The 115343-nt window shown below is 57.9% G+C and carries 104 protein-coding genes and 5 pseudogenes (2 of these 109 only partly in view); 55 read left to right on the forward strand and 54 right to left on the reverse strand.

Features of this window, described 5'->3' with window-relative positions; all coding sequences use genetic code 11:
• The 5 genes from lapG to ACYZTR_RS20705 form a co-directional block, all read left to right on the forward strand.
• Positions 1–297, forward strand: partial view of a cysteine protease LapG gene (lapG, locus tag ACYZTR_RS20685; RefSeq protein ID WP_461973554.1) — the 3' end only. Its footprint begins 411 nt before the window's first position; the window shows 297 of its 708 coding nt (coding positions 412–708); its start codon lies beyond the left edge, outside the window; it ends in the stop codon at positions 295–297.
• Between the two features lie 21 nt (positions 298–318).
• Positions 319–2259 carry a cyclic di-GMP receptor LapD gene (gene lapD, locus ACYZTR_RS20690; protein ID WP_461973555.1) on the forward strand — a complete coding sequence of 647 codons (1941 nt, stop codon included), beginning with the start codon at positions 319–321 and terminating at the stop codon, positions 2257–2259.
• Between the two features lie 125 nt (positions 2260–2384).
• Positions 2385–3785, forward strand: coding sequence for an AAA family ATPase (locus ACYZTR_RS20695; protein ID WP_461973556.1), 1401 nt, complete (start codon positions 2385–2387; stop codon positions 3783–3785).
• Positions 3786–3878: 93 nt separating this feature from the next.
• A complete protein-coding gene (gene ptuB / locus ACYZTR_RS20700) occupies positions 3879–4457 on the forward strand; it encodes a retron Ec78 anti-phage system effector HNH endonuclease PtuB (protein WP_461979820.1) in 579 nt (192 codons plus the stop codon).
• A 428-nt stretch (positions 4458–4885) separates the two neighbouring features.
• A complete protein-coding gene (locus ACYZTR_RS20705) occupies positions 4886–5248 on the forward strand; it encodes a DUF6124 family protein (RefSeq protein ID WP_461973557.1) in 363 nt (120 codons plus the stop codon).
• A 245-nt stretch (positions 5249–5493) separates the two neighbouring features.
• Here the strand turns inward: ACYZTR_RS20705 and ACYZTR_RS20710 are convergent, their stop codons facing one another.
• Positions 5494–10635, reverse strand: coding sequence for a retention module-containing protein (locus ACYZTR_RS20710; protein ID WP_461973558.1), 5142 nt, complete (start codon positions 10633–10635; stop codon positions 5494–5496).
• 591 nt (positions 10636–11226) lie between these two features.
• Here ACYZTR_RS20710 and ACYZTR_RS20715 point away from each other — a divergent pair.
• From ACYZTR_RS20715 to ACYZTR_RS20725, 3 genes are read left to right on the forward strand one after another with little or no spacing between them, the layout of a single operon-like run.
• Entirely contained in the window at positions 11227–12585 is a 1359-nt protein-coding gene (locus tag ACYZTR_RS20715; protein ID WP_461973559.1) for a TolC family outer membrane protein, read from the forward strand.
• A 19-nt stretch (positions 12586–12604) separates the two neighbouring features.
• On the forward strand, positions 12605–14764 hold the full coding sequence (locus tag ACYZTR_RS20720; protein WP_461973560.1) for a type I secretion system permease/ATPase: 2160 nt from the start codon (positions 12605–12607) through the stop codon (positions 14762–14764).
• 9 nt (positions 14765–14773) lie between these two features.
• The gene (locus ACYZTR_RS20725; RefSeq protein WP_461973561.1) at positions 14774–16141 is read left to right on the forward strand and encodes an HlyD family type I secretion periplasmic adaptor subunit; all 1368 of its coding nucleotides are present in this window, start codon (positions 14774–14776) and stop codon (positions 16139–16141) included.
• A gap of 114 nt (positions 16142–16255) precedes the next feature.
• Here ACYZTR_RS20725 and ACYZTR_RS20730 read toward each other — a convergent pair whose 3' ends face one another.
• A complete protein-coding gene (locus ACYZTR_RS20730) occupies positions 16256–16852 on the reverse strand; it encodes a tRNA-uridine aminocarboxypropyltransferase (protein ID WP_461973562.1) in 597 nt (198 codons plus the stop codon).
• Positions 16853–16866: 14 nt separating this feature from the next.
• Positions 16867–17763: a LysR family transcriptional regulator gene (locus ACYZTR_RS20735; RefSeq protein WP_461973563.1), complete on the reverse strand. Its 897-nt coding sequence runs from the start codon at positions 17761–17763 to the stop codon at positions 16867–16869.
• A 264-nt stretch (positions 17764–18027) separates the two neighbouring features.
• Between ACYZTR_RS20735 and speB the strand changes: the two genes are divergently transcribed.
• From speB to ACYZTR_RS20765, 6 genes are all read left to right on the forward strand, one after another.
• Positions 18028–18978, forward strand: coding sequence for an agmatinase (gene speB, locus ACYZTR_RS20740; protein WP_131062549.1), 951 nt, complete (start codon positions 18028–18030; stop codon positions 18976–18978).
• A 9-nt stretch (positions 18979–18987) separates the two neighbouring features.
• On the forward strand, positions 18988–19410 hold the full coding sequence (locus ACYZTR_RS20745) for a YybH family protein (protein WP_461973564.1): 423 nt from the start codon (positions 18988–18990) through the stop codon (positions 19408–19410).
• 54 nt (positions 19411–19464) lie between these two features.
• Complete coding sequence (locus tag ACYZTR_RS20750; RefSeq protein ID WP_461973565.1) at positions 19465–20970, forward strand: purine-cytosine permease family protein; 1506 nt, start codon at positions 19465–19467, stop codon at positions 20968–20970.
• A gap of 136 nt (positions 20971–21106) precedes the next feature.
• Positions 21107–22486 (forward strand): sodium:solute symporter family protein, encoded by a 1380-nt coding sequence (locus ACYZTR_RS20755; protein ID WP_461973566.1) that lies wholly within the window; start codon positions 21107–21109, stop codon positions 22484–22486.
• An 85-nt stretch (positions 22487–22571) separates the two neighbouring features.
• Entirely contained in the window at positions 22572–23297 is a 726-nt protein-coding gene (locus ACYZTR_RS20760) for an MBL fold metallo-hydrolase (RefSeq protein WP_461973567.1), read from the forward strand.
• 55 nt (positions 23298–23352) lie between these two features.
• Positions 23353–23604 (forward strand): acyl carrier protein, encoded by a 252-nt coding sequence (locus ACYZTR_RS20765; protein WP_461973568.1) that lies wholly within the window; start codon positions 23353–23355, stop codon positions 23602–23604.
• A 195-nt stretch (positions 23605–23799) separates the two neighbouring features.
• Here the strand turns inward: ACYZTR_RS20765 and ACYZTR_RS20770 are convergent, their stop codons facing one another.
• From ACYZTR_RS20770 to ACYZTR_RS20785, 4 genes and pseudogenes are all read right to left on the reverse strand, one after another.
• Positions 23800–23928, reverse strand: a complete 129-nt coding sequence (locus ACYZTR_RS20770; RefSeq protein ID WP_263860087.1) for a PA1414 family protein — start codon at positions 23926–23928, stop codon at positions 23800–23802.
• Positions 23929–24067: 139 nt separating this feature from the next.
• Positions 24068–24449: pseudogene (locus ACYZTR_RS20775) on the reverse strand (LysR substrate-binding domain-containing protein); the annotation flags it as partial.
• A 9-nt stretch (positions 24450–24458) separates the two neighbouring features.
• On the reverse strand, positions 24459–25391 hold the full coding sequence (locus tag ACYZTR_RS20780) for a DMT family transporter (RefSeq protein ID WP_461973569.1): 933 nt from the start codon (positions 25389–25391) through the stop codon (positions 24459–24461).
• 104 nt (positions 25392–25495) lie between these two features.
• Entirely contained in the window at positions 25496–26332 is an 837-nt protein-coding gene (locus ACYZTR_RS20785) for a CvfB family protein (protein WP_461973570.1), read from the reverse strand.
• A gap of 352 nt (positions 26333–26684) precedes the next feature.
• On the opposite strand from ACYZTR_RS20785, the gene ACYZTR_RS20790 reads away from it, so the two are divergent.
• The 4 genes from ACYZTR_RS20790 (at position 26685) to ACYZTR_RS20805 (ending at position 29879) form a co-directional block, all read left to right on the forward strand.
• On the forward strand, positions 26685–26873 hold the full coding sequence (locus tag ACYZTR_RS20790; RefSeq protein ID WP_017337097.1) for a hypothetical protein: 189 nt from the start codon (positions 26685–26687) through the stop codon (positions 26871–26873).
• A 218-nt stretch (positions 26874–27091) separates the two neighbouring features.
• Positions 27092–27808, forward strand: a complete 717-nt coding sequence (locus tag ACYZTR_RS20795; RefSeq protein WP_461973571.1) for a TorF family putative porin — start codon at positions 27092–27094, stop codon at positions 27806–27808.
• 80 nt (positions 27809–27888) lie between these two features.
• The gene (locus ACYZTR_RS20800; protein WP_461973572.1) at positions 27889–28758 is read left to right on the forward strand and encodes a DUF6279 family lipoprotein; all 870 of its coding nucleotides are present in this window, start codon (positions 27889–27891) and stop codon (positions 28756–28758) included.
• A 95-nt stretch (positions 28759–28853) separates the two neighbouring features.
• Positions 28854–29879 carry an IS110 family RNA-guided transposase gene (locus ACYZTR_RS20805; protein WP_461973573.1) on the forward strand — a complete coding sequence of 342 codons (1026 nt, stop codon included), beginning with the start codon at positions 28854–28856 and terminating at the stop codon, positions 29877–29879.
• A gap of 351 nt (positions 29880–30230) precedes the next feature.
• Here ACYZTR_RS20805 and ACYZTR_RS20810 read toward each other — a convergent pair whose 3' ends face one another.
• Positions 30231–30620, reverse strand: a complete 390-nt coding sequence (locus tag ACYZTR_RS20810; RefSeq protein ID WP_461973574.1) for a transcriptional regulator — start codon at positions 30618–30620, stop codon at positions 30231–30233.
• Between the two features lie 177 nt (positions 30621–30797).
• On the opposite strand from ACYZTR_RS20810, the gene ACYZTR_RS20815 reads away from it, so the two are divergent.
• Together ACYZTR_RS20815 and ACYZTR_RS20820 are read left to right on the forward strand one after the other, a co-directional pair.
• On the forward strand, positions 30798–31532 hold the full coding sequence (locus ACYZTR_RS20815; RefSeq protein WP_461973575.1) for a DUF899 domain-containing protein: 735 nt from the start codon (positions 30798–30800) through the stop codon (positions 31530–31532).
• A 345-nt stretch (positions 31533–31877) separates the two neighbouring features.
• A complete protein-coding gene (locus ACYZTR_RS20820) occupies positions 31878–32150 on the forward strand; it encodes a hypothetical protein (protein ID WP_461973576.1) in 273 nt (90 codons plus the stop codon).
• Between the two features lie 71 nt (positions 32151–32221).
• Here the strand turns inward: ACYZTR_RS20820 and ACYZTR_RS20825 are convergent, their stop codons facing one another.
• The 4 genes from ACYZTR_RS20825 to ACYZTR_RS20840 all read right to left on the reverse strand — a co-directional run bounded on the left by ACYZTR_RS20825 (position 32222) and on the right by ACYZTR_RS20840 (position 43461).
• A complete protein-coding gene (locus tag ACYZTR_RS20825) occupies positions 32222–32776 on the reverse strand; it encodes a hypothetical protein (protein ID WP_461973577.1) in 555 nt (184 codons plus the stop codon).
• A 184-nt stretch (positions 32777–32960) separates the two neighbouring features.
• Positions 32961–33431, reverse strand: a complete 471-nt coding sequence (locus ACYZTR_RS20830; protein WP_461973578.1) for a hypothetical protein — start codon at positions 33429–33431, stop codon at positions 32961–32963.
• Positions 33428–41656, reverse strand: a complete 8229-nt coding sequence (locus ACYZTR_RS20835) for a two-partner secretion domain-containing protein (protein WP_461973579.1) — start codon at positions 41654–41656, stop codon at positions 33428–33430. The genes ACYZTR_RS20830 and ACYZTR_RS20835 overlap by 4 nt, the downstream gene beginning before the upstream one ends.
• Before the next feature lie 98 nt (positions 41657–41754).
• Positions 41755–43461, reverse strand: coding sequence for a ShlB/FhaC/HecB family hemolysin secretion/activation protein (locus tag ACYZTR_RS20840; protein WP_461973580.1), 1707 nt, complete (start codon positions 43459–43461; stop codon positions 41755–41757).
• A 342-nt stretch (positions 43462–43803) separates the two neighbouring features.
• Here ACYZTR_RS20840 and ACYZTR_RS20845 point away from each other — a divergent pair, with 342 nt between their 5' ends.
• Positions 43804–45189 (forward strand): IS4 family transposase, encoded by a 1386-nt coding sequence (locus ACYZTR_RS20845; RefSeq protein WP_461973581.1) that lies wholly within the window; start codon positions 43804–43806, stop codon positions 45187–45189.
• A 62-nt stretch (positions 45190–45251) separates the two neighbouring features.
• On the opposite strand, the gene ACYZTR_RS20850 is transcribed toward ACYZTR_RS20845, so the two are convergent.
• A complete protein-coding gene (locus ACYZTR_RS20850; RefSeq protein WP_461973582.1) occupies positions 45252–45671 on the reverse strand; it encodes an SMI1/KNR4 family protein in 420 nt (139 codons plus the stop codon).
• A 15-nt stretch (positions 45672–45686) separates the two neighbouring features.
• The gene (locus ACYZTR_RS20855) at positions 45687–46268 is read right to left on the reverse strand and encodes an HNH/ENDO VII family nuclease (RefSeq protein ID WP_461973583.1); all 582 of its coding nucleotides are present in this window, start codon (positions 46266–46268) and stop codon (positions 45687–45689) included.
• Positions 46269–46733: 465 nt separating this feature from the next.
• On the opposite strand from ACYZTR_RS20855, the gene ACYZTR_RS20860 reads away from it, so the two are divergent.
• The gene (locus ACYZTR_RS20860) at positions 46734–47009 is read left to right on the forward strand and encodes a hypothetical protein (RefSeq protein ID WP_461973584.1); all 276 of its coding nucleotides are present in this window, start codon (positions 46734–46736) and stop codon (positions 47007–47009) included.
• A 71-nt stretch (positions 47010–47080) separates the two neighbouring features.
• On the opposite strand, the gene ACYZTR_RS20865 is transcribed toward ACYZTR_RS20860, so the two are convergent.
• Complete coding sequence (locus ACYZTR_RS20865; protein ID WP_064679181.1) at positions 47081–48427, reverse strand: DEAD/DEAH box helicase; 1347 nt, start codon at positions 48425–48427, stop codon at positions 47081–47083.
• Between the two features lie 193 nt (positions 48428–48620).
• On the opposite strand from ACYZTR_RS20865, the gene ACYZTR_RS20870 reads away from it, so the two are divergent.
• Positions 48621–49919, forward strand: coding sequence for a mechanosensitive ion channel family protein (locus ACYZTR_RS20870; protein WP_461973585.1), 1299 nt, complete (start codon positions 48621–48623; stop codon positions 49917–49919).
• Positions 49920–50029: 110 nt separating this feature from the next.
• Here ACYZTR_RS20870 and ACYZTR_RS20875 read toward each other — a convergent pair whose 3' ends face one another.
• The 3 genes from ACYZTR_RS20875 to ACYZTR_RS20885 all read right to left on the reverse strand — a co-directional run bounded on the left by ACYZTR_RS20875 (position 50030) and on the right by ACYZTR_RS20885 (position 52341).
• On the reverse strand, positions 50030–50896 hold the full coding sequence (locus ACYZTR_RS20875; protein ID WP_461973586.1) for a carboxylate/amino acid/amine transporter: 867 nt from the start codon (positions 50894–50896) through the stop codon (positions 50030–50032).
• A 365-nt stretch (positions 50897–51261) separates the two neighbouring features.
• A complete protein-coding gene (locus ACYZTR_RS20880; protein ID WP_461973587.1) occupies positions 51262–51861 on the reverse strand; it encodes an FMN-dependent NADH-azoreductase in 600 nt (199 codons plus the stop codon).
• A gap of 150 nt (positions 51862–52011) precedes the next feature.
• Positions 52012–52341, reverse strand: a complete 330-nt coding sequence (locus tag ACYZTR_RS20885; RefSeq protein WP_282377086.1) for a 3-phosphoglycerate kinase — start codon at positions 52339–52341, stop codon at positions 52012–52014.
• A 48-nt stretch (positions 52342–52389) separates the two neighbouring features.
• On the opposite strand from ACYZTR_RS20885, the gene ACYZTR_RS20890 reads away from it, so the two are divergent.
• From ACYZTR_RS20890 to ACYZTR_RS20905, 4 genes are all read left to right on the forward strand, one after another.
• Positions 52390–53313 (forward strand): LysR family transcriptional regulator, encoded by a 924-nt coding sequence (locus ACYZTR_RS20890; RefSeq protein WP_033056127.1) that lies wholly within the window; start codon positions 52390–52392, stop codon positions 53311–53313.
• Between the two features lie 14 nt (positions 53314–53327).
• Positions 53328–54143 carry an alpha/beta fold hydrolase gene (locus ACYZTR_RS20895; RefSeq protein ID WP_461973588.1) on the forward strand — a complete coding sequence of 272 codons (816 nt, stop codon included), beginning with the start codon at positions 53328–53330 and terminating at the stop codon, positions 54141–54143.
• The gene (locus ACYZTR_RS20900) at positions 54137–54694 is read left to right on the forward strand and encodes a peptidylprolyl isomerase (RefSeq protein WP_461973589.1); all 558 of its coding nucleotides are present in this window, start codon (positions 54137–54139) and stop codon (positions 54692–54694) included. Before ACYZTR_RS20895 ends, ACYZTR_RS20900 begins: the two co-directional genes overlap by 7 nt.
• An 82-nt stretch (positions 54695–54776) precedes the next feature.
• Positions 54777–56609, forward strand: a complete 1833-nt coding sequence (locus ACYZTR_RS20905) for an ABC transporter ATP-binding protein (RefSeq protein ID WP_461973590.1) — start codon at positions 54777–54779, stop codon at positions 56607–56609.
• Between the two features lie 42 nt (positions 56610–56651).
• Here ACYZTR_RS20905 and ACYZTR_RS20910 read toward each other — a convergent pair whose 3' ends face one another.
• Positions 56652–57776, reverse strand: coding sequence for a GNAT family N-acetyltransferase (locus ACYZTR_RS20910; protein ID WP_461973591.1), 1125 nt, complete (start codon positions 57774–57776; stop codon positions 56652–56654).
• 282 nt (positions 57777–58058) lie between these two features.
• On the opposite strand from ACYZTR_RS20910, the gene ACYZTR_RS20915 reads away from it, so the two are divergent.
• Complete coding sequence (locus tag ACYZTR_RS20915; RefSeq protein ID WP_461973592.1) at positions 58059–59372, forward strand: putative porin; 1314 nt, start codon at positions 58059–58061, stop codon at positions 59370–59372.
• Between the two features lie 134 nt (positions 59373–59506).
• Here the strand turns inward: ACYZTR_RS20915 and ACYZTR_RS20920 are convergent, their stop codons facing one another.
• The 5 genes from ACYZTR_RS20920 to aceK all read right to left on the reverse strand — a co-directional run bounded on the left by ACYZTR_RS20920 (position 59507) and on the right by aceK (position 67565).
• Positions 59507–59743: an anti-sigma factor family protein gene (locus ACYZTR_RS20920; RefSeq protein ID WP_461973593.1), complete on the reverse strand. Its 237-nt coding sequence runs from the start codon at positions 59741–59743 to the stop codon at positions 59507–59509.
• Positions 59737–60348 (reverse strand): RNA polymerase sigma factor, encoded by a 612-nt coding sequence (locus tag ACYZTR_RS20925; RefSeq protein WP_461973594.1) that lies wholly within the window; start codon positions 60346–60348, stop codon positions 59737–59739. The genes ACYZTR_RS20920 and ACYZTR_RS20925 overlap by 7 nt, the downstream gene beginning before the upstream one ends.
• A gap of 153 nt (positions 60349–60501) precedes the next feature.
• Positions 60502–61623: a beta-ketoacyl-ACP synthase III gene (locus tag ACYZTR_RS20930; RefSeq protein WP_461973595.1), complete on the reverse strand. Its 1122-nt coding sequence runs from the start codon at positions 61621–61623 to the stop codon at positions 60502–60504.
• A 208-nt stretch (positions 61624–61831) separates the two neighbouring features.
• Positions 61832–65743 (reverse strand): ATP-dependent RNA helicase HrpA, encoded by a 3912-nt coding sequence (gene hrpA / locus ACYZTR_RS20935; protein WP_461973596.1) that lies wholly within the window; start codon positions 65741–65743, stop codon positions 61832–61834.
• A gap of 103 nt (positions 65744–65846) precedes the next feature.
• A complete protein-coding gene (gene aceK / locus ACYZTR_RS20940; RefSeq protein ID WP_461973597.1) occupies positions 65847–67565 on the reverse strand; it encodes a bifunctional isocitrate dehydrogenase kinase/phosphatase in 1719 nt (572 codons plus the stop codon).
• A gap of 130 nt (positions 67566–67695) precedes the next feature.
• On the opposite strand from aceK, the gene ACYZTR_RS20945 reads away from it, so the two are divergent.
• Positions 67696–68604: a DMT family transporter gene (locus ACYZTR_RS20945; RefSeq protein WP_461973598.1), complete on the forward strand. Its 909-nt coding sequence runs from the start codon at positions 67696–67698 to the stop codon at positions 68602–68604.
• Positions 68605–68948: 344 nt separating this feature from the next.
• Positions 68949–70217, forward strand: coding sequence for an IS110 family RNA-guided transposase (locus tag ACYZTR_RS20950; protein ID WP_461972154.1), 1269 nt, complete (start codon positions 68949–68951; stop codon positions 70215–70217).
• Between the two features lie 35 nt (positions 70218–70252).
• Here the strand turns inward: ACYZTR_RS20950 and ACYZTR_RS20955 are convergent, their stop codons facing one another.
• The 4 genes from ACYZTR_RS20955 to cysK all read right to left on the reverse strand — a co-directional run bounded on the left by ACYZTR_RS20955 (position 70253) and on the right by cysK (position 73676).
• Positions 70253–71116, reverse strand: coding sequence for a DMT family transporter (locus ACYZTR_RS20955; protein WP_461973599.1), 864 nt, complete (start codon positions 71114–71116; stop codon positions 70253–70255).
• 107 nt (positions 71117–71223) lie between these two features.
• Entirely contained in the window at positions 71224–71388 is a 165-nt protein-coding gene (locus tag ACYZTR_RS20960) for a hypothetical protein (RefSeq protein WP_165353262.1), read from the reverse strand.
• Positions 71389–71585: 197 nt separating this feature from the next.
• The gene (locus tag ACYZTR_RS20965; protein ID WP_461973600.1) at positions 71586–72524 is read right to left on the reverse strand and encodes an aspartyl/asparaginyl beta-hydroxylase domain-containing protein; all 939 of its coding nucleotides are present in this window, start codon (positions 72522–72524) and stop codon (positions 71586–71588) included.
• Positions 72525–72701: 177 nt separating this feature from the next.
• On the reverse strand, positions 72702–73676 hold the full coding sequence (cysK, locus tag ACYZTR_RS20970; protein ID WP_461973601.1) for a cysteine synthase A: 975 nt from the start codon (positions 73674–73676) through the stop codon (positions 72702–72704).
• A gap of 126 nt (positions 73677–73802) precedes the next feature.
• Here cysK and ACYZTR_RS20975 point away from each other — a divergent pair, with 126 nt between their 5' ends.
• The 3 genes from ACYZTR_RS20975 (at position 73803) to ACYZTR_RS20985 (ending at position 77100) form a co-directional block, all read left to right on the forward strand.
• A complete protein-coding gene (locus ACYZTR_RS20975) occupies positions 73803–74879 on the forward strand; it encodes a DUF748 domain-containing protein (protein ID WP_461973602.1) in 1077 nt (358 codons plus the stop codon).
• Between the two features lie 163 nt (positions 74880–75042).
• Entirely contained in the window at positions 75043–75888 is an 846-nt protein-coding gene (locus tag ACYZTR_RS20980; protein WP_140677330.1) for an AAA family ATPase, read from the forward strand.
• A gap of 33 nt (positions 75889–75921) precedes the next feature.
• On the forward strand, positions 75922–77100 hold the full coding sequence (locus tag ACYZTR_RS20985; protein ID WP_461973603.1) for a vWA domain-containing protein: 1179 nt from the start codon (positions 75922–75924) through the stop codon (positions 77098–77100).
• Between the two features lie 119 nt (positions 77101–77219).
• Here ACYZTR_RS20985 and ACYZTR_RS20990 read toward each other — a convergent pair whose 3' ends face one another.
• The 4 genes from ACYZTR_RS20990 to ACYZTR_RS21005 all read right to left on the reverse strand — a co-directional run bounded on the left by ACYZTR_RS20990 (position 77220) and on the right by ACYZTR_RS21005 (position 80959).
• A complete protein-coding gene (locus ACYZTR_RS20990; RefSeq protein WP_461973604.1) occupies positions 77220–78146 on the reverse strand; it encodes a 5-oxoprolinase subunit C family protein in 927 nt (308 codons plus the stop codon).
• Positions 78143–78847, reverse strand: a complete 705-nt coding sequence (locus tag ACYZTR_RS20995) for a 5-oxoprolinase subunit B family protein (RefSeq protein ID WP_461973605.1) — start codon at positions 78845–78847, stop codon at positions 78143–78145. The genes ACYZTR_RS20990 and ACYZTR_RS20995 overlap by 4 nt, the downstream gene beginning before the upstream one ends.
• Complete coding sequence (locus tag ACYZTR_RS21000) at positions 78844–79596, reverse strand: 5-oxoprolinase subunit PxpA (RefSeq protein WP_461973606.1); 753 nt, start codon at positions 79594–79596, stop codon at positions 78844–78846. The genes ACYZTR_RS20995 and ACYZTR_RS21000 overlap by 4 nt, the downstream gene beginning before the upstream one ends.
• Before the next feature lie 76 nt (positions 79597–79672).
• Positions 79673–80959, reverse strand: coding sequence for an MFS transporter (locus ACYZTR_RS21005; protein WP_461973607.1), 1287 nt, complete (start codon positions 80957–80959; stop codon positions 79673–79675).
• Between the two features lie 171 nt (positions 80960–81130).
• Between ACYZTR_RS21005 and ACYZTR_RS21010 the strand changes: the two genes are divergently transcribed.
• Positions 81131–82045 carry a LysR family transcriptional regulator gene (locus ACYZTR_RS21010; RefSeq protein ID WP_461973608.1) on the forward strand — a complete coding sequence of 305 codons (915 nt, stop codon included), beginning with the start codon at positions 81131–81133 and terminating at the stop codon, positions 82043–82045.
• Between the two features lie 142 nt (positions 82046–82187).
• Here ACYZTR_RS21010 and ACYZTR_RS21015 read toward each other — a convergent pair whose 3' ends face one another.
• The 3 genes from ACYZTR_RS21015 to ACYZTR_RS21025 are packed head-to-tail and all read right to left on the reverse strand — an operon-like array spanning position 82188 to position 84049.
• A complete protein-coding gene (locus ACYZTR_RS21015) occupies positions 82188–82730 on the reverse strand; it encodes a DUF2937 family protein (RefSeq protein WP_347802962.1) in 543 nt (180 codons plus the stop codon).
• 12 nt (positions 82731–82742) lie between these two features.
• A complete protein-coding gene (locus tag ACYZTR_RS21020) occupies positions 82743–83519 on the reverse strand; it encodes a class II glutamine amidotransferase (protein ID WP_111450801.1) in 777 nt (258 codons plus the stop codon).
• A gap of 32 nt (positions 83520–83551) precedes the next feature.
• Entirely contained in the window at positions 83552–84049 is a 498-nt protein-coding gene (locus ACYZTR_RS21025) for an MFS transporter (RefSeq protein WP_461973609.1), read from the reverse strand.
• Positions 84050–84265: 216 nt separating this feature from the next.
• Here ACYZTR_RS21025 and ACYZTR_RS21030 point away from each other — a divergent pair, with 216 nt between their 5' ends.
• Both ACYZTR_RS21030 and ACYZTR_RS21035 read left to right on the forward strand, forming a co-directional pair.
• Positions 84266–86320, forward strand: coding sequence for a S9 family peptidase (locus tag ACYZTR_RS21030; protein ID WP_461973610.1), 2055 nt, complete (start codon positions 84266–84268; stop codon positions 86318–86320).
• A gap of 94 nt (positions 86321–86414) precedes the next feature.
• Entirely contained in the window at positions 86415–86888 is a 474-nt protein-coding gene (locus ACYZTR_RS21035; RefSeq protein WP_461973611.1) for a cyclic nucleotide-binding domain-containing protein, read from the forward strand.
• Here ACYZTR_RS21035 and ACYZTR_RS21040 read toward each other — a convergent pair.
• On the reverse strand, positions 86885–87175 hold the full coding sequence (locus ACYZTR_RS21040) for a hypothetical protein (protein ID WP_461973612.1): 291 nt from the start codon (positions 87173–87175) through the stop codon (positions 86885–86887). The two genes, ACYZTR_RS21035 and ACYZTR_RS21040, sit on opposite strands and share 4 nt — an antisense overlap.
• 98 nt (positions 87176–87273) lie before the next feature.
• Here ACYZTR_RS21040 and ACYZTR_RS21045 point away from each other — a divergent pair, with 98 nt between their 5' ends.
• From ACYZTR_RS21045 to ACYZTR_RS21060, 4 genes are all read left to right on the forward strand, one after another.
• Positions 87274–87960 (forward strand): spermidine synthase, encoded by a 687-nt coding sequence (locus tag ACYZTR_RS21045; protein WP_007898703.1) that lies wholly within the window; start codon positions 87274–87276, stop codon positions 87958–87960.
• A gap of 48 nt (positions 87961–88008) precedes the next feature.
• Positions 88009–88383, forward strand: coding sequence for a YajD family HNH nuclease (locus ACYZTR_RS21050; RefSeq protein ID WP_461973613.1), 375 nt, complete (start codon positions 88009–88011; stop codon positions 88381–88383).
• Positions 88384–88591: 208 nt separating this feature from the next.
• Positions 88592–89062: an RNA methyltransferase gene (locus tag ACYZTR_RS21055; RefSeq protein ID WP_461965417.1), complete on the forward strand. Its 471-nt coding sequence runs from the start codon at positions 88592–88594 to the stop codon at positions 89060–89062.
• A 92-nt stretch (positions 89063–89154) separates the two neighbouring features.
• Positions 89155–89532 carry a YgaP family membrane protein gene (locus tag ACYZTR_RS21060; RefSeq protein WP_461973614.1) on the forward strand — a complete coding sequence of 126 codons (378 nt, stop codon included), beginning with the start codon at positions 89155–89157 and terminating at the stop codon, positions 89530–89532.
• A 120-nt stretch (positions 89533–89652) separates the two neighbouring features.
• Here the strand turns inward: ACYZTR_RS21060 and ACYZTR_RS21065 are convergent, their stop codons facing one another.
• Together ACYZTR_RS21065 and ACYZTR_RS21070 are read right to left on the reverse strand one after the other, a co-directional pair.
• Entirely contained in the window at positions 89653–90882 is a 1230-nt protein-coding gene (locus tag ACYZTR_RS21065) for a hypothetical protein (protein WP_461973615.1), read from the reverse strand.
• Positions 90883–90910: 28 nt separating this feature from the next.
• Complete coding sequence (locus tag ACYZTR_RS21070) at positions 90911–91360, reverse strand: YcgN family cysteine cluster protein (protein WP_461973616.1); 450 nt, start codon at positions 91358–91360, stop codon at positions 90911–90913.
• A gap of 166 nt (positions 91361–91526) precedes the next feature.
• On the opposite strand from ACYZTR_RS21070, the gene ACYZTR_RS21075 reads away from it, so the two are divergent.
• A complete protein-coding gene (locus tag ACYZTR_RS21075; protein ID WP_461973617.1) occupies positions 91527–92120 on the forward strand; it encodes a nitroreductase family protein in 594 nt (197 codons plus the stop codon).
• 139 nt (positions 92121–92259) lie between these two features.
• On the opposite strand, the gene ACYZTR_RS21080 is transcribed toward ACYZTR_RS21075, so the two are convergent.
• The 6 genes from ACYZTR_RS21080 to ACYZTR_RS21105 form a co-directional block, all read right to left on the reverse strand.
• Positions 92260–93192, reverse strand: coding sequence for a D-2-hydroxyacid dehydrogenase (locus tag ACYZTR_RS21080; protein WP_461973618.1), 933 nt, complete (start codon positions 93190–93192; stop codon positions 92260–92262).
• Between the two features lie 120 nt (positions 93193–93312).
• Complete coding sequence (locus ACYZTR_RS21085; RefSeq protein WP_008036150.1) at positions 93313–93606, reverse strand: YcgL domain-containing protein; 294 nt, start codon at positions 93604–93606, stop codon at positions 93313–93315.
• The gene (gene rnd / locus ACYZTR_RS21090; protein ID WP_461973619.1) at positions 93603–94736 is read right to left on the reverse strand and encodes a ribonuclease D; all 1134 of its coding nucleotides are present in this window, start codon (positions 94734–94736) and stop codon (positions 93603–93605) included. The genes ACYZTR_RS21085 and rnd overlap by 4 nt, the downstream gene beginning before the upstream one ends.
• A gap of 123 nt (positions 94737–94859) precedes the next feature.
• Positions 94860–95522 (reverse strand): class I SAM-dependent methyltransferase, encoded by a 663-nt coding sequence (locus tag ACYZTR_RS21095; RefSeq protein ID WP_461973620.1) that lies wholly within the window; start codon positions 95520–95522, stop codon positions 94860–94862.
• A gap of 71 nt (positions 95523–95593) precedes the next feature.
• A complete protein-coding gene (locus ACYZTR_RS21100) occupies positions 95594–97243 on the reverse strand; it encodes a phosphoethanolamine transferase (RefSeq protein WP_461973621.1) in 1650 nt (549 codons plus the stop codon).
• A 180-nt stretch (positions 97244–97423) separates the two neighbouring features.
• A complete protein-coding gene (locus ACYZTR_RS21105; RefSeq protein ID WP_461973622.1) occupies positions 97424–98806 on the reverse strand; it encodes a glutamine synthetase family protein in 1383 nt (460 codons plus the stop codon).
• 392 nt (positions 98807–99198) lie between these two features.
• On the opposite strand from ACYZTR_RS21105, the pseudogene ACYZTR_RS21110 reads away from it, so the two are divergent.
• A pseudogene (locus ACYZTR_RS21110) lies at positions 99199–99294 on the forward strand (LysR family transcriptional regulator); the annotation flags it as partial.
• Positions 99295–99300: 6 nt separating this feature from the next.
• On the opposite strand, the gene ACYZTR_RS21115 reads toward ACYZTR_RS21110, so the two are convergent.
• Together ACYZTR_RS21115 and ACYZTR_RS21120 are read right to left on the reverse strand one after the other, a co-directional pair.
• Entirely contained in the window at positions 99301–99666 is a 366-nt protein-coding gene (locus ACYZTR_RS21115) for a 5-carboxymethyl-2-hydroxymuconate Delta-isomerase (RefSeq protein WP_461973623.1), read from the reverse strand.
• A 57-nt stretch (positions 99667–99723) separates the two neighbouring features.
• Positions 99724–100319, reverse strand: a pseudogene (locus ACYZTR_RS21120) (LysR family transcriptional regulator).
• A 232-nt stretch (positions 100320–100551) separates the two neighbouring features.
• Here ACYZTR_RS21120 and ACYZTR_RS21125 point away from each other — a divergent pair.
• On the forward strand, positions 100552–100758 hold the full coding sequence (locus ACYZTR_RS21125) for a hypothetical protein (RefSeq protein WP_461973624.1): 207 nt from the start codon (positions 100552–100554) through the stop codon (positions 100756–100758).
• Positions 100759–100812: 54 nt separating this feature from the next.
• On the opposite strand, the gene ACYZTR_RS21130 is transcribed toward ACYZTR_RS21125, so the two are convergent.
• Complete coding sequence (locus tag ACYZTR_RS21130) at positions 100813–101004, reverse strand: YegP family protein (RefSeq protein WP_449642522.1); 192 nt, start codon at positions 101002–101004, stop codon at positions 100813–100815.
• A gap of 314 nt (positions 101005–101318) precedes the next feature.
• Here ACYZTR_RS21130 and ACYZTR_RS21135 point away from each other — a divergent pair.
• Positions 101319–101974, forward strand: a pseudogene (locus tag ACYZTR_RS21135) (oxidoreductase); the annotation flags it as partial.
• Between the two features lie 161 nt (positions 101975–102135).
• Here ACYZTR_RS21135 and ACYZTR_RS21140 read toward each other — a convergent pair.
• The 4 genes from ACYZTR_RS21140 to ltrA form a co-directional block, all read right to left on the reverse strand.
• Positions 102136–102447, reverse strand: coding sequence for a hypothetical protein (locus ACYZTR_RS21140; protein WP_461973625.1), 312 nt, complete (start codon positions 102445–102447; stop codon positions 102136–102138).
• Positions 102440–102739: a hypothetical protein gene (locus tag ACYZTR_RS21145; RefSeq protein ID WP_461973626.1), complete on the reverse strand. Its 300-nt coding sequence runs from the start codon at positions 102737–102739 to the stop codon at positions 102440–102442. The genes ACYZTR_RS21140 and ACYZTR_RS21145 overlap by 8 nt, the downstream gene beginning before the upstream one ends.
• Before the next feature lie 313 nt (positions 102740–103052).
• On the reverse strand, positions 103053–103385 hold the full coding sequence (locus ACYZTR_RS21150) for a hypothetical protein (protein ID WP_461973627.1): 333 nt from the start codon (positions 103383–103385) through the stop codon (positions 103053–103055).
• A gap of 230 nt (positions 103386–103615) precedes the next feature.
• Entirely contained in the window at positions 103616–104908 is a 1293-nt protein-coding gene (gene ltrA, locus ACYZTR_RS21155) for a group II intron reverse transcriptase/maturase (protein ID WP_461972436.1), read from the reverse strand.
• Between the two features lie 731 nt (positions 104909–105639).
• Between ltrA and ACYZTR_RS21160 the strand changes: the two genes are divergently transcribed.
• The 7 genes from ACYZTR_RS21160 (at position 105640) to ACYZTR_RS21190 (ending at position 111085) form a co-directional block, all read left to right on the forward strand.
• Positions 105640–106932 carry a tyrosine-type recombinase/integrase gene (locus ACYZTR_RS21160; protein WP_461979822.1) on the forward strand — a complete coding sequence of 431 codons (1293 nt, stop codon included), beginning with the start codon at positions 105640–105642 and terminating at the stop codon, positions 106930–106932.
• On the forward strand, positions 106929–107573 hold the full coding sequence (locus tag ACYZTR_RS21165) for a hypothetical protein (protein WP_461973628.1): 645 nt from the start codon (positions 106929–106931) through the stop codon (positions 107571–107573). The genes ACYZTR_RS21160 and ACYZTR_RS21165 overlap by 4 nt, the downstream gene beginning before the upstream one ends.
• A gap of 112 nt (positions 107574–107685) precedes the next feature.
• Positions 107686–107928, forward strand: a complete 243-nt coding sequence (locus ACYZTR_RS21170) for an AlpA family phage regulatory protein (protein WP_461973629.1) — start codon at positions 107686–107688, stop codon at positions 107926–107928.
• Positions 107928–108368 (forward strand): recombinase family protein, encoded by a 441-nt coding sequence (locus ACYZTR_RS21175; protein ID WP_461973630.1) that lies wholly within the window; start codon positions 107928–107930, stop codon positions 108366–108368. Before ACYZTR_RS21170 ends, ACYZTR_RS21175 begins: the two co-directional genes overlap by 1 nt.
• A gap of 159 nt (positions 108369–108527) precedes the next feature.
• Complete coding sequence (locus ACYZTR_RS21180; RefSeq protein WP_461973631.1) at positions 108528–109109, forward strand: recombinase family protein; 582 nt, start codon at positions 108528–108530, stop codon at positions 109107–109109.
• Between the two features lie 2 nt (positions 109110–109111).
• Positions 109112–109771, forward strand: coding sequence for a helix-turn-helix domain-containing protein (locus tag ACYZTR_RS21185; protein WP_461973632.1), 660 nt, complete (start codon positions 109112–109114; stop codon positions 109769–109771).
• A gap of 117 nt (positions 109772–109888) precedes the next feature.
• The gene (locus tag ACYZTR_RS21190) at positions 109889–111085 is read left to right on the forward strand and encodes a hypothetical protein (protein WP_461973633.1); all 1197 of its coding nucleotides are present in this window, start codon (positions 109889–109891) and stop codon (positions 111083–111085) included.
• 457 nt (positions 111086–111542) lie between these two features.
• On the opposite strand, the gene ACYZTR_RS21195 is transcribed toward ACYZTR_RS21190, so the two are convergent.
• Both ACYZTR_RS21195 and ACYZTR_RS21200 read right to left on the reverse strand, forming a co-directional pair.
• A complete protein-coding gene (locus tag ACYZTR_RS21195) occupies positions 111543–111947 on the reverse strand; it encodes a hypothetical protein (RefSeq protein ID WP_461973634.1) in 405 nt (134 codons plus the stop codon).
• 47 nt (positions 111948–111994) lie between these two features.
• Positions 111995–112327, reverse strand: a complete 333-nt coding sequence (locus tag ACYZTR_RS21200) for a hypothetical protein (protein WP_461973635.1) — start codon at positions 112325–112327, stop codon at positions 111995–111997.
• 71 nt (positions 112328–112398) lie between these two features.
• Here ACYZTR_RS21200 and ACYZTR_RS21205 point away from each other — a divergent pair, with 71 nt between their 5' ends.
• Positions 112399–112656 (forward strand): helix-turn-helix domain-containing protein, encoded by a 258-nt coding sequence (locus tag ACYZTR_RS21205; RefSeq protein ID WP_461973636.1) that lies wholly within the window; start codon positions 112399–112401, stop codon positions 112654–112656.
• A gap of 257 nt (positions 112657–112913) precedes the next feature.
• Here ACYZTR_RS21205 and ACYZTR_RS21210 read toward each other — a convergent pair whose 3' ends face one another.
• Complete coding sequence (locus ACYZTR_RS21210) at positions 112914–113381, reverse strand: hypothetical protein (protein WP_461973637.1); 468 nt, start codon at positions 113379–113381, stop codon at positions 112914–112916.
• Between the two features lie 322 nt (positions 113382–113703).
• Between ACYZTR_RS21210 and ACYZTR_RS21215 the strand changes: the two genes are divergently transcribed.
• The 3 genes and pseudogenes from ACYZTR_RS21215 to ACYZTR_RS21225 form a co-directional block, all read left to right on the forward strand.
• Positions 113704–114045: a hypothetical protein gene (locus tag ACYZTR_RS21215; protein ID WP_461973638.1), complete on the forward strand. Its 342-nt coding sequence runs from the start codon at positions 113704–113706 to the stop codon at positions 114043–114045.
• A gap of 310 nt (positions 114046–114355) precedes the next feature.
• Positions 114356–114951 (forward strand): annotated as a pseudogene (locus ACYZTR_RS21220) (site-specific integrase).
• Positions 114952–115160: 209 nt separating this feature from the next.
• Positions 115161–115343: the beginning of a DUF3313 domain-containing protein gene (locus ACYZTR_RS21225; RefSeq protein ID WP_461973639.1), read on the forward strand. It continues 492 nt past the right edge of the window; the window shows 183 of its 675 coding nt (coding positions 1–183); the start codon lies at positions 115161–115163; its stop codon lies beyond the right edge, outside the window.

Raw genomic sequence — 115343 nt, forward strand, 5'->3', positions numbered from 1 at the left:
AGCGAAAAACTGCGCATCACCTACGTCAAAGCCCTGACCCAGAACCAGGCACACATGGTGCTGACGTTCTACAACAGCCCCACGGCCGATCCGCTGGTGCTGGATAACTTGATCGGCGAAATCCGCCCCGCCTCCCAACGCAAAGACCTGCTGCCGGTGTACGCCTTCAACGCCGAAGGCCTGTACTTGCCGGGAGCCAATGGCAGTAAACGCAGCAGCGACTCGAAAAACCTGTCGCGCTGGCAGGACGTATTGAAAAAGATGCAGGCCGAAGGGTTCGCCGTCGGCGACGGCTAGCCATCCTAGCAAGGAGCGTTTATGTCACTGCGCAAACAGTTGTTTCTCGCCATTTGCCTGTTCTTGCTAGTGGCCTTCAGTGGCAGTTTTTTTGTCAGCCTGGAAAGCTCTCGCGACCAGATGCTCGGCCAGTTGCGCTCCCATGCCCAGGACGCCGCCACGGCGCTGGGCCTGTCGCTCACCGCACAGATCGACGACCCGGCGATGACCGAACTGATGGTCAGTTCGATTTTCGACAGCGGCTATTTCAGCAGCATCCGAGTCATCAACATCGAGAATGAGCAGGTGCTGGTGGAGCGCAGCGTATCGGCGAAAATCGAGGGCGTTCCCACCTGGTTTGTCAGTTTGGTCAACCTGCACCCACCCGGTGGCGAAGCGCTGGTCATGCGTGGCTGGGTGCAGGCGGCACGGGTCGAAGTGCTGAGCAACCCGAAATTCGCCCTGGCCAAACTCTGGGACAGCACCCTCGGCAGCCTGATCTGGCTGCTGATTTGCGGACTGCTCAGCGCCGTGTGTGGTGGCTGGTTATTGCGGCGGCAATTTCGTCCACTCGACACCATGGTCAAACAGGCCGAAGCCATCAGCAAACGCGAGTTCCTCAGTCTGCCAAAACTGCCGCACACACCGGAGTTGAAACGCGTGGTACTGGCCATGAACCAGATGGTCGAGAAGCTCAAAGCGCTGTTCGCCGAAGAGGTCGCGCGCAGTGAAAAGCTGCGGGCCGAATCCTATCAGGACAGCCTGACAGGCCTGGCCAATCGACGCTTGCTGGATGAGCAACTGGACGACCAACTGCTGGTCTCCGAGCAGAGCAGCAACGGCCATTTGCTGATACTGCGGATCAACGACCTGGTCGGACTGAACCAGCGTCTGGGCGGCCAGCGCACTGACGCGTTGATCAGCACCGTCGGTGAACTGCTCAAGCGTCTGACCCAACTTGCGGAGCGTCGCACCTGGCTGGCAGCACGTAATCGCGGTGGCGAGTTCAGCCTGTTGACACCGGGCCTCGACGCCAAGGACGCGGCACGCCTGGCTTCCGAAATCAGCGCCACCCTGGAAAACCTGCGCTTGACCGGCGCCAGCGATTGCACGCCGGTGGCGCACTTGGGGATCGTTGCGTTCCAACCCGGTGAGCCCGCCAGTGACGTGCTGATGCGACTGGATCAGGTGTTGACCCAAGCCCAGCGACATCCCGAGCGCCCGTGGGTCCACTTGGCCTATTCCAACACCGCGCCGGACCCGTATCAAAACGACTGGCAAACCTGGATCGACGACGCCTTGAACCAAGGCAAGATGCAGTTGTATTTCCAACCCGTCGTGCAATGCGCCGACACCAGCCAAGTGTTACATCACAAAGTCCTCGCGCGCCTGCTCGATCCACAGGGCGAGGCGATAGCTGCCGGGCATTTCCTGCCGTGGATCGAACGCCTCGGCTGGTCGGCACGGTTCGACCTGGCGATACTCGAAGCCACCCTCGACTACCTCGTCATCAATCGTTGGCCCCTGGCGTTAAGCCTGTCCGGCAGCACCCTGCGCGACCCGGCGCAGCTGCAACACATCCTCCACATGCTCGAATCACTGCCCGAACTCGCGTCCCTGCTGATTCTGGAAATCGACGAACGCGAATTGCCCCCTCAGGAAGAACTGCAACGCCTGAGCCATAGCTTGCTCAACACCGGTTACCGCATTGGTTTGCAACATTTTGGTGGCAGCTTTAGTCAGATCGGCAATCTGACTCAACTGGGGCTGGCTTACTTGAAAATCGACGGCGCGTACATCCGTCACATTGATGAGCAGAGTGATAAAAAGCTGTTCATCGAGGCGATTTTTCGGGCGACCAACAGCATTGATTTGCCGTTGATTGCGGAGATGGTCGAGACCAAAGGGGAACTGGAGGTGATCCGGGAGTTGGGGTTGTTTGGGGTGATGGGAGGATTGATCGGGCCGCCGGAGCCGATGTAGTTTTGCAACGCCCCATGTCCATGGTGTTCACCTGTTTTCATTCACAGTAGAATCCACGCCCTATATGTTCCCCGGAAACATCACCTCTGCCGCAGCCTGGCATCGGTCCGCATGGAGGAAGGTCTGTGAAACTGATCAGGCTGGAGCTGGAAAACTATCGCTGCTTCCCCACACTCACTCTCGAGATCGATGCACAACTGACCTTGTTGGTTGCACGAAATGGCCAGGGCAAAACCAGCCTACTGGATGCTATTAAGGTTGCATTGTGGCCCTATGTCCGCGGCTTTGACCTTGGCAGCGCTACCAATGACCTTACGGGGATACATCCTGATGACGTTTTTCTGCGTCCAGTCAAAGCGCATCAGATGGAACCTTCACTGCCCGCTAGCCTTACCGCCCATGCTCTTTTTCAAGGCGAAGAATGGCATTGGACACGTCGCAGGGAAAGTATCCGCAAAGCAACGAAAACGCGTGAGGATATCTATGCCAGCAAACTGGAAGGCAGAGCTCAAGTACTTGAAGCTGAGATCTTTCATGGTGTTTCCCGAGATCATTTGGAATCGTTCGATTTACCCGTTCTGGCTTACTACGGCACCGGCCGACTCTGGAGCCATAAAAAACTGACAGCCGCGTTTGAAAAAGCCGAAAACGCTGAGTTTTCGAGAACCTATGGCTATCGCGACTGCCTTGACCCGGCCTCCAGCTATAAACACTTTGCCAAATGGTACACACGAATTTTCCGCAGCTATCGTGAAGAACAAATTCGTAATCTTGAGCGTGGAAAGCTCAGCATTGACGTGAAGGACGAGTTCGCACATCCGGTTCTAGCGGTGCAGAACGCGGTGAATGCTGTCCTGGCAACTCAAACAGGATGGCGAGATCTGGCCTATAGCAGTGAGTTCGCCGATCTGGTGCTTGAGCATCCAGTTCACGGAGCATTGAAGGTCAGCCAGCTTAGCCACGGGATTCGCAACATTGTCGCCCTGGCTGCCGATATCGCGTACCGCTGCGTCAAACTCAACCCTCATTTGGGCATCCTCGCCCCTCGAAAAAGTACTGGGGTTGTGTTGATTGACGAGGTCGACATGCACCTTCACCCCGCGTGGCAGCAAACCGTCATACCGGATCTGCTCGGGGCTTTCCCGTGTATCCAGTTCATTGTGACAACACACAGTCCTCAAGTAATCACGTCGGTGCCAGCGCACTGTATTCGCGTTCTGCAAACCGTAACCGACGAGACTGGGCGACGGGTCACAGTGAGCAATGTGGATCAACAAACTCAGGGCGTCGCCAGCTCGCAAGTGCTCGCTTACGTCATGGATGTCGACCCGACGCCCGACAATGAGCCTGCTCAAAAACTGAGCGAGTACATGGCGCTTATCCAGCAGGACCTGCATGAGTCAACAGAGGGCCTGGCACTCCGAGAGTACCTTGATGAACATTTCGACACTCAACATCCCAGCATGCTCAACTGCCACAGGCTGATCAGACTGGAAACGTTCAAACGTAAACAGCTGACAAAATAGTAAGAAAAGGGAATCGGGCACATGCGAAAGCTTGTTCGGGGTGAAGGAGCGCACTGCCTTACCCGCTACTGACATGGATTACACAGGTGGTCGCTGGAGTCGCCGACGCCACCGGAGCGTGAGCAGATCTGGGAGCATTTGCGAGCCATGCAAGATACTCGTTGCGCCTACTGCGAAGCCGATATCAGCAAACACACCAATGCGCAAATCGAACACTTTCGACAGCGAGAAAGATACCGCCAAGGTACTTTCGATTGGAGCAATCTGTTCGGCTCATGTAAACGGGAAGAATCGTGTGGGAATTTCAAGGACCGATGCCGCCCCTATGATCACACCGTCCTGATAAAGCCCGATGAAGACAACCCTGACGACTATTTCATTTTCGTCAGCGACGGCACCATTGCACCACGTGCAAATCTGGATGTCCGGTTACGCCACAGAGCAGTCGAAACCTTGCGCATCTTCAATCTGGATGCTGAAAATGGTGCCCTTCGTGAAATGAGGCGTGAAGCTGTCCGCGGCAGCCTGGATACAGCCGAAGCACTTCAACAGCTGTTTCTGGAGAACCCGGATAGCGAAGACTTTCAGCAGTTTCTTAAAGAAGAAATCCTGGAAACCGCCCAACTGCCCTTTGCGACGGCGATTCGCCATACGTTATCGGTGTGCCTTTGACGGGATGCGAAATGGGTGCGAAATAAAGACGAATTTATTTATCCGTCCCTGTCTTACCCAAGTTTTGAGTGAACAATAAAACTGCGATGTTTAATCGACACCTTCAGATACTCACTCAGGCTACACAGCCTTGCGCCATTGCCTACGGTTACGCCAGAATCCGTCGGTTTGTGCACCTTGGGGCTGCTCGGTAACTTGATTCCCGTCACTGCCCATCAGTGATCGGGTTTAGCAGCCTGGGGTTATAAGTAAGGTGCACAAGCTCTTGTCAGTCGGGCATTCCCATGCCTGCACTTGATGGTGGCTGTGCGCAGGGCGCCTTCGGGCGCGCCGGCGTTGCTAGCTTCCCCGGTCTGCTAACCTGCGTACAGCTGCCTCCCTCTCGTTTAGCAGCAGGAGGGTTGGCACCCAATCAGAGAAGCCGGCTTATGTTCAAAGTTCCGCCCAATCCACCGGAAACCGACGACGTTTCCCCCTACGATTCCCTCGACTCCAAAAAACTCCACGAAGCCGCCCACCGCGCCCTCGATCACTACCTCGACCTGGCCGCCCACATCAAAGCCACCCCGCGCACACCCGGCACTATGTTCACCGTCAATCCGGAGCTCGATACCGAAACCCTGCTGGCCCACGCTTGCGAGTCGCTGGCCTCGGCCAATGTCATGACCATGGACCTGGCGGATCAAATGGAGGGGCCGAGTCGCAATTCCCTGTTGGGTATTGCGCAAATCATCATGCTGGGGGAGCTGGCGGTGAATCGGGCGCTGGACAACATCGATCCGCAGGACTAGCGAGGGACTTGTGACGAGGGTGCTTGCTCCCTCGCCACAAAGGTTTGGTCAGCGGCACCGCGTGCGCAGAGTCTGGGGCCGCTTCGCTACCCAGCGGGAGCAAGCTCCCTCGCCACAGGGATCGCGGTTCATCAGATGAACCGCGTTATCGTTCATCGCGAGCACGCTCGCAATGAACGATGCTAAGGACAACAAAAAAACCCGCCATCCCTTACCACAGGGATGGCGGGTTTTATCGTTTCAGGTCACACCGTATCCACCTTCAACGAATGGTCATTGAGCATGCCGTTGATGATCGTCGCCGTATCGTGCCCACCCGCAATCACCCCACCCGCCCCCGGCGTTACGCCGTAATGGCTGGCCAGATTCACACCCGCGAGATCGATGGTCTGGTTTGGCGCGGCACCGGCCATGACGCTGACGTCGATACTGGTGACCAGTGAGGCGCCGCTGCCGGTGACTTTGAAGTGCAGGTAGTCATCCAGCGACGCCGTGGTGCCGTTTTCCCCTTGCAGCAGTTGCGACAGGTCGAGTTTGTCGATGCCCGGTGTGAAGTCGGTGACCACGTCGTGGCCGCTGTTGCTTTTGAGCCACTGGAAGGTGTCGGCGCCGCTGCCCCCGGTGAGGGTGTTGCTGCCCAGGCCGCCAATCAGGAAGTCATCGCCGCCCCCGCCGTTGAGCATGTCGTTACCCAGGCCGCCGTTGATGATGTTGTTGTGGTTGTCGCCGGTGAGGGTGTCGTTGAAGTTCGAGCCGGTCAGGTTTTCGATCGCAGTCAAGCTGTCGGTCCCGGCGCCCACGGTGTTCTGCGGGGTGAGCAGGCTCAGATCAACGGTGACGCCGGCCGTGGCGTGGGCATAGCTCGCCGTGTCGACGCCGGTGCCGCCGTCGAGCAGGTCGTTGCCCGCGCCGCTGAACAGCAAGTCATTGCCAGCGCCGCCGTGCAATTCGTTATTGCCCGAGCCTGCGGTGAGCACGTCGTTGCCGTCGCCGGCATTGATAACGTTGTTGCCGGTGCCCGCCACCAATACATCATCGCCCGCCGTCCCGGTGAGGGTGTGGCCGTTCTGATAGGTGATGGTCACGGCGGCGCTATCGCTGCCGCCATGGCTGTCGTTGGCGGTGTAGGTGCCGTGGTAGTCCGGGGCGACATCGTGGGCCCCGGCATAATTGACGGTCATGGTCAGTTGGTAGTTTTCCGCCCCCTTCCCGCTGCTGCCCGGCCCCTCGTTGTCGATGTTGGTGATGTGGATCTGGTACGTGCCGTCAGACGTTGCGGTGATGGTCTGGCCGTCGGCGATGGCCGTGTAAGCACCGCCGTTGAGCGAGTACTCCAGGGTGATGTGGCCGGCCGCCAGATTGTGGTCGAGGTTGAGGGTTTCACCCTGTTTGAGGTTGACGGTGATGCGGTCCTCATCATTGCTATTGTTGGCGTTGACCGACCCCAGCGCCCCGCTGACTACCAACACCGCCGTCATGGCCGCCGTGTTGGCGACGAATGCACTGCGGGCGATGGTCACCGCCTGCGCGTTATTGCCGGTGAAGCTGAAGTTTTGATGGGTGCCGGTGAAGTCCGTACCTTTGGCAATCCAACCGGTGTTGAAGGTGGTCGGCGATGCGCTGAGCGGATCGCCGTTGGGGTCGGTGTCGTTGGCCAGCAACAACTCGCCCGGCACCACGACACTGCCCGACAGCACGTTGGTGATGACGTGGTCATCGACCGCCACCGGTGGCGCATTCGAAATGACCGTCAACGTCGAGCTGGCCAGGTCGCCGCCGTTGTCGCTGATCGCTGTGATGCAGCTGTTGTTCACGTCGATGGTGATGGTGGTGGTGCTTTCGTCACCGTCAGCATCGCGCAAGGTGTAGGTGAACGTGTCGCTCGCACCGGGGCCGTTCACGGCGTTGGGGTTGCTGTGGTATTCAGCGTTGCCGTTGGCGTCCAGCGTCAGGTAACCGTAGGTGCCATTGATCTGGCTGTTCAGGCCGCCGATGACCGGGGTCGAGGTGTCTGAACCGGCGCGCACGCCGATCACTCCGCCACTGACGGCGGGGCCATCGGCGCCGCCGACGTCGTTCCACAGCACGTTGCCGCTGATGATGCCGCCTTCGGCGACCGAGGCCGTGTCGGCATGGGCGATCGGCACGTCATCGACGATGTTGACCACGATCGTGCTGGTGACGACATTGCCCAGGGAATCGGTGGCGTGGTAGGTGAACGTTTCACTCTGGGTGTTGGCGCCGTCGTTCGCCTGCGGCGTGGTGCTGGCCGGCGAGGTCAAGGTGTAGGTGTAGGTGCCGTTGGGGTTGAGCAGGATTTGCCCGTAGGTGCCCGTGGCGCTGCCGACCAGCGTGTAGGTGATCGCACCGGTGGCACCGGTGACGGCGCCGACCAAGGTGCCACTGGCGGTTTCGCCGATGTGGCCCGGCTCGCTGCCGGTGACGGTCCCGGCCGCCAGATCCTGGCCGTCCTTGTTCAGGTCGAGGGCTTTTTCGTACACGGTCACGTCGTTGTCGCTGACCGCTGTGATGCAGCTGTTGTTCACATCGATGGTGATCGTCGTGGTGCTTTCATCACCGTCAGCATCGCGCAAGGTGTAGGTGAACGTGTCGCTCGCACCGGGGCCGTTCACGGCGTTGGGGTTGCTGTGGTATTCAGCGTTGCCGTTGGCGTCCAGCGTCAGGTAACCGTAGGTGCCATTGATCTGGCTGTTCAGGCCGCCGATGACCGGGGTCGAGGTGTCTGAGCCGGCGCGCACGCCGATCACTCCGCCACTGGCGGCGGGGCCATCGGCGCCGCCGACGTCGTTCCACAGCACGTTGCCGCTGATGATGCCGCCCTCCGCTACCGAGGCCGTGTCGGCATGGGCGATCGGCACGTCATCGACGATGTTGACCACGATCGTGCTGGTGACGACATTGCCCAGGGAATCGGTGGCGTGGTAGGTGAACGTTTCACTCTGGGTGTTGGCGCCGTCGTTCGCCTGCGGCGTGGTGCTGGCCGGCGAGGTCAAGGTGTAGGTGTAGGTGCCGTTGGGGTTGAGCAGGATTTGCCCGTAGGTGCCCGTGGCGCTGCCGACCAGCGTGTAGGTGATCGCACCGGTGGCACCGGTGACGGCGCCGACCAAGGTGCCACTGGCGGTTTCGCCGATGTGGCCCGGCTCGCTGCCGGTGACGGTCCCGGCCGCCAGATCCTGGCCGTCCTTGTTCAGGTCGAGGGCTTTTTCGTACACGGTCACGTCGTTGTCGCTGACCGCTGTGATGCAGCTGTTGTTCACATCGATGGTGATCGTCGTGGTGCTTTCATCACCGTCAGCATCGCGCAAGGTGTAGGTGAACGTGTCGCTCGCACCGGGGCCGTTCACGGCGTTGGGGTTGCTGTGGTATTCAGCGTTGCCGTTGGCGTCCAGCGTCAGGTAACCGTAGGTGCCATTGATCTGGCTGTTCAGGCCGCCGATGACCGGGGTCGAGGTGTCTGAGCCGGCGCGCACGCCGATCACTCCGCCACTGGCGGCGGGGCCATCGGCGCCGCCGACGTCGTTCCACAGCACGTTGCCGCTGATGATGCCGCCCTCCGCTACCGAGGCCGTGTCGGCATGGGCGATCGGCACGTCATCGACGATGTTGACCACGATCGTGCTGGTGACGACATTGCCCAGGGAATCGGTGGCGTGGTAGGTGAACGTTTCACTCTGGGTGTTGGCGCCGTCGTTCGCCTGCGGCGTGGTGCTGGCCGGCGAGGTCAAGGTGTAGGTGTAGGTGCCGTTGGGGTTGAGCAGGATTTGCCCGTAGGTGCCCGTGGCGCTGCCGACCAGCGTGTAGGTGATCGCACCGGTGGCACCGGTGACGGCGCCGACCAAGGTGCCACTGGCGGTTTCGCCGATGTGGCCCGGCTCGCTGCCGGTGACGGTCCCGGCCGCCAGATCCTGGCCGTCCTTGTTCAGGTCGAGGGCTTTTTCGTACACGGTCACGTCGTTGTCGCTGACCGCTCTGATGCAGCTGTTGTTCACGTCGATGGTGATCGTCGTGGTGCTTTCATCACCGTCAGCATCGCGCAAGGTGTAGGTGAACGTGTCGCTCGCACCGGGGCCGTTCACGGCGTTGGGGTTGCTGTGGTATTCAGCGTTGCCGTTGGCGTCCAGCGTCAGGTAACCGTAGGTGCCATTGATCTGGCTGTTCAGGCCGCCGATGACCGGGGTCGAGGTGTCTGAACCGGCGCGCACGCCGATCACTCCGCCACTGACGGCGGGGCCATCGGCGCCGCCGACGTCGTTCCACAGCACGTTGCCGCTGACGATGCCGCCTTCGGCGACCGAGGTTGCGTCGGCATGGGCGGTCGGCAGGTCATCGACGATGTTGACGTTGATTTGCCCGGTCGCCGTACTGCCGTCTGTATCGGTGGCGACGACGTCGAAATTCTCGGTGATGCTGTTGGCGCCGTCACCGGCTGGATGGGTTTCATTGTCGTTGAGGGTGTAGCTGTAACTCACAACCCCCGTGGCCGGGTTGTAGCCGGTGACGATCAGGGTGTTGCCCAACGGGGTGGTGATCGACTGCGGGAAGCCTGCTGCAACGCCACCGCTGATCACGTTAATCCCACCGATGCTCAGGCTGGTCAGCCCGTCTGGAGCAGACACGCTGAACGTGCCGGTCTTGGTCAGTGCCCCAGGGTTGGGGGCCGAACCGTCGGCCAGGTTGGCCTCATTGAGGGTCAGTTCGCCCCCTGCCACCGACAGGCCGGTGAGGGTGACCGGATTGTTCGGCACATCAGGAACAACCGGTGTCACAGGAACAACGCCTGTCCCTCCTGAACCACCTGCACCACCTGCACCACCCGCACCACCCGCACCACCCGCACCGTTGTCGCCGTTATCAGGGTCACCAGCCAGACGTTCGAGGAGAAATTCGGGAATACCGTTGAAGCCTGCGGTAGGAAAACCAATAGTCGGATCTACCCGCCCCCCCACCTCTTCGAGCATGACGAAACTGTGGCCGCCTCCCAGTGCATCACCGGGTGCGCCGGTCGAGCCAGGTCCGGCCGCCGTGGCTTCAGCGGTCTGGGTCGGGTCGTCGCCGGCAGCGATCGCTTTTTGCAGTTGTTCGACATCGGTCAGTTGCGCCTGAGTTGGCGTCACCGCTTCAGCGGTGTCTACATGGGGCGCCTGATGCGCGAGTAACTGAGGCGTCATCTCCAGACTGCTATCACGCCCGAGGGTCAGTTCCTGTCCATTTTGCAGATGCACCGCCACCGCGCCTTCGGCCCCGGTGACTAGCTGATCGCCGGCGAACAATCGATCCCCCTCGACCAGCGCGCGTCGGGTGCCATCGCTCGCGACCGCGAACACCTGACCAATAACCTTACTGACGATACCGATGAGCGTAGCCATGTGCACTTCCTCCGCTGCCAACCACTGTCGGCATCCTGTTTTTGCGAAGAACGTGCTCATGGTTCCAACGGGTTACCTGGCGGAATCGCCTGATGGCAGTGGTTACCTGAAGTAAGCCGCTGCCCTGGCGCCGTTCTCGCCAAGCCTGCCGCTCGCGGGCGACGTGTCTGCTGCGCGATAAAAACCTATGCAATCAATGGCATCGGGATCCACTTGCGCAACAACTTGCCCTTCGAGCGATGCGTAACGATCTTGATCCACTAGAGTGACAAAAAACCGTCACCCCCTAGGTCGTCCGCTTCCCTCCCCTCCAGCACTTCCCCGCCCTATGTCGATATGTAATTGGAACTTTCCTCAAGCCCCGCGAAGCTCCCTAACGCTCCTAAATCAAGGGCTTTCGCAGTGAACAATGTGCTGGATTTAGCAGGGCGCATAAGTTTTTTTTGGCATAAGCCTTATGAGAAATACTTCTTAGGTTCTCTCTAAAATGTTCTTAGCTCTGTTGTTACAAGAGTGAAACGGTTTTCACTACAAATGTCGTCAAATATTTGGCGAATGATAAGCACCATTAGGATTCAGGGAGAGGCACCCATGCGCGTACTAACCCCCCTATGCAGCGCAATTCTGCTGGCGATGGCCTGCACTTCTCAGGCCCAAGCCATGTCATTGACGGAGGCGATCCAGAGCACCATCGCGACCCACCCGGAGCTGGCGTCACGTGTGGACAGCCGCCTCTCGGCCGATGAGCAAGTTAAAGTCGCCAAAGGAGGCTTTTATCCATCGGTTGATCTGAATGCCGCCTACGGGCGCGGGTACAGCGATAACACCAGCACCCGGGCATTTGGCAATCACCACACCGAAATCCTGACTTACACCCAATCGGAATTGCGCCTGCGGCAGATGCTTTTCGATGGTTTCAACACCGCCAATGAAGTCCAGCGCACCAAAGGTGTGGTCAATTCCCGGGCCTATTACGCTCAGGGCACCGCACAGGATCTGGCCCTGCGCACCATCGAGGTCTACCTCGAAGTGCTCAAGCGCCGCGAACTGGTAACCCTGGCCACGAACAACCTGCAGGCTCACTTGCGGGTCAACGATCAGATTGGTCTGCGCACCCAGCGCGGTATTGGCAGCAACGCCGACTCCGACCAGTCCGTCGCTCGCCGGGCACTGGCGCAAAACAACCTCGATACCGCTGAAGTCGACCTCGCGGACGCCGAGTCGAACTTCCACGCCGTCGTGGGGCGCATGCCCGATGAACTCGAAACACTGCCCTCGACCCGCGGCGAATTGCCCGCCACCCTGCAGGAAGCCCAGCAAAGCATGGTGGAAAACAACCCGTACCTGAAATCTGCCCAGGCCGATGTGCAATCGGCCGAGAGCCAGTACGAAGTGGCCAAGTCGCCGTTCTACCCTCGTTTCGACGCCGAAGCCGCCGTGGGTGCAAACAACAACGTGCAGGGCGATGAAGGCCACGACAACGAATGGCGGGTCGGCGTAGTGATGAACTACAACCTGTTCCGCGGTGGCAGCGACAAGGCTCGCCTGGCCTCCAATGCGCACCAGATCAACCAGGCGATGGACATCCGCAACAATGCCCTGCGCCAACTCAACGAGAACATTCACCTGGCCTGGAACGCCATGGTCAACGCCAAGAAACAAATCCCGACCGCCCGCGAATACGCGGACACCAGCGGGCGCGTACGCGTGGCGTATCAGGACCAGTTCGGCCTCGGTCAACGCACCCTGCTCGACCTGCTGGACAGTGAAAACGAGCTCTACAACGCCAACCGCCGTTACACCGAAGTGCGCTACACCGAGGAGTACTCGATGTACCGCGTGCTGGCGAACATGGGTCAGTTGCTGAGCAAACAACGGGTGGTGTTACCCGCCGATGCGATCGCCCAGACCGAAGTGAAAAACGAAGCCCGTTTGCCTGAACTGAAATAGCTCACTGGGAGCGATCAATGTGACCAGCATGGAACCCGGCAACATCGGTGTCGATCCGCGCCTGAGCTTCGATGACCCGCTTCTGGACGGTCTGTTGATCCTCTGCAAACTCCACGGCGCGACGGTCAGTCGCGCCAGCCTGAGTGCCGGGCTCCCCCTGAACAAGCAACGCATGAGCCTGGACTTGCTGCCTCGCGCAGCAGCCCGGGCCAGTTTGCAGGCGCGATTGCTGCGTCGTGAACTGGCGGATATTTGCGCCCTCAATCTGCCTGTGATGCTGATCCTCAACAACGGCCGTACCGCCATTCTGCGACGCTTTGGCGATGACGGTCAGTTGCTGATTCTGCCCAGCGAAGCCGACGGTGGTGAACAATGGGTCAGCCGCGTTGAGCTGGCCGAGAATTACAGCGGCCAGGCCTTGTACGCGCGACCACGGCATGAACTCGAAGACTTGCGCTCACCGCTGGTACCACGCGTGGAGGCGTGGTTTCGCGACACCTTGAAGCTGTCGAAGTGGTTGTACAGCGACGCGATCCTGGCGAGTTTTTTGATCAACCTGCTGGGGTTGATGGTGCCACTGTTCGTGATGCAGACCTACGACCGGGTGGTGCCGAACCAGGCCACGTCGACCTTGTGGGTGCTGTCCATCGGCTTGCTGATCGGCACCGGCTTCGAACTGGTGCTGCGGGTGGTGCGCGCGCACCTGCTGGACACCGCGGGGAAGAAAACCGACGTGATCCTTTCGGCCACGTTGTTCGAACGCATTACCGGCATGGCGATGAAAGCCCGGCCGGCGACCATCGGTGGTTTTGCCCAAAGCATTCACGACTTCCAGGGCCTGCGGGAATTCCTTACCGCGGTAACGCTGACCAGCCTGATCGACCTGCCCTTTGCCGTGCTGATGCTGGTGGTGATCGGCCTGCTCGGCGGCTGGCTGGTGGTGATTCCGCTGCTGGCGTTTCCGATCACGATCCTCTTCGCGATGGTGATTCAGGTGCGTCTGCGCGATACCGTGCAGAAAAGCCTGACCCTGGGTGCCGAACGCCAAGCACTGCTGATTGAAACCCTCGGCGGCCTGGAAACCCTCAAGGCCTGCAGCGCCGAAAGCGAACGCCAGCACACATGGGAAAGCACCCACGGCGCGCTCACCCGTCTCGACAGCCATGCACGCAACCTCTCGGCGCTGGCCACCAACGGCACGCTGTTCATTCAGCAATTCTCCGGCATGGCGACCATCGTCGCCGGGGTCTACAGCATCATCGCCGGCAACCTCAGCGTCGGCGCGCTGGTGGCGACCTACATGCTCGGCAGCCGGGTGCTCGCGCCGCTGGGGCAGATTGCCGGTTTGATCACTCGCTATCAGCAAGCGCAACTGACCATGAAAAGCACCGATGCGCTGATGTCCTTGCCGCAGGAACGCGACGCCAAACAACGGCCACTGGAGCGCACACAACTGCAAGGTGCGCTGGACGTCAGCAGCGTGACGTTCCACTACAACGGCCAGAACGCTCCCGCCCTGGCCAACATCAGCTTCAGCGTGAAACCCGGCGAGCGGATCGGCATCATCGGCCGCAGCGGCTCGGGCAAAAGTACGTTGGCGCGACTGGTGATGGGGTTCTACGCACCGGAAGAGGGCCAGTTGCTGCTTGATGGCCTGGACTTACGGCAACTGGACGTCGCCGACCTGCGCCAGCAAATCGGTTACGTCGCCCATGACCTGCCGCTGTTGGCCGGCAGCCTGCGCGACAACCTGACCCTCGGTGCCCGCTACATCAGTGATTCACGGATGCTCGAAGTCGCCGAGCTGACCGGCGTCACCGAGCTGGCTCGTCAGCATCCGCAAGGCTTCGACCGGCCAGTGGGCGAACGCGGACAACTACTGTCCGGCGGGCAACGTCAGGCGGTCTTGCTGGCCCGCGCGTTATTGCTGGATCCGCCGATCATGTTGCTCGACGAACCCACCAGCGCCATGGACAACAGCAGCGAAGACGTTCTGCGACAAAAACTCCACGGCTGGGTGCAGGGCAAAACCCTGCTGCTGGTAACCCACCGCACCTCGATGCTCAGCCTGGTGGATCGGCTGGTGGTGCTGGACAACGGGCGGATCGTCGCCGACGGTCCGAAAGAAGCGGTCATCGATGCACTGCGCAAGGGCCGTGTCGGCTCTGCGGCTGTCTAGGAGACACCCATGGCCCGTTCATCATCCGACACGCCACAAGACCGGGGCTACTTCGGCAGTTTCAGCAAAAGCGCCGAAAGTGAATTCATGCCGGAAACCGCCGGTGCCTCATTGCAGGATTCACCACGCAGGTCGCGAATCACCGTGTGGCTGGCGGCAGCGCTGATTATTACGGCGGTGGTCTGGGCAAAGTTTGCGGTGCTGCAGGAAGTGACCATGGGTGAAGGCAAGGCGATTCCGTCGAGCAAAGTCCAAGTGATCCAGAACCTGGAGGGCGGCATCGTCACTGAGATCTTCGTTCGCGAAGGGCAAATGGTGAACAAGGGCGACACCTTGCTGCGCCTCGATGACACTCGATTCCTGTCGAATAAGGGCGAAAGTGAGGCGGATCGTTATGCGCTGACGGCGCAGGTCGAACGGCTGTCGGCCGAGGCTGAAGGCCGGCCGTTCAAGCTGTCCCCCGAAGTGATCGCCAAGGCGCCGCAAGTGGCCGAAGACGAACGCTCGTTGCACGAACAACGGCAGCGTCGATTGGCGAGCGAACAGCGCACGCTGAGTGAACAACTACGGCAAAAAACCCAGGAACTGGCGGAGTTCCGCTCCAAACAGGGCCAATACAGTTCAAGCTTGGCGTTGCTGCAACAAGAGATGAACATGTCCGCGCCGCTGGTGGGCAGCGGGGCGGTTTCGCCAGTGGAAATTTTGCGACTCAAACGCAGCGCGGTGGAGATTCGCGGCTCATTGAACGCCACGACGCTGGCGATTCCCCGTGCGGAATCGGCGATCAATGAGATCAAAAGCAAGATCGACGAATCGGAGCAATCCTTCCGATCCGACGCGGCGAAAGAGTTGAATGAGAAACGCACCGACCTGTCGAAAATCACGGCATCGAGCATTGCTATCGATGACCGAGTGACCCGCACCACCGTGGTGTCGCCGGTTCACGGGATTATCAAAGTGCTGAAGATCAACACCATCGGCGGTGTAGTTCAGCCGGGCAGCGACATGGTGGAAATCGTACCTATTGAAGACAACCTGCTGATCGAAGCCAAGGTCCGGCCGCAGGACGTGGCGTTCCTGCACCCGGGGCAGAAAGCCATGGTCAAGTTCAGTGCTTACGATTACACGATTTATGGCGGGCTGAGTGCGAAGCTGGAGTTGATTGGGGCGGACACGATTACGGATGACAAGGGCAACAGCTTTTATCTGATTCAGGTACGGACGGATAAAAACCATTTGGGCGGGGATGCAAAACCGTTGCTGATTATTCCGGGGATGGTGGCGACGGTGGACATTATTACTGGGGAGAAGAGCGTGTTGGATTACTTGCTCAAACCGGTGCTCAAAGCCCGGACCGAGGCGATGCGCGAACGTTAGCCACCGATCGTTCCCACGCTCCGCGTGGGAATGTCGCCCGGCACGCTCCGCGTCCCTTCCCGAATGTGACGCAGAGCGTCACTGGATGCATTCCCACGCAGAGCGTGGGAACGATCATGTGTCGCCATGATTACGCAAAAAGGTCTCTTCCCCCATCGCCGCAATCTGCCCCTCGATCAAGGCTTCAAATGGCCGTAGCAACGGTTCGAAAATGGTCGGTGCCTCCAGTGTTTGCAACGCCTGAACAATCGCTTCCACCGTCGACAGCGCGCCCGGCCCCGGTGCTTTGCGCAATCGGTATCTCGACACCCCACCCTCCGCCAACGTCACCCTCGGCAACGCCGCCAACAACGGATTGAGGTGCAACAGCTTGCGCGCCTTGCGCCAGGTGCCGTCCGGAACGACCAGCAATAACGGTTGATCATTGGCGGCGTAAGTCTGCAACGGCTGCGCATCATTGGCAGGAAACAGCAGTCGCGCCTGATAGCCCGGCCGGTTCAACAAAGCCGGCAAATCCTCGAACACTTCGCCCACAATCAATTCGGCATTCCTCAACCCCAACACCGCCAACCGCGCGGTGTTCAGCGCATGGTTCACTTCACTGGGATGCTGCAACAGCAACACCCGAGTGCGGCTGCCGAGGCTCGGGATCAGTGGGCACAGGCAATGGGTTTGTGGACGCAGGCAGCGTGGACATTGGATTCTGGACATCACTTGTTTTTCCTTTAAGCGGCCTGATTCAGTTGCGCTTTAAGCAGGTCGCGGAAGGTCTGGATCAGCGGCTCGCGGCTGCGGCCACGGCGCACGATCATCGAGAACGGCGCCTGATAACCGAAGGTCGCCGGCAGCAAAACCCGCAAGTCGCCCTTGTCGGCCCACGCCTGGGCGTAGTGCTCAGGCAGGTAACCGATGTAGGCACCGGACAGCACCAGAATCAGCTGCGCCTCCATACTTTCCACGGTCGCGGCGCTGTGCTTGAAGCCGTGACGGGCCAGTTCGGCCTGGCTCCAGTAACCGCGGCCGACCATGCGCTGCTGGGTAATGACCTGCTCGGGAATGCGCCGCTCGGTGAACAGCGGATGACGACTGCTGCAATACAACCAGTGTTGTTCGCGGTAGAGCGGCATGTACACCAGACCGCTCATGCGCGTGGAGAACGCACCGATGGCCAGGTCGAGGCGGTTGTCCTGCACGCCGAGTTGCAGTTCGTAAGGGCTCATGACCGACAGGTGCAAATGCACGGCCGGGTGTTCCTGACTGTAGGCGCCGATGGCTTCGGCGAAGGGCAACGCCTTGTCACTGACGGTGGAGTCGATCACCCCCAGATTCAGGGTGCCGCGCAGTTCGCCTTTGAGGGCGGCGGCGTATTGTTCGAAGCCTTCGAGTTCACCGAACAGGCGCAGGGTTTCCTGATGGAACAGTTCGCCCTTGCTGGTCAGGCTGAAACCACCACGGCCGCGATGGCAGAGAACCAGGCCGAGGGCGGCTTCGAGCTGGCTCATGTAAGTGCTGATGGCCGAGGTCGAGAGGTTGAGCTCTTGTTGAGCGCTGGCAAACCCCTGATGGCGAACCACGCTGACGAAGATGCGCAACAGTTTCAGGTCGGGTAACGCGTTGGCCATGGGGCACTCCGTAGATCGTTCCCACGCTCTGCGTGGGAATGCGGCCCGTGACGCTCTGCGTCACATCCCGCGAAAAACTGGACGCGGAGCGTCCGGGGATGCGTTCCCACGCGGAGCATGGGAACGATCACGCTGGGAAGTCTATCTCTCCACTCGCCATTAGTTTAGAAAAATCTGAACTAAGTATTTGCCCGTAGCGATTCTTCCCGCCCACTACATTTCGCAGAATCGGCCCCTAATATAAAAAATATGAGGCCTGAACCCGTGGACAAGATTCTTCACCAACCACTGGGCGGCAATGAAATGCCGCGCTTCGGCGGCATCGCCACCATGATGCGACTTCCCCATTTGCCAACCGCTGCCGGTCTGGATGCTGCCTTCGTTGGCGTCCCGCTGGACATCGGCACGTCTCTGCGCCCTGGCACCCGCTTCGGACCTCGCGAAATCCGCGCGGAATCGGTCATGATCCGCCCGTACAACATGGCCACCGGCGCTGCGCCGTTCGACTCGCTGTCGGTCGCTGACATCGGTGACGTCGCGATCAACACGTTCAACCTGCTGGACGCCGTACGGATCATCGAAGAGTCCTACGACGCCATCCTCGAACACAACGTGATCCCGCTGACCCTGGGCGGCGACCACACCATCACCCTGCCCATCCTGCGTGCGATTCATAAGAAGCACGGCAAGGTCGGTCTGGTGCACATCGATGCTCACGCCGATGTGAACGATCACATGTTCGGCGAGAAAATCGCCCACGGCACTACCTTCCGTCGCGCTGCCGAAGAAGGCCTGATCGACTGCGATCGCGTGGTGCAAATCGGTTTGCGCGCTCAGGGTTACACCTCTGAAGACTTCAACTGGAGCCGTAAACAGGGCTTCCGCGTGGTTCAGGCTGAAGAGTGCTGGCACAAATCCTTGGCACCGCTGATGGCCGAAGTTCGCGAAAAAGTCGGCGGCGGTCCGGTGTACCTGAGTTTCGACATCGACGGCATTGACCCCGCTTGGGCGCCAGGCACCGGCACCCCGGAAATCGGTGGTCTGACGACCATTCAGGCGATTGAGATCATTCGCGGCTGCCAAGGCCTCGACCTGATCGGTTGCGATCTGGTAGAAGTCTCGCCCGCTTACGACACCACCGGCAACACCTCGCTGCTGGCCGCCAACTTGCTGTACGAAATGCTCTGCGTACTGCCTGGCGTGGCCCACCGCTGAGGATCGGGCATGAACGAACGTGATCAGGTATTAAAAGCTGCCGCCGATCTGGTGACAGCCTTTGCCGGTAATGATCGCGAAGCCTACTTCGGTGCGTTCAGCGCTGACGCCAGCTTCGTGTTCTACACCCTCGAGCAGCCTCTGCTGTCGCGCGATGCCTACCAGGCCTTGTGGGACACCTGGCGTTCGAAGGATGGCTTCGAGGTGCTTTCGTGCACTTCGAGCAACGCTTTCGTCAGCCTGCAGGGTGACGTGGCGATTTTCATCCATGACGTCGCCACCGAGCTGCGCATGCAAGGGGAGCAACACTTCAGCCAGGAGCGCGAGACGATTGTTTTCAAGAAACAAGCGTCTGGCCAAGAACAACAAGGCCTATGGCTGGCCTGCCACGAACATTTGTCCGCGATGCCGGAAGGGCTGCCACCCCCTTAGCCAAACAGGTGACGCTCACACACGATGAGCGCGCCTTTATGATCGGAGCTGATCATGAATAACAACAACAACAAAGACCCAAGCCTTACGCACATTGAAACCTACGGGGTTGAACAGATCCCGGACAGCGAACGCACCGCAGGCCCGACGGATTTGTTCCGGATGATCTTCGGTGGGTCCAACACTTTTGCCACCGCCGTGCTCGGCAGTTTCCCGGTTCTGTTCGGCCTGTCTTTTCAGGCGGGCGTCTGGGCGATTGTGCTCGGCGTGCTGCTGGGCTCGCTGATCCTCGCGCCAATGGGCCTGTTCGGCCCGATCAATGGCACCAACAACGCCGTGTCTTCCGGTGCGCACTTTGGCGTTCACGGGCGGATTGTCGGTTCGTTTCTGTCGCTGTTGACCGCCATCGCCTTCTTCTCGCTCTCGGTGTGGAGTTCGGGTGATGCGTTGATCGGTGGCGCCAAACGCCTGATCGGTCTTCCGGAAACCGACCTGACGCTGGGCCTGGCCTACGGTCTGTTCGCGATCCTGGTGCTGACCGTTTGCATCTACGGTTTTCGCTTCTTGTTGTGGGTCAACAAGATCGCGGTGTGGAGTGCCAGCCTGTTGTTCCTGCTGGGCATCTTCGCCTTCGCCGGCCCTTTCGATGTGAACTTCGCCGGCACCGTCAGCATGGGTCAACCGGGTTTCTGGGCGGCCTTCATTGGCGCTGCGCTGGTGGCCATGAGCAACCCGATTTCCTTCGGGGCGTTCCTCGGTGACTGGTCGCGCTACATCCCGCGTGACACCTCCAAGCGCCGGATCATGGCCGCCGTGGTGATCTCGCAGATCGCCACCTTCATCCCGTTCCTGTTCGGTCTGAGCACCGCGACCATCGTGGCGATCAAGGCACCGGACTACATCGCAGCCAACAACTACGTGGGTGGCCTGCTGGCCGTCTCGCCGAGCTGGTTCTTCCTGCCGGTATGCCTGATCGCAGTGATCGGCGGCATGTCCACCGGCACCACCTCGCTCTATGGCACCGGGCTGGACATGTCCAGCGTGTTCCCTCGTGTGCTGTCGCGGGTCAAGGCAACGCTGTTGATCGGCGTGATGTCGATTGCCTTCATCTTCATCGGGCGCTTTGCCGCGAACCTGGTGCAGAGCGTGTCGACCTTCGCCGTGCTGATCATCACCTGCACCACCCCGTGGATGGTGATCATGATCATCGGTCTGCTGGTGCGTCGAGGCTTCTACTGCCCGGATGACCTGCAAGTGTTCACCCGTGGCGAGAAAGGGGGTCGTTACTGGTTCACGCATGGCTGGAACTGGCGTGGCCTGGGTGCCTGGATCCCGAGTGCAGCGGTCGGTTTGTGCTTCGTGAACCTGCCGGGGCAGTTTGTCGGTCCGTTGGGCAATCTGGCTGGCGGCATCGACATCAGCCTGCCGGTCACCCTCGGCCTGGCGTCGCTGGTGTACCTGACGCTGCTGAGCCTGTTCCCGGAATCGGCAGCGGTGTTCGGTCCAAACGATCCACGCAGCAAGGGCACGGATTCGCTCGCTAAACCGGCGATGGTGTAGGAGCGAGGCTTGCCCGCGAAGAACGATCACGCGGTCGGCCTGATGGACCGCGGCGCCTCCTTCGCGGGCAAGCCTTGCTCCTACAAAGTTTGCTTTTCAGCCTCACCATAAAAAAGACAATCGGAGACACGCCATCATGGCATTGGATTTATTCGTCGTTCTCATTTACGCCGCCGCGATGCTGGTACTCGGCTACTTCGGCATGCGCAAGGCCAAGACCCACGAAGACTATTTGGTCGCCGGTCGCAACCTCGGCCCTAGTCTCTATATGGGCACCATGGCCGCTACCGTCCTGGGTGGCGCATCCACCGTCGGCACCGTGCGTTTGGGCTACGTCCATGGCATTTCCGGTTTCTGGCTCTGCGCCGCACTGGGTTGCGGGATCGTGGCGTTGAACCTGTTCCTCGCCAAACCGCTGCTGAAACTGAAGGTATTCACCGTTACCCAGGTGCTGGAAAAGCGCTATAACCCAATGGCTCGTACGGCGAGCGCAACCATCATGCTGGCCTATGCACTGATGATCGGCGTGACTTCGATCCTGGCGATCGGCACCATTCTGGAAGTGCTGTTCGGCTTGCCGTTCTGGGTCTCGATACTGCTCGGCGGTGGTGTGGTGGTGATTTACTCGACCATCGGTGGCATGTGGTCCCTGACCCTGACCGACATCGTCCAGTTCGGTATCCAGACGGTGGGCCTGATGTTCCTGTTGCTGCCGATCTGCCTGTACCGTGTCGGTGGCTGGGATCAACTGGTTGCCCAATTGCCAGCCGCCAGCTTCAGCTTCACCAGCATCGGCTGGGACACCATCATCACCTACTTCATGATTTACTTCTTTGGCATCCTGATCGGTCAAGACATCTGGCAACGGGTGTTCACCGCACGAAGCGAGAAAGTTGCCAAGTACGCGGGCACGTCTGCCGGGATCTACTGCATTGTCTACGGCCTGGTGTGTGCGCTGATCGGCATGGCTGCTCATGTGCTGATTCCGGACCTGGACAACGTCAACAATGCCTTTGCCGCCATCGTCAAAGTGTCCCTGCCGGACGGTATCCGCGGCCTGGTAATCGCTGCAGCACTGGCGGCCATGATGTCCACCGCCAGCGCCGGCCTGCTCGCCGCATCCACCACACTCAGTGAAGACCTGCTGCCGAAGCTGCGTGGCGGCAAGCAATCGAATGTGAATGTTAACCGCCTGCTCACCCTGCTCACCGGCATCGTCGTGCTGGGCATCGCACTCGTAGTCAATGATGTGATCAGCGCACTGACCTTGGCCTACAACCTGTTGGTGGGCGGCATGCTGATCCCGTTGATGGGGGCTATCTACTGGAAACGCGCCACTACGGCCGGCGCGATCACCAGTATGGCGCTGGGCTTCGTCACCGCGCTGGTGTTCATGTTCAAGGACGGTATGGACGCCAACACCCCGATCTACTACAGCCTCGGCGTAGGTCTGGTGAGTTTCGTCGTGGTCAGCTTGCTGTCCCGTCGCCCGGCAGCGATGGCGAGCGCCATCTAAGCTGAAAGGAATGGATTGACTGTTTCTTCGACGGGTGTGGCGTCGGTTGCCACACCCGTTTTTTTTCGTCTGAAGGAAACTGCTTATGAAGATCGTCAGCCGCGATCAGTGGTTCGAGGTCAAACAACTCAGCGACGGCATTCGCCTGATTCACGAGCCGTACATCCGCCCCTTTTATCGCTGCAATCTCTGGCACATTCAGGGCCGCGACAAAGATTTGCTGCTCGACAGCGGTTCCGGGCTAGTGAGCCTGCGCGAGCAACTGCCGTGGATCACTGAGCGGCCGCTGGTAGCCGTGGCGAGTCATTGCCATTTCGACCACATCGCCGGCCATCACGAATTCCCCGAACGCCTGGTACATCCGGCCGAAGCGCAAATCCTCGCGTCGCCGGACGGCGAGAACACACTGAGCAAGGCTTTTGTCGGTGACGAGATGTTCGAAGCTCACCCCGATTGCCCGTTGTGCTATGCCGAGTATCGGGTCAAAGCGGCCCCAGCCACCGGGTTGATCGAAGAAGGCGACGTGCTGGATCTGGGCAACCGCACGCTGCAAGTGCTGCACACGCCGGGGCATTCACCGGGCGGCATCAGCCTGTACGAAGCGGCGACCGAGACCCTGTTCAGCGGCGACATCATCTACGACGGGCCGCTGATCGAAGACGCCTACCACTCCAACCTCGACGACTACGCCCGCAGCCTGCAGCGTTTGCGCGAGTTGCCGATCCGCACGGTGCATGGCGGGCATTTCGGGAGTTTTTCCGGGGAGCATTTGCGCACGATGATTGACCAGTGGCAGCGCTTGCACGCCTGAAGCCTGCTGTACTCAGACCCAGGGACAACAACAATAACGCCCTCGAAGAATGACCATGAAAAGAGCTGCCGTTCGTGCCGTCGTGCATCGTTTCATCAGCCGCCTGCTGGAGGGTCAGGATGACTTCGACGACAACGCCAGCCTGGCGCAATTGGGCTTGGAAAAGGAAGATATCGAAGAGCTGATCTTCCATCTGGAAGATGAATTGGGTTTGACGGCGTTTACGGCGGAGGAAGATCAGATGCTCAAGACCGCCAGGACGGCGAATGACTTGAGTCGGTTTTTGCTGGAGATCGAGCGGCGTTGAGACGGGTTGCCAAAAACACCCCCTTTGGCGAGTACACACACAGTTCCTGTGGCGAGGGAGCTTGCTCCCGCTCGAAACCTGCCTGAGCGTTCTAACTGACACACCTTGGCGGCAATGGGGCCGCTTCGCGGCCCAGCGGGAGCGAGCTCCCTCGCCACAGGTGATTTGCCAGGTTCGAGCCTGTGAGCCAAAGGCTTACCGGCGGCGCTGCTGGCGTCGGCGTAGTTCGTCGTCAGTGCGAATGGGAACAGGTTGCAGAGGCGGTTCGATCAAACCGAGTGCGACACCCAAGTCGTGCAGCCAGTTTTGGATTTTCTCTTTCATGGTGCCCCCTTCAGGGTAGTGCCGAGTAGCCAAAATTCTGTAGCCACTTCGCACTGATAATAGTCCGAAGTCCTACGCAATGCTCGCCCAAAGTCGCAATGATCTGTTACTGAATTGATCAAAATACCTGAACGATAGTTCAAGCAATCGCCTGAGCCTGGCTCGGCGTCGCCGGATAGACCAATTGTTGCTGATCAAGCCACGCGTTTAAGTTCGCCCCGACCATGCCTTTGCGCCACATCAGCCACGTGGTGGCACTGGCAAACGGCTCGGCCAATGGATGCACCGCCACGCTTTCGCGGCCCGGCAGACTGGCAAGCATCGACTCCGACATCAGCGCCACGCCTGAGCCCGCGATCACGCAGGCGAGCATCCCCGGATGAGACTCGATTTCCAGCCCGGCCCATGGCCGCGTGGTAATGAGAGAACCAGGCTTCCAGACGCATCCGGTAGGAACACCCCTGCCGAAAAGTGAACACCGACCTCCCTTCCACATCCAGCGCGCTGAGGATCGGCGGGTGTAAACCCGGTCACTGCTGCCCGAGGGCTTTGCGCAAACGACGGCGCACCCACTGCTCAGCGCTGACAAACGTGATACCCAGGAGCACCAGCACCGCACCGATGACGAAGTTGATGCTCAGCTCTTCGCCCAGCAGCACCACACCGAACGTGACGCCGAACAGCGGCGTCATGAACGAAAACACGGCCAGGTTCGCCGCCAGGTAACGACGCAACAGCCAGAACCAGGTCAGGTAACTGAAAAACGACACCACCAATCCCTGAAACAACACGCTGGCCACCGCTACAGTGGTCAGGCTGACGTGGGTGACCTGGCCGCTGAGGATCGCAATCAGCAACAAACCAACGAAACCGACAATCAATTGATAGAACAGCGTCAGGGTCACCGGCGCTTCCGACAGGCGCGAAGCGCGCACCACCACGGTGGTCGCGCCCCAGGACGTGCCGGCCAGTACGCCCAGCGCATCGCCCATCAACATGCGGTGATCGAGGTTGTCCCAGGACACCCCACCGGCAAACGCGATGGCGATCCCGACGAAGGCGAGGAAAATTCCCAGCCACTGGACCGGTCTTAAACGCTCACTCGGCAACAACCAATGAACGCCCAATGCGGTAAAGATCGGCGCGGTGTAAAGGAACACCGACATGTGCGCGGCCGTGGTGAGTTGCAGGCCTTCGGAAATGAAGAAGAACTCCAGGCCAAAAAGCGCGCCAGCCAGTAGTCCACCGCGCCAGGTGTTGCCCACCTGATCCCAGCCGCCCTTCCAGCAGATCAACAATCCTACGAGCAATGCGGAAATCCCCGAGCGCCCGGCGGCCTGCATGACCGGCGCGATATCTGGCGCCGCCCATTTGATCATCACCTGCTGAATACCCCAGATCAGGCACAACCCGATCATTACTTGCAGGGCGAACCCATCGGCGCTGCGCCGGGTGGCGCTCACCTAAACACCTCGACTACACAATCCATGGCAGTGACTCGACAGTAAAGGCAAAGCTCCGGTGCAGTGAACGTACATGCTCGGGGCCCATACCGGTAGGAGTGAGGTCAGCTCAGCTCAATGCGATCGGCATGAATGACGATCTGGCCGTTCTTGTACAACGCACCGATGGCTTTTTTGAAGTTGCCCTTGCTCACACCAAACAGACTGCTGATCACCGTCGGGTCGCTCTTGTCGCTGACCGGCAGGCTGCCATTGTTGTCGCGCAACTTGGCGAGAATCTTCGAGTTCAGGCTGGTGGCGGCTTCTTCGCCGACCGGTTGCAGGCTCAGGCTGATCTTGCCGTCGGCACGGACTTCTTTGATAAAGCCCTTCTCTTCTTTACCGGCGCGCATGAACTTGAAGATTTCGTTCTTGTGGATCAGGCCCCAGTGCTTGTTGTTGATGATCGCCTTGAAGCCCATGTCGGTGGCTTCGGCCACCAGCAAATCAACTTCCTGGCCAGGGGTGTAAGTGCCCGGGGTCTTGTCGAGGTAGCGGTCCAGACGCGCCGTCGCGGTGATGCGGCGGGTGTGCTTGTCGAGGTAGACGTGCACCACGACATACTCGCCGGCGGTCATCTGGCGCTTTTCTTCGGAGTACGGCAGCAACAGATCCTTCGGCAAGCCCCAATCCAGGAAAACACCGATGCTGTTGACTTCAACGACTTTTAAACTGGCGAACTCACCGACTTGAACTTTCGGCTTTTCGGTAGTTGCGATGAGTTTGTCATCGCTGTCCAGATAAATAAAAACGTTGAGCCAATCTTCATCTTCGCTGGGAATATCTTTGGGGATATAACGATTAGGCAGGAGGATTTCGCCCTCCGCGCCACCGTCCAGATATAAACCGAAGTTAGTGTGTTTAACCACTTGCAAACTGTTGTAGCGCCCGACTAAAGCCATTTCCAATACCCTCATTGCGTGGGCGGCATTCTACCCGGTTTTGCGGGCCGCGTTCGCTGGCCAGCCCGGTGGCGGAAGAAAATCCTCTAAGGGGGCTTAATTTTCCTGGGTTTTACCGCTCGCGCCAGGCCGCTCGTCAGGCCGATCTGGCGACTTGCGCACCTGTCAGCCAAGCAAAAAAATGGGTTTTTTCACGGTCGTTATTAGTTAAAACAGCAGCTTAGGGGGTTATCCAGAATAATAACTGGCGATAAATTCTTCATCTGTCTTGTGTATTTCGGGGGGATATTTGCCAAGCAATTGTCAAGTATTTCCTGTACGATGCCTGGCCAAGTTAATTTTCTATAGGTTAATGGCCGCCATGCGTGTAAAAGCATCCAACAGCAAAGCAAAGCCAGCTCCAGCCGTTGAAACCAGCGAATCGATCAACAACCAGATTGCTGCGTTCCTCAAGTCCGGCGGCGAGATCCAGCAAATTGCCAAAGGCGTCAGCGGCCAGACGTTCGGCCCGTCCAAGCAGATCACCCTGGGCAAGAAGTAACTACCCCAAGATCCGCCGCGTCACCTGGTCCCTAAGCGCTTTGAGCTTCGAAGCGCTTGGACTGGAACCCTCCTGGCAACACCCAGCCAACCACATCAATATTTCAAAAATCGACGAACGGCCTTCGATGCCGAGCATTCGCCGGTATGCTTGCACACGTCTAGATCAAGCGTTTCAGTAGGTTTTTGTTCCTGCCCCTCGCTGTCATGGAGTGACGCATGCTCAAACCCTCCTATTTATTGCTCAGCACCCTGCTGTGGTGTTCGGTCGCCAATGCGCAAATCTTTCAGCGTGAACTGGGCGACTTCGATCTCAAACTCGGCACCACCCCCAGCCGCAGCATGGCCCAAGGGCTGGTCAAACCTTCCAGCACCGGTTCGTTCCACGGTGGTCTCGACCTGAGTCACGACAGCGGTTTTTACGTCGGTCAATGGGCTCCGAGCATGGGGTTAACGCCAGGGGCCAACCTTGAAGTCGACTCCTACCTGGGCTTTAAACAGCCTTTCGATAATACCCTCGGGTACGAAGTCGGCATGATCCATTACAGCTATCCGGAAGTGGACACTCTCGACAGCCAAGAGCTTTTCGGTGGCCTGACCTTTCTGGGCAGCCGTTTTGGCGCAGCCTTCAGCAACGACCCGGACAAACAGAACAGCACCGTATTCGCCGACCTCGGTGGCAATCAGCCGTTCGGCATCGGGATCAGCATGAAATACACCACCCACCAGCTCAACACGCCGGTGTCCGTCGACGGTGGATATGTAGGCAATTTCACCGACTGGTCAGTGCAACTTTCCCGCCCGTTCATGGGCGTCGATCTGGACCTGATCTACAGTGACTCCAGCTTGAGCGGCAGCAGCTGCTCCGCCTATTCCGGGCGCAACAGCCAATGCGACGGGCTGGTCACCCTCAAGGCTGAACGCGCCTTTTATTGATCGGCTGAACTGCATGGCTCATTCTGCGCTCACATAGAGAAGCCAATTAAAGAAACCAGACCTTCGCAAAGGATTCGCCCATGTCGCGCTGGTTGAAGTATCTCGCCCTCGTTATCACCCTCAGTCTCGCCCTCGGTGCGTGCAGCCGCGTGGGCTTGGCCTATCGCAACCTCGACGTGATTATTCCTTGGACGCTCAGCGATTACCTGAACATGCACGGGGAGCAGAAAGATTGGTTCGACGAGCGCCTCAAAGAGCACCTGAGCTGGCATTGCACCACGCAACTGCCGAGTTACCTCGACTGGCTGGACCGCTCTCAGGTCATGGTCGAGACCAACCAGGTCACCGACGCCGCGCTGCAAACCCGCATCCAAGAAGCCAAAGCCGCCATCGCTCAGACCGCCCGGGAAATCACCCCGTCGGCCATTGAGCTGTTACAGGGGCTGGATGACAAGCAAGTCGCAGAGATGAACGACTCCTTCGCCAAGGACCAGAACAAACGCCAAGAGCGTTACCTCAAACCGTCCCTCGATCAACAGATCAAGGGACGTGGCCAGCGCATGGAAAAACGCCTGAATGACTGGCTCGGCCCGCTCAGCGCAACCCAGCAGCTACGCGTTGTCGCATGGTCAACCGCCTTAGGTGACCAAAATACGCAATGGATCGCCAACCGAGTCCATTGGCAGAAGCAGTTCAGTGCAGCGGTTGCGCAGCGCCAGAGTCCAGAATTCCCACAGCGCATCGAGACGCTTCTGGTCAATCGCGAGAGTCTATGGACGCCCGCTTACCGTCAGGCCTTCGCGAACACCGAAGCTCAGGCACGGGGACTGTTTGTAGATTTGATGGCCGAAAGCACACCGGAACAGCGCCAGCGGTTGCTGAAGAAAATAGAAGGGGTGCGCAAGGACTTCAATGATTTGAAGTGCCTGAAAGCCGCCAAGCAAGGCTAAGCCCAACACGAGTCAAAATAATGAAATGGCTACCCCCGCCGCCCTCTGTGATCGCCCACTAAGCTTTCACAGGGGGCCTATCGGAGACCGTTGCCATGAACAAAGTAGCTATTGCCGCCATCGACCTGGGAAAACACTCCTTTCACCTGCATGCTCAAGATGATCGTGGTCATGAGCTCCAGCGCAAAAAGTTTACTCGAGTGGCGCTGATCCAACACCTGGCGAACCTCGATCCCTGCACCGTCGTGATGGAAGCCTGTGGCGGCGCCCACTTCATGGCGCAGGAGGTCGCAAAGCTGGGACATACGCCCAAGCTCATTGCGCCTCATCTCGTGCGTCCTTATGTGAAAAGCAACAAGAACGACTTCGCTGACGCCGAGGCGATCTGCGAGGCAGCGACCCGCCCAACGATGCGCTTTGTCGCCCCCAAGACCCAGGCTCAGCAGGCGTTGGCCATGCTCAACTCGACACGGGATTCGTTCATCAAAGACCGCACCGCGACCGTCAATCGGATTCACGCAGCCCTTCTGGAGGTTGGCGTCAGCTTGGCCCCAGGCTTCAAATCGATCAACGATCTGCCGGCGCTACTTGAGGCGAGTTCATTTTCTGAAGACATCAAAATAATTCTGACGATGCTACATGAGCACTTCAACTACCTGAATGAGCGGATCAAGGCATTGGATAAGCGAGTGCAATGCCAGGCCGCTGAAGATGATTTGGCATCTCGTTTGATGACCATGCCGTGTGTCGGCCCGATCACCTCCACCGTCCTGGCTGCCGAGTTGGGTGATGGCAAACAGTTCAAATGCGGGCGAGGCTATTCGGCCTCGATCGGGCTGGTGCCCAAACAGCATTCCACGGGCGGCAAGACCGTTCTATTGGGCATCAGCAAGCGCGGTGATCGCAACCAGAGGCGCCTGCTCATCCAGTGCGCCCGTGTCTACTTGATGCAGCTGGAGCGCCAGAAAGGCTGGCTGGCGGACTGGGTCCGGCAGCTATTAGCCCACCATCACTCCAACCATGTGGTCTGCGCGCTGGCCAATAAGCTGGCGAGGATCGCCTGGGCGATTGCGGCACACCACTCTGAATTCGATGCAGGGCCAACCGCGATGAACGCCTGACCCTGCTGTCACCCGAGCACCACCCACCTGGTTTTGCGATGCTGGATAACAGATGACGTGAACGGCCAACCGGCCTGACGACAACCCTGAGCTCCCACACGGCTGAAAGGCCGTTCGAATAATTAGGATCGTCGGGCATCGATTCTCATCGAGGCGCGGGGGCCACAACCCCACTCAGACGCCGGATAGATGAAAGCAAGCCAACCACGCATCAAAAACAGTATTGCAGAAAAGGGGGTAACCATAGATGTGGGAGCGAGCCTGCTCGCGAAGGCGGAGTGACATCACTGCTGTCTGCCGCACCGCATTCGCGAGCAGGCTCGCTCCCACATTATTGGTAGTCGGAGACCGTCAGGCAATCTGCGCCTTCGACGCCACCCCATCAAACGTCACCTCATCCAGCGCATCTTCCTGCTCATCCAACACCTGCCGCGGATGGTCATTGCCCGGAATACTGCTGTCGATCAGGCTCAATAAACTCGAACCCCGCGCCGTCAAAATGTAATTCGAGCCGGTGCCACCCTGCTCCTCAGGCCGTGGCTCGATATAACCGCGCTCCAACAGTAATTTTTCGTACTCACCGGCCACCGCTTTCAGGTGATCCAGGTTTTCCGTCTCCTCGCCCTCCGTTGCTTTCTGCGCCGCGTACTGCTCGGCATACGGTCGCGGCGTAAAACTGGCCTCACCGTGTTGCACTTCGTGCAGCAAGCGTTCAATCAAATCCCAGTTGTAAGTTGTCATCCTGATTCAACCTCCAAAGCCTGTGAGTGAGATGGCCTTCTTAAGTTGTGACCGGCGCGGCTCGAAGCCGTTCAGCCAAGGTTTTTACGTGTACCGACCGGCGGCATGTCGAATTGGACGTAGGCCAAACGACTAGGCTGTGTAAGTCACCTCCCAGCACCCTGCAGGAGAATCCCAATGAACATTCAGAATCATCCCGTCGTCTCCCGAGAAGAATGGCTCGCCGCCCGCAAGCAACACCTGGCCCACGAAAAAGCCTTCACCAAAGAACGCGACAGACTCAGCGCCGAACGCCGCGCCCTGCCCTGGGTGAAAATCGACAAGGACTACCATTTCCAGGGCCCGAACGGCGAACTGAAACTGGCTGACCTGTTCGGCGGCCGTAGCCAGTTGGTCATTTACCACTTCATGTTTGGCAAAGGCTGGGACGAAGGCTGCTCCGGCTGCTCGTTCCTGTCCGACCACATCGACGGCGCCAACCAACACCTGGCCCATCATGACGTCGCCGTGGTGGCGGTTTCCCACGCACCGTTCGCGGAATTCCAGGCCTTTAAACGGCGCATGGGCTGGAAATTCGACTGGGTATCGTCAGAAGGCTGCGATTTCAACTACGACTTCGGCGTCTCGGCCCGAGCAGAAGACGTCGCGGCAGGCAAAGCCACCTACAACTACGAAAAATCCGACGGCGCCGAAGAAGAACTCCCCGGCCTCAGCGTGTTTTATCGCAATGAAGCGGGCGAGATTTTCCACAGTTATTCCACCTATGCCCGAGGCTTGGACATGTTGGTCGGAGCCTACAACTACCTCGACCTGACGCCCAAGGGGCGCAATGAAGAGGAAATCATGGAGTGGGTGAGGCTTCACGATCAGTATGATGACAAGGCCTCGGCCAGCTGCTGCCATGGGGGGTAGAGCATCTGCCGGACACACTATTTCCAAACACCGCAAATCCACTGTGGGAGCGGGCTTGCTCGCGATGACTGACAAACATTCAACACTGATATCGACTGATATACCGCTATCGTCGGATCGCCGCCCGGAGCAAGCTCGCTCCCACAAATGTTGGCAGTGTTTAGTAATGAGCAAATTGCCGGAGACTGTCCGACCGCACCAGGGCATTTCCCCTACATCAAGTTCAGAACCGGCGCTCTGTACCGCTGGGTGGCAGATCCTTATAGTCAAACCGTCGCCCAAAAGACGACCGGGTTTGGCGATCTGATCATAGAGAGTCCTCATTAATTACAAGAGACTCCAGCTATGGATAGATACATGCCCCTCACCGGAATCGACCTGATCCCGGCCTCCCTGCTCATCGACACCCAAGCCCCGCTAGACGTCCTGCAAGCGATGGCGGATTACCGAATTCGCACGGTCACCCAAGTGCTGGAGAACATCGCCTTTCGTGCCGAGATTGGTTGCGATACGGTGGTGCTATCCGACTTCTCAAAATTGCTCGCCATCCCGTTGCGCGATGGCTGTGATTTGATGGATGTGATTGGCAGACGGTTGGGAGCGCAGGCTGCGGAGTGAATGCAAAACGGGCGACCTATGGGTCGCCCGTATCACATTGCGCATTCCACCAAAATTGCCCCATCGCGCCTTCATTTCGGAACGATGATTGGAATGATCATCGGCGTCGCAGGTGCAGGCGGGTTCATCATGCCTTCGCTTTTCACCACGAGAACACCCTTGCGCTTGATCGTTTCGAACAAACGCTCAGTGGCTGCAGTATCGACATACCCGCCCTCGTCAATGGAGGCACTCAGTGCTATCTGACGTCGCTCCTCTGTCAACTGAAGCTGGTTCGTTCGCAAGAATGAATAAAGGGATATTTTTTTGAGCATCGACAAATCAACGTGCACGATCTCCACATACTTCAGCACCTTGGCGTCCCATCCTTGCACATAAAGCCCATTCGCCGTCAGCGCATAGGTGCAGAAGTAGTAAGTACCAGTGTTCGAACCGGGCGTAGCAATAATCAGCGAGCAACGTCCGTGCTGGAGAATGGGATCACTCAACGCCGGATAGTCTTTCACGATTTGTTCAGGGAACTGCGCTCGATCGTAGTAAATCGTCGCCTTGTCGTAGGGAGTGGTGTTGCAGCCTGACAGCAGCGCTGCCAAGATCAATAGGAGCCAACAACCAAAAAAACGCATCGAGCACTCCTTATCGGACAAATAAAATCAAGTTAACTGGTGATCTAAGTGACCTTATTATTCACGGCCATCCCCTGCAAGAAATCTCTCAGATTTTTATGGATAGTTAAACCTGTAGAAACAATGTCGAACAGACCACGCTAAAATCAACCATTCAATGCTATCCCAACACACCCTACCACATCTAATCTTCGACATAACCTTCCTCAGGCAAAAAGAAATGGGCCGTTAACCAACAGGTAACCATCGATGCGACGAACAGTATCAGAAGCTCAACGACATAGTCTGAGTACTGAGCCCCCTTAATATTTTGCACTACATTTGAAATAAACAACAATACCCACGATGTTGCTATACAACTTCCCAAAAAGGAAACCACCATACAGTTACGCGGTGTTTTCTTGACTTTAATTAATGCAATCGCCAATGCGTAACCCAGAAACGGCAGAAAGAAAGCTAACTGTATGAGAAGAGGGGTCAAAAACGGCATTAACAGCAATTCAGCGCCCCTCACCGAACCCAACAATTTTGGATTACTCACCAACTCGGCGAGCACTGCTACTGTTCTGATAATTCCGGCAATGAATACAAGTACTAGCGGACAAAGAAAAAAAGCCAGAAAAACTTTACGACGTGGATAAATGACTCCACTCATGGCACACAACCTTGACTCTTAGAGTGCCCCAGTAATTTGCAACCAAATTCCACCCGAGATTTATAGTCCAAAATAGACACCCCTCCATTGGCACCAACAATGGAGTCGGGCCAAATTGAAGTATCAGTAGCTAGCCTTCCAATATTCTGAAAAATATTGTGCTCCTCCAAAAATCTTTCATGAATTGACTGCAGTAAAGACTGCTCGGTCTTTAATTGATTTATATCCCAAGCAACAGGATCAGTACTGACTTTATTGAATAGACCCTTGAAGTTATCGAACCCGCCGTTGATCAGTGCATCACCAGCCGCTGTACGCCAGCTATATACTGGAGCCAACAACCAACCCAGACCAAAGGTTATGTAAGATGCATTTCCATCTGCACCTAACCCATTCAATGGCGCCCTAGAAACGGCCTCCGCACCCCAGAACCACTTGGCCCCTATCCCAAGTTGTTGTTCATAGAGATTACTGGCTCCAAAAAAATTTGCTCGATTGTCGATAGTATTCAGATAGGTAACCAACCGGTCGGATGCACCTTCCGTATTATAGAGATAGTTAAAGGTACTTTGCGATGTGCGAGAAACATCACTGTGCATGATATTCCATGCATCCTGCATGGCGATGTACTTTATCGCAGCGTTCACCGCCGTCCGGCAGCCATCACTTTGAGGAGCTTTATCACACATGCTACGCATTTCAGAATCCAGAAACTCACTCATTTTCTCAGCCTTCGCGATCGCCGCGTCTTTCTGCTGCTGAGTGGAGCAAGTTCTGCCCGACAGGCAATTATCGACCTCATCAAATGCCTCGTGAGTCAAATAGTTGTACTGTGTAGCATTCGCCGCCACTGCAGCACCAACCCCGACATCCCCACCAGAAGCCGCTGCGCCTAACACACCAACAATTTGCGAAAGCGCGAGGAGGTTGGCCTGGGCCTGGTTGTACTCCGCAGAGCCCGGAACGAGGTTTGAGGGTAAAAGCTTGTCGCCCAGCAATCCGACCAGTATTTCGTTAGCGCCACCCGCCAACGCTCCGGTGCGGAAGTCACCGCCCATCGCTTCAGCCAGCAAGCCACCCAACCCCGCATGCAGGAGGATTTTTGCTAAACCGCCCTCTGGCAGGGGCAGATCACCAATCTCCCCGGCGCCGACAGCGCCACCAATACTTGCAGCTACGCTGACAGCCGAACTGGCCAGATTGTCCTTTAAGCTTCCGCCGTAAACAGCCGTCTTGATCAGAGCATCGGCAGTCACCTTGATAGCCACAATCTGCATGCTCTTGGCGTCCAGCCCCAGTGCACCCGGGTTGTAATTGAGCCCTTGCATAACGCCGGCTGTCGCGGCGGCTGTCACATAGCCTTTGATACTGTCTTTCGAAGTAACGTCTTTGATGACCTTGCCAAGATTGCCTCGGTTGTCGATGGTGCTGACGGTGGCCTTCGTCGCAGCACTCACGGCGACCGCCTGCAACATCGCGTTCATGCCTGCCATCATCGGCCCCATGACGGCAGCCAACGCAATCGCAATGATCAACTGTGATGCTGGCCCTAATCCCGAGTTGCTGTACTTGAACGACTCATGAATCTCCTTGACCTGCCTCCAGTCCACATCGCCGCGTGCTTCGGCCTGTTTCAACCAGGCAAGCTGAGGGTCTGCCTGGACCATCGCATCAATGGTCTGACTGACGCTTTGCTGATTCACCTGCTTGAGGTCGATTTGCAGGCCTTCGACGGCTTTGATCGTGATGTTGCCTTTGGCAATCATCTGGGTCTGGCGCAGTGTCTCGTCGGTATTGCCCTTGCCTTTCGATGAGGTCCAGAAAGCATCGCCATCACTCTTGGTATGGCTCTCGTCATGCAGGTCTTTCACCCCTTCAAAAACAATCGCCCCGCCACTGTCCAGCGTGATGTCCTTGCCACTCTCCAGCTTCGCCACCTGATAGCGCTGATCGCCCTCGCTGATCAGCGTCAAGTTGCCACCCGTCTTGATCTCGCTGCCCACATGGGTGATCTGCGTGACTTCATCGCGCTGGGTTTTCTCGGCGCCCCAACCACCCTTCTCCTTCATGTCATACAGCGTGTAATCCTTGTTCTGCGCCGCCAGCAGGTTCAGGTCATTACCCGCGTAAACATACGCCTCGTTCCCCGCGCTGATCTTGCTCGCGATCAGCGTCGTGTCCCGGCCGGAGCTGGTTTTGACATTGCCGCCAGCACTGAACTCAGCCGCTTTCTGAACGGTGTGGTTGTCCTCTTCGTGGGTGCGTTTTTTGCCGTCCTTGCTGTGGGTTTCGACGTTGTGTTCGTCGCCGGCCGAGGCCAGGGTGAGGTCGCGCCCGGCGTCGGCGGTGAGGTTGCCTTCGGCCTTGGCGGTGCTGGCGATGACGTTGATGTCGCGGCCGGCGTTGAGGGTCAGGTTACCGCCGCTGGTGACGCTCGAGGCCAGGTTTTCCACGGTGGTGGTGATGGTGGAACGATGGCCGCCATCTGCCAGTTCGTGGATTTCGCTTTTGTTGCGCGTGGCCAGCAGGTTGAGGTCGCGGGTGGCGCTCAGGTTGGCGTCGCCGCCGCTGCTGATGGCCGCTGAGTTGGTCAAGTCGCGGGCGGATTTGATGGTCAGCGTGTCGCGGGCGCTGATGCTGCCGCCGTCGTCGACCAGGGTGCGCATGCCGGAGCCTGCACCCACGGCGATGGCGGTGCGGTCGTTGACGATGTCGCCCTTGAGGGTGCTGAGGCTGACCTGATTGCCGCGAATTTCACCGGCCAGGGCGTTGCGAATGCTGTCCGTGGCCATGAGGCTCAGGCGTTCCTTGGCTTCGACCAGACCGCCCTGATAGAGGCTGCCTTTGACGTTGGCGGACAGGTCGTGAGTGCCGCGCAGGGTGCCGACGTTGACCAGGTCGTTGCCGGCGATCAGGGTCAGGTCGCGGCCCTGAATCAGGCTGCCGCCGCGCACGTTGCGCGATTCGGCTTGCGCCAGATACAGCACCGGCACCAGCACTTTCTGGCCATCGACGATGCGCTCTTCCATCCACACGATATCGTGGGTCAGCGCCGCGACCTGCTCGGACGTCAGCCTTACGCCCACGGACAGGTTCAACGCGGTTTTGCTCGTCAGGGCATTGTCCATCAGATAACGGAATTGCTCGTAATCGTCGTTCAGCCCGTTGGCGAGAAAGCGTTGGCCGGTCTGGGCCAGCACGGCGTCGCTGATCAAACGGGATTCATAACGACCGTCACCGAGGCGGCGCGCGGCTTCATCGGCGCTGAAGTTGAGCTTGCCCAGCAGGTAATCGGAACTCATGAACGGCGCGGACTGGGTCAGCTCCGGGTTGGTTTCGATCAGGTAACGGCTTTGCGGATTGCGACTCTGCACGAACATTCCGTACGGCCCTTGGGGCAGGCGGAAGGTCGAAGACGCCGTCGGGTCCACGGCGGCAAACGGCACACCCCGGAAGTCGACCGGAACGAAGCTGACTTGCTTCACGCCTTCGGCATCCACGCGTTCGATGCGTGTGATGTCCTTGGGCACCTGAGCGCTGGCGTCGGTGCTGCGTTTGCCCAGGTTGATGTTGATACCGCCGACCGAGGCCGTCTGCTCGCTGCTCAGCGAACCGGTCAGTTGGCCGTAGGTGTTCTCGTAAAGCGTGCCGTTCTGGATGCTGTTGGTGACGTTCAGTCTGACGTTGCCACCGGCTTGCAATACGGCGGCGTAAACGTTGTTGCCGTTTTCATTCCAGGTGGTGACGTCGCTCTGCACGGCGAATCGATCGTCACTCGAACGGTCGCTGAGTTCCTTGAAACGCACTTCATCGAAATTGCCTGCCGCGGTCGCCGCGTTGAACGCCGGAACATCGGTGTACTCCATCTTGTCCCAGAGGCTGTTGTCGATACGGCCGGGGGTACCAATGGTCACGACGCGGCGGCCCGAGCGCGACGCTGCGCCCTGGTTGAGCAGGCTGTCGGCGGTCAGGTCGAGGTTGCCGTTGGCTGCCATCAGGCTGTAACGGTTTTCGACCTGATTGACGTGGACGGTGAGGTTTTTTCCAGCCACCAATCGCGAAGCGCGAGAGTCCTTGAGTACGGTGTCGTTGAACTCGGTGATGAGGGTGATCTTGCCGCGTTTCCAGCCGTCGCTACCATCGCAGTGCTGGCCGCATTTCCACTTCAGGCTGCCGGAAGATTGCCCGGACGTCAGTTCGAATTCGGATTTGGCGTTCACCAGCGACGCGACGTTGATGTCGATGTCGCCTTCGCTTTCGATAGTGGCCGACAGGTTGCTGAACGAGGCCGCCCGGCCGCCGTTCAGGGCGCTGAAAGACAGGTTGCCGCGACTGTATATATCGCCGAAATAGTTGCTCAGGCTGTTGCCGTGCAGTTCCATCGCGCCGCCACTGAACAACAACGTATCGGCACCGTTACTGATGCCGTTGGCCGCGTTGAGAATGACCTTGCCTTGAGCGCCGAGGGTGCCTTTGTTATCGATCCGGGCCGCCGTCACCGTCAGGTTTTGATTGGCGATCAGGCGACCGAGGTTGTCGAGGGTGCCGCGCAGGTTCAGTTGCGTGTCGCCGCCACTGACCAGACGACCGTCGCGCTGGATCAGATCGTTGGCGCCGATGGTCAGTTTCTGTCCGGCCGAAACTCGGCCACTGTTGAGCAGATTGCCGCCCAGGGTCAGCGACAGGTTGCCGTCACTGAGCAGCTCGCCGGCGTTGGTCAGGTTGGCGACATTCAGGCTCAGTGCCGAAGCGCTGGCGATACGGTCACCGACATTGAGGGTCAGGTCTTGCGCGCTGGTGTAGGTCAGGCCACCGTTGAGTTGCCAGGTGCCCACTCCATTGACGGAGCCAATGTCCCAACTGCCATTGCCCAGACCGGTGAGGCTGCCTTGGCTGCCGGTCAGGTTATTCAGGTCGAGGTCGAACAGACCCTGCGCTGCGTGACGTACGCTGCCACTGAGGTTATTGAGCTGAACACCGCTGAGGATCAGGTCCTGGCTGCCGATCTCGATGACGCCGTTCTGGTTGATCAGGTTGCCGGTCAGTTTGATCTGACTCGACGCGCCACCGAGCGCACGGACTTGGCCGCCGGCACTGTTATTCAACTGGCCGCTGATGAGGTTCAGGCCGGTGGCCGACTCGATCAACCCACCCTGGTTGAGAATCTGGCTGACAGCTTCAAGTCCCAGTCGCGTGCCGCTGATTTCACCGCCGGCGTTGTCCAGGCTTGAACCATCGAAGATGACCTGGCCTTTGGCAAACAACTTGCCAGCGCGGTTGGTCAGGCGAGTGACCGTGAACTTCAGGTCGCCCAGCAGACTGGACATCAGCCCGGCCTTACCGTTGACGGCGCTGTTGTCGAGGTCGCCGGCGGTGATGTCCAGACTGTCGGCCTGAATGGTCCCGCTCTGGTTCTGCAAGCTGCCCTGGCCCAGCGCCAGTTCCCCGTGGCTGCCCTTGGCGAGGATCACACCTTGCTGATTTTGCAGGCTTGTGCCGACGATTTTCAGGCCATCGCTGTCGGCGATGATCTGGCCTTCGTTGCGGTTGTCGACGGCCGTGCTGCTGATGTCCAGACGCTTGCCGCGCAAAGTGCCGCCACGGTTGTCGAGCTGGGAGAGCTGCTCAAGCAGCAGGCGCTGATCAGCGGCGTCGACCACGCCGGTGACGTTGCTGAAAACACCGGCGACTTTCAGTTTGATGGTGCCATCGCTGCTGACGATGCCGCCCTTGTCGTTGTTGCTCAGTTGCCTCGCGGTAACGTCGACGGTTTTACCGAGCAGGACACCAGCACTGTTATCGACCGTGTCACTCTCGATATGCAGACCGGCTTCGCTTTGAATCCGGCCCTTGAGGTTGAGCAACTGTGACTGACCGGGAGCCGTCTGTTTGAGTATCAATCGTGCGCCGTCAACGCCCGCCGCCAACAGGCCGTTATCGCTGTTGTCGAGGCTGGCGGCTTGCAGGTCCAGGCGATCACCCATGATCCGCCCGCCACGGTTGTCGATGCGCCCGCCTTCGGCGACCAGCAACAATTGCTGACCGGCCACGACACCTTGGCGGTTGTCCAGGCTCGCGGCCTGAATGTCCACGTCCCTATGGGTGGCCTGCAAACGACCCAGGGCATTGTTCAGGTGTTGAGTGACGATCAGCGTGAGCTTGCCGGCCTCGGCGCTTAAGGTGCCGTTGGTGTTCTGTGTGAGATTGTCGAGTGTCGTATGGACGGTGCCGCCCAGCAGCTTGCCCTCGGTGTTATCCAGGTCACGCCCAACAACTTTGAGGCCCGCGGTGCCCTGAATCAGCCCCTGAGTGTTGTCCAGGTCCTGGGTACCCAGAACACTGTCTTCGGACGAGATCGTGCCCTGCGTGTTGTCGAGTTTGCCGCGACTGGTCAGCTCGAGGGTTTTGCCCGTCAGGCTGGCGTTGCGGTTGTTGATGCTCTGGGCGGTGACGCTCAGTTGGCTCGAGGCCTGCACCTTGCCGTCGTGGTTATCGAGGTCTTCGTCGAGGGTCAGCCCCAGCGCACCGCCCTCGGCGCTGATCACGCCTTTTTGGCTGTTATCCAGACGGGTGGCGTTGACGGTCACTTTATCGGCGGCCAGCGTGCCGCCGTGGTTGAGCAGTTCGCCGCCGGACAACGACAGGGCTGTCTGCGCCTGAATTTTTCCTTTGCCGTTGTCCAGACGCTCGCTGGCCGTGACTTTGGCGTTGGTCTGATTGGCCGCGATCAAACCGTTGGTGTTGTCGAGTTGACGGGTGTCGAGGTCCAGGCGCCCGGCAATCATTTTGCCGTCGCCATTCTCCAACTCCCGAGCTTTGAGCGTCAGGCTGCCGCCGGCGATTTCGATGCGGCCCTGGCGGTTGTCCAGGCTGTCGAGGGTCAGGGTCGCCGCCTGGCCATCGGCGAAGCGGATCAGACCGTTGAGGTTGATAATGGCCGGGGCGTTGAACGCCAGACTGCCTTCGCCGAAGATCCGCGCATTGAGCCCCTGGTTGAGCAATCGAGCGGCGTTGAGCGTGACGTTGCGTCCCTGAATGATGCCGTTCTGGTTATCGAGCGCACCACTGACCTGCGCGTTCAAGGAACGGCTGGCCAACAGGCTGCCGCTGTTGCTCAGGGCCTGACTGTTGAGGGCAAGATCCCCACTGGCGTTGCGGCTATTGTCGGCATTTACACCGGCTTCGATGACACCGAGATTGGTCAGTTTGCCGCCGCTACTCAGACGTACCGTGTCCCTGGCGGCGAGGCTTTGACGGTTGACCAGGTCTTCGGCGGTCTGCACGGCCAATTGCGTTCCGGCGTACACCGGTCCTTGGGCATCGAGGCTTCTGGCTTTGATGTCGACAACATTACTGGCGGTGGCTTTGACCATGCTCAGGTGGCCGTTGACGTCGATCTGAATATCACCACCACTGGCGGCGAGGTTGCCGGCCAGCTTCACGCCGACCCCAACTTCGGTGCCGACCAGTTTGATCGCCCCGGCGTACATGCCGCCCAGGGCCGAGGAGTCGATAGCCAATTGCGGCTTGGCGCTGCCGTCGTCGGCGCGGGCGGTGGCGTTGAGATTGTCGGCGTTGACGTCGTTGCGACCGGCAATGAGGGTCAGGTTTTTCGCGTGGATTTCAGCGTTGATTTTCGCGCTGCGGGTGATGATTTCGAAGCTGTCGACACGGCTGGCATCAAGGCCCGTCCCCTCGATGGAGACACTGCCCTGATCGACCTGGAAACGATCCAGACGACCGCCGCCGTCGAGCACTGGCTTGCCGGTGGTCAGGGTCACGCGCGGGGTGTTGATGAAACCGCAACCGTTGCAACTGATGCCATACGGGTTGGCGACGATCACGCGCGCCGACTGTCCCGCCACTTCGGTGTAACCGCGCAACTGGCTGGGGCTACCGCCGATGACTTCGTTGAGGATCGTCTGCGCCGCACCGCTGTTTTTCAGGTGCGGGTTGCCAATGACGATGCCGCCCAACTGCGTGGCCAAGGTCTGGGTCGAACCGTTGTTGAGGATGACCCCTTGGGCGCTGACGTTGTAATCGTGAAACTGGTTATGCGACAGACCACTGCCATTGGGGGTGGCGATGTTGATGATCTGCACCCCGTTGCCGGCGTGATCCAGCGTGGTGCCTGGCGTGCTGACGACGATGCCCTCGGCCTGGGCCCATATCGGTTGCCAGAACATGACGTTGGCCAACAGGAACGCCAACCCACGCTTGGGCATACCCCAGAAGTGTTCACGGGTTTTTGGCAGCAGCGGGTTGGCCGGCCAGAAAGGCCAGTTGGCGAACGTCCATGATCGAATCTCGTTTAAAGCAGAATTTAGAGGAAGACATCCACGCGGAAATAGATCGGCGCTTCGCGCTCGGTCAGGGTGTCCGGGCGTTCCAGAGAATGGGCAAACGTCACGCTGGCGGCCACATGCTGGCCGCGAGCAAACAGCTCTGCCGAGTTGCTGGACATGCGTCCGTGTTGATCGCCGTTGTAGCGATCGCCACGAATCACGCCCTGGTCGTAGCCGAGGCTGGTGCCGTATTCGGCGAACACCGGGCGTAGCCATTCCAGCGTCACCGGGCGACTCCAGCGCAGGTCGTTGCGCCAGTAGCCGCCGCTGTCGCCGGACAAGGATTGATCCTTGTAACCGCGAATCGACGACTGCCCGCCGAGGCTGGTGCGCTGCGGGCTGAACAGCACGTCTTCACTGCGTTGGCCGGTCATCAGGCTGGTGAAGCTGAACGACTCGCCCCACACCTTGAACGGCTGCAGGTAACTCGCGGTGGCGGTGTACTTGCGGTAGCGCGCGTCCGGCTCGCCAGGACCAGGATGGCCATTGCCCTGAGCATCGAACGCGCCGATGCCTTCCTGCATACCCACATCGAGGTTGACGAACGCACTGCCGACCCGTCGACCGTGGTTAATGCCGTACTGCGCTTCGCTGAGGCGGTTGCTGCTCAGCTTGAGCTTGCTGTCTTCGATGAAGTTATTGCTGCGCAGGTAAGAGATACCCGCGTTGAGAGAGGTCTTGCTCACGGCATCGCGATGGATGACCCGCTCGGCGCGCAGCTGATGGTTTTGGCTGTCGCCGGTCTGCTTGAAGTTGTAACCATTGGCGGCGATCTGCGAGCGGTACTCGCTTTGGCTGTAGGTGTAACTGAAGTTCCACCAACCCCACGGCAAGTTGTAATAGAGCATCGCGTTGTTGGACGTGTGCTGGTGATCGGTCATCGCATCGTGGCCACCACGCAGCATCAACTGATCGGCCAAGCCCAACGGACTGTCCCAATCAAACGTCGTGCCCCACTGCTGCTCGCCGATGCTGCGCTGGCCATCGTTGCTGCGGGACAACCCGGCACGCCACGGCTTTTGCGGGGTGTTCTTGACCGACACCTCGCTGCCACCGACGTTCTTGCCCGGCGTCAACTCCATCTGCGCCTGGTTCGACGGCAAGCGGTTCAGTTGATCGACCAGTTGCTCGATCTCACGCAAATTGACCAGGTCACCGGTCTTGCCGGGAAAAGCCATGCCCAACTCGCGGTCCGACAGCTTGCTGCCCTCCGCGCCTTTCAAGCCTTCGAGCTTGCCTTCGACCACCAGCACCTTCAAATGCCCGCCGGACAAATCCTGCTGCGGCAAGTAGGCACGGCTGGTGACCAAGCCTTTTTCGATGTAGTGGTCGGTGATGACCTTCAACAGTTCATTGAGCTGGGTAACGCCCAGGCACTGGCCGATGTAAGGCTTGAGCAGACGATTTTTCTCGCTCTCCGAGAGACTGTCGGCGCCTTTGAGCTCGATGTCCTTGATGGGGAAACAACGGGCGTCGGCCGGAGCCGTCGGTTGCGTGGGCTTGGTTGCCTTGCCGGGCAATTCCTTGAGCTCTTCGAGACGCCGACGCTGCTCTTCGAGCAAGCGATCCTGACGTTCGCGGATCAGGTCGGTTTCACCGGGAGTGGGGGCGGCGTGAGCAAGAGTTAGCGGAGAAAGGCACAGCAAAGCCAGGCACAACCTCGCCACGAGGGCGGGTGGGTACATGTTCGATCCCTCGAATGGAGAGTGATAGCAAAATAGTGGCGCGCTATTAGATGGCCATTATTCTGGCGTCAATGAATGGATCCATTCGAAAACAGGTAATTGGCGACTGGTGCTGGCTAAAACAGGCGCTTGCTACGTGAGGGACAGTGCGAAAATCGGGGACAGAGCACGTTTAATCGAAGAAGCACTGCCTCTTTCTCAGGATAAATGTGGTCTGCCCCGAATGGCACTTACTTAGCAGCTAACCACTTGAGCTAAAAGCAAAAAAATGAAGAAGGGGTTGGTCTTGGTCTACGTTGATAGTTGCGAACACACACACCGATGACCAAGGACACAACCCCAATGAATCGTAGACGTCAAATTCTCCAGCATCAACAGCAACGATTTCATCGACATGCTTCGAACTGTGATGCCTATGCTTTTTTCAATCTCCTCACTGCTCCCGAACTGTTACAGCGCGTCGAATCTGCACTGCCAGAGTATCGGGAGCGTCTGTTTCCGCCGACTGAAACACTGTCTATGTTTCTGGCTCAAGCGATGAGTGCCGACCGTTCTTGCCAGAACGCGGTCAACGACTTGTCCATCAAACGGTCTTGTGGCGGCATGAAGCCCAATAGCATTCGCACGGGCGCCTACTGTAAAGCCAGAAAGCGCCTGCCTGTAGAGATGGTTTCCACGTTGGTTAGGCACACCGGTACCTCGATAAGTGATAAAGCACCATCGTCGTGGCGCTGGATGGGACGGCCTGTACGCCTTGTGGACGGTACGACGGTCAGCATGCCCGACACCGCAGCCAATCAGGGTGCCTATCCGCAGTCGCGCGGTCAGAAGGTCGGTCTTGGTTTTCCGCTGTGTCGAGTGGTTGGCATCGTTTGCCTCTCCAGCGGCGCCGTTTTAGATGCCGCCCTTGGGCGTTTCCGAGGTAAGGGCGGCGATGAACAGACGCTACTCAGATCAATGCTCGACACGTTGAAAGCAGGAGACATTTTGTTGGGTGACGCTTACTACACTACCTATTTCCTGCTGTGCGAGTTGCAACGAAGAGGTGTCGATGGCGTGTTCGAACAATATGGCGCTCGACGGCGCAGTACGGACTTTCGCTTGGGTCAAAGTCTCGGTCCGGAAGATCATCTGATCGAGTTGAAAAAGCCCGAAAGAAGGCCGCCCTGGATGAGTCAGGCGCATTACGAACAGGCGCCTGAAAGACTGACAGTGCGAGAGCTTAAGGCTGGCGGAAAGACTTTGGTGACCACGTTGCGTTGCCCGAAGCAGACACCAAAAACAGCCCTCAAATCGCTGTACAAGGGGCGATGGCATGTCGAGTTAGATTTGCGAAATCTCAAAGCTACGCTGGGACTTGGAAAGTTAAGCTGCAAAACTCCAGGCATGGCAGTCAAGGAGTTATGGGTCTATCTGTTGGCACACAATCTGATCCGAATGCTCATGGCACAATCGGCTCTATTAGCTGACTGCTTACCTCGCGAACTGAGCTTCAAACACAGCCTTCAGCTATGGCTGGCGCTGCGACAATATGGCAGCCCCGAAGAAGAGGATGGCCTGTCAAACTTATTGACGCTGATCGCTCAAAGGCGCGTTGGAAACCGACCTGGTCGTATCGAGCCGCGAGCCATAAAACGAAGACCTCAAGCCTACCCCTTGCTGACCAAATCACGTCGGTCAGCAAGGGCAGATGTCAGGAAGAATGGGCACGCTAAACATGTTAAGTAAGTGCCATTCAAATCCGCCCCCTTTACGCCTTTATGTAATCTCTACATGTAAGTGTTTACCCTTCATTGTTCATCAATCCAGACAGCCTTAATCCAAGCACCTAGAGTTGGCCAACTTTCTGAAGAGGTACCATCGTGCGACCAAAACCTGACATCTCCTTCGTCCGATATACAGTAGTAATTTCCATTATCCTCACAAAATGGAAGCCATGTTTTAGGAACTCCGACGCTCCAAGCCTCTCTTGCGGCATGTAAAAGCTCTCTAGGATGACTCTGTGTAGAAGTAACTCTTAGTGCATCCTTCCCATTAAAAACACTATCACCGGCCTCCTTAAGAAAAACTCTATACTCACCAGAAATGGCCAACCCTAGTTCTCTTTCATAGGAGTCTAGGAGACTTTCGTCTGGCAGTTCCTGCCGCACGGGCAAACTCATCCTGACGCTTTTAAGCTCGGCAATAGCTGAGTGAATATCAACAAACATCGCAACACCTCTCAGTCAAAAATCCAAAGATCTGGACTTCCAATAATCTTTCTTCCATTTTTCAAATTGCGCCCGGTTGATCCCAGACGGAATTTCGCTACCAGAGTTGATATGAATCACACCGCTGTTCTTCTGGTGGAAACTCTGGGTGACCTCAGCAATTGGACCATCCTGCGTCTGAAGCATGTGGTGAAGATTTACCTTCTTCCCGTCAGTACCATACGGCGCCAAGCCATTTTCCATCAACTGTTTGTTAGTAAAGCCGGTACTTGCGTCAACCCTGCTGGGGTCTATGAGGTCATTCCTTTGATATACCTTGTTCCCTCTGAACTGCTTGAGGTTGGTCAGTACCGGGTTGGTTTCGATCAGGTATTTGTGCGGATTGGAGCGCGCGCTGGTGTCAGGCAGTCCCTGCACACGCGGCACGTTGAAGGACGCGTCCCCTCTATTGGGCAACAGCACACCGACCGGACCGTCACCGGCGGCGGCATTGACGTTGACCTGAGCGGTCTTGTCGTTGAGATTCACCGACGGGCGACTGGCCAGAGCCAGCTCGCGATTTTTGACCGAGACCGGGTCGTTCTGGTCGAACTGCACGCTTGGGCATACCCCAGAAGTGCTCAGGGGTTTTCACGACAGCAGAGGGCTGGCGAGCGAGGAAGGCGCAGTGGCGAACGTCCATGTCAAAGATCTCGTTTCGTCGGAGCGATGGTTGAGGACAAAATCGAAGGCAAAGCGATCCCGACACTGCCAGCACGATAGGTGCTCGCAGCGGGTCGGATTTCATATGGAGATAAGTGCGCGCCCGGTCAGGACGTCCAGGGGCATGGTGCACTGTCCTTCGCGACGGCAGGCGTCAGGACTGTTCGATCCCTCGAAATGACAAATTGATATCAATATGATGGCGCAATGTCAAGTTGCCATCATTCTGGCGTCAATAAGTTGATTTCTGGCTTTTTTACAACCGCTCTAGGTCGCTGGTCTTCGAAGGCTTCCTGAACTTTTCAGAGCGCTCGACCCTCCACTCAATATCGTCGCGATGCAGATATTGAGGCCCAACCCATGAAAACCCTGCTGAAACTCACCCTCGCCGCCACCCTCGCCTGCGCACTTCCCGTCTGGGCCTGCACCCCTGAGGAAGCCACCATCAAACGCGAACAATTGGCCAAGGAGGTCACCAAACTCACCGAGCAGAACCCGGCCAAGGCTAAGGAGATCAACGCTGAGTTGCAGAAGATGGATCTGGGGACGGCGAGCAAGGATTTGCCGGACAAGTGTCAGTTGATCGATCAGCGATTGAAGGAGCTCGGATCGGCGGAGAAAAAAACCGAGGGTTGATCCATCTAAGGAATCCCAGGCATAAAAAAACCGGACACATGTCCGGTTTTTTATTGGATCGCTACCGCGCTTTATTCAGCAGCCGGTGCTTCCGGCTTGCGGCGCTTGAGCGGGGCCATGCCGTCCTTGCTGACCAGCGACAGGGCGTCGGTCTTCGGGCGGTTGGCGATCTTGCGTTTGGTCGGGGCCTTGGCGCCGGTTTTCTTCTTGTCGCCTTTGGCGTCGACTTTTTTCTTCTTCACGCCAACGGCTTTACCCGAGGCCTTGACCTTTTTCGGTCCGCCGTAGGTGCCTTTGACTTCCTTGATGGTGCGGCGCTCGAAGCTTTGCTTGAGGTAGCGCTCGACGCTCGACATCAGGTTCCAGTCGCCGTGGCAGATCAGCGAGATGGCCAGGCCATCGTTGCCGGCACGGCCGGTACGACCGATGCGGTGAACATACTCGTCGCCGCTGCGCGGCATGTCGAAGTTGATCACCAGGTCCAGGCCATCCACATCGAGGCCGCGAGCGGCAACGTCGGTGGCAACCAGGATTTTCACGCCGCCCTGCTTCAGGCGATCGATGGCCAGCTTGCGATCCTTCTGGTCTTTGTCACCGTGCAGCACGAACGCTTTGTATTCCTGCGCCACCAGGCGGCCGTAGATACGGTCGGCCATGGCCCGGGTGTTGGTGAACACGATGGCCTTCTGATAGGTCTCGTTGGCCAGCAGCCAGTTCACGATCTGCTCTTTGTGCTGGTTGTGGTCAGCGGTGATGATCTGCTGACGGGTGGTCGCGTTCAGATCGCTGACGTTGTTCAGCTGCAGGTGCTCAGGGTTGTTCAACACCTTGGCAACCATCTCGCGCAGGCCCGAACCACCGGTGGTGGCGGAGAACAGCATGGTCTGCTGACGGTTGGTGCACTCTTGCACCAGGCGCTGGACGTCTTCGGCAAAGCCCATGTCGAGCATGCGGTCGGCTTCGTCGAGGACCAGGACTTCGACTTCTTTCAAGTCGAGGTTGCCGGCGTTCAGTTGCTCGATCATCCGGCCCGGTGTACCGATCAGGATGTCCGGCACCTTGCGCAGCATGGCGGCCTGGACTTTGAAGTCTTCACCGCCGGTGATCAGGCCGGACTTGATGAACGTGAACTGCGCAAAGCGCTCGACTTCCTTGATGGTCTGCTGAGCCAGTTCGCGGGTCGGCAGCAGGATCAGGGTCTTGATGCTGACGCGGACTTTAGCCGGGCCGATCAAACGGTTGAGGATCGGCAAAACGAATGCAGCGGTTTTGCCGCTGCCGGTTTGCGCTGTCACCCGCAGGTCACGCCCTTGGAGCGCCAGCGGAATAGCCGCTGCTTGCACAGGCGTTGGCTCGACAAATTTAAGCTCGGCCACGGCTTTGAGCAGGCGTTCGTGCAGGGCGAATTGGGAAAACACGGGTGCTACCTCGAAGAAATACAAAAAAACAGCTGCATAGGGTAACGGTTTCGAGCGCTAAGGCCGAGTTTCTTTATACAAACGGCGCTAAACAGTGGTTTTTTTGTTGCGTCTTTTGTCCCAAAACGTCATCCAAAGCGTCTTAAATGCTCTAATCGCCCCGTCGCGTCCTATAGAAGAACCGTTTTCGCCCATGGATATCAAACAGCTCTGGCTCAACGTCCAAGACCTTTGGGGTGCGCTCGATCAGCACCCGCTCCTGCATTCCAGCCTGGCGCTGATGGTGTTGCTGGTGATTGCACTGGTCCTCGGACGAGTGGCGCGCTATCTGATCCTGCATGCAACCAAAATGCTTGGCCGCCAACCGGCGCTGCACTGGGTCAACGATTTACGCCACAACAAGGTCTTTCATCGCCTGGCGCAAATGACGCCGTCGCTGGTGATCCAGTTCGGCCTGCACCTGGTGCCGGAGCTAGGCAAGACCAGCCTGATCTTCCTTGGCAATGCGGCGCTGGCGTTCACCATTCTATTCCTGGTGCTGGCCATCAGCGCACTGCTCAACGCCCTGCTGGACATCTACGCGCGCACCGAACATGCCCGCACCCGCTCGATCAAAGGCTACGTGCAACTGGCGAAAATGGTCTTGTACGTGTTTGGCGCGATCATCATTGTCGCCACGCTGATCGACCGCTCCCCGCTGTTGCTGCTGTCGGGTCTGGGCGCCATGTCGGCGGTGATTCTGTTGGTTTACAAGGACACCCTGCTGTCGTTTGTCGCCAGTGTGCAGCTGACCAGCAACGACATGCTGCGGGTCGGCGACTGGATCGAGATGCCGCAAGTCGGCGCCGACGGTGACGTGGTCGACATCACGCTGCACACGGTCAAGGTGCAGAACTTCGACAAGACCATCGTTTCGATTCCGACCTGGCGCCTGATGTCCGAATCGTTCAAGAACTGGCGCGGCATGCAACAGTCCGGTGGACGAAGGATCAAGCGCAGCCTGTTCATCGATGCCAGCGGCGTGCGGTTTGTGCGTGATGACGAAGAGTCAAAACTGGCCCAGGTACACTTGCTGACCGACTATATCAGCCGTAAGCAGGCTGAACTCAAGGCCTGGAACGAAGCCCAGGGCAATGTGGCGGCGATGTCGGCCAACCGTCGGCGGATGACCAATATCGGGACTTTCCGCGCCTATGCGCTGGCGTATCTGAAAAGCCACCCGGAGGTCCAGCCGAACATGACCTGCATGGTTCGGCAGATGCAGACCACCGCCCAGGGTATTCCACTGGAGATTTACTGCTTTACTCGCACTACCGCGTGGGCGGATTACGAGCGGATTCAGGGGGATATTTTTGATTACCTGCTGGCGGTGTTGCCGGAGTTTGGCTTGAGCCTTTATCAGCAGCCGAGCGGGGGTGACCTGAGGGCCGGGTTGCTTCCGGCAGTGCTCGGCGCGAGCCACATCCCTGAACCCGAAAAACACATCATGTAGCACCACATATCCCTGTAGGAGCGAGGCTTGCCCGCGAAGGCGGTGTGTCAGGCAACATCGTCGCCGACTGACACACCGCCTTCGCGGGCAAGCCTCGCTCCTACAGGGGTTTAGTGTGTGGTTATCGATTGGCGTACACCCAACCGGCTGATCCACACCGCCATCAGAATCACCACCCCACCCAGGAACAACCGCCCCAGCGCTTCATGCTGATTCCAGATCAGCAGATTGATCAGCAACCCCACCGGCACATGCAGGTTGTTCATCACCGCGAGCGTCCCGCCATTCACCAGGCACGCGCCCTTGTTCCACCAGTACAACCCGAGCGCAGTCGAGACCAGGCCGAGGAACACCAGCACGCCCCATTGCAGCGGAGCTTCGGGCAGGAAGTTCTGTTTGCCGAACAGCAGAAACGCTGGCAACGCCACCGCCAATGCGCCGAGATAGAAGTAACCGAAGCGCCGATAATGCGGCAGATCGCTCGGATGACGGGCGACCAGATGCTTGTAGAGCACCTGCCCGGCGGCGTAGGTGAAGTTGGCCAGTTGCAGCAGCAGGAACCCCATGAAGAAATCCGGGTTGATCCGGTCGTAGCGAATCACCGCCGCGCCCATCACCGCCACCAATGCGGCGATCAATGCCCATGGATTGAAGCGCCGGTTCAGCGCGTCTTCAATCAGGGTTACGTGCAGCGGCGTGAGGATGGTGAACAGCAGCACCTCCGGCACTGTCAGCACCTGAAAGCTCAGGTACAGGCAGACGTAGGTCACGCCGAATTGCAACGCGCCGATCAGCAGCATGCCGCGCATGAACGCCGGTTCAACCGAACGCCAGCGAGTCAACGGAATGAACACCAGCCCCGCCAGCACCACGCGCACCAGCACCGCGAAGTAGCTGTCGACATGACCGGCCAGGTATTCGCCGATCAGACTGAAGGAAAACGCCTGAATCAGCGTGACAAAAAGTAGATAGCCCATGCTCGCCTCATTTCGAATGGCGGCGACGATAGCGGTTTTTGCTAGCCACCGCGACCCGTCAGGCAATACACCAATCCCTGTGGGAGCGAGCTTGCTCGCGATAGCGGTGTGTCAGATAACATTGGTGTCGACTGACACTCAGCTATCGCGAGCAAGCTCGCTCCCACAGAGTCCGCGTCAAATTCAGCTTCAGGTTGCCACCCGGCAAATCCCAGGCAAAAAAAAGCCCGATCTCGCTAAAGCGTTCAATCGGGCTACAGCACTCAGGAGCAACAAGTGCAAAAGGGAGGTTCGATGCGCGTAGAGCCTTGAAGGGGTTGCGCCAAGCCACTTGAACATCAAGGGATTATCTGGCGATTAAAGCCTCAGGCGACCAGGGCAAGCTTGGCGTTGGCCTGGTTCAGACCCTTCTCCTGGAAGTCACCGCCCAAGTTCATGCCTTCAGCGTGAATAAAGGTCACGTCGTGGATCCCGATGAAGCCCATGACCTGACGCAGGTACGGTTCTTGGTGGTCCGCGGTGCTGCCGGCGTAGATCCCGCCGCGAGCAGTCAACACATAGGCACGCTTGCCGCTGAGCAGACCTTGTGGGCCGGTGTCGGTGTACTTGAAGGTCACGCCGGCACGCAGCACGTGGTCGAGCCAGGCTTTCAGCGTGCTGGGGATCGCGAAGTTGTACATCGGCGCAGCCATGACCAGCACGTCGGCGGCCAGCAGTTCGTCGGTCAGCTGGTTGGAGCGTTCGAGGGAAGCCTGTTCGATGTCATTGCGTTGTTCGGCAGGTTTCATCCAGCCGCCCAGCAGGTTGATGTCCAAGTGTGGTACCGGGATGACGGTCAGGTCACGCACCGTGATCTGGTCGGCCGGGTGAGTCGCTTGCCACTGGCTGATGAAGGTCTGGGTCAGTTGACGGGAAACCGAGTCTTGCTGACGGGCGCTGCTTTCGATGATCAGAACACGTGACATGGGATGTAGGCTCCATCTGAGAATGCTGTAAGGCGATGGAGTGAAGGTTAAACAGAACAATATCGATGAAAAAGCGCAAATAACTGCTATAAATCATCGATAAATTTGTTTATAAGCGGAGCGTACCCGGCGAGTGTGCTCCGCGTTGTGTCATTTTGGGGTGCAGGTCAGTTTGATACGCATCTTGATGATGGTCCGGGTGAACTTCGCGGTGGCATTTTTGTGTTTGCCTGCGGCCACTTCAATCTTGCGCGTGCGCGGTGCTTCCGGGCCATTGTTGAAAACCACCGTACAAGACGCATCGGTGGTGCCGTAGTTGTTCACCTGAATGGAAGCAATGTCGCTATCTGTGTCATACGCGTTGTAGTCGATGCTCAAGCCATTCAGCTGTTTTTGAACATCGATTGGATAGGCAAAGGCCGTCAGCGGCAACATCACCAGCAGCACACAACCCGATACCACACAACAAAGCTTTTTCATTCAGCAGTCTCCAATAAGGACTGCCAGCTTAGACAAGAGGAGCTATTCATGAAAGCGCCCCGCGTGACCCTTGATCAATGGCGAACGTTGCAGGCCGTGGTCGACCACGGTGGTTTCGCCCAGGCCGCCGAAGCGCTGCACCGTTCGCAATCGTCGGTCAGCTACACCGTGGCGCGCATGCAGGACCAACTCGGCGTGCCGCTGTTGCGTATCGACGGCCGCAAAGCCGTGCTGACCGAAGCCGGCGGCGTGCTGCTGCGCCGTTCCCGGCAACTGGTGAAACAGGCCAGTCAGCTGGAAGACTTGGCCCATCACATGGAACAAGGCTGGGAAGCGGAAGTTCGGTTGGTAGTCGACGCTGCGTACCCGAGCGCCCGCCTCGTCCGCGCCTTGACCGCGTTCATGCCGCAGAGCCGTGGCTGCCGGGTGCGTCTGCGCGAAGAAGTGTTGTCGGGCGTGGAAGAAGTCCTGCTCGAAGGCGTGGCCGACCTGGCCATCAGTGGTTTCAGCATCCCGGGTTACTTGGGCGCGGAATTGAGCGACGTCGAGTTCGTCGCGGTCGCCCATCCCGAACATCCGTTGCATCGCCTCAATCGCGAACTGAATTTCCAGGACCTGGAAAGCCAACTGCAAGTGGTCATCCGCGACTCCGGTCGCCAGCAGCCACGGGACGTCGGCTGGCTCGGCGCGGAACAGCGCTGGACCGTCGGCAGCCTGGCCACCGCCGCTACTTTTGTCAGTAGCGGTCTGGGTTTCGCCTGGTTGCCTCGGCACATGATCGAACGGGAACTCAAGGAAGGTCTGCTCAAGCTGCTACCGTTGGACCAAGGTGGCAGCCGCAACCCGAGCTTCTACCTCTACTCGAACAAGGACAAACCCTTGGGTCCGGCCACGCAGATTCTCATCGAACTGCTGCGCACCTTCGACACTGCGCCGCTGGATGCCCCTTTCGCCGCCCCTGAACAAGCCTGACACGGAGTGTACGCATGGCCTATTTCGAACACGAAGGTTGCAACCTGCACTATGAGGAATATGGTCACGGTGCGCCGTTGCTGCTGGTTCACGGGCTGGGTTCCAGCACCCTGGACTGGGAAGAGCAGATCCCGGCGCTGTCGGCCCGCTATCGGGTGATCGTCCCGGATGTGCGCGGCCACGGTCGCTCCGACAAACCCCGTGAGCGCTACAGCATCGCCGGGTTCAGCGCCGACCTGATTGCCCTGATCGAACACCTGAACCTGGGCCCCACTCATTACGTGGGCTTGTCCATGGGCGGCATGATCGGTTTTCAACTGGCAGTGGATCAGCCGCAATTGCTCAAAAGCCTGTGCATCGTCAACAGCGCGCCCGAGGTCAAACTGCGCAACCGCGACGACTATTGGCAGTGGTTCAAGCGCTGGAGCCTGATGCGCGTCCTCAGCCTGGGCGCTATCGGCAAAGCTCTGGGCGCCAAGCTGTTCCCTAAACCGGAACAGGCTGATTTGCGACAAAAGATGGCCGAGCGCTGGGCAAAAAACGACAAACATGCTTATCTCGCCAGCTTCGATGCGATCGTTGGCTGGGGGGTTCAGGAACGACTTTCGAAGGTCTCCTGTCCAACCCTAATCGTGAGCGCCGACCGTGACTACACACCGGTCTCGCTGAAAGAGACCTATATAAAACTGCTACCCGATGCGCGGCTGGTGGTGATCGCCGACTCACGCCACGCCACCCCGCTGGATCAACCCGAACGCTTTAACCAAACCCTGCTCGAGTTTTTCACCGAAGTCGACACCACCTCACTCAGGATTACTGACCCATGCTGAAAAAAATCGCCCTCGTCGCTGGCTCCGTTCTGTTTGCCGCCAACCTGATGGCCGCAACACCGGCCAAGGCGCCGCACGTGCTGCTGGAGACCACTAATGGCCAGATCGAGATCGAACTGGACCCGGTCAAGGCGCCGATCAGTACCAAGAACTTCCTTGATTACGTCAACAGCGGCTTCTACAACAACACGATTTTCCACCGTGTGATTCCTGGGTTCATGGTCCAGGGCGGTGGTTTCACAAAAGAGATGACGCAAAAAGAAACCAAGGATCCGATCAAGAACGAGTCCAAAAACGGTCTGCATAACGTCCGTGGCACGCTGTCCATGGCTCGCACCTCTAACCCTGATTCGGCCACCAGCCAGTTTTTCGTCAACGTCAAAGACAACGACTTCCTCGACAGCGGTGACGGCTATGCAGTCTTCGGTAAAGTCGTGAAAGGCATGGACGTGGTGGACGTCATCGTCAACTCGCAAACCACCACCCGTGGCGGCATGAAAGATGTGCCAGCCGACCCTGTTTTCATCAAGTCGGCCAAAGTCATCGACTAAGCTAAACAGGAAGTCTTGAGCGGCTGCCGGAGTGCGCCGCTCACACTGTTCAAAGGAGAGCCCGTGCGCGGGCGGAGAACTGATGCTTTATCGCCGTTTTGAGAAACTGATCGACATATTCCGCGACGCCCCGACGGCGGCTCCGCCGGATCGGGTTCTGCCTTTCTATACCTATTACCTGAAGCAGGTCTGGCCGAGTTTCGCTGCCCTGCTGTTCGTCGGTCTGATCGGTGCGCTGATCGAAGTGGCGCTGTTCAGTTACCTGAGTCGCATCATCGACCTGACCCAAGGCACGCCTGACGTCGATTTCTTCAAGGAACATGGCATCGAGCTGGCCTGGATGGCGGTGGTAGCCCTGGTTTTTCGGCCGATTTTTGTTGGCCTGCATGACCTGCTGGTGCACCAGACCCTGAGCCCCAGCATGACCAGTCTGATCCGCTGGCAGAATCACAGTTATGTGCTCAAACAGAGCCTGAATTTTTTCCAGAACGACTTCGCCGGGCGCATCGCCCAACGCATCATGCAGACCGGCAACTCGTTGCGCGATTCGGCCGTGCAGGCAGTGGACGCGCTGTGGCATGTGCTGATCTACGCGATCAGTTCGCTGGTGCTATTCGCCGAAGCCGACTGGCGACTGATGATCCCGCTGCTGACGTGGATCGCCGCTTATATCGGCGCCCTCTGCTACTTCGTACCACGGGTCAAGGAACGTTCGGTGGTGTCGTCCGAAGCGCGTTCCAAACTCATGGGGCGGATCGTCGATGGCTACACCAACATCACCACCCTGAAGCTGTTCGCCCACACCAATTTCGAGCAGCAGTACGCCAAGGAAGCGATCGAAGAACAGACCGTAAAAGCCCAACTGGCTGGCCGCGTGGTCACCAGCATGGACGTGGTCATTACCAGCATGAACGGCTTGCTGATCGTCGGCACCACCGGTTTGGCCCTGTGGCTGTGGACCCAGTCGCTGATCACCGTAGGCGCCATTGCCCTGGCCACCGGTTTGGTCATCCGCATCGTCAACATGTCCGGTTGGATCATGTGGGTGGTCACCGGTATTTTCGAAAACATCGGCATGGTCCAGGACGGTTTGCAGACCATTTCTCAACCGGTCAGCGTCACCGATCGCGAACAGGCCAAACCGCTGGCGGTCACCCGTGGCGAAGTGCGTTTCGAGCACGTGGATTTCCATTACGGCAAGAAGAGCGGGATCATCGGCGACCTCAATCTGACCATCAAGCCTGGCGAGAAAATCGGCCTGATCGGTCCGTCCGGTGCCGGCAAGTCGACCCTGGTCAACCTGCTGCTGCGCCTCTATGACGTGGAGGGCGGAGGCATCCTCATCGATGGGCAGAACATTGCTGAAGTGGGCCAGGAAAGCCTGCGCGAGCGTATTGGCATGATCACCCAGGACACGTCCCTGCTGCATCGCTCGATCCGCGACAATTTGCTTTACGGCAAACCCGACGCCACCGACGCCGAACTCTGGGAAGCGGCACACAAGGCTCGAGCCGACGAGTTCATCCCGTTGTTGTCGGACGCCGAAGGCCGCACCGGTTTCGATGCCCATGTCGGTGAACGCGGCGTGAAACTCTCCGGCGGCCAGCGCCAGCGGGTTGCAATTGCTCGGGTGCTGCTCAAGGACGCGCCGATCCTGATCATGGACGAGGCGACTTCTGCGCTGGACTCGGAGGTCGAAGCGGCGATCCAGGAAAGCCTCGAAACCCTGATGCAGGGCAAAACCGTGATCGCCATCGCCCACCGGCTCTCGACCATCGCCCGGATGGACCGACTGGTAGTGCTGGAAAACGGCAAGATCGCCGAAACCGGCAGCCACGCCGAACTGCTGGCCCATGGCGGGTTGTATGCGCGGTTGTGGCAGCATCAAACCGGTGGTTTTGTCGGGATCGATTGAATCTCCCGGCCGATCGTTCCCTGCTGACTGTCGGAGCGAAGATCAGTCTTGCCGATAAGGCAAGGCCGTCCTCGCTTCCTCGGCATACGCCAACACGCCAACGCGTTCCTGCTGCAGGAAGTCTTTGACGGCGGCTTTCAGACCAGGATGACGCAAGTAGTGCCATGAATGAGTGATCACCGGTTCAAACCCGCGAATCAACTTGTGCTCGCCTTGGGCGCCGGCATCGAATCGCTGGAAACCATTGGCAATCGCGTAGTCCATGCCTTGATAGAAACAGGTCTCGAAGTGCAGGCGGTCGAACTCTGCCAGGCAGCCCCAGTAGCGGCCGTAAAAACTGTCTCCGCCCACCAGACTGAACGCCATCGCGACTGGGCGTGAACCTTGTTTGGCCAACACCACACGAATCGACTCCGGCATGTGCTCAGCCAACAGGCTGAAAAACTCCCGCGTCAGATAAGGCCTTTGCCGACGCACTGCGTAGGTGTTGGCGTAGCAGGCATACACAAAATCCCACTGGGCTTGATCGAGTTGCCTACCTTCGAGCCATTCGAAATCAATGCCCTGCCCCGCCACCTGCTCGCGTTCCTTGCGCATTTGCTTGCGCTTGCGCGAACTGAGGACGTCGAGGAAGTCTTGAAAATCCCGATACCCGCGATTCTGCCAGTGGTACTGACAGCCGATTCGCTGCAACCAACCCGGCTGCTCGGCCAATGCTGCGTCGGTGAAAGGATCGGTGAAGTTGATGTGGGCGCTGGAAAGTTGTTCGATCTCAAGGTAGCCGGGCAGGCTTTTCAACAGTTCGAATCCGTCCTCGAGAGTAGCTGCCAGCAAACGCGGGCCACTGACCGGACTGAACGGCACGGCCGTCAACAGTTTGGGGTAGTAATCGATACCGGCACGCTCACACGCATCGGCCCAAGAATGATCGAACACGTACTCGCCGTAGGAATGCCATTTGCGGTAACTGGGCAGCGCGGCGATCAGACGATCGCCTTCGATGTGCAGCAAATGCTCGGGCTGCCATCCGGAATGGGGGCTAATGCTGGCGCTGTCTTCCAGCGCGCGCAGAAAAGCGTGACGCAAAAATGGCTGAGTATCGGGGACCAACGCATCCCACGTGTGCGGGGCGATTTCCGACAGGCTTTGCAGACGTTGCAACGGCATCACCATCCTCACTCTTCATGGCGTGAAAGCACCGCGAGTATCGCTTATCGCTCTGCATTGCACACGAGCGATTCGACGACAGCGCTCTAGCTCAATAGTTCGTGACGACTTTATATCGTCATCGAGTTGCCATCACATTGCCACTGCTCTGTCATAAACCATCGCGATACTGGCGCCTGTTTTTAGAGCGTCGGGTTCTAGCCCGGCCACTGTTTTCCGCCCGTCAACGGTCGGTTGTGTCCTGGATGGCTCAGTCATCCTCTCTCATCTTCGGAGATTGATATGCGTCTTGCTTCCACGAAAACTGCGGCAGCCCTGTGTGGCGGACTGTTGCTGGCCATGAGCGTTCCGGCCAGCGCCGCAGTCGACGCCAAACTGCTCGACATGCTCAAGGCAAACGGCTCGATTTCGCCTGCGCAGTACACCGAACTGCAAGCCGAGCTGGCCAGGGATCAGAAAGACCAGCAAATCGCCCGTCAGGCTCAGCGAGAGAGCAACGAGCAGATCGCGGCGACCGCGAAGAAAACCAATGAACTGAGCACCTTCGACCAGAAACTGGCGTGGGCTGCCAAGACCCAGTTCAAGGGCGATGTTCGTTTCCGTCAGGAAACAGTCAAGAACGATGGTGTTTCCAACACTGGCGACCAGGACCGTCAACGCATTCGTGTGCGTCTGGGTGCCTACACCGAAATCAACCCGCAAGTCGACACCGGTATCCGGATCGCCACGGGCAGCGACAACGATTCGCGCTCCACCAACCAGAGCCTGGACAACAACTTCACCAAGAAGAATATCTGGCTGGACCAGGGCTACGTGGATTACCACCCGACGGCCATCAAGGACCTGCACTTGATCGGCGGCAAGATGGCGCAACCGTGGGTGAGCACCGGCGACATCATCTGGGATAGCGACATCAGCCCCGAAGGTCTGGCAGCAACCTACAAGCACGCGCTGGGCCCTGTCGAGATGTTCGGTAGCGCCGGTCACTACACGCTCAAGGACAACGTCGACGGCGAAGGCAAGCAGTTCCGTCATGACCTGCGTCTGTACGCGGGCCAATTGGGCGCGCGTTTCGCGATCACCGACAACTTGAAAATGACTCTGGGCGGCAGTCTCTACGCTTACGACAACGACAACGACATCAACAATACGTGTGCCGCGGCAACATGCCGACTGGCCGTCAACGGCAACACTGCGAACGAACAGTTCAAACTGTACGAAGGCTTTGGTCAGCTCGACATCGGCGGCCTGCCAATGCCGCTGTCGCTTTACGGTCAAATCGTCACCAACGACGATGCCAGCAACGATCAGGACATGGGTTGGCTGGCTGGCGTCAAGACCAAGTTCTACGGCTTCGCAGTGGACTACAACTACCGCGACGTACAGCGTAACGCGGTGGTCGGCGCCTTCACCGACTCCGACTTCGCCAACGGTTTCACCGGTTCGCGCGGCAGCAAGCTGAAAGTGAGCTACGAGATCGACAAGAACTTCGCCCTCGGCGCGACGTACCTCATGGCTGACTCCGACTACACCAACGCCACCCTGCGGGATTCGAAAATCAACACCCTGCAACTGGACGCAGAAGCCAAGTTCTAAGCAGTGCCGCTCCACGCCTCAGGTCATGGATGCCTGAGGCGCCTTTACAGTCTGGCGTGGATGGATCGATCCCCATCATCCGTTCGATACATCCACGCTGGCCTGCTTCTCTTCCCTGCGGTGACTCCACGAATCTACGGAAGGTCCTTGCGACGCTCCGCGGAGAGACGTTCGGCGAGAGCATCGACATCCAGCACAGCCTCCTCCGGCAAGACGCGCAACGTCGCCTGCATCAAACGCATCTGCCGAATGAACCGCCGGCAATTAGGGCAGAACATCAGGTGATGGCGCACCATCAGCCGCTCACGAAAACTTAACTGGCCATCGAGATAATCACTGGAACGCGCCACATGTTCCTTGCAGGTCAGCATTGGCCGGTTTCCTCAAAATGTTCTACGGTCGCAAAGACCTTCAACCGTGCTCGATGCAGCAGCACGCGAACATTGGAGAGCGAGACGTCCAGAAGATTACAGATCTCTTCCAGCTCCAGCCCCTGACGCTCGCGAAGTAACAAAACACTGCTTTGCAGCTCCGACAAGCTGAGCAACGTGTGTTCCAGGCATTCGCGCAGCTCGTTTTCGGTCAACAGCGCCTCTGGCGTGTCTTGATGCCAGGCGAACGGAGCGATCAGCCAGTGGCCATCGCCAGGCGAAAAACGATCGTCATCGAGGGTGCCGTGAGGCGATGGAAGGTCATCGAGCAAGACTTCCCGGCGGTTTTGTTTGTAGCGACCTTTGGCCGAGTTTGCGGTGATGGTCAGCAACCAGGTCTTGAGGCTCGAACGCCCCTCAAACCCTTTGAGGTTACGCACCACCGACAACCACGAGTCCTGCACCACTTCGTCGGCATGTCGGTTACCTACGATGGCGTACGCCACTGCGCGCATGGCGCTCTGGTAGGTCTGGACCAACTCTTTGAAAGCCTGTTGCTCACCCGCCAGCAATCGCTCGAGCAGTTGCGCGTCGTCAGCTGCCATTTACACATCCCCTGTCCTGACCGCGAAAATGAAAACAGCAAGACCTGGCCGTAGGCAAAGTCTTGCTGATATTTCCGAAAACTACCGCGTCCCGACTGTTTCGAATGTAGGAATCGTCTGGCGAATCAGAGGAAAGAACGACAGCAGTCCACCTCAACGTTTGCGCAGAATCACGCTACCAATCGAGTAACCGGCGCCGAACGAGCTGAGCACTGCCAGTGAACCGGCGGCCAAATCATCCTGATATTTGTGAAACGCAATCACGGAACCGGCGGAGCTGGTGTTGGCGTAGGTGTCGAGAATCACCGGGGCTTCTTCTTCAGAGGCTTCACGGCCCAGCAGTTTCTTGACGATCAGGTGGTTCATGCTGAGGTTCGCCTGATGCAGCCAGAAGCGTTTCACGTCGCTGATGTTGAGCGCGTTCTCTTCCAGGTGCGTTGCAATCAGCTCGGCGACCATCGGGCAGACATCGCGGAACACCTTGCGACCTTCCTGCACGAACAGTTTGTCCTTGGCACCGATGCCCTCTTCCGCCGCGCGATTAAGGAAGCCGAAGTTATTGCGGATGTTGTTGGAGAACTTGGTCAGCAGCTTGGTGCTGACGACATCGAACTGATGCTTGGACGTCGCCAGGTCGGCGCGTTCGATGACCACGGCAGTCGCGGCGTCGCCGAAGATGAAGTGGCTGTCGCGGTCGCGGAAGTTCAGGTGACCGGTGCAGACTTCCGGGTTGACCATCAGGATCGCCCGGGCCTGGCCCAGTTGCACGCTGTTGGCGGCGGACTGAATGCCGAAGGTTGCCGAGGAGCAGGCGACGTTCATGTCGAAACCGAAACCCTGAATGCCCAAGGCTTCTTGAACTTCGATGGCGATGGCCGGATAGGCCCGCTGCAGGTTGGAGCAGGCGACGATCACGCCGTCGATGTCCGCGGCGGTCTTGCCGGCGCGCTGCAAGGCTTGCTCGGCAGCACCGATGGCCATTTGGCAAAGCACCGACCACTCGTCATTCGAGCGCTCCGGCAGGCGTGGCGCCATGTGTTGCGGGTCGAGAATGCCGTCCTTGTCCATGACAAAGCGGCTTTTGATGCCCGACGCTTTTTCGATAAACGCCGCGCTGGACTCGGTCAACGCTTCGATTTCGCCGCGCGTGATGGCGTCGGCATTGTCGGCATTGAACAGCGCGACGTAAGCGTTGAAAGACTGCACCAGCTCTTCGTTGGAGATGCTGTTGGCCGGGGTGTACAAGCCGGTGCCGCTGATGACGACGTTATGCATGGTCGTTTCTCTAATCTGTTCAGGCAGAAAGCGTTGGCACCGACGTACCAACACACAAAGAGTCTGTTCCCGTCACGGGAAGCAAACCTGGCATCGCTTTATTCCGATCCGCCCTGGCCTGTGAAGGCTCAAAACTGCGGGGCCGACGTTTATAGGCGCGAAGTTTGCCATAAACGCTGGTGTTTGGCCCCTTTTGCGAGATCGAAAGCTACGGCTCGACTTGTGTCCATTGTTTGTTCAAACGCTTATCGGAGATCGGCACCTTGGTCCCCAATTGCTGGGCGAACAGCGAAACCCGGTATTCCTCAAGCCACCAGCGATAGAGTTCCAGTTGCGGATCGCGTTTGCCTTCCTGGGCGTGTTTTTTCGCGCGAGTCTGGTATTGCGTCCACAGGCCGGACAGTTCGCCGCTCCAGACCCGATCCCTCTGCACCTGAGCGCCGATTTTCTCGAAGCGCTGCTCGACCGCTTTCAGATAGCGCGGCAGCTCCTTGAGCCACTGCATCGGGGTTTCCCGTACAAAACCCGGATACACCAAATGACTGAGTTGCTGCTTGATGTCGTTCAAGGCCACGGCTTGCGCCAGGTCGATCTTGCCCTTGAAGCGTTTTTGCAGGCCGTGCCAGAGCTTGAGAATCTCCAGCGTCAGCTTCGCCAGCCGTTCGGCGTGCTCAGTCCAGCCGCCGCGCTTGCGTTCGGCCAGTGACGCCAACCCGGCGCCATCACGCGGCAGCGGGTCTTCACCGTCGAGAATGCAGCTATCGAGGCTGGCCAGCAGGATGTCTTCCACCAAGGCATCGATGCGCCCCAATTCGCGGTACATCAAACCCAGTTCGGTCAGCCCCGGCAACTTGCCGCGCAGGAACTTCGCCGGTTCAGCCAGTTGCTGCATCAGTAGGCGCTGCAACGCGCGACGATGCTGGAACTCGGCCTCGGCCGGGGTCGAGAAACGCCCTTCCTTGACCGTGCCGCTCTCTTCCACCAGCGCGGGATAGACCGTCATCGACAACCCGGCGATCTTTTGCTGGGTTTTCTCGGCGACGGCGGCGAAGACTTTCGGCTCGACCGGTTGCTGGTTTTTTGCGGTTTGCGGTACGGCCAGCGCCGCTTGGCTGGCTTCGGCAAAGCGTGCGGTCAATTCGGCCAGATCTCGCCCCTCACCGAGGAACTTGCCCTGGCCGTCGACGATTTCCAGGTTCATCCGCAAGTGGCTGTCGACCTGTTGCGACGCTTGCGCCCAGGCTTCATCGCTGACCCGCGCACCGGTCATGCGCAACAGCTCCCGGCCCAACGCCTGCGGCAATGAGCCCTCGGCGAAGGTCATGCGCTGCAACGCGGCTTTAACGAAGTCCGGCACCGGCACGAAGTTCTTGCGCAAGGCTTTGGGCAGGTTGCGCACCAGCGCGATGCACTTGGCCTCGATGACGCCCGGCACCAGCCATTCCAGACGCTCCGGCGGCAGCATCGGCAACAACGGCGCCGGCACGCGCAGGGTCACGCCATCGCGCGGGTGATTCGGTTCGAAGTGGTAACTCAGCGCCAACTCCAGATCACCGATGTGCAAGGTGTCCGGGTAATGCAGGGCGGTGACTTCACTGGCCTCGCGAGCCAGTACGTCTTCTTCGCGCATGATCAGCAGCTGCGGGTCTTTCTGACTGTTGACTCGGTACCAGCTGTCGAATGTGGCGGTCTGGTGAATCTCTGCCGGCAGTCGCGCGTCGTAGAAGGCGAACAGCGTTTCTTCGTCGGCCAGAATGTCGCGACGGCGAGCCTTGGCTTCCAGTTCGTCGAGCTGTTCCAGCAACTGCGCATTGGCCGTCAGGCACTTGGCCTTGGACTGAATCTCGCCGCGCACCAAGCCTTCGCGAATGAAAAACTCACGAGACACCACAGGGTCGATCGGCCCGTAATGCACCGGCCGGCGACCGACCACGATCAGCCCGAACAAGGTGATTTGCTCGAAGGCCACGACCTGACCGCGCTTCTTCTCCCAATGGGGTTCGAAGTGGTTTTTCTTGATCAGGTGCCCGGCCAACGGTTCGATCCAGTCGGCGTCGATCTTGGCGACCATCCGCGCGTAAAGCTTGGTGGTTTCCACCAGCTCCGCAGCCATCAGCCATTGCGGGCGTTTCTTGCCGAGACCCGATGACGGGTGAATCCAGAAGCGCCGCTGACGGGCGCCAAGGTAGTCGCCGTCTTCGGTTTTCTGGCCGATCTGGCTGAGCAGCCCCGAGAGCACGGCTTTGTGCAGTTTCGGGTAATCCGCCGGTTCCTTGTTGAGGCTCAACTGCATGTCGCGGCAGATCAGGCTCAACTGGCGATGAGAGTCGCGCCATTCGCGCAGACGCAGGTAATTCAGGAAATTCTTGCGGCACCAATTGCGCAGCGGACTGGCGGTCAGGGCCTGGCGCTGTTCTTCAAAACCACGCCACAGATTGACCAGCCCGGCGAAGTCCGAGTCCACGTCTTTCCACTGAGCGTGCGCCTGATCCGCCGCTTGCTGACGCTCCGGCGGACGTTCGCGCGGGTCTTGAATCGACATGGCGCTGGCGACGATCAGCACTTCCTGCAAGCTGCCGAGTTTCGCCGCTTCCAGCAGCATGCGGCCCATGCGCGGGTCCACCGGCAACCGCGCCAATTGCCGACCCAGCGGGGTCAGCTGGCTGTTGCGGTCGACCGCCGAGAGTTCTTGCAACAGGTTGAAACCGTCGCTGATGGCCTTGCCATCCGGCGGCTCGATAAACGGGAAATCGGTGATCTCGCCGAGGCGCAGATGCAGCATCTGCAAAATCACCGCCGCGAGGTTGGTCCGCAGAATTTCCGGGTCGGTAAATTCCGGGCGACCGATGAAATCTTCTTCGCCATAGAGGCGGATGCAAATGCCCGGTTCTACCCGCCCGCAGCGACCTTTACGCTGGTTGGCGCTGGCCTGGGAAATCGCTTCGATGGGCAGACGCTGAACCTTGGCGCGGTAGCTGTAGCGGCTGATGCGCGCGGTGCCGCTGTCGATCACGTAACGAATGCCCGGCACCGTCAGCGAGGTTTCCGCGACGTTGGTCGCCAGGACCACGCGACGGCCTGGGTGCGACTGGAAAATCCGCTGCTGTTCGGCCGGCGACAAGCGTGCGTACAACGGCAGAATCTCGGTGTGCTTGAGCTGAGCCTTGCGCAGCATGTCCGCCGCGTCGCGAATTTCACGCTCGCCGGGCAGGAACACCAGCACATCGCCGGGGCTCTTGCGCTCGCTGCGTTCGAACGCGGCGATTTCGTCGAGGGTGGCGAGAATGGCCTGATCCACCGTCAAGTCATCCTCGACGCGGTTGCCCTCTTCGTCCTGCTCCAGGGTCAGCGGGCGATACCAAGTGTCCACCGGGAAGGTGCGGCCCGAGACTTCAACGATCGGCGCATCGTCGAAGTGCTTGGAAAAGCGCTCCAGGTCGATGGTCGCCGAGGTGATGATGACTTTCAGGTCCGGACGACGCGGCAGCAGGGTTTTCAGGTAACCCAGCAGGAAGTCGATATTGAGGCTGCGCTCGTGGGCTTCGTCGACGATGATCGTGTCGTAGCGTTCGAGGTAGCGGTCGTTCTGGGTTTCCGCCAGCAGGATGCCGTCGGTCATCAGTTTGATCAGGGTGTTGGAATCGCTCTGATCTTCGAACCGCACCTGATAACCAACCAACGCGCCCAACGGCGTCGCCAGTTCTTCGGCGACCCGGCTCGCCACGCTGCGGGCGGCGATTCGACGGGGCTGGGTGTGACCGATCAGACCCTGCTGACCGCGACCGATTTCCAGGCAGATCTTCGGCAACTGGGTGGTTTTACCCGAACCGGTTTCACCGGCAATGATCAGCACCTGGTGCTTGAGCAGCGCTTCTTTGATTTCGTCGCGTTTGGCGGCGATCGGCAGGCTGTCGTCGTAACGAATCACCGGCAGGCTGGCACGCCGCGCCAACACCTGATCACAGGACGCCTGCATGCGCGTCACCCACTGGGCCAGCTTGGCCTCATCAGGTTTTTGGCGCAGTTCAAGCAACTGCCGCCGCAGCCGGTGGCGGTCGGCGAGCATGGCGTGATCGAGGTTTTTCAGCAGTTTGTCGATTGAAGGCGATTCGTCAGTCATCAGGTACGCAATAAGTTGTCTGGTGGCGCAGGGGGCGGATTGTCGCAGATTTGCGCCGCCATGTGATCGTTCCCACGCTCTGCGTGGGAACGATCTGTGCACCCTATTCGTTATCGAGGCCCTTACGCCGATAAGGAAACACATCAATCACTTTGCCGGCGCGAATGGCTTCCTGAAGGCTCTTCCAGTAATCAGCGTTGTACAACTCACCATGCAACTGATCAAACAACTTGCGCTGTCCGGAATCGGCAAACAAAAACGGCGGAAACTCCTCAGGAAACACGTCCAGCGGCCCAATCGAATACCACGGCTCGGACGCCATCTCATCTTCCGGCGTACGCGGTAGCGGGATGTGACGGAAGTTGGCTTCAGTCAGGAAGCAGATCTCGTCATAGTCATAAAACACCACCCGCCCATGACGAGTGACGCCAAAGTTCTTCAGCAGCATGTCGCCCGGAAAGATGTTTGCCGCCGCCAGTTGCTTGATCGCCAGACCGTAATCTTCCAGCGCCTCGCGGACCTGAGCGTCGTTGGCATTTTCCAGATAAAGGTTCAACGGCGTCATCCGCCGTTCGGTCCAGCAATGGCGGATCAGCACGGTGTCGTCCTCGATCGACACCGTGGACGCGGCCACCTCAAGCAGCTCTTCCAGGCACGCCGGGTCGAATTTGCTCAATGGGAAACGGAAGTCGGCAAATTCCTGGGTGTCGGCCAGGCGCCCGACCCGGTCGACGCTTTTCACCAAACGGTACTTCTCGATCACCGTGGCGCGGTCGACGTTCTTCGACGGCGAGAAGCGGTCCTTGATGATTTTGAATACGGTGTTGAAACCCGGCAGGGTAAACACGCTCATCACCATGCCACGCACGCCCGGGGCCATGATGAACTGGTCGTCGGTGTTGGCCAGGTGATTGATCAGCGCCCGGTAGAACTCGGACTTGCCGTGCTTGTAGAAACCGATCGAGGTGTACAGCTCGGCAATGTGTTTGCCCGGCAGAATGCGTTTGAGGAAACCGATGAACTCCGCCGGTACCGGCACATCGACCATGAAATACGAACGGGTGAACGAGAAGATGATCGACACGTCCGCTTCATCGGTGATCAGCGCATCGATCTGAATCCCGCGGCCTTCACGGTGCAGTAGCGGAATCACCAGCGGCCATTGTTCGTCCTGGGTGTAGATGCGCCCAACCAGGTACGCGCCCTTGTTGCGGTAAAGCACCGAGGAAAACAGTTCGACGCTCAACTCCGGATCCTTGCAGACCCAGTCTGGCAGGTTCTCGCGCAATTGCCCTTCGAGTCGAGACAGGTCGCCCGCCAGGTTGGCGTAATCCTCGCTGAAGCGGTAGTCGGCAAAAATGCTCGCCAGCATCCCGGACAGTTGGCCCTGGGGCTTGTACGTGCGGGTTTGCGCGGCGCGGGCCCGGCGCAGGCTCGGCCGGGTGGTGTGAATGAACATGCAGCCGTCGCTGATCAGGTCGTGGCTGAACAACCCGCAGAAGATCGAGTTGTACCAGGTCTCCGAAAGTTCATCGTCGAAGCGCAGGTCGATCAAGGTGATGTAAGCGCTTTTGACCAGCGGCCAGCAACTGACATCCAGCGTGTCGGTGTCGAAAGCGATGCGCAGCCGTTCCACTGTTTCGCCGACTTTTTCTTCATACAGATTGATCCGCGCCGCCGACGCCGATTGCGTCTCCTGCCACTTGGCCTGCTCGAAGCGGGCTCGGGCGCCGTCGGTGATCTGGCGGAAATGCTCGCGATAATTGTCAAAGCCTTCGAGGATCATTCGGGCGATGTCGGCGGCGGGCCATTGCTGCGGCATAGGTAAAACCTCGGCGGCTGAATCTTATCGTTGGGGCCTGAGCTTAGTGGCCCTATGTTACGCAACGCAACCATTGCCTTGCGTCCTGACTGGCGCGACACTTGCGCGCCAATCAAGGAAGGAATGTGCTGTGAACCCCGTCGATACTCTGCGTTTGCTGTCGCTTGCCGCCATTTGGGGCGCGAGTTTTCTGTTCATGCGCATCATCGCCCCGGTGATTGGCACAATCCCCACTGCCTTTTTCCGCGTGTCGATTGCCGCTGCCGGCCTGTTGGTGATCCTCGGGCTGATGCGCATCAGCTGGGATTTCAAAGGCAAGCTCAAAACCGTGATGCTGCTCGGGGTGATCAACTCAGGGATTCCGGCGACCCTGTATTCGGTCGCCGCGCAAGTGCTGCCGGCCGGTTACTCGGCCATCTTCAACGCCACCACGCCGCTGATGGGCGTGCTGATCGGCGGTCTGTTCTTCCATGAAAGGCTCACCGCCGCCAAGCTTGGCGGGGTGTTTCTCGGGCTGTTTGGCGTTGGAGTCCTGACGCGTGCGGGTCCGGTGGCGTTCGACATGGAACTGCTGACGGGCGCCCTCGCCTGCCTGCTCGCCACGACCTGCTACGGTTTCGCCGGATTCCTCGCGCGCCGCTGGCTTGATCAGGCCGGTGGTCTCGACAGCCGACTGTCGGCGTTGGGCAGCATGCTGGGCGCAACGTTGTTTCTGTTGCCACTGTTTGGTTACAGCGTGATCAGCCAGCCACCGGCGAGCTGGGGCGGCTGGAGTGTCTGGTTGTCATTGCTCGGGTTGGGTCTGGTGTGCACCGCGTTTGCGTACATTATTTACTTCCGTTTGCTCAGTTCGGTTGGCCCGGTGAAGTCGATGACCGTGACCTTCATGATCCCGCCGTTCGGAGTGTTGTGGGGGGCGTTGTTGCTGGATGAGCCGCTGTCGATGGCGCACATTTATGGCGGGCTGCTGATTGCGGCGGCGTTGTGGTTGGTGTTGAAGCCGGCGGTGGTGAAGAAGGGTGAAGTGGTTACCCGGTAATAGGTGCCGTTATTGAAATTGCCATCGCGAGCAGGCTCGCTCCCACAGGGATCGCATATAACCTGTGGGAGCGAGCCTGCTCGCGATATAGGTAGTCCGTTCCTTTCTCTTCCATACTGATATTCGCTGGAAGTCGGTTGTCGGCGAGGAAGGAACATGCACCTGTGGGCTACGAATTTGCTCGCGCAGCACTCGATGATTACGCCTTCACCTTCGAGTCCACAGGTGCGCTTGCGCCCTCTAACGAATTCTCAGGGAAAGCCCGACACGGCTCTCTATATCGCCTTCGCTGGACGCAAGCATGCATGTCCCTGCATGTACTTTAGCGCCTGTTGAGGTGTTCCATGCAAACGCTCCTGTCTCAGAGTTTCACTGCTTATATCGGAATTGATTGGGCAGACGCCAAGCACGACATCTGTTTGCAGATAGCTGGAGAGGCTCAGCGCAGTTTCGAGGTCATCGACCACGAGCCCGAGTCGATTGATCGCTGGGCCAGGTCGCTGCATCAACGTTACGGTGGCCCGATCGCGATCGCCGTGGAGTTGAACAAAGGCCCACTGATAGCGGCTCTGCAAAAATATGAGTTTTTTTGTATCTTTCCGATCAATCCGAGCACCTTGGCCCGGCACCGTAAAACCTTCGTCCCCAGTGGCGCCAAGGATGATCCAACGGATGCTCAATGGGCGCTTGAGCTGTTGCTGAATCATCCCGAACGGTTTCCTCAACTGGTCCAGCAAAGCTCCGCCATGCGTTCGCTCGCCAGCCTGACCGAACATCGCCGCGGATTGGTCGATGACCGGGTCAAGATCAGCAACCGTCTGGTCTGCATGCTCAAACAGTACTACCCGTTGGCCCTGGAGCTGTTTCATGACCATGACACGCTGGTTTTTTGTGAATTTCTGGCGCGCTGGTCGACCTTTGAAACGCTTAAGCGCGCTCGGCCAGCCAGCGTTTTGAAGTTCCTTCACGCGCATAATGTTCGCCATGCTGAGCTCAATCAGCAGCGTTTGGCATTGATCGCCAAAGCCATGCCGTTGACTGAAGATCCAGGCGTGGTCAGTCCTTCAGCGCTGTATGTGCTGGCCCTGGTCTCGCAACTGAAAGGGGTCATCACGGCGATCAAAGATTTTGATCGGGAGATCGAAAAAACTGCCAACACCCTGGCCGACTATCGACTCTTCAAGGCCTTGCCCGGCGCGGGACAACAGCTTGCCCCACGGTTGATGGTCGCCTTTGGTGAGCAGCGTGATCGCTTCAAGGATGCCAGTGCGGTGCAGCGATATGCCGGAATTGCCCCGGTCACCGAACGCAGTGGCAAGAAAAAAGTCGTCCACTGGCGCTATCAATGCGCAACTTTTTTGCGCCAGACCTTTGTTGAGTGGGCTGCCCACAGCATCAATCAATCGGTGTGGGCAGAGGCGTATTATCGCCAGCAAAGGGCCAAAGGCAGCTCTTACCAAGCAGCCCTCAGGGCCCTGGCGTTCAAGTGGATCCGGATCGTTTATCAGTGCTGGAAGAGCAGCACCGTGTACGACGAAAAGGTTTATTTACAGACCTTGCTTCGGCACGGCTCGCCTTTGATCAGCGAGCCGGACACAGCAACATCGTGTTGACGGAAAGGCTCAGGGCGTGAAGGCGTCGGTTCAGTTCAGGCTGATTGACGGAAAACGAACACCAGACCGACGATGATCAGCAGCATGCCGAGCATGCTCAATGCCGCCAGCCGGTTGCCGAAAATCAGGTAGTCCATGACCGCCGTCACCGCTGGCACCAAATAAAACAGACTGGTGACATTGACCAGGTTGCCCCGGGCGATCAAGCGATACAGCAGCAAGGTCGCCAGCACCGACACGACCAATCCCATCCACAACACCGGCACGATGAAACCGGTGCCGTGTTCGAAATGAAAGGGTTGGAATGGCACGAAGATCCCGCAGAGCAACAGTCCCGCCAGGTATTGCACTGGCAGTGTGCCGAGGGGATTGTCCGTGATGCGCTTCTGCATGATCGAACCGAACGTCATGCTCGCCAGCGCCAGCAATCCGAAGAGCATGCCGGCCAACGACATGCCGGCCAGACCGATGCCCTGATAGACCACCATGATCAACCCCGCCAGCCCCAGTGCCAGGCCGAACATCCGGCTCCAGGAACGCTGCCGTTCCATCAACACCACAGTGAGGATCGGCTGCACGCCCATGATCGTCGCCATGACCCCCGGCGTGACTTTCAGGTCCAGGGCCAGCAGATAGAAAATCTGATAAGCCCCCAGCAACACCACGCCCGTGGCCATCGCATACACCATCGGCTTGCCGCCCTTCGGCAGTTTGAGCTTGAGCAACGGCACCAGCAGCACCAGACCGCACAGCGCGATGGCGAACCGAAACAGCAAAAAGGCAAAAGGTGACGCGTGGGCCAGGCCCCATTTGGAGAAGATCGCTCCGCTGCTCCACAGCAGAACGAACAGGCTCGTGGACGCCGCCGCGAGCGCGGTTTTTTTCGAAAGTACAAACATGAATGCCACCTGTAGTCAGGCAAAAAGCCAACTCAGCCGAAGCTGAAATTCAGTAGTTTTTTCAAGCGGGCGCTTTTTCAGATGGGCATGGGAACAGCAGAAGCTGATCAGCCCGAAAAGCCGACGCCCGGCGGTGATACGACTGCGCACACCGGCGTGCTACTGACAGGTGGAGGGTAATGACTGATCTGCGCAGGCTGCTGATTCCCGCACGGCACGACGCCAGCGTTGACCGCTGAATCGACTACCGCGTTGATGAGGGAGGCTGGCATGGGCTGATCTTTTTTGATGGGTAGAAAGGTGGATTAGTAAACCACCGAGCGCCGACTATAACCAGCGCGTGACAGGTATTGCAATGGCTTCGCAGGTAAACAAAACAACAGTGGTTTACACCGCAGCCCTCACCACAAGGCCGGGCTAACCTAAAAAAACCGCTCCCAAGGAGCGGTTTTTAATTTCGTGATCGGCCTCACCCAAACAACCAATACCCCAACAACGCCGCCACCACCACCGCCAACACCGGTCGTAGCACACGGTAGGCCTTGGGATTACGACGCTTCCACTGTTTGATCACACCGCTAAATTTGTCACTGGAATTCTTGCTCCAGGCATAAACCTGATTGATCCCGCCAACACGTTCGTCATCGAGGTTCTGCGGCGCAGTAGCACGACCCAACAGCCCACTGATCCAGCGGTTGATGCGGATCATGAGACGATTGCTCAACGGTCGTTCGATGTCGCAAAACAGGATGACCCGAGTCTTGTCGGTTTCGTTCTTGACCCAATGCACGTAGGTTTCGTCGAACATCATGTCTTCGCCATCACGCCAGGCGTAGACCTGACCGTCGACGAAGATCCGGCAATCGTCGGAGTTCGGTGTCGACAACCCCAGGTGATACCGCAGAGAACCGGCAAACGGATCGCGGTGCGGGTTGAGGTGACTGCCACCGGGCAATAACGCGAACATGGCGCCTTTGACGTTGGGAATGCTGCTGACCAGTGCCACGGTTTTCGGGCACAGGGCTTCGGCCGATGGCAGTGGTTTGTCGTACCACTTGAGGTAGAAGCGCTTCCAGCCTTTCTTGAAAAACGAGCCAAATCCGGCGTCGTTGTTCCTTTCGGCGGCGCGGATGTAACCCTCGTCGATCAGGTCCATCGCTTCGTCGCGGATGACTTCCCAGTTGTCCTTGAGCACATCCAGCTCCGGGAACTTGCTGCGGTCCAGATAGGGTTTGGATGGCACGCTGGAGAACAGGTACATCAAAGCGTTGTAGGGGGCGAACAAAGCCGAATGGTTGACGAACTGACGCAGGACCGGCAAACGCACCTTACCGCGTAAATGCACAAAGAGCGTGCTGCCGAAGAACACCAACAACAGCGACGCCTTCGCGGCAAGGGAAAAGGTCATCAACAACTCCTTGATAGTAGACAACTCTGCTCAACGCCATTTACCCGACGTCGCAGCCGGCCATGATCAACATTACCGGCCTCGGGAACAACCCGACTCTCTCAACATTCTGTATTAAGGATCGCGCAATGAATCAACCCTCGCCATTCGCTCAAACAATCCAAACCTTTTGCAGTGTTATTGCTGATTCTCCTGTTCGGTAAACAGGTCACTGAACAGCATGCTCGACAGGTAGCGCTCGCCGGAGTCCGGCAGTATCACCACGATGGTCTTGCCCTGCATTTCCGGAGTTTCCGCCAGACGGACAGCCACAGCCATGGCGGCGCCACAGGAAATGCCGCTCAAAATCCCTTCTTCCTGCATCAAGCGCAGGGCCATGGCCTTGGATTCGTCATCGCTGACCAACTCCACCCGATCGACCATCGACAGATCCAGGTTCTTCGGCACAAAACCGGCACCGATACCCTGGATCTTGTGAGGGCTGGGCTTGATCTCTTCACCGGCCATTGCCTGAGTGATGACCGGCGACACCGCGGGCTCCACCGCCACCGAGATGATCGGTTTGCCCTGGGTATTCTTGATATACCGCGAAACCCCGGTGAGGGTTCCACCCGTTCCCACGCCTGCCACCAATACGTCGACTGCACCGTCGGTGTCGTTCCAGATTTCCGGACCGGTCGTTTTTTCATGGATGGCCGGGTTGGCCGGGTTGTCGAACTGTGCGGGCATGAAGTACTTGGACGGATCACTGGCGAGGATTTCAGTCGCTTTCTCAATCGCTCCTTTCATGCCCTTGGCTGGTTCGGTCAGTACCAGCTCGGCCCCCAGCGCCTTGAGCACTTTGCGTCGCTCGATACTCATGGACGCCGGCATGGTCAGCATCAGCTTGTAACCGCGAGCCGCGGCAACGAACGCCAGGCCGATGCCGGTATTGCCCGAGGTCGGTTCGACGATGGTCATGCCAGACTTTAGTTTGCCGGTGCTTTCGGCGTCCCAGATCATGTTCGCACCGATCCGGCACTTGACCGAGTAACCGGGGTTACGCCCTTCGATCTTGGCCAGGATGGTCACCCCCCGCGGGGCGATACGGTTGATCTGCACCAGCGGCGTATTGCCAATGGAATGGGCGTTGTCAGCGAAAATACGGCTCATGGCTGGGTCCTTGTACAGCGTTGAATAAGCCATTCAAGGTATGCCTGTTGCCCGTGGTCGTCCAGTCAGTCGAACGTCCTGCAACCGGCGCAGTCAATGGTTGTACATCGCCAGAGATTTGCCATCATGAAACGGAGATACAGTTGGCCGCTGTGGACCCTCGCCGGCCTTGTTGTGCTGCTGATAGCCCTGCATATTACCCTGCCCTATATAGTGCGCGACTACCTGAACGACAAGCTGGCGGACATGGGCGATTACCGGGGTCAGATCACCGATGTGGACCTGGCCCTGTGGCGCGGCGCCTACAAAATCAACGGACTGAAAATCGTCAAGGTCGACGGTAAAGTCCCGGTGCCTTTCGTCAACGCGCCGCTGATCGACCTTTCCGTCAGTTGGCACTCGCTCTGGTCCGACCACGCCGTCGTGGCCGAGGTGCAGTTCTTCAACCCCGAGGTGAACTTCGTCGATGGCGGCGCCAACAAGAAAAACTCCCAAACCGGTCAGGGCACCGACTGGCGTGCGCAGTTAAGCAAACTGGCGCCGATCACCTTCAATGAAGTGCGGATCAACGATGGCAAGATCACTTTCCGCAATTTCAATTCCAAGCCCCCCGTGAACATGAACGCCACTCAGGTCAACGCCAGCTTTTACAACCTGACCAACGTGGTCGACACCAAAGGCAAACGCGACGCTCGCTTCGAAGGCAAGGCGCTGCTGCTAGGGCACGCACCACTGGAAATCACCGCAACCTTCGACCCTTTGAGCAATTTCGAAGACTTCGAATTCCGCCTGCGAGCCAGGGACATCCAACTCAAACGCATGAACGACTTCGCCTCGGCCTATGGCAAGTTCGACTTCAATGCAGGTCACGGTGATGTGGTCATTGAAGCGCAGGCTAAAAAAGCTCAATTAACGGGTTACATCAAACCACTGCTGAAAGATGTCGACGTGTTCAACTGGCAGCAGGACGTAGAGAACAAGGACAAGGGGCTTTTCCGCTCCATCTGGGAGGCCATCGTTGGTGGCTCCGAAAACGTACTGAAAAACCAGGGCAAGAACCAATTTGCGACTCGCGTCGAACTGAAAGGCAATGTACATCGACAAAATATCAGCGCGTTCGGGGCGTTTTTGCAGATTTTACGTAATGGCTTCATTCAGGCATTCAATGCCCGGTATGAACGGCCGAAGCCGGATGCCGGTTAAGGTCTAGCGGCCGAGACTGAGTCAAGATGTGACGCCCCATTCAGAGACTGAATAAGCCGTCTGCGTTCACAGTCGACCGGGCACCGCGTTATAGTCGGGTACTACAATTATTGCGCCCCGCCCTGCCTCGTTCAGGTCGGCGTTACCGTTCGAGGATTAGCAGATGAAGTTCGAAGGCACCCCGGCCTACGTCGCCACCGATGACCTGAAGCTGGCGGTCAACGCCGCCATCACCCTGGAGCGTCCGCTGCTGGTCAAGGGCGAGCCGGGCACCGGCAAAACCATGCTCGCCGAGCAACTGGCCGAATCCTTCGGCGCCAAGCTGATCACCTGGCACATCAAGTCCACCACCAAGGCGCATCAGGGCTTGTACGAGTACGACGCGGTCAGCCGCCTGCGGGACTCGCAGCTGGGCACGGAAAAGGTCCACGACGTTCGCAACTACCTGAAAAAGGGCAAGCTCTGGGAAGCCTTCGAGTCCGAAGAGCGGGTGATCCTGCTGATCGACGAAATCGACAAGGCCGACATTGAGTTCCCGAACGACCTGCTGCAAGAACTCGACAAGATGGAGTTCTACGTTTACGAGATCGACGAGACCATCAAGGCCAAGAAGCGTCCGATCATCATCATTACCTCCAACAACGAGAAAGAGCTGCCGGACGCCTTCCTGCGCCGCTGCTTCTTCCACTACATCGCTTTTCCCGATCGCGTCACGCTGCAGAAGATCGTCGATGTGCATTACCCGAACATCAAGAAGGACCTGGTCAGCGAAGCGCTGGACGTGTTCTTCGACGTTCGCAAGGTCCCTGGCCTGAAGAAAAAGCCATCGACTTCCGAACTGGTGGACTGGCTGAAGCTGCTGATGGCCGACAACATCGGCGAAGCGGTACTGCGCGAACGCGATCCGACCAAGGCCATTCCGCCGCTGGCAGGCGCCCTGGTGAAGAACGAACAGGACGTGCAGCTGCTTGAGCGTCTGGCGTTCATGAGCCGACGCGGCACTCGCTGATCCCTCTGTTTAACAAGATAGAGGGCGATAGCCATGCTGCTTAACATGTTCAATGAAATGCGCGCAGCCAAAGTGCCGGTCTCGGTACGGGAGCTGCTGGACCTGATCAACGCGCTGAAACAGCGCGTGACCTTCGCCGACATGGACGAGTTTTATTATTTGTCCCGGGCGATTCTGGTGAAGGACGAAAAGCATTTCGACAAGTTCGACCGGGCGTTCGGTGCCTACTTCAATGGCTTGGAAAAACTCGACGATCACCTTCAGGCATTGATCCCGGAAGACTGGCTGCGCAAGGAGTTCGAGCGATCCCTGTCCGAGGAAGAGCGCGCAGCAATCCAGTCCCTTGGAGGCCTGGACAAACTGATAGAAGAGTTCAAGAAGCGCCTCGAAGAACAGAAAGAACGCCATGCCGGCGGTAACAAGTGGATCGGCACGGGCGGCACCAGCCCGTTTGGCTCGGGTGGTTTCAACCCGGAAGGTATTCGGGTCGGCGATGCAGGCAAGCGCCAGGGCAAAGCGGTCAAGGTCTGGGATCAGCGCGAGTACAAGAACCTCGATGATTCGGTGGAGTTGGGCACGCGCAACATCAAGGTCGCCCTGCGTCGGTTGCGTAAATTCGCGCGTCAGGGCGCGGCGGAAGAACTGGACATCGATGGCACCATCGACCACACCGCGCGTGATGCCGGTCTGCTGAACATCCAGATGCGTCCCGAGCGGCGCAACACCGTCAAGCTGTTGCTGCTGTTCGACATCGGCGGCTCGATGGACGCCCACGTGAAGATCTGCGAGGAGCTGTTTTCAGCCTGCAAGACCGAATTCAAGCACCTGGAGTACTTCTACTTCCATAACTTCGTTTATGAATCGGTGTGGAAGAACAACATGCGCCGCACTTCCGAGCGCACTTCGACCCAGGACCTGTTGCACAAGTACGGTGCTGACTACAAAGTGATCTTCATCGGCGACGCCGCCATGGCACCGTATGAAATCACCCAGGCCGGCGGCAGCGTCGAGCACTGGAATGAAGAAGCGGGTTATGTGTGGATGCAGCGGTTCATGGAGAAGTACAAGAAGGTCATCTGGATCAACCCGTATCCGAAAGATACGTGGGGCTATACGTCTTCGACCAACATCGTGCGGGACTTGATTAACGACCAGATGTATCCGTTGACGTTGCGGGGGCTGGAGGAAGGGATGCGGTTTCTTTCCAAGTAATCTCGTTGTCTGGTCTGACGCTATCGCGAGCAGGCTCGCTCCCACATTGGATTTTGGTCGTACACAAATTATGTGTTCGCTGAAGATCAACTGTGGGAACGAGCCTGCTCGCGAAGCTTTTAGCGGTCTAAAAACCGGCGCAGATACTCAATTTGTTCGCGATGCGCAACATCCTGCACCACCGGCCGCAACCGCACCGTTGCCCCCGGCAGACACTGCGCCAGCCGTGCCAATGCCAACGGCGTCAAGGCGCCTAATCGCGGATAACCACCAATGGTCTGTCGATCATTGAGCAATACAATCGGCTGCCCGTCCGGCGGCACCTGAACCGCACCCAGCGGGATGCCTTCGGAAATCATCGGCTTACCCTGATACTCCAACGCCGTTCCCAGCAAGCGGATGCCCATCCTGTCGGCACGGCTGTCGAGGGTCCAGACGCTGTTGAACGCATCAAACAAACTCTGCCCACTGAACTCGCCAATCTGTGCACCGAGCACCAGGTCCAGCGGCGAGTTGAGTTTGAAATCCGGCACCTGTTCGCGCGCCAACTCCCGCAGCAGGAGCAGTGAGCACCCCGAATAACTCAACTGCGCACCTTTGGCCAACGCCCGGCCCATGCCATCCAGCCCGCCGAGTTCCTCACGGACCACCGTTGCGCTACTGCCCAACACTGTTGGCGCATCAAATCCGCCGGGCGCCGCCAAATAAGCCCGAGCGCCAAGCTGCGGCTGAGTGAATTGCAATTGCTGACCTCTGTTCAGCCTGAAACTGCGCCACGGTGGCAACGCCTCGCCATCCACCTGCGCCCCCAGATCCGCCCCGGCCAAGGCCAGCACGCAATCCTCTTTGGCAACGACGGTGAACCCGCCGAGGGTGATTTCAATCACCGGTGCATCCAGCTCATTACCCAGCAGCCAATTCGCCCAGGACATCGATCGCCAATCCGCCGCCCCGCCCTGGGTCACACCCAGATGCCGCACGCCGAATCGTCCGGCGTCCTGTAACAGGCACAGCGGCGTACTCGCTTCTATTGATAAACGACTCATGCCTGCGCCTCCAACGGCGTGTCGTCACCGCCCAGATTGATGAATTCGGCATGGCTGACGGCTTCGAAGCGCACAGTGTCGCCTGGTTGCATCAGGCTGTAGCCGTCGCGTTCGCGGTCGAACAATTTGGCCGGAGTGCGACCGATCAGATTCCAGCCACCGGGGGACACCACCGGGTAAGCGGACGTTTGGCGTTCGGCGATGCCGACACTGCCCGCGGCTACCTTTTTACGCGGAGTGTTCAGACGCGGCGCCGCCAGCGCTTCTTCCACCAACCCCATGAAGGCGAAACCCGGCGCGAAACCCAAGGCGAACACCTGATATTCACGCTCGCTGTGGCGGCGGATCACTTCATCCACCGCCAGCCCGCTGCGCTGGGACAACAGGCTCAATTCAGGGCCAACGCTTATGTCATACCAGACCGACAGCACATGACATTTGCCGCGAGTGCAGGCGCTGGGCGACAGATCGATCAAGGCCTCGGCGATCAGCTCCCGAGCCTGAGCCGGACTCAACGCGGTCAGATCGTAATGCACCATCAATGTCGTATAGGACGGCACCAGATCGATCAGATGCCCGGCGAACGCAGCACGCAATCCTTCACTGGCAGCGAGCATCCACGGCATGTTGGCCTCGCTGATCTCATCAAAGAGACGCACCATCAGGCAATCCAGCGCCACCACTTCCACCCGAAGTTTCATGGTGCGCTCTGCTGAACTAGGGCTTCGCGAATGCGTCGCACAGCGGCCACTGAACTGGCGTTGTCGCCGTGTACGCAGAGGGTGTTTGCCTGCAAGTGCAACGCACTGCCATCGCTGGCGGTGAGGTTGCCACCACGGGCAATGATCAAAGCCTGTTCGATGATTGTCTCGGGATCGTGATGCACCGCGCCCGGCAATTGCCGCGAAACCAGCATTCCCGCGCTGTCGTAAGCGCGATCGGCGAAGGCTTCGAACCACAGGGTCACGCCGTATTCATCGCCCAATTGCTGTGCGGCGCGGTTGTCGCGAGTGGCCATCAACATCAGCGGTAGCTGGCGATCATAGGACGCCACCGCCTGAAGAACGGCGCGCAATTGCGCCGGGTTGGCCATCATGTCGTTGTACATCGCACCGTGGGGTTTGACGTAACTCACCCGCCCGCCCTGGGCCCGGCAGATGCCGTCGAGGGCGCCGATCTGGTAGTGCAAAATGTCCTGAAGTTCCTGCGCGGTGTAGGCCATGGAGCGGCGGCCGAAGCCGACCAGATCCTGATACGCCGGATGCGCGCCAATCTGTACGCCGTTGCTCAGGGCCAGGCTGACGGTCTTGCGCATGATGCTCGGGTCGCCGGCATGGAAGCCGCAGGCGATGTTGGCGCAATCGATGAAGGGCATGACTTCTGCGTCCAGACCCATGGTCCAGTTGCCGAAACTCTCGCCGATGTCGCAGTTCAATAGCAGGCGGTTCACGGTGAACACTCCTGTAGGTTTGATTCTTTTTAGCTGTAGGCATTTGCCCGTAGATTATCAGTTGCTGGGCATTAAGTTATGGGGCTTCAAGTTGCTTGCCACGGGTTTCCGGCAGGCTCAGGGCCGCAAGGATCACCACCCCGTAGGACACCGCCGCAAAAGCACCGATGCCTACGCTCAATGGCACCGTCTGGCTCATCAAGCCAATCAGCAGCGGGAACAACGCCGCCAGCGCCCGGCCAATGTTGTAGCAAAAGCCCTGGCCCGAACCGCGAATCCGCGTCGGAAACAGTTCGGTCAGAAACGCGCCCATGCCACTGAAAATCCCTGAAGCGAAGAAGCCCAACGGAAAGCCCAGCCACAGCATCACGCCATTGCTGACCGGCAATTGGGTGTAAAGCAGAACGATGGTGAACGAGCCGACCGCGAACAGGATGAAGTTCTTTTTACGCCCGAGGATGTCAGTCAAATACGCGCTGATGACATAGCCGACGTAGGATCCGACGATCACCATCGCCAGATAACCGCCCGTACCGAGTACACTCAAACCGCGCTCATTCTTCAGAAATGTCGGCAACCAGGAGGTGATTGCGTAGTAACCGCCCAAAGCACCAGTGCTCAGCACCGACGCACGAATCGTGGTGAAGAGGATGCCAGGGGCGAAGATCTCGTAGAACTTTGCCGGGTTGCTCGGTTCCTGCTTGGCTTTGGCTTCGCGGTAGATTTCTGGGTCTTTGACCAAACGGCGGACGAAGATCACAAAAATCGCCGGTACGATGCCAAGGATGAACAGTGCGCGCCAAGCGTCTTCCGGCGGCAGCACCGAGAACAGCAACGCATACAAGATCGCCGTCATTCCCCAACCCAGCGCCCAGCCGGATTGCACCATGCCCACGGCCTTGCCGCGGTCCTTGGCACGAATCACTTCACCCATCAGCACGGCGCCAGCGGTCCATTCGCCACCGAAACCGAAGCCCATCAGGGTGCGACTGATCAGTAGTTGCTCGTAGTTCTGGGCGAAACCGCAAAGGAAGGTGAAGAAGGCAAACCACAGAACCGTCAGTTGCAGGGTACGTACGCGACCGATGCGGTCGGAGAGAATCCCCGCCACCCAACCGCCGATGGCCGAGGCGATCAGGGTGCTGGTGTGAATCAGCCCTGCCTCGCCGGTGGTGATGCCCCACATCGCAATCAGGGTCGGCACCACGAAGCTGAGCATCTGGGTGTCCATGCCGTCGAGGCCATAGCCGATCTTGCAGCTCCAGAAGGTGCGGCGTTCCTGCTGATTGATGTTGCGGTACCAGTCGAAAGGTCCCGGGCGAACCGTGGCTTTGGGGATGTCGAGCGTGTCGGGCGCACTCATGGCAAATCTCCGCGCTAATTTTATTGGTATTGTTCTGAGCCCCGACGACGCCTATCGTGGGAACCGGATGGCCTGATTTTTGAACGCTTGCCCTGCTACGTCCAACTAATAAAAACCCGCCCTAGACATAAGAAAACCTTATCCAACAAGCGGGTCGCACGAGCTGATCCCATGAACCTGAAGTTTCTCGAGACCTTTGTCTGGGTCGCCCGACTCAAGAGTTTTCGCCTGACCGCAGACAAACTCTTCACCACCCAGGCGTCGATATCCAGCCGCATTGCAGTGCTCGAAGGCGAGCTCGGGGTGAAGCTGTTCCTGCGCGATTCACGCGGCGTGAGCCTGACGCCCGAAGGCTTGAAAGTGCTCGAATACGCCGAGCAAATGATGGACACCATGCAGGCGCTCAAGCAGTCGATCGAGACCCGTTCGAGCAAGGTCGGCCGGGTTCGCATCGGCGTGATGGACACGGTTATCCATACTTGGCTGAGCCCGTTGGTGGCACAAATGATGGATCACTATCCGCTGGTGGAAATCGAGCTGGTGGCCGATACCGCGCTCAACCTCTGTGATCAGCTGCAAAAAGGCTTTCTCGATTTGATCCTGCAAACCGACCTGTTGCGACAGGAAAGTGTGCGCAGTCTTGAGCTGGCCAGCCACCCGATGGGCTGGATTGTGGCCAGCAATTCGATCTACAACCGCGAGTATTCAGGCATTGCCGATCTGGCACGCGAGCGCATCATTACTTACTCGAAAAACTCACACCCGCATCAGGACATCCTGAGTTTGATGCAGGCCAATGGCGTCATGGCGCCACGGCTCAACTGCGTGAACTCGGTATCGGCGATTACCCGTTTGCTGCGCGATGGCTTCGGCATTGGCGCGTTGCCGCCGGTGCTGGTGGCCGAAGAACTGGCACGGTGTGAACTGACCTTGCTGGCCATCGAGCAACGGCCGCCGAATTTGCAGGTGGTGGTGTCGTGGCGGGTTGGCGTGGAATGGGTCGAGGAGATTGTTGCGTTGTGTCAGCAGGTACTGGATGGGTATGCGCGCAAGGTGGGTGAGGATTACATCGTTCTCGCGCGCTGATGATCGTTCCCACGCTCCGCGTGGGAATGCAGCCCGGGACGCTCCGCGTCCCATTCAAAGCCGAACGCGGAGCGTCCGTTGAGGCATTCCCACGCAGAGCGTGGGAATGATCAAGCAACGAGGGCAAGCCCCCTCGCCACAGTCAAAGGCCGCGCACATCCCGATCTTCGATGGGCCGGCTCTGGCGCAGGCGTTTGCCGCCCAGCACCACCCAGTCGATCAGCCGGAACAGACATTCAATGCCGAACGACAACAGCAACGCCCCGCTCATGCCCCAGATCATCGCTTCCGGCGTCAGCAGAATCTGGTAGCTGTAGCCATTCCAGGTTTCTTTGCGAATATCCGGGTCGGCCGCCAGCGCAACCTGCAGGAAGCGGATGTACCACGGGCCCTGCATGGCCTGGAACTGTTTATCGAGGGCCAGTTGACGGGTCAGCAAGGTGTTCAGGCTGTCGGCGTCGCTGCGAAAAATCGGGTCTTCACTGGCGCGGTAATGGGCCACCAGCGCCTGCATGTCACCCTTGAAGAACTGATTGGCAGTGCCCTGAAAACCGCTTAAACCGGTCTGCGCCTCAATCAGATGCGCTTCGACCCGCTTGGCATAATCGCTGATGAACCCCGGCACCTGGACACCGATCAACAGGCCCGCCGCGAACAACACCAACCGTAGATAACTGAGCAACATGAGGGGCAGTCCTTATTCGGTCTTGCCTTGGCTGACGCATTCACCGCGTCGCCAGAGGCTCCATTGGCCCGGTTCGTAACGGGTCCAGGTTTCGTTTTCGGTCAAGGGTTCGGTGGCGATCACCGTGACCACGTCGTTGGGCGTGGTTTCGGCCTGGAAATCGACGATCACATCGACGTCCTTCAAGCGCGCCGGGCCGAATGGCGCTCGACGGGTAATTTGCGCCAGCTTGGTCGAGCAATAGCAGAACAACCAATCGCCGTCGCTGAGCAGGCAGTTGAACACGCCTTTGCTGCGGTATTCGGCGCAGGCTGCTACCAAGTCTGGCAACAGTTCTTCGACCTCCACCGGTTCCGGGAACGCTGCGCGCACACGGTTGAGCAAATCGCAGAACGCCGCTTCGCTGTCGGTATCGCCGACCGGGCGGTAAAAACGCTTGATCGGTTGAAAGTCCGCGAGCTGACCGTTGTGGGCGAAACACCAATTGCGCCCCCACAGTTCACGCACGAACGGATGGGTGTTGGACAGGCAGACCTTGCCGACATTGGCCTGACGGATGTGCCCGATCACGACTTCGCTCTTGATCGGATAGCGCTGCACCAGGTTGGCGACTTCGGACTCACAGCTCGCCGCCGGATCCTGAAACAGCCGCAGGCCACGGCCCTCGTAAAAGGCGATGCCCCAACCGTCACGGTGCGGACCGGTGCGGCCGCCGCGCTGCATCAGCCCGGTGAAACTGAACACGATATCGGTCGGCACATTGGCGCTCATGCCCAATAACTCACACATGCTCGGATTCTCGCTGAAAGGCAGGGGCAAGGTTACAGACGTGGTTCAACCCGCAAACGCTGAGGATTGCTCGGCACCGGTGGACGACCGTAACGATCATCGCCCGCACCGCCGAAGGGATGATCTTCTTCCGGATCGTCGGTCCGCGCCGCAGCCTTGGCAGCGGCAGCCTGTTCCTTGCGAGCGTTGGACGCACGTTCGATAGTGAACCGGATCGCCACGAACACCAGGTAGATGCCGAAGGCGATCATGCCGTACATGAACAGGTCGGAAACCGCCCGCCAGGCGTTGTTGCCGACCTTGAACATTAGATCAAGGGCAGTAATGGCGATGGCGGGAGCGACTTTTTCCTTCACCGGGTCGATGATGGTGGGGCTGAACAGCAACACGGCAACCAACAGCCGCAGCGGTTCACGCAGCCAGCGCCACATCCAGCGGGTCAAGCGCATCCACACCAACAGGCAGCCCAAAGCGGCAAAGGCGTAGAGGCCCCAAGCGATCAGATAGTCGTTCTCGGTCATGGTGTCCATGGCAAGGCAGGCAAAGAGGCGCTTATAGTAACGACTTTTCGCACGTCAGGCTTGCCACAATGCCAGCCCTTTATACGCAACCGCTGTGGGAGCGGGCTTGCTCGCGAAAGCGGTGTGTCAGTCAACAGAGATGTTGAATGTGCTGGCCTCTTCGCGAGCAAGCCCGCTCCCACAGGTTGCGAAGCCCCTATTCCGTACATTGTTTGAGAGCCATTCATGCCCGAATCCGTCAACGTCACCAGCGCCCCGATTGCCCATAAGGCCGACGGTCCTGACCCGTATGCCTGGCTGCAGGAACGCGACACCGACGCGGTGCTCGACTACTTGAAAGCGGAAAACCGCTATCAAGAGGCGCAAACCGCCGATCAGGCCGCGCTGCGTGAAACCCTGTTCGAAGAGATCAAGGGACGGATTCTCGAAACCGACCTGTCCTTGCCCTCCCCTTGGGGTCCGTACCTGTACTACACGCGCACCACGGCCGGTGACGAATACGCCCGTCACTACCGCTGCCCGCGCCCGGCCGATGACAGCCTGCAGCTCGACGAAAGCCAGGAACAGCTGCTGTTGGACCCGAATGCGCTGGCCAAAGGCGGCTTCTTTTCCTTGGGCGCGTTCAGTATCAGCCCGGACCACCAGCGTCTGGCCTACAGCATCGACGCCACGGGCGACGAGATTTACACGCTGTTCGTGAAGGAATTGTCCAACGGCCGTGTCAGCGAACTGGAATTCCAGGACTGCGACGGCAGCATGACCTGGGCCAACGACAGCCTGACGCTGTTCTTCGGCGAGCTGGACGACACCCATCGCCCGCACAAACTGTTCCGCTATCGGCTGGACGGTACGGCGGCTGAAGAAGTGTTCCATGAGCCGGACGGCCGATTCTTTATGCATTGCTACCGCTCGAGCTCCGAGCAGCAATTGCTGCTGTCCCTGGGCAGCAAGACCACCAGCGAAGTCTGGGTGCTCGACGCGTTCCAGCCGCAGCAAGCTTTTACCTGTATCGCACCGAGGGTTGAAGACCATGAGTACGACGTCGACCACGGCGCGCTTGACGGTCAATGGACCTGGTTCATTCGCACCAACCGCGACGGCATCAACTTTGCCCTGTACCACGCCGTCGACACCGGCGTGGCACCGACCGAGGCCGACTGGCAAAACCTGATCCCGCACAGCGACACGGTGATGATCGACGGCATGAGCCTCAACGCCGGGGCCATGACCCTGAGCCTGCGGGTCGGTGGCTTACCGATCATCGAAGTTCATCCGCAAGACCTGCCCAGCTACCGTGTGCAACTACCGGATGCGGCCTACAGCCTTCACGTGCAAAACAGTCTGGAATTCGTCAGCGACAGGATCCGTCTGCGCTACGAAGCGTTGAACCGTCCGGCGCAAATCCGCCAGCTTGAGCTGGGTAGCGGCGAGCAGAAAGTCCTCAAGGAAACCCCGGTGCTCGGGCCGTTCGACGCCGATGCCTACATCAGTCAGCGTCTGTGGGCGACGGCACCGGACGGTACGAAAGTGCCGATCAGCTTCGTCGTCAAACGCGAAGCACTCGGCCAGCCGACGCCGCTTTATCTGTACGGCTATGGCGCCTACGGTGAAAGCCTCGACCCGTGGTTCTCCCACGCGCGTTTGAGTCTGCTGGATCGTGGCGTGGCATTCGCCATCGCTCACGTGCGGGGCGGCGGTGAACTGGGCGAAGCCTGGTATCGCGCTGGCAAGCAGGAACACAAGCACAACACCTTCAGCGACTTCATCGCCTGCGCCGAACACCTGATCACCGAGGGCCTCACCACATCACAGCAATTGGCGATCAGCGGCGGCAGTGCCGGCGGTCTGCTGATCGGCGCGGTGCTCAATCAGCGGCCGGAGCTGTTCGGCGTAGCGATTGCCGAAGTACCGTTCGTCGACGTGCTGAACACCATGCTCGACCCGGATTTGCCGTTGACCGTCACCGAATACGACGAGTGGGGCAATCCTGAAGAACCGGACGTCTATGAGCGGATAAAAGCCTACGCCCCGTACGAAAACGTCACCGCGCAAGCCTATCCGGCGACCCTGGTGATCGCCGGCTACAACGACAGTCGCGTGCAGTACTGGGAAGCGGCCAAGTGGGTGGCAAAATTACGCGCGAACAAAACCGACACCCATCCCCTGCTGCTCAGGACCGAATTGGGCGCCGGGCATGGCGGGATGAGCGGTCGTTATCAGGGATTGCGTGACGTAGCACTCGAATACGCATTTGTTTTCAAGGTTTTGGGCATCGCCTGAGGAACTCCGTTCGGCGTGCCGGTCTTAACACCAGTACGCCGGGCCCGCAGCCATAGGTCCGGGACAACAGACACACGAAAAAGACCGTGACGACATGTCAGAACCGACCTTACTGAACAACGAAATTCGCGACTGGCTGATGGACTGTGGCCTGTTCGATCAACTGCTGCCGGCGGACTTTGCCGCTGCCTCGGGTTACTTCAGCATCAGCACCATTGCTCACGGCGAAGAGATTTTCCATGAGGGCGATGCCGGCAGCTTCATGTGCATCATCCACACCGGTCAGGTGGCGGTGCAGAAAACCAACAGCGACGGGCAACAGGTGACCATGGCAACGTTGCGCAGCGGTCGGGCGTTCGGCGAAATGGCCGTACTTGACGGCGAACGACGATCGGCCAGTTGCGTGGCCGCAAGCAATTGCCAGTTGCTCAATCTGGGCAAGGACTCGCTGGAAAAGATGCTCAACGATGCACCGAAAATCGCCGCCAAAGTCATCCGCGCCCTTGCCGTTTCCCTCTCGAAACGCTTGCGCATGGCCGACGGGCAACTGCTCTCGCAGCAGGTTTAACCGCCGGGTGATTTGGCTTTCGACGAGTTTTGCTCCAGCCCCGGCAGTGGCTGGTCCTTGGTGGGCGGGCTCGGCATTTCCATGGGCACCAACGGCGGACCGCCACTGCCAGGGCCAACCTTGGGCACACTGGTCGGAGTAATTTGCGGGTACGGTGTCGGGGTCGCAGTGCCGGGCGAACCGGGCAGCGGCGCGGGGCTGGTGGGGATGGTTTGCAGCACCTGGGCCTGCACTGCAGTTATCGAGAGCGCGGCCAAGGCAATGACCGTTAGAATGATGCGCTTCATCAATGGCTCCGTTGGCCTTGGTGTCTTTTTGCAGGCTACTCCCAACGGCGCGTGTTTGCCTTCCTCCTCTTATGCCAATTTCTCCTCAAGTGAGTCCCATGAAACGTTTCGTTCTGCTCGACACCACTCCAATTCCTGAAAATGGCGGTGCCTTGTGCCTGTTCGAATACGGCGAGGATTTTGTCATCAAGATCCAGGGCGGCGACGGCGGGCAACTGATGAACACCCGCATGCACGGCTCCGAAGATGCGCTGGCCGAGATCCCGTGCCGTAAAGTGGCCGGCCGGCCGAATTCGCGCGTGCTGATCGGCGGCCTGGGCATGGGTTTCACCCTCGCCTCGGCTCTCAAGCACCTGGGCAAGACCGCTGAAGTGGTCGTCGCCGAACTGGTGCCGGGGGTGGTGGAGTGGAACCGTGGACCGCTGGGCGAGAAAGCCGGGAACCCGCTACTCGACCCGCGTACGGTCATTCGCATGGAAGACGTGGCCAAAGTGCTGCAAGCAGAGCCGCAAGGTTTCGACGCGATCATGCTCGACGTCGACAACGGCCCCGAAGGCCTGACCCAGAAGGCCAACAGCTGGCTCTACTCCGCTGGCGGCCTGAGCGCCTGCGCCAAGGCCCTGCGGCCCAAAGGTGTGCTGGCCGTATGGTCCGCGAGCGCTGACCGGCAGTTTTCCGACAAACTGAAGAAGGCCGGCTTCAAGGCCGAGGAAGTCCAAGTCTTCGCCCACGGCAACAAAGGCACCCGTCACACCATCTGGATTGCCGAGAAGCTCAAGGGCTGAGCTAAACTGCGTTTATTACCGTCATTAGTCTTTTACAAAGGTGAACCCATGAGTTCGTCAACGCCTCCGTCCAACACGTCGAAGCTGGACCGCATCCTTGCTGACAACCAGCGCGACAAGGAAATGGGTTACCGCGACAAGGCCCTGAAAATGTACCCGCACGTGTGCGGTCGCTGCGCCCGTGAGTTTTCCGGCAAACGCCTGAGCGAACTGACCGTGCACCACCGCGACCACAACCACGACAACAACCCTCAGGACGGCTCGAACTGGGAGCTGTTGTGCCTGTATTGCCACGACAACGAACACTCGCGTTACACCGACCAGCAGTATTTTAGTGAAGGCTCGCTGAGCTCGCCGAAAATCGCCAAGGCGACACATAACCCGTTTGCGGCGTTGGCGGGGTTGATGAAGAAAGACGAGTAATCTCTTCAGCGCCTGACCTGGCCTCATCGCGAGCAAGCTCGCTCCCACAGTTGATTTGCGGTGATCACAACTATTGCGTTCACCGAAAATCCCTGTGGGAGCGAGCTTGCTCGCGATAGCGGCCCCCCATGCACCACCAATCTCCAAACCGAACACCCCTCCCCCAATCCCCGTATAATCGCCGTTTTTTCCCCGAAGGCACCCGCTCGTGGCAGACAAACGGTACAGCTGCATTGGTTTGTATAACCCAAAATCACCGGAGAACGTCGGTTCGGTGATGCGCGCCGCTGGCTGTTATGGCGTGGCGTCCGTGTTTTACACCGGCAAGCGCTATGAACGCGCCGCCGACTTCGTCACCGACACCAAGCGAGTCCACTACGACATTCCGCTGATCGGCATCGACGACCTGAAAAAAATCCTGCCGCTGGGCTGCGTTCCGGTCGCTGTGGAACTGGTGGACGGCGCCCGTTCGCTGCCGGAATACACGCACCCGGACCGCGCGCTGTACATCTTCGGCCCGGAAGACGGCTCGCTGGATAAAGACATTCGTGACTGGTGCGAAGACGTGGTCTACATCCCGACCACCGGTTGCATGAACCTGGCGGCCACCGTCAACGTCGTGCTCTATGACCGCCTGTCCAAGGGACTCAATACCCGCTCCGGGGCGAAATTTCGCTGATTCACCGCACATCCGATGGAACAAGCCGACCGCCTCGGCAGTCAGCTTAATTATCTATTCTTGAAGCAGCGATTCCAGCCAGGAGACAGATCATGAGCGAGCTCAAACCCGTAGAACGCATCGAATCCACCCCGTTCCAGACTCACACTGACCAGAACGTTGAGGGTTGGGAACGCGTTGCTTCCCTGGCCGGCGGTGTGGTGATGGTCGGCAAGGGCCTGCGTCGCGGTGGCGTGTTCGGATTGATTCAAGTGGCGATCGGCGGTGTGGCCCTGGCACGTGGGATTACCGGGCACAGTTCGGTGAAAAGCCTGCTGGAGAAAAGCCGTCAGGACATGAACAACGTGCGTGCGAAAATACAGCGGGCCGGGGAAGAGTTGAGTCGGTTGAAGGCGAATGCCGAGACGGCGACCAATACCGCTACCGTCACTGGCAATGATTCTTTGACGTCGCCAAAAACCGGGGTTTAACCCTGACTGTGATCGTTCCCACGCTCTGCGTGGGAATGCATCCCGTGACGCTCTGCGTTACTTTCCGAAGCGGAACGCGGAGCGTCCCTGGCGGCATTCCCACGCAGAGTGTGGGAACGATCACTGCAGCAACTCGGTATCGAGGACTTTGGAGGATTCGCCAATTACACTCTCGGCCAGTTGCACAAATTCCTTGGTATCAATACTTTCCAAGTGCATTGCCCCGCGCAACACATCATCCAGCGAACGCTTGTTACGCGTCTGCAAGCGAATCTCGCGATCCAACTCTCCCAGCAACACCACCGCTTTGACCACCTGCGCCGGACTGACCTGCTCACCGCGCAATGTGCTGACTTTCTGGCTGTCCTTGGCCAACTTTTTCTGCAAACTCTCATACCGCTCATCACTCATGCCGCCGGCGCGGCGCACCAGTTCGATGGCGTAATACTCGGCAAATCCTTCGCTGATCCAGTCACTGCGCTGCTTGGCGTTGATCCGCCCGAACACCTGAGCCAATTCCCGCATCAACGCACTGGTGCCGCTTTCGCTGACCAGCGGCAGACGAGTGTTCAGATAGATCGATTCGCGCGCGCCCAGACTGCCGCGCCACATCGGGTCGTTGGCACCGACGATCAGCAGTTTGGTGGGATGACGGGGATACACCGCCTGCACTTGCGGCCAGACAAAGGTCAGCAGCGTCAGCACATCCATGCGGCGCATGCCCTGGCCTTGAGGCGAGGCGACGGTGACTTCGGTTTCCCCCAACCGCGTGCGACGGCTGCCGAGGTGGCCCGCGAGCATCCAGCCCGTGGGCCGGTCGAACAAGCGAGAAACGTTATCGACCCGGAATTTGTTCTTGCCGATTCGCGGCCAGGCGGTTTCAACGCTTTTCCAGCCCGTGGGCAATTCGAATTCAAGGCGTGAAACCAGCTCGATGCCGTCCTGCTGATCGAGTTTGGCCGCCGGTACCAGATCGTCACCGCGCATCAGTGCCCAAGTTGGCGTCATGCGCGTATCGAAGCTGCCACTCTTGCGCCCGTGGCTGATGCGTACGCGGTAGGTCAGGCTGGACTTGTCGGCGGCCGGACGCCAGACACCACGGGCCTGTTTGCCCGGCGTGAGCTGCCATTGGCCATCGGTCTTGAAGTCGCTGTAGTGGCTGCCGTCGCCCAGGTCGAAATCCAGACTGCGCACCGCCGAACCCTGGGCCAGGGTCAGTCGCACTTCAGCCTGATCACTTTGCGGCAATAGGCGAACGTGGTAATCCAGATCGACCTTCTTCGCCGCCCACACGGGCGAACTCAGGGCAAAAAGCCCAAAGGCCAACGCCAGCCGCAATCCCACAGCCATACACACTCCTTCGTGAAACGTTAGGCGTTCAACCCGCCCTGAATATCAGATGGTCTTCCCAATCCTCTTCAGCCACGCTGCCTTCGGCGAGCATGCGCCCGGACTGGGAAATACGTTCGTGATGCACCGCATCGCGATCACCGCACACCAGATGATGCCAGAGCGGCAGGTCCTTGCCTTCGCTGACCAGTCGATAGCCGCAGGTCGGTGGCAACCATTTGAACTCATCGGCCTTGCCCGGTGTGAGCTGGATGCAGTCCGGGACGAAATCGCGGCGGTTGAAGTAATCGGTGCACTGACAGGTTTTCAGGTCCAGAAGTTTGCAGGCGATGCGCGTGTAGTAAACGCTGTTGTCGTCTTCATCTTCGAGCTTTTGCAGGCAGCACAGGCCACAGCCATCGCACAGCGATTCCCATTCCTCTTGATCAAGTTGATCGAGGGTTTTGCGTATCCAGAACGGTTCGACTTTGGCGGCCATGGCTCAAGCATCAACATCAGGTGGTGAAAAGGCCGCCAGTCTAGTGCCAAGGCCGTTGTCGGCCAAGCATTGGCGACTGCCGGTACAACAGGACTTGTCAGTTATTGCGCCGCCCAGTAGGGTTTTGCGTCGCTCCTAACTTTTAAACGTAGCAAGGAATCTCTTGATGAGTGCTAATCCACGCGTTGCCGATTATGCCATCCACCCTCAGTTCACCGATCGCTGGTCACCCCGCGCCTTCACCGGCGAAACCATTCCCATCGAGACCCTGCTGAGCTTCTTTGAAGCCGCACGCTGGGCGCCATCGGCTTACAACTCGCAGCCTTGGCGGTTTCTGTATGCGCGTCGCGACACGCCCAACTGGGAGCGTTATCTGGGGCTGCTCAACGAATTCAACCGCAGCTGGGCGCAACACGCCTCGGCGCTGGTGATCGTGATCTCGAAAACCACCTTTGCAGTGCCTGGCGCCACCGAAGAAACCCCGGCGCTGTGGCACACCTTCGACACCGGTTCTGCCTGGGGCCATCTGGCGCTGCAAGCAAGCATCAGCGGCTGGCACACCCACGGGATGGCCGGTTTCGACCAGGAACTGACCCGCAGGGAGCTGAACATTCCTGAGGGTTATGCGCTGCACGCAGCGGTGGCTGTGGGCAAACTGGGCGATAAGGCAACGCTGGCGGATTACCTGCAAGCGCGTGAAGAACCGAGCCCGCGTCGTCCGCTGAGCGAGCTGGCCGCCGAAGGCGACTTCACCCTCTAACCAACAACACAGATCCCTGTGGGAGCGAGCTTGCTCGCGATGGCAGTGTAACGGTCAACATAGATGTTGAATGTACTGGCCCTATCGCGAGCAAGCTCGCTCCCACAGGTTTTGCACAATATTCAATCAAACGGCGGATTCAATACCCGCGATTGAAATCCACTTCCCCACGCAACGCCTCATCCGCCTGATACGCCCGCAGGTTTTCGACAAACAGATTCACCATCATCGATGGCGAAGTCGGCGCCGAGCTGTGGCCGGTCAGCAGCAAGCCCCACGCCGTCCAGAACGGGTGACGCTGCGGCAACGGTTCCTGACGGCAGACGTCGATCACGGCACCGGCCAGATGCCCTTCTTTCAAGGCTTCCACCAGGTCCGCATCGACCACTGCCACGCCGCGTCCGACGTTGATGAACAAACCGGTCGGCTTGAATTGCTTGAACAGCGCCGCGTCGTACAAGTCGTGGGTGTTGGGCGTATTCGGCAGCAGATTGATCACGTAATCCACTTCACCCACCAGACGCGGCAAATCAGCCAGCGCCCCCACTTCGACAAAAGGTGTCTGCTCACGGGCTTCACTGGCGATGCCGTACAACTCGACGCCAAACGGCACGAGGAACTGCGCCACGGTCTGCCCGATGTCACCGGTGCCGACGATCAACACTTTGCGGCCGGCCAGGCTTTGGCCCTGGCGACTGTCCCACTTGCGCTCGACCTGGCTGACCAGCCGCGGCAGCACTTCGCGCTCGTGGCCAAGCATGTAGGTCAGCACGTATTCGGCCATGACCTGACCAAAAATCCCCACCGCCCGGGTCAGGCGATAGTGCCGAGGCAAGCCGTCGGCCAGCAGCGGCGTGATACCCGCCCAGGTCGATTGCAGCCATTGCGGCTCGTGGCCCTGACGCAGCAGGGTCGCCAGCAGGTCCGGCTGACCGAGCCAGATCGGACAATCGGCGGCCTGGCTGGCCAGTTCGGCGGAGTCACCGCTGGTCAGCACTTGCAGGTCAGGCGCTGCTTGACGCAACAGCTGGGCGTACACAGGGTGGTCGTGTTCAGCTATCAGAACGCGCATGTTTCAAACCTTTCGAAAACAGTGCAGACGGCCACCGACGGAGTATCGCTCCATCGCCCTGGCCATCGCCAAAATCATTCCAGTGTTTCATAAAGGCTCTGAACAGAGCCTGTCTGCCAATCACATCGGGTCGTTACGCCGCAGCAATTCTTCCGGCAAGTGTTCGATGTACTCGTCTTCGGCCGGCGGCATTTGCAAGTGATAACCCTGCTTATCAAGGTTTTCCAGCACCACGGTGATGTCCTCGCGCGACAGTTTGCGCTCGGGGGTCAGCACCAGGTCGAAGGCGTGATGCGGTTTGCCGAAGGCGGCCATCAGGCTTTCCGGGACGCGCTCCAGTGCATCGCTTTTGAGCACATAGAGGTACATCTCGTTTTTCTTCAGGCTTCGGTAGATGGAGCAAATACGTTTCAAGGCTGTTCTCCGGCGGTGGCCAGGCTGTCGAGCAGCACCTGGCCCATCAATTCGCGGCGCCAGCCACGCAGCGAATCAGGCAATTGGTAGGGACCATTGGGGTAGCCGCTCTTGAGCAGCGCTTCCAGGGTTTTCTTGCGCAGCATCAGCTCCGGCGCGATGTTCAGGCGTTCGGCTTCGGCCTGGCCGATCGCTCGTAGCTGCTTGACCAGCGCAGCGGCATCTAACGGCAACGGCTCCGGTACGGCAGGTGGCCATTGATCTGGCGACACACTGCCAGAGCGCTTGATCAGATCAAGCAGAAATTCACCGTCCTGACGCACGGTACGCGGGTGCATGTCTTCGATTTTCGCCAACGCGCCGAGGTTGTCCGGTTGCGTGCGCGCCAACGGCCACAGGGAATGCTCACGAACGATGCGGTTGCGCGGTAGATCACGGGCACGGGCTTCGCGCTCGCGCCAGGCGCACAGTTCACGCAACACCACGAGTTGAGCGCGGGAGAGCTTCCAGGCCAGCTTGGCTTCGCGATAGACCTCATACGGATCTACTTCGCGACGTAGGTTGGCCACCAGCTCGGCGCCGTCTTCCAGGACCCAGGCGTACTTGTCGTCAGAAAGCTTCGGACGAAGCTGTACGAAAACTTCCGCCAGGTGCAAGGCGTCTTCGGCGGCGTAGCTGATTTGGGTGTCCGAAAGTGGGCGTTGCAGCCAGTCGGAACGGGTCTCGCCCTTGGGCAGATCGATGGCGAGCACTTCCTGCACCAGCCGCGAATACCCCATGGAGAAACCCAGGTTCAGGTAAGCGGCGGCCAGTTGAGTGTCGAACAGTGGCGCTGGCAGGCTGCCGGTCAGGCGCAGCAGGACTTCGAGGTCTTCGCTGCACGCATGGACGACTTTGACCACGGCCGGGTTTTCCAGCAACGCGGCCAGAGGTTGCCAGTTGTCGATGGTCAGGGGGTCAATCAGGTAAGCGCGTACGCCATCGCCGATCTGCAGCAGGCCTGCGATCGGATAAAAGGTGTCGACCCGCATGAATTCGGTGTCGAGGGCAACGAATGGCAGCTGCTGCCACTCGGCGCAAAACTGACCGAGGCTATCGTTGTCGCGAATCCAGTGAATATCGATGGCCACACGGCTCTCCCTTGAAGAATGGCGCGCAGTATATATCGCCCCCGGCGATTTCCGCGCATCCACTGAACAAGAGCTTTAGCGAAAAAGCCTGCCAGACAGCAAGAAATGTCTGACAAGCGGAGCCTAGCTGGCCTTACGCAGGACGTAGACGCGCATCCGCGCACAGCCGGGCAGAAAGTCTTGATGACTGAGCAAGCGCAAACCTGCGCGCGTGAACTCGGTTTCCACGTCAGCCTTGCTGGCCAACTGTTGGACCGGAGCGCTCTGTGCATCCGTGCGCTGGCCATTGAAATGAGCATCGACCTTTACCGCCACAATCACCGTATCGCGACTGACCCGATGGAACTCCTTAAGCATGGCCAAGCGATGGTCGGGGCTGGTGAGGTGTTGAAACAGCTGCATGCAAAAAATGCAGTCAACCGCATTCGCCGACAAGCCAATGGTGAACGCTGAACTCTGAAAGGTCTTGACCCGTTTCAGCAGGTGCTGCGGATGATGGGTCTGGGCATGGTCGAGTATGTCCTGAGACGGGTCGGCCGCAAGGATTACCCGGTTGGCATGCTCGGCCAATACCGGCCAGAAGCGCCCTACGCCACAGGCCACATCGAGAACCAGGCCCGGCTCGCCAGCAACCTTGAGCGCGTTGCGCACCAGTTGCTTGTCACGCCAGAACGTCAGCCGCCCGGCCAGGCCACGCGGTCCCGGCTGAAGACAGACGCGGGCGTGCTCCTGATCGTAGCGCCGGGCGATCTCAAGCTCGATGGCGGATGGGGACTGAGCGGTCATGTGCAATGGCTCTTGGGGAAAACTCTACCGGCCGCCGGTTAACGGCCGGGCGTGAAAAAAGGTTGAAGCACTCAGTCTTTGGCCAACACGCCGTCAATCACCGCACCGCGACATCCGGCGAACATATCCAGATCCTGGTTGTATACCTTGCTGCTGACCTCCAGCAGACCAAGCATCGAATGGAACAGATTGTCTTGGCTCAAGGGCTTTTCACGACTCAGTTGCAGGCAATGGGCGTCCACCGAGAACGACTTTTGATAGCTGTCGGAAAACCATGCCAACATCGCGACGTGCTTTTGTTGTTCCGGCGCCAGCATGTAAGGCGTGCCGTGGAGGTACAAGTTGTACTCGCCCAGGGATTCGCCGTGGTCCGACAAATAGAGCATCGCGGTATCGACTTTGTCCTGATTGTTACGCAACAAATCGATCAGGGTGGACAGCACGTGATCGGTATACACCAGGGTGTTGTCATAACCATTGACGATACTTTCGCGACTGCAATTGTTCAGGGCGTTACTTTCACAAACCGGGGTGAAGCGTTCGTATTCTTTCGGGTAGCGCTTGAAGTATTCCGGACCGTGACTGCCCATCTGGTGCAATACCAGTACCGTGTCTTTATCCAGCGTATCGATGAAGTGCTGCAAACCTTGCAGCAGGATTTCATCGCGGCATTCGCTATTGGCGCACAGCACCGGATCTTTCAGGTTACTGACGTCGTCGAGGGTGACCCGATCGCAAGTGCCTTTGCAGCCCGATTGGTTATCACGCCAGATCACGTCGAGACCCGCGCGTTTGAGCACGTCCAGCAGTCCTTCCTGATTCTTTGCCTTGCTGGCGTTGTAATCTTTGCGGCCCATGTCGGAGAACATGCACGGCACCGACACCGCTGTTTCCGTCCCGCAGGAATGCACGTTGGTGAAAGCGATCAGGCCAGCTTCTTTATTCAGTTTGGGTGTGGTGTCGCGGTCATACCCCAGAATGCCGAAGTTCTCGGCTCGGGCACTTTCGCCCACCACCAGCACCGTCAGGGATTTACGGCCATGGGTTTGCCAGGCTGGAGTTCGCTGGGCATCTTCACCGAGTGTGACAAAGGGTTGTTGCGCCGACGCGACCTGCTCACGCAGATAGCCAGCCGAGGCACCGATGTAATTGCTGGGTACTACCATCAGGCGCAACTCATGGTGATTGCGAAACAACGAAGACAGGCCCTGATAGTTAACCAGTGCAACACCTCCGATCACGGCAACCGACGCGACACTTACCAGAGCCTTACTCAATAGTTCACGGTGCCAGCGGCGATAATTAACCGGAATCGCCCACAACAACAACGACGGCAAAACACCGAGAAAAAATATATAAACAAGCAACTTCAATGACAGCAAGTCACGCACTTCCGTCGCATTAGTTTGCGCAAAGTTACGCAACATGCCGGTGTCAATCAAAACACCGTATTGGTTCATGAAGTACGCCACGCCCGCACTGACCATGAAGATCAACGTCAGGACCGGTTTCATTACGGGTCGGAAAGCCAGCAAGGTCAGCACGATGTTGAAGGCGGTCAGGATCATCACCCCGAATGCCACACGCACGACGATGCCTTTTGCGTCAGACCCCGTGATATCAAACAGGTGTTGCCAGAGAACAAAATTAAAGCCCGTTAATAAAAAGGCGCTGGCAATCAGTGTCACCCACTCGGGGCGCACGGCTTTAATCTTCAACATGGTGATTGGCTGTTCCTGAAAAAGAAGTGCCTTCGGTAAATGTGAAAATTTCATTTACCGCGACAGCACTAACTTTAGGCAGCCAACCATCAATTTTTTGTGAAAAAGAAGCCAACGATTAGTTGGCTCATGGCACTAGGCCAAAACTTTTAACTTATTTGAGAATGGTTCAGGTTCTGTTCAGGCTTGATTCAAATACCAACGCCAGTCCTGCTCGCCGACTTCGCCCATGAACTGTCGGTATTCGGCGCGTTTTACCGCCAGGTAAACGCCGAGAAACTCACCACCGAACGCTTCCCGTGCCCAGTTCGAACCTTCCAGCGCTCGCAGCGTGGTCAGCCAGTCAGTGGGCAACAATTCCGTGGCTTGGGCGTATCCATTGCCCTGCACCGGCGCGCCAGGATCGAGTTGTTCGCGAATACCGCGATGGATCCCGGCCAGAATCGCCGCAGCCGCCAGATACGGGTTGGCATCGGCACCACAGATGCGATGTTCGATATGCCGGGAAAACGCCGGCCCGCCGGGCACGCGCAAACTCACGGTGCGGTTGTCCACGCCCCAGGTGGCCGCCAGCGGCGCATAGCTGTTGGTCTGGAAGCGACGGTAAGAGTTGGCGTTCGGACAGAACAGCAGCAACGAATCGAGCAAGGTGCTGAGCATCCCGCCGACCGCCTGTTTGAGCAGCGGCGTGCCGTCCGGGGCTTCGCTGGCGAACAGGTTGTTGCCCTCCTTGTCCGCCAGGCTGACGTGCATGTGCATGCCAGTGCCCGCCAAGTCATCGAACGGTTTGGCCATGAAGCACGCCGTCATCCCGTGCTTGTGCGCCACGCCTTTGACCAGCCGTTTGTAGCGCACCGCTTCGTCCATCGCCTGCAAGGCGTCGGTGCGGTGTTCGAGGGTGATTTCTACTTGCCCCGGCGCGTATTCGGAAATCGCTGTGCGCGCCGGAATGCCCTGGAGTTTGCAGGCGCTGTAAAGATCGGCCAGAAACGGTTCGATCTGCTCCAGTTCACGCAAACCGTAGACCTGAGTCCCTCGCGGCCGCCCGCCATCGACATCCCGCGCCGGTTGCGGCCGACCGTTGCTGTCGCGCTGCTCATCCAGCAGGTAGAACTCCAGCTCTGCCGCCATCACCGGGTAATAACCGTCGGCCTGCAAGTCTTCGATGACGTTCGCCAGCAGATGCCGTGGATCGGCAATCGTCGCGGGCATGCCCTCCTTCGGGTGCATGCTGACCTGCACCGCCGCCGTAGGAATTAGCCGCCAAGGCATGCGCGTCAAACTGCCGCTGATCGGGTAAGCCCGGCAGTCGATATCGCCAACGTCCCAGACCAGGCCTGAGTTTTCCACGTCATCGCCGTTGATGGTCAGGCCAAGAATGGTGCTCGGCAATGGCCGCCCGCTTTCGTACACCGCCAGCAATTCATCACGATGCAGCAACTTGCCCCGCGGCACACCGTTGTTGTCGAGGATGAACAACTCGAACATCTCGATATCCGGGTTCTGGTCAAGAAAGGTCAGGGCTTCTTGCTTGGAGGCGAAGGATGTCGTGGCAAAACTCATGGGAATTCTCTTCTTTTCGCGTCAGGCAAACGCACAGGCGCCGCCGTTTGATCCCGGCATACAGTGCGGGACCTGTAGAAACAATCAACGGGAAAGGCAGGAATCCGGTGGGCGCGCGTGACGGCAGTGCCACAACGCCCAGAAGGCGAGCTCGGAAGGAAGTGGAGCAGGCCAACCATCCATAGAGAAAACCGCAGAAAACAGATGCGCAGCAGCGTCACACGGGAGCTTAAGTCGTTAAATCTGGATTTGAAGAACTTTGGTTACGGACTCGCTAAACATTGTTCATGCCTTTCAGCTTCAAGACAGCTGTAATTAATTTTCTAAATACTGCTCGGGACTTTCTGACTTTCGGCCTGCAGACCTCGCGCGCCTAATCGGCGCCTTGTCGCCTCGACATCCAGTGGAGCCTGGATGTCGATCAGGACAGCGCCAACACCTGGCTGCGCGAACAAGTGGATAAAACCTGCACCAAGAAAGAAATGGCCTGTAACTCAGTTTCTGACGGCTATCTTGGTGTAGGACTCTCGATCGATGTCGAGGATTTCCACGGCCAACTGGACTTCAACGTCCTTCGGCCATTCACACAAGTCCTGCACCACCGCCAGCAGACTTTCGGACAACTGCTTCTTGATCTGCGCCGAGCGACCGCTCAGCAGTGCCAGTTTCACATGCACGAAGGCCCGTTCACCTAACGCCGTGCCGACCTTGAACGTCTCGACCTTCACCGCTCGGCTCTTGATGTCGTATTCGGCAGCAAACTCACCGGAAGCCACCAACGTATTGTTGAGCCGGATCAACGCCACGTCGGCATTGAGCTCGGGCAGGTTGGCGGTGTATTCCATGTGCAGGTGAGGCATGACTGAGCTCCTTAAGATTGGCAGAAAGGTCGTACATATAACACAGCGTTGCCCTACTCACTCGGGCAACGGCGACACCGCACGTTCACTCATGAACGCCTCCAGTCTCGACCTCAAACAGCGCTCGGCGGGGTCGGTATCGACATGGCTGAGCCAGACCATCGACAGATCCAGTGTCGGTGTTCTTGAACGGGAATGGCTCCTTGAACAGCTGGCCGGACGCGGCCATCGCCTCGGCGGTGTAATCCGGCAGACTGGCGATCAGGTCAGTCCCGGCGAGTAAGGCCGGTAGCGAGCTGTATTGCGGCACGGAAAGGACTACCTGACGCGTGGCGTTGGCTGGCAAGCCACGAGTCTGGCTGATACCAACCGTGATATCGCCCGACGCCAGCAACTCGGGAATCCGCCAGTAATCGACATGCTGCACCACGAACACCACCTTCGGTGCTTCCTGGCGTCGGCTCCATGCGATGGCCGACGCGAATGAACAGCGGATCGTTGAACATCGTGCGCAAGCGATTGAGCGCCGAACTGATGGTCGGCTGACCGAGAAACAACTTCTCCGCTACCCGGGTGACGTTGCGCTCGAGCATCAGCGTTTCAAACACCACCATCAGGTTGATGTCGGCCTTGCGTAGTTCGTTGCGATTCATCCACTGCCCCCGCTCCCAAATCTGATGACCGTTTAGGTAGGTGTCGTAATCGGCGTCTATGCGACCCGTGCAGTTTGCGTTTAATCCAAATTCAGACAACGGCTTCGTCTTACATCCTCTTCCTGATTTCTTCGTTCATCTGGCGGGAAGCGATTGCGTCTCTAAGCTCGACAATGTTTAGGGCAAAACCGCCCTGACCACCCAAACCATTTGAACTCAAAGGAGCCTCCCAATGGCTAGAGATAAAGCGAAAGACGACAAACACTTCAACTGCACTCAAGCTCATGAAGCCGACTACGTCGCCGGCCTATACCCTCACGTAAAGGAAGAGGTCAAAACGTTCCTCGAATCAGCCTGCAAGGATAAATCCCTGCACAACTCCACCCACAAAGACGTCTACGATTTGATCAAACGAAAACTGGGCCACTCACAACCGTAAGGCCGTCCGATTAAAACGAAGCTGCTCTGACCGAGCAGCTTCACCGCCTGAAGCCTAGATTTCCTTGACCGGCGTCTGATCGTGGGTCCCTTTGATCAAACTGATGGCATGCACACAATCAGACTTATTGACGTAAGCCTCCCCGCTGGCAATCGTTTCATTATTTCCCGCCCTCAAACGCCACCGCCATTGACCTTTGCCAGTCTGGGCGATGCCACGGGTTTGCCTGTAAATCTCAAAATACATTGCTCGCTCCTTGCGATTGCTGGTTACGGCAGATCAGCGACCTGCGAAACCAGAGTAGATGAGGATTTTTTGCCGCAGGGCCTTTCAATGTCAGCGGATATTTCGCAGATACAGCCTTGATTTGCGGGACGGCCAATAGATTCGGGGGGTGGTAAATAGAGTGACTGGGCTGAGTAACTTTTCCCCTGAAGAAACATATTTTTCTTACGCTGCAGCGCTGCCTGTTCCGACGCAAAAACTCAACGCAAAGGAGGGTCACGAAAAAATGGACGGTACGGGCTGGACGCTTTGAGACGTCCAGCCGACTGTGATTACTTGCTAGTCGACGCAGCGAGTTCGGCGGCGCCAGCACCAACCTGCAACACGAGATGGAACTGGCCGGTGTGCGCGTCGTGCGCAACACCAGCGTCGACCGGGCACTGGTGGAACGCGAGCGACTGGACATGGTGATCGTCGCCACCGGTGCCGAGCCGTATTGGCCGGCGTTCGAACGCAGAGGTGAATTGCAGGTTGTAGATGCCTGGCAAGTGCTGCGCGATGAGGTGCAAAATCGGCCGTTCAGTGATGGTCGTCGACTGGCGCTGCGACTGGATCGCCCCGGCACTGCCGAACGTCTGGTGCGCGCAGAGCATCAAGTGCAACTGGCGGTCAACGGTACCCATGCGGGGAACACCTGCCGCTGTACGTGCACAATCAACTGGCCGGCGAACTGCACAAACTTGGCATACCATTCACGCCATACGCCCGGCTGTATGGTTGCGTCGACAACACCGTCTACCTGCAACACACCACCAGCGGAGAACCGATGCTGTTCGAAAACATCGACACGCTGGTGCTCTGCCAGGGCCATCAACCGGTCGACACCCTGGGCGCAGAACTTCAAGGCCTGGTGGAGTTTCGGCGCATTGGCGACTGCCTCGCACCGCTTACTGCCGAGGAAGCGATTTACGAAGGGCTGAAAGTCGCCTAGGAGCTTTGAGGCTGTTTCAACTCCGGGACTTTTACGAAGATCCCGGTTTGGCTCGCTTGGGTTTTGGCTCGGTCATTGAATTTCCTTGGGGTAGGCAGTCTCCTGCCAAATGACCGTTTATACAAAACTAATTACACCCTCCGGGCAAAATTTACGTGCGCTTACAACCAACCAAATCCTTTTCCCATCATGGCCGCCAAACCCAGCGCAGTAGTGATCAATGCGCTGAACAGTAGCCGAAAGTCTGTTCTGGTCTCTTTGCGGTGCTCTCGAAAATCCACACGAAGCTCACCAAGGTCACGTCGGACGTATTCGATATGCGTCTCAAGTTTGGATACTCGCGGTTCCAATGGGTTGTCTCCTGGGGGACCTGGTGGTCTTCGACCATTATCGTCACCACCACTCCTTTTGTTGCTCGGGAAGCGGTCGGGGTAATGCTCATCAAGGTTTACCAGCACAAAAGGCTCACTCATCGCTGCCCTCCGGACAACCGGTTTTGCTTCCCTGTTCGACGATTATATCTGCCAGTACATTGAGAGAATGCAGGCGTATAAATCCGCAATATTTGCAGTTAAGCATCACCGCCGGCGTGCCGGATCGTAAATACTCTTTGCCACGTGCCCAAGGCAACGCTACACCTGTTGCACCAGTTTGGAGTGGCAATTCCCACTCATCATGCTCACAGAATGGGCATTCGGTATTCTTTATTCGCTCTTTGAAAATTTTGGCTAACCGCCCTGTATCCAGATGAAAATCCCTAAGCATTGGCTAGCCCCGTGACATTCCCGATCTGAAAACAATTCTGAAAACCCTCTTTACAGTCGTAGTACATGGCTACCTCTTCCTTGAGGGATAAATCATCGATTAAGCGAAAAACCATAGGATGGTGTGTCACGTTCAGTTACTTGCGCGGCCAAGAAGACATTACTTAGGTCACCGCTGCAAATCGAATATACCCCCGATCAATCCCGGACGTATCTGTGTACGAAGTAAGAAGATTCGCTTCTTTGTGTCAGCTCAGAACTCTCTCCGTGAGATCCATCCAAGCAGTTCTTCTCGAAAGCTGACACACGTCAGCTCACAGATTTTTCTGCTGGGTTGGGTCGTCAGGTGGCAGGGTTAGCGGCTGTTCAACTGCTAGCTCCACATTACTTTCAAGTTCTGCTTGAGGCTGGAGGACTACCGGATCAGGAGAAGCAAAGAAACCCCGGACAATCCTTTCACTCAGTGAAAGGAGCCCAAAGGTGATGAAGCCAAAAATCAGCCCGACAACCACAATGCTCAACGGGTGGATTCGCACTGCATCGGGGCTTTCCAACATGTATTGAAAAGCCTGAACTGCAACCGCCAGGCAGGCCGCAACGGCTGCTATCAGCTTCACAGACAACCAAAGCCGTCGCCATCTGTTCATGCTATTCCCCGTCATCCGGTTATTTGCTCTGTATGCATGATAGCTAATGACGTGGATGCGCTTTGTTTCCTGAGCTCCGGAGTGGAGCCTCTCCGCAGCCCTCACCACTCGTCGCGGAATCAAAGCTCAACGAGACACCAGAATCGGCATAGGGGGCGGCCTTCATAGGCCGCTCCCCTGCCACACCACCCGGCATGCGGGTCCGCACCGGGCGGTTCGAGAGATTGAGGTTATGAGAGTCGCACCAGTCCCAGCCTGTCGAACCATGCCACATCCAACACTCGATTCAGCTCAAATCGGCTGTTACGCCACCAGCTACACGAGTTGGCCGCCACTTTCCGGGCCGTTTGACTGCTGGCTCCCAGCACCCTCAGTTCGCGGTAGATCGTCGGTCCACGCCGCCATTGCTTAAGCTGGATCGCTCGCAGTCGGTGTCGTATCCATTCATCAAGCTCTCGCCAGATTTTCGGTGTTTGTGACAACCCAAAGTAAGTTTTCCAGCCCAAGAGATAAGGGCGTAGATTTTCGACGACTTGTCGCAGACTGCGGCCACCTGAGCGACGGGTGAGTTCGCGTATCCGTTGCTTGAACTGCTTGCGCGCTTTGACCGCCACAGCTCTTTTGACGCCTTGGGGCGACGCCCAAAAGGCATATCCAAGAAACTTGCGACCAAACGCACTCGCCACCGCACTCTTGCTCTCGTTGACACTCAAGTGCAGCTTTTCATACAGACGCTTCAGCAAAGCCATTACCCGCTGCCCAGCCCTGCGGCTGCGAACATACACATTCGCATCGTCGGCATAGCGTACGAAGCAATGACCTCGACGTTCAAGCTCCCGATCCACTTCGTCCAGCAGCACATTCGCCAGCAACGGCGACAGCGGGCCGCCTTGCGGCGCCCCGCAACGGCTTTTCTCGACCACGCCATTGATCAGCGTTCCCGCATCCAGATACGCCCGAATCAGCCGGATAACCGCCCGATCCGCAATCCGCTTGCGTAAACGATCCATCAGAATGTCGTGGTCGACCCGGTCGAAGAACTTCTCCAGATCAACATCCACCACCACTCTGCGCCCCGAAGACACATGGCGCTGAGCCGCCAAAACGGCGTCCTGCGCGCAGCGTCCCGGGCGAAAGCCGTAGCTGTGTTCACTGAAAGTCGGGTCGAGTAGTGGCTGCAAGACTTGCAGCAACGCTTGTTGGATCAAACGGTCGGTGACCGTCGGAATTCCCAACTCGCGCTGACCACCGTCGGGTTTGGGAATGACCACGCGGCGTACCGGACTGGGCCGGTAGATGCCGGATAGAAGCTGTTCACGAATCGCCGCCCACTGAGTCAGCAGATGTTCGGCCGTCTGTTGAATATCCAGACCGTCGACCCCCGCTGCACCTTTGTTGGCTTTGACCCGCTTCCACGCCCGCTTCAGGTTTTCTCTCGCAAAGGCCCGATCCAACAGCCCTTGCCCTGCGTTGTCGGATTCATCTTGCGGGCGATTGACCTCGTCGCTGATGGGGCTTCTCACGGTTTCACCGCTCCCGTCCTCACATCCGCCCCGCGTTTGGCAGGCATCTGACTTCCGGTCGTTCGCATCAACATGGCCTATAACGCTTTCTCTCGTTCGGCCCTTCGTCAAAAAAAAAGACTACTACGGCCTCTGCTGACTTCTCGCTCCGGCTGGCGCCGTCGCCCTTTCAGGCACAAGGCAAGATCTCCCCAGGTAAGAACGCAATCCTTCCCCGCACAACCGCCGGATTTACGCTGCCTGACCCTTGACCACAAGAGCTTCGCGGTTTGCTGCCCGCTCGCCCTGATCGGCATCGCCTTATATCCGGTTCTTGTCCATCGGCTCACGGTTTCGATTCACGCTTCCTCCCCACACTCGGTCACCCTCATGCAGTTGCGCTTCACTTCGTTCGCTGTGGTCAGCTTACGGCGGGACTTTCACCCACAAGATTGCGCTCATGCTGGGCGCACAACAAAAAAGCCCCGTAGCTTATTCAGCTACGGGGCTTTTTCTATGTAATGGCGGAGAGATAGTCCTCCAAATACCTTTCCACTGCAATCTGCTACCGTCTTTCACCAAAAGCTAAAACGTAGATAAAACAAGGCTTTCAGCTTATCATCGTCCATCAACAGCCATTGGAGCTCAGCTAAAGCCAGCCTCCAAAGCATGGTCTAAAGCGTGGTCTGATAACGGAGAGCTTTGTGAACAACGCACAACCAGTTGCGAGACCCCCTCACAAGCCCTTGACGGTGAGGTCGATAGAAATGCATGTCAAAACTGGAAAGCCAGTTCTGGTCCTAGACGGCCGTGGCTTGTATTTGAAGGTGACCAAACCCGGAAGCGCACGGTGGGTATATCGCTTTAAGATGAGCGGGGTAACGCACGACATGGGTCTTGGAAGTCTTGCAGACGTCACCCTGGCTGAAGCGAGGACCAAAGGCGATGACGCCCGAAAACTCGTAAAATCGGGGGTGAATCCGCTGGAGGATCGCAAGAACGCTGAGGCAGCCAAGAAAGCGGCCAACGTTCAAGCAATTGCAAACCTCCGGCTGTTCGCTGACGAGGCGAGTGACTACATTCAGTCTCACCGCCACGGATGGAAAAGCGCTAAGCATGCACAGCAATGGGAGAACACCCTCAAGGCCTACGCGTACCCGACCATCGGCCAGAAGTCCGTCAAGGAGATTTCAACCAATGATGTGCTAGAGATTCTGAAGCCGATATGGAACTCAAAGCGAGAGACCGCGAGCAGGGTCCGAAACCGTATTGAGCTCGTCCTAGACGCGGCCAAAGCGAGAGGTTTTCGAACTGGAGAGAACCCTGCTCTGTGGCGTGGTCACCTGGATAAATTACTTCCTAAGCACAAATCCTCGGACGCCGGAAACCACCCTGCCCTGCCTTGGAAAGACGTACCTGCTTTCATGAGCACTTTGGCCGGCGAGCCTGATCTCAGCGCAAAGGCAGTTCGTCTCACCATCCTTACAGCCCTTCGCACCAGCGAAGTGCTCCAAGCAACGTGGGAAGAAGTAGATTTCCAAGCCCGACTATGGACTATACCCGCCGAGCGGATGAAGAGGCCGCGCCGCCATCGAGTCCCTTTGTCGCAAGCCGCGTTGGATCTAATGAATGAGCTTCCAAGGATTGATGGAAACCCTTTCCTTTTTCCGGGAGCAAAAGAAGGACGCCCTTTATCCAACATGGCAATGCTGATGAAGATCCGTGGCCTAGACGAACGCGAGCGTTTAAGTGGCCACGCTGGCTGGCGTGACCATGATGACGTGATAATTACGATGCATGGGTTTCGTTCGTCATTTAGTGACTGGGCTGCAGAGGCCGGATCATTCCCGGAATACGTAGTAGAGCAAGCGCTGGCGCACGCCATACCTGACGCGACAAAGGCTGCGTATCGACGGGGCGAACTACTGGGGAAACGCCAAGAGCTGATGAATGCCTGGGCGAACTACGTGGGTAGCAGCCCTTCTGATATCGTGGCACATCACACGCTGGACACCCCAACCCTCCCGCCGGAGAAAGATCAGTGAGAAAAGATCATGCTCTGCTCCAATGGCTTACCCTCGGCCAAGCTCTAGAAAGCCTTCAAGAAATGACCAAGCTGCCTACAACAGCCCAGGACTTAGTCAGACTCTGCGAGGAGGGGCATTGCGGCGCTTACGTCAGGATCAACCCTTCCGCCGGTAGATGCGACGAGGCCCAACAGGACGATGCGGGTGAATGGACGTTTGAGGTATTTGGCGCGGGGTATCAGCACGTTGCTAATCCAACACTCTTGCTGGACCAGCGAAAAAGTAAAGCTGTTTCGGTGCACATGACTGGGCCAGTCCGAACGGAACTGAACGCTGACTCCCCTGAAATTGAAAACATCGCTTGGGAGGCTTCAATTGAACCTGATGATCAATCGCTTTACTTCAAAACCTCGGAGATCAGCCTCCTTGCAGCACAAATCAATGGTGCTGATGATCTTGATCCGCGTGAACGAAAAAGCATTAACCAACTCATCGAGACGCTAGCGGAAATGGCAGGCCTGGACCTCGTTCACCCAGCCGCGGACATGATTACTATTCAAACAGCGACACAGCTTAGCGGTCATAAAGCCCTCAACAAAGACACAATTATCAAGTATCTAAAGCTGGCTAAGGGCTCTAGGCCTCTTGCTCCGCCCTAAGACTAATAGTCCCTAATAGACCTAAGCCGTTAGCTATTAGAACACCCCTACTGCTCTGATTTGTACCTTGCTCCCACACCAACCAACGCCACCGAGCGCCAGGGAGCAAGTAATGAGCAGTTCCACTCAGCAATTATTTCAGAACCGTCGAATCCTTCGACTTCCAGATGTTGAACTACGCAGCGGATTCAAGCGAGCTCACATCTACAGCCTGATCAGCCAGGGGCTATTCCCAAAATCCGTACGGCTTGGTCCGAGGGCTGTGGGTTGGGACTCCCTCGCAGTCGAGAAATGGGTGGAGGACCGCATTTCTGGCGAGTCCATCCTTCGCCTTTCTGCGGTGGGAGCAGTCTGATGACTACTATCGCTTATGTCCTCGCCAGCAACACTGATGATCAAAGTGCTTTCCTACAGGTTCGTGATATCGGTGAAGCCGATCACTGGTTCGTAGAAGACGCCTCTTGCGGATCTATCAGCGTTCTCAAGCGGCCGGTGTTTCTGAAGGCTCACAAGTTTCTTCGTAAAGGCGACACGTTTGTCGTTGCCACAGTCGACATCCTGAGCAGCAGCCCAAAGGCAGTGCTTGAGGCTTTGCAACTGTTGCAGAAGAAAGGCGTCTCGATTGTCTTCGTGCGAGAAGACTTTAACCTTTCCAGTACCTTGGGAAGGGCGTACTTGGCAATGCTGAGGTCCATTGTGAAACTGGAGCGCACCCTACTGGGCACGCATGGGGGAGCTCTGGCAACAAAGCGGATCGGACTTCCGGACGTGACCAGCTCTTACCCGGAATCCTGAATCGGACTGGCTCAGAGGGTGTACTTTTTGAGCCAGAAAATCTGATTCCCGCCATCAACGAAAAGACTGGGCTCCATAATGGCTCAAATCTGTTGTTTTAATCTGAGCTAGCACGTATATTCTGAGCCATATTTTTGAGCCATAGAGTGGTGCGCCCCAATGACAGTCTTAGCCTACGTCCGCGTCAGTACCGAAGATCAAAGCACTGAAGCTCAGCGCCACTCTATTGCCCAGCTGCACAATGTTGAGCACTGGTTTGCAGACGAAGCCACCAGCGGAGCAACGAAGGCAATACAGCGTCCCGGTTTTGCAGAGCTTTTCAAGTTTGCTCGCAAGGGCGATACCTTGATCGTATCTGCAATTGATCGTCTGGGAAGGGACACCATTGATCTGCTCGAAACAGTCGAAGCTCTGAAAGCCAAAGGCGTAGCAGTCGTCTCAATGCGGGAAGGCTTCGATCTATCCAGCCCCATCGGGAAAGCAATGCTCACTATGTTGGCCGCTGTCGCGGAGCTGGAACGCGCAAACATCAAATCCCGTCAGATGGCCGGTATTACGCGGGCTCGCGCAATGGGTCAGAAACTAGGCGCTCCAAAGAAGATCGACGACGGCGCCGTATATTGGTGGCGCGTAAATCAGTCAGCCACAATTCAGGAAACAGCCACACAGTTTGGAATTTCTATTGCAGCAGTTAAACGAGCCTGCGCCAGCAAATCCGCAATCAGCGTACAAGGGGAATGACTATGGCTGGCAAACAGAAAACACCAGACCAAGCCGCGCAGGCAGTAATACTGTGCGAAGCCGGGTGGACAGTATCCGCAATTGCAGAGCGTCTTTCGATTAGTGTGAGCACCGTCCAACGCCTGCTGAAGAAGAACAACGCTGTAGCTGGCGCTGGGACACAGGCTCTCATCGAGAAAGCCAGAGAGGAGCTGCTCACGTCAGCTTTTTCATTGGAGGCAATTCAGCAAACAGTAGCGGCGCTGGTGATTGATGAGCTGGCGCTGAGTCATCAGATCAGAACAAAGCTAGCAAATGCCTTGGAAGCCCTCGACCCGACTGATCCGGTTGCCTTCAGAGGGCTTGCCGCTGCATCAACAACGCTCAAGCTAACGCAGGACGTGACCAGGCGCTCTCTTCCTATCGAGAAGCTGAATCAGGCTCAGAATATTGAGGAGCTTCCGATTCTACAAATTCACATCATGACCGAGCAGGACGTGGCGGAGATGCGGGCAAAGCAGCGGCTAGAGGAAGCGGAGATCAATGGAGATGCTCAAGGCACTCAAGATGAATTGGAGAACCTGCGATGGATGGAAGGTAGACGACTAGCGCAACTAGATCAGACGGATCAAGACGACGACATTGTTTGTGAGGGGGTTGACTCACTCATGACCGGAACCTGACCGGCCATTCGTCAAACCCCTAGAAACAGTGTAAGTAATCAAACACCCTGGCGCCTCTGCCGGGATCACCAATTTGAAAATCTGCCCCGTGGATCAGTAAGGGCACCTGAGGCTGTTATGACGTTTAAGCATCAGAGCCCGTTCAAGGAAGGCGAGGTTTCACAAATCCTACAGAACCTGCGCGACAGTGACCGACGCCTTCACGAAGAAGAAATTGCTGAAAGAGACAAATTCCGAGCTCAGTTCGGGGGCGGCTGGTTTGCGAGTGTGGAAGCTGCGGACGCGCCCCCTGACCAGATGGGCAGTGCACTGTCAGCCCTGGACAGCTTGCTGACTCAACACGATGCACCAGCGAAACCGTATACGACTCTCTCTAGCGAGATCGACGAATCCATAACTCTGGAGCCCGGCCTGTTCGCGGGTGAGCCCTCATACACTCTCAAATATCCTGAGCTACATCCAGGGGACAGAGATACTCTCCCCTTAGATTTTGATTGCCCACAGCAACAGCTATCGACCGACGCCATTCATGGTGAATTCGGAGTAAATGCAAAAACAGGTCGCGCGAAACAGCGCAAACGCTCCCTCTGCACACCAGGCAGAGCGGGGCTTGTGGCCGGATTTCATTTTGGCCATGCAGAGCGCGTAGCAGCTATTAGTGAACTACACCCAGACCTTGACCAAGATCAGATTCAAGCACTGCTAAAAATAGATGCCTTCATTCAGAAACTGATGCGTAGCTATCAGGGGACAGGCGAGCTGCCGGACTGGGCAAAATTCGTCACCTCCGAGATGAAACAGTTCTTCCGTCTCTACGTGCTGTGCAGAAAATCCGACGCTAAAACGATCACCATCCGGCTTGATCACGATTCGGCTGAAGCTGCTTTGGGTGCGCCACGCGGTCCTGCTAACTATCTCGCTGAGATCATTAAGCGAACCCTCGCGAAACTGGGCATCGAGACGAATCTTGCCTTCAATCTGGAATTCAACCATACCGGCAGCACTGAAAATCATCCCGCACACATTCACGGTGCGTTGTGCATCCCGGACGACAGGGTGAAAGAGGTTTCAGAAGCTCTCAGGAACGCCCTGGCCGAAGGTTACAGGCAGCGCTATACCAACCTTGCGGTTCACGTTGAAAGCCCCCGGAGCGCGCATTGCTGGGCTGCCTACTGCATCAAAGAATACGACATCACCGCTATTAAACTGACAGCTGATCGAGGGCGAAAAACTCGCCCGGACTACGCCAATCAAAAGCTAACGCAGGAGGCAAAGGCTTTCTACGATGATGTTAGTGCTTGGCTTAGAGCGTAGTTGCGTGCGACCGGCGCTTTCAGCGCCGCCAACGACGTGCCTACTAACGCTCGTTAGATTCCTTACTGGGTGCAATGCTCGCCACGTACGAAGTTCCTCACGTCGTTATAAACGCCGGGGAGCGTATTCCTCGACTCTAAGTAGGTGACCTCGGTCTTGGCGCCTGAAACGCTTTTTCCCTTTACCACCGCAATCACAAAAGGTCCTCCACCAAAAGGCCGGTTGATTCCCCAAGAGATACTGAACTCGTTTCTCTCAGGATAGTAAAACGAGCGGGTCACGGAAAGGTCCTCGCAAGTCGTACCCGGTTCAAGTGAGTTAGTCAGCCTGTAATAGACATCGCCGACCTTTTGATCAACTACGAAAACCTGCTTCCTACCCTCTGTCTCAACGTCAGACTGACTGGTTGCACAACCCAGCATAAAAAGCGGAACGAATAGCGCCAGAATTTTCATGATCAGTTGGCAACTACTTTGGTGGTCATTGCGCAATTCAGCGGGGCTTTTTCCCAAGGATTATCCGATTCGCAGAATGACATTGGGCTCATGGGAGTACCACTCACAGACCAAGAGTTCGGTGGGGTCCGCTCGCGAATGTCTTGAGGTTCGATCAGCCCCGAACAGACCTTCTCCGATGAGAGAGCTGCGCCCTTTCCGCCGAATGAGGGACGAGTGTAGAGCTTAGCGTCATAAATTCTGACCACCTCAATGACTGCACAAGCGCTGTCTTTTTTCGATCCGCTGTTTATGAACTCGCAATGAGCTTCACCATTCATCTTGGCGCTGCAATTTGCTTTAACCTCGGCGAAAGCGACAGATGAAAGCATCATGGTGGATGCGGCCAGAGCTACAATTTTTAACATTCATAAATCCTTTTTTTTGGAATGAGGTACCGGTATTTATCTGGCGGTCAGGGCCAGTTAACTAGCGAGAACTGTTCGCGGACAGTGCTGCAATCGTCAGGGCTCAAGCCCTTTGATTGACTATCTGCGTTTTCACGGACGCCAGCCATGAAGATCGGCAGGTACGTTTTCTGATCTGCTGAGCCGGGCCTGAATCGCCTGTCCATCCAGGAACCAACTTGGCTCGCTTCACTGGTGACGCTAAACCCACAACCGGCTGCACGGCCAAGCATCACTGCATACGTCGTCAGCTTGTTGATGTCGGCATCTGAAGCTGCTTGTGAGTTGACGCTCAATGCTGTGAGTAATGTGAACGCAAGGATCTGGGGCTGGGAGATCATAAAACAGTCCTTGTTAAGGGCATCAGTAGGTTCGAAAAGCCAATGCTAATCACAGTATGTAGAATCGTAGTATGCATGCAGACACATTTGCAAGCATGCCTATCTCACCAGATCAATGTGCGCTCGTCGCAATCTTCGCCAACAACGTGCGCCGAAAAAGGCTTGAGCTTGGGCTATCGCAGGAAGAATTAGCGGAGCGCGCCGGGGTTCACCGCACCTACGTCGGGATGCTGGAAAGGAGTGAGAAAAATGTCACGATTTACAATATCTGGCGGCTGGCGTGTGCTCTTCAGGTCGAGGCAGCAGACCTTTTGATCGAGCCTAAATGATTAGTGGCAGAGGCTCTCAGACGCGGACTGGCGATCAGTAACCGACAATGCTACCGGAAACCTTGTCGCTCACATCGAAAAGTCTAGGGCGCCCTCTGGTGGATTACTGCGTAATTGCAGCGCACTTGACCACCCATTTGCATTGCCGCTGACCAGTCAATTGCACTTGTGCTGACCAACCGTTTGCATTCAACTTGACCAGCACACGCAGTAGTGACGACCGGCAGAGAACGGCCAAAAGCAGACGCGCCATTCCGTCAACCCCTCACTCCAAAAGACAGGGCACCGCAATACATCAAAGTGGAGCACAGGATCATCTGGGCGATCATGAAGCCAATGGTTGCTCCCAGAAATGCAATGCCTGCAACAAGCCATGACAAGCTTGCTTTCACGCGGTACCTCAATAGCCAAGCTGACACTCCTGTGCCCACCAACATGCCGGGCATGGAAAATAGGTGCCCAAGCACAAGCAACCCTTCGGGGCGAGCCAGGCTGAACATGATTTTCATGTAGATCAATAGACTCGCTATCGCTGCTGCTGTCGTTCCAGTGAGAAACAACGCGGGGGCTCGCAGGATTAAGCCCGGTAACAGCGTCGCGACAGGCACACTCAGGAGGTACCAGGAACCTGCGTACAGCGGATCGGCACCCATGCTTGCGTAAAGGAGAACGGGCGTGATTAGCAGGATTGAATAGGCAAGATCCTCTTTACGGCCAACTGTCATTCCCTATCCTCGCTCTCAGCTTCGCGTTTGCTGGAATAGCGTAGATGACGAGAACGCTTCTGCTCTGTGAGTCCAGTACGGGTCCGGTTGCTGCCCATCACGACCGACAGAGAACGGCCAAAAGGAGACGTTCGCAACGCAGTAGGAGCGCGCTTGCTAAATCCTTACACTTGAAGCCGGCGACAACAGCGTACGCTGCCTACCTACCCAACGAACTTAAAATCGGCGGTGGCGCGTTGCAGAATGCAACGCGTGCCCGATACTCTCCGAGCAGTTGTGGAGACGAACTGTTGCTTAATTGATCCTTCTTCAGGCCGTAAAAATGCAGAAACTATGGATGCGCTACTTGGATTTACTCGACAAGGATCTCAATACCAAGATCTTCGACAATTTCAAAAATATGGTTCTGTGCGCGCTTCTGTTCGCAGCGGGCACGAACGCGTTGCACAGTGATCACAGGTTTTTTATGAGTATCACTGCCACCAACCTAGCTGGGTGGGGAGTGATAACCGTATCTGGATTGCTGATGCTCCTGAACGTCAGTGATGGCATTCGCCGCCTAGCCCAACTCCGCTACCACCTCGTCTTTCAGCTTTTGATAGTGCTCGTCTACCTATTGATTTCCGCACGGGTGGTGGAAATGGTCTGGAACTTCCGCGCGTAATGAATGGAACGTTCCCGCCCCTGAGCTTTGAACTGACTCTTCTTCTGGGTCAATGGCTGATTAGATCACTTGCATTTCTGTGCTATCAACAAGGATTACAACGCAGACACCCATTTTTCGCGTTCATGAATTGGCGTAGCGCTGATCGAGTTTTGCCCGCTGCTTCTTGAACGGGTCAAAAGAAGACATTTGCACACCATTTCAGCCTACATGCGCCACCCTGCTACGGGTCGGAATGCTACCAAGCTCCGTGACTGATCCACCTTGTCTTCCCTTAACATCGAGGACAAACCTTGAAAACTATTGCTAGATACGTCCATTAGCCCAAGCAAAGCTTGTCGGGCTGAAAGCTCCGCTCCGCGTGAGAGATATCTGGGCCAACCGAGCAAGGCGCCCGCTTGCGATAGACGACACGAGATCTGGCGCTCTTGGCTCTCTTTAAATTGTCCATCAACAGCAAGCTGCTGCCTATGACTTGACAAAGCTGCGTGTACGAGACGTAGCTTAGGGGGACCTGTGGCATCACGGACCATCGTAATGCAGTAGAAAAACTCATCACCAGTGCAGGTCGAAATCACTGATCAAACCCGATTAGCACTGTAGTCTTGGATGCATCAGTCCGACCTCCGCAGCGAACACCCCTTAATATGTTGCACTTCTCAAATCATAACTCGACTTGGCAATCCGCCCGAATAGTCAACGCCTGGGTGGCAGCCATTGGCCTTGACCCAACTATCGGTACTCCCCCCGCTACTGAGAACGAAGGTATCGGTGATCTACCGCAGCACGAAGAGCCTGAGAGGCATTCAACTCCTGCTTGTTCACTCGAAGCTTGAAAGCACTGTCAGATACCTGGGAATCGAGGTCGATAATGCCTTCGAAATGGCGGTATACGCGGAAGTCTGATTTTTCCCTGCGACGCTCGAAGCTAACCGCTGTCTGGCGAAAGCCACTCAGTCTTTAGACCGTGAGCCCACAATTTTCGTACGTTGGATCTATTGCTTTCCTCCCTGACTAACTATGCTGTACCGCAGTCATTTTGGCACTCCTGCCAAAGATGGGCATTTTGGTTACCTGCTTAATGGTCGATGCTCTGTACTCATATAGGATTCACCATGGATAAATCACGCTATTGGCTCCCGGTTGCCGTTTTGAGCGCGATAATGCTCAGCGGCTGCGTTTCAAAGGTCACTAAAGTGGACCAGTACTCTGGTTACTTGGATCGTTATGACGTTTTGCAGTCGTCGATTTCTGCTACAGGCGCGCCGACGCTACGCTGGATTTCCCCTGACTTTAAT

The sequence above is a fragment of the Pseudomonas sp. Hz4 genome (assembly GCF_054898165.1).

Bases quoted from the DNA above. Each gene is read 5' to 3' on its own strand.
- ACYZTR_RS21130 (WP_449642522.1), bottom strand. From the start codon at position 101,004: ATGTATTTTGAGATTTACAGGCAAACCCGTGGCATCGCCCAGACTGGC.
- ACYZTR_RS21150 (WP_461973627.1), bottom strand. From the start codon at position 103,385: ATGAACAGATGGCGACGGCTTTGGTTGTCTGTGAAGCTGATAGCAGCC.
- ACYZTR_RS21190 (WP_461973633.1), top strand. From the start codon at position 109,889: ATGACGTTTAAGCATCAGAGCCCGTTCAAGGAAGGCGAGGTTTCACAA.
- ACYZTR_RS20835 (WP_461973579.1), bottom strand. From the start codon at position 41,656: ATGCCCAAGCGTGGGTTGGCGTTCCTGTTGGCCAACGTCATGTTCTGG.
- ACYZTR_RS20830 (WP_461973578.1), bottom strand. From the start codon at position 33,431: ATGAGTGGAGTCATTTATCCACGTCGTAAAGTTTTTCTGGCTTTTTTT.
- ACYZTR_RS20845 (WP_461973581.1), top strand. From the start codon at position 43,804: ATGAATCGTAGACGTCAAATTCTCCAGCATCAACAGCAACGATTTCAT.
- ACYZTR_RS20770 (WP_263860087.1), bottom strand. From the start codon at position 23,928: ATGAAAGAGAAAATCCAAAACTGGCTGCACGACTTGGGTGTCGCACTC.
- ACYZTR_RS21060 (WP_461973614.1), top strand. From the start codon at position 89,155: ATGAGCGAGCTCAAACCCGTAGAACGCATCGAATCCACCCCGTTCCAG.
- ACYZTR_RS20985 (WP_461973603.1), top strand. From the start codon at position 75,922: ATGCTGCTTAACATGTTCAATGAAATGCGCGCAGCCAAAGTGCCGGTC.
- ACYZTR_RS21185 (WP_461973632.1), top strand. From the start codon at position 109,112: ATGGCTGGCAAACAGAAAACACCAGACCAAGCCGCGCAGGCAGTAATA.
- ACYZTR_RS20715 (WP_461973559.1), top strand. From the start codon at position 11,227: ATGCGCGTACTAACCCCCCTATGCAGCGCAATTCTGCTGGCGATGGCC.
- ACYZTR_RS21020 (WP_111450801.1), bottom strand. From the start codon at position 83,519: ATGTGTGAGTTATTGGGCATGAGCGCCAATGTGCCGACCGATATCGTG.
- ACYZTR_RS20725 (WP_461973561.1), top strand. From the start codon at position 14,774: ATGGCCCGTTCATCATCCGACACGCCACAAGACCGGGGCTACTTCGGC.
- ACYZTR_RS20930 (WP_461973595.1), bottom strand. From the start codon at position 61,623: ATGCATAACGTCGTCATCAGCGGCACCGGCTTGTACACCCCGGCCAAC.
- ACYZTR_RS20795 (WP_461973571.1), top strand. From the start codon at position 27,092: ATGCTCAAACCCTCCTATTTATTGCTCAGCACCCTGCTGTGGTGTTCG.
- ACYZTR_RS20980 (WP_140677330.1), top strand. From the start codon at position 75,043: ATGAAGTTCGAAGGCACCCCGGCCTACGTCGCCACCGATGACCTGAAG.
- ACYZTR_RS20920 (WP_461973593.1), bottom strand. From the start codon at position 59,743: ATGCTGACCTGCAAGGAACATGTGGCGCGTTCCAGTGATTATCTCGAT.
- ACYZTR_RS21080 (WP_461973618.1), bottom strand. From the start codon at position 93,192: ATGCGCGTTCTGATAGCTGAACACGACCACCCTGTGTACGCCCAGCTG.
- ACYZTR_RS20790 (WP_017337097.1), top strand. From the start codon at position 26,685: ATGGCCGCCATGCGTGTAAAAGCATCCAACAGCAAAGCAAAGCCAGCT.
- ACYZTR_RS20805 (WP_461973573.1), top strand. From the start codon at position 28,854: ATGAACAAAGTAGCTATTGCCGCCATCGACCTGGGAAAACACTCCTTT.
- ACYZTR_RS20810 (WP_461973574.1), bottom strand. From the start codon at position 30,620: ATGACAACTTACAACTGGGATTTGATTGAACGCTTGCTGCACGAAGTG.
- ACYZTR_RS20910 (WP_461973591.1), bottom strand. From the start codon at position 57,776: ATGCCGTTGCAACGTCTGCAAAGCCTGTCGGAAATCGCCCCGCACACG.
- ACYZTR_RS21215 (WP_461973638.1), top strand. From the start codon at position 113,704: ATGCAGAAACTATGGATGCGCTACTTGGATTTACTCGACAAGGATCTC.
- ACYZTR_RS20825 (WP_461973577.1), bottom strand. From the start codon at position 32,776: ATGCGTTTTTTTGGTTGTTGGCTCCTATTGATCTTGGCAGCGCTGCTG.
- ACYZTR_RS21050 (WP_461973613.1), top strand. From the start codon at position 88,009: ATGAGTTCGTCAACGCCTCCGTCCAACACGTCGAAGCTGGACCGCATC.
- ACYZTR_RS21210 (WP_461973637.1), bottom strand. From the start codon at position 113,381: ATGACAGTTGGCCGTAAAGAGGATCTTGCCTATTCAATCCTGCTAATC.
- ACYZTR_RS21170 (WP_461973629.1), top strand. From the start codon at position 107,686: ATGAGCAGTTCCACTCAGCAATTATTTCAGAACCGTCGAATCCTTCGA.
- ACYZTR_RS21175 (WP_461973630.1), top strand. From the start codon at position 107,928: ATGACTACTATCGCTTATGTCCTCGCCAGCAACACTGATGATCAAAGT.
- ACYZTR_RS21040 (WP_461973612.1), bottom strand. From the start codon at position 87,175: ATGAAGCGCATCATTCTAACGGTCATTGCCTTGGCCGCGCTCTCGATA.
- cysK (WP_461973601.1), bottom strand. From the start codon at position 73,676: ATGAGCCGTATTTTCGCTGACAACGCCCATTCCATTGGCAATACGCCG.
- ACYZTR_RS21095 (WP_461973620.1), bottom strand. From the start codon at position 95,522: ATGACCGCTCAGTCCCCATCCGCCATCGAGCTTGAGATCGCCCGGCGC.
- ACYZTR_RS20840 (WP_461973580.1), bottom strand. From the start codon at position 43,461: ATGTACCCACCCGCCCTCGTGGCGAGGTTGTGCCTGGCTTTGCTGTGC.
- ACYZTR_RS21115 (WP_461973623.1), bottom strand. From the start codon at position 99,666: ATGCCTCACCTGCACATGGAATACACCGCCAACCTGCCCGAGCTCAAT.
- ACYZTR_RS20815 (WP_461973575.1), top strand. From the start codon at position 30,798: ATGAACATTCAGAATCATCCCGTCGTCTCCCGAGAAGAATGGCTCGCC.
- ACYZTR_RS20890 (WP_033056127.1), top strand. From the start codon at position 52,390: ATGAAAGCGCCCCGCGTGACCCTTGATCAATGGCGAACGTTGCAGGCC.
- ACYZTR_RS21200 (WP_461973635.1), bottom strand. From the start codon at position 112,327: ATGATCTCCCAGCCCCAGATCCTTGCGTTCACATTACTCACAGCATTG.
- ACYZTR_RS20885 (WP_282377086.1), bottom strand. From the start codon at position 52,341: ATGAAAAAGCTTTGTTGTGTGGTATCGGGTTGTGTGCTGCTGGTGATG.
- ACYZTR_RS21140 (WP_461973625.1), bottom strand. From the start codon at position 102,447: ATGAGTGAGCCTTTTGTGCTGGTAAACCTTGATGAGCATTACCCCGAC.
- ACYZTR_RS21065 (WP_461973615.1), bottom strand. From the start codon at position 90,882: ATGGCTGTGGGATTGCGGCTGGCGTTGGCCTTTGGGCTTTTTGCCCTG.
- ACYZTR_RS21195 (WP_461973634.1), bottom strand. From the start codon at position 111,947: ATGTTAAAAATTGTAGCTCTGGCCGCATCCACCATGATGCTTTCATCT.
- ACYZTR_RS21045 (WP_007898703.1), top strand. From the start codon at position 87,274: ATGAAACGTTTCGTTCTGCTCGACACCACTCCAATTCCTGAAAATGGC.
- ACYZTR_RS21075 (WP_461973617.1), top strand. From the start codon at position 91,527: ATGAGTGCTAATCCACGCGTTGCCGATTATGCCATCCACCCTCAGTTC.
- ACYZTR_RS20990 (WP_461973604.1), bottom strand. From the start codon at position 78,146: ATGAGTCGTTTATCAATAGAAGCGAGTACGCCGCTGTGCCTGTTACAG.
- hrpA (WP_461973596.1), bottom strand. From the start codon at position 65,743: ATGACTGACGAATCGCCTTCAATCGACAAACTGCTGAAAAACCTCGAT.
- ACYZTR_RS21180 (WP_461973631.1), top strand. From the start codon at position 108,528: ATGACAGTCTTAGCCTACGTCCGCGTCAGTACCGAAGATCAAAGCACT.
- ACYZTR_RS20745 (WP_461973564.1), top strand. From the start codon at position 18,988: ATGAACGAACGTGATCAGGTATTAAAAGCTGCCGCCGATCTGGTGACA.
- ACYZTR_RS20735 (WP_461973563.1), bottom strand. From the start codon at position 17,763: ATGGCCAACGCGTTACCCGACCTGAAACTGTTGCGCATCTTCGTCAGC.
- lapD (WP_461973555.1), top strand. From the start codon at position 319: ATGTCACTGCGCAAACAGTTGTTTCTCGCCATTTGCCTGTTCTTGCTA.
- ACYZTR_RS21025 (WP_461973609.1), bottom strand. From the start codon at position 84,049: ATGGACACCATGACCGAGAACGACTATCTGATCGCTTGGGGCCTCTAC.
- ACYZTR_RS20755 (WP_461973566.1), top strand. From the start codon at position 21,107: ATGGCATTGGATTTATTCGTCGTTCTCATTTACGCCGCCGCGATGCTG.
- ACYZTR_RS20975 (WP_461973602.1), top strand. From the start codon at position 73,803: ATGAAACGGAGATACAGTTGGCCGCTGTGGACCCTCGCCGGCCTTGTT.
- ACYZTR_RS21145 (WP_461973626.1), bottom strand. From the start codon at position 102,739: ATGCTTAGGGATTTTCATCTGGATACAGGGCGGTTAGCCAAAATTTTC.
- ACYZTR_RS20960 (WP_165353262.1), bottom strand. From the start codon at position 71,388: ATGCCAGCCTCCCTCATCAACGCGGTAGTCGATTCAGCGGTCAACGCT.
- ACYZTR_RS20955 (WP_461973599.1), bottom strand. From the start codon at position 71,116: ATGTTTGTACTTTCGAAAAAAACCGCGCTCGCGGCGGCGTCCACGAGC.
- ACYZTR_RS20750 (WP_461973565.1), top strand. From the start codon at position 19,465: ATGAATAACAACAACAACAAAGACCCAAGCCTTACGCACATTGAAACC.
- ACYZTR_RS20820 (WP_461973576.1), top strand. From the start codon at position 31,878: ATGGATAGATACATGCCCCTCACCGGAATCGACCTGATCCCGGCCTCC.
- ACYZTR_RS20785 (WP_461973570.1), bottom strand. From the start codon at position 26,332: ATGGCTTTAGTCGGGCGCTACAACAGTTTGCAAGTGGTTAAACACACT.
- ACYZTR_RS21205 (WP_461973636.1), top strand. From the start codon at position 112,399: ATGCATGCAGACACATTTGCAAGCATGCCTATCTCACCAGATCAATGT.
- ACYZTR_RS20880 (WP_461973587.1), bottom strand. From the start codon at position 51,861: ATGTCACGTGTTCTGATCATCGAAAGCAGCGCCCGTCAGCAAGACTCG.
- ACYZTR_RS20995 (WP_461973605.1), bottom strand. From the start codon at position 78,847: ATGAAACTTCGGGTGGAAGTGGTGGCGCTGGATTGCCTGATGGTGCGT.
- aceK (WP_461973597.1), bottom strand. From the start codon at position 67,565: ATGCCGCAGCAATGGCCCGCCGCCGACATCGCCCGAATGATCCTCGAA.
- ACYZTR_RS20730 (WP_461973562.1), bottom strand. From the start codon at position 16,852: ATGTCCAGAATCCAATGTCCACGCTGCCTGCGTCCACAAACCCATTGC.
- ACYZTR_RS20895 (WP_461973588.1), top strand. From the start codon at position 53,328: ATGGCCTATTTCGAACACGAAGGTTGCAACCTGCACTATGAGGAATAT.
- ACYZTR_RS21070 (WP_461973616.1), bottom strand. From the start codon at position 91,360: ATGGCCGCCAAAGTCGAACCGTTCTGGATACGCAAAACCCTCGATCAA.
- ACYZTR_RS20850 (WP_461973582.1), bottom strand. From the start codon at position 45,671: ATGTTTGTTGATATTCACTCAGCTATTGCCGAGCTTAAAAGCGTCAGG.
- ACYZTR_RS21125 (WP_461973624.1), top strand. From the start codon at position 100,552: ATGGCTAGAGATAAAGCGAAAGACGACAAACACTTCAACTGCACTCAA.
- ACYZTR_RS20800 (WP_461973572.1), top strand. From the start codon at position 27,889: ATGTCGCGCTGGTTGAAGTATCTCGCCCTCGTTATCACCCTCAGTCTC.
- ACYZTR_RS21015 (WP_347802962.1), bottom strand. From the start codon at position 82,730: ATGTTGCTCAGTTATCTACGGTTGGTGTTGTTCGCGGCGGGCCTGTTG.
- ACYZTR_RS21035 (WP_461973611.1), top strand. From the start codon at position 86,415: ATGTCAGAACCGACCTTACTGAACAACGAAATTCGCGACTGGCTGATG.
- ACYZTR_RS20965 (WP_461973600.1), bottom strand. From the start codon at position 72,524: ATGACCTTTTCCCTTGCCGCGAAGGCGTCGCTGTTGTTGGTGTTCTTC.
- ACYZTR_RS21010 (WP_461973608.1), top strand. From the start codon at position 81,131: ATGAACCTGAAGTTTCTCGAGACCTTTGTCTGGGTCGCCCGACTCAAG.
- ACYZTR_RS21105 (WP_461973622.1), bottom strand. From the start codon at position 98,806: ATGAGTTTTGCCACGACATCCTTCGCCTCCAAGCAAGAAGCCCTGACC.
- ACYZTR_RS21005 (WP_461973607.1), bottom strand. From the start codon at position 80,959: ATGAGTGCGCCCGACACGCTCGACATCCCCAAAGCCACGGTTCGCCCG.
- ACYZTR_RS21100 (WP_461973621.1), bottom strand. From the start codon at position 97,243: ATGTTGAAGATTAAAGCCGTGCGCCCCGAGTGGGTGACACTGATTGCC.
- ACYZTR_RS20765 (WP_461973568.1), top strand. From the start codon at position 23,353: ATGAAAAGAGCTGCCGTTCGTGCCGTCGTGCATCGTTTCATCAGCCGC.
- ACYZTR_RS20710 (WP_461973558.1), bottom strand. From the start codon at position 10,635: ATGGCTACGCTCATCGGTATCGTCAGTAAGGTTATTGGTCAGGTGTTC.
- ACYZTR_RS20860 (WP_461973584.1), top strand. From the start codon at position 46,734: ATGAAAACCCTGCTGAAACTCACCCTCGCCGCCACCCTCGCCTGCGCA.
- ACYZTR_RS20950 (WP_461972154.1), top strand. From the start codon at position 68,949: ATGCAAACGCTCCTGTCTCAGAGTTTCACTGCTTATATCGGAATTGAT.
- ACYZTR_RS20925 (WP_461973594.1), bottom strand. From the start codon at position 60,348: ATGGCAGCTGACGACGCGCAACTGCTCGAGCGATTGCTGGCGGGTGAG.
- ACYZTR_RS20915 (WP_461973592.1), top strand. From the start codon at position 58,059: ATGCGTCTTGCTTCCACGAAAACTGCGGCAGCCCTGTGTGGCGGACTG.
- ACYZTR_RS21030 (WP_461973610.1), top strand. From the start codon at position 84,266: ATGCCCGAATCCGTCAACGTCACCAGCGCCCCGATTGCCCATAAGGCC.
- ACYZTR_RS20875 (WP_461973586.1), bottom strand. From the start codon at position 50,896: ATGGGCTATCTACTTTTTGTCACGCTGATTCAGGCGTTTTCCTTCAGT.
- ACYZTR_RS20760 (WP_461973567.1), top strand. From the start codon at position 22,572: ATGAAGATCGTCAGCCGCGATCAGTGGTTCGAGGTCAAACAACTCAGC.
- ACYZTR_RS20900 (WP_461973589.1), top strand. From the start codon at position 54,137: ATGCTGAAAAAAATCGCCCTCGTCGCTGGCTCCGTTCTGTTTGCCGCC.
- ACYZTR_RS20705 (WP_461973557.1), top strand. From the start codon at position 4,886: ATGTTCAAAGTTCCGCCCAATCCACCGGAAACCGACGACGTTTCCCCC.
- ACYZTR_RS20870 (WP_461973585.1), top strand. From the start codon at position 48,621: ATGGATATCAAACAGCTCTGGCTCAACGTCCAAGACCTTTGGGGTGCG.
- ACYZTR_RS20905 (WP_461973590.1), top strand. From the start codon at position 54,777: ATGCTTTATCGCCGTTTTGAGAAACTGATCGACATATTCCGCGACGCC.